The sequence below is a fragment of the Pantoea cypripedii genome (assembly GCF_002095535.1).
GTDB lineage: Bacteria > Pseudomonadota > Gammaproteobacteria > Enterobacterales > Enterobacteriaceae > Pantoea > Pantoea cypripedii.
The window spans coordinates 4029089-4141152 of the sequence record NZ_MLJI01000001.1; the positions used below are offsets into that span (position 1 = coordinate 4029089).

Annotated in this window: 123 protein-coding genes, 4 tRNA genes, 1 rRNA gene and 2 pseudogenes (2 of these 130 running past the window's edge); 37 read left to right on the plus strand and 93 right to left on the minus strand. The window is 54.1% G+C overall.

Translation table 11 applies throughout. The features are described 5' to 3' along the window. The 4 genes from fmt to mscL form a co-directional block, all read left to right on the plus strand. Positions 1 to 613 carry the 3' portion of a methionyl-tRNA formyltransferase gene (gene fmt, locus HA50_RS18765; protein ID WP_084877295.1) on the plus strand. Its footprint begins 332 nt before the window's first position, so 613 of the gene's 945 nt are visible here — the last part of the coding sequence; the start codon falls outside the window, past its left edge; it ends in the stop codon at positions 611 to 613. A gap of 48 nt (positions 614 to 661) precedes the next feature. Beyond that, a complete protein-coding gene (gene rsmB, locus HA50_RS18770) occupies positions 662 to 1948 on the plus strand; it encodes a 16S rRNA (cytosine(967)-C(5))-methyltransferase RsmB (protein ID WP_084877298.1) in 1287 nt (428 codons plus the stop codon). 30 nt (positions 1949 to 1978) lie between these two features. After that, positions 1979 to 3355 (plus strand): Trk system potassium transporter TrkA, encoded by a 1377-nt coding sequence (gene trkA, locus HA50_RS18775; protein ID WP_084877300.1) that lies wholly within the window; start codon positions 1979 to 1981, stop codon positions 3353 to 3355. A gap of 114 nt (positions 3356 to 3469) precedes the next feature. Further along, positions 3470 to 3880, plus strand: coding sequence for a large-conductance mechanosensitive channel protein MscL (gene mscL / locus HA50_RS18780; RefSeq protein ID WP_084877303.1), 411 nt, complete (start codon positions 3470 to 3472; stop codon positions 3878 to 3880). A 36-nt stretch (positions 3881 to 3916) separates the two neighbouring features. On the opposite strand, the gene HA50_RS18785 is transcribed toward mscL, so the two are convergent. The 38 genes from HA50_RS18785 to HA50_RS18970 all read right to left on the minus strand — a co-directional run bounded on the left by HA50_RS18785 (position 3917) and on the right by HA50_RS18970 (position 21834). Continuing rightward, on the minus strand, positions 3917 to 4117 hold the full coding sequence (locus HA50_RS18785) for an alternative ribosome-rescue factor A (RefSeq protein ID WP_084877306.1): 201 nt from the start codon (positions 4115 to 4117) through the stop codon (positions 3917 to 3919). 49 nt (positions 4118 to 4166) lie between these two features. Beyond that, on the minus strand, positions 4167 to 4604 hold the full coding sequence (zntR, locus tag HA50_RS18790) for a Zn(2+)-responsive transcriptional regulator (RefSeq protein WP_084877309.1): 438 nt from the start codon (positions 4602 to 4604) through the stop codon (positions 4167 to 4169). A gap of 1 nt (position 4605) precedes the next feature. Next, the gene (locus HA50_RS18795; protein ID WP_084877312.1) at positions 4606 to 4977 is read right to left on the minus strand and encodes a DnaJ family domain-containing protein; all 372 of its coding nucleotides are present in this window, start codon (positions 4975 to 4977) and stop codon (positions 4606 to 4608) included. 112 nt (positions 4978 to 5089) lie between these two features. Then, entirely contained in the window at positions 5090 to 5476 is a 387-nt protein-coding gene (rplQ, locus tag HA50_RS18800) for a 50S ribosomal protein L17 (protein WP_003850180.1), read from the minus strand. 40 nt (positions 5477 to 5516) lie between these two features. Then, positions 5517 to 6506 (minus strand): DNA-directed RNA polymerase subunit alpha, encoded by a 990-nt coding sequence (locus HA50_RS18805; protein WP_007891688.1) that lies wholly within the window; start codon positions 6504 to 6506, stop codon positions 5517 to 5519. A 25-nt stretch (positions 6507 to 6531) separates the two neighbouring features. Next, positions 6532 to 7152 (minus strand): 30S ribosomal protein S4, encoded by a 621-nt coding sequence (gene rpsD / locus HA50_RS18810; RefSeq protein ID WP_084877316.1) that lies wholly within the window; start codon positions 7150 to 7152, stop codon positions 6532 to 6534. Positions 7153 to 7184: 32 nt separating this feature from the next. Continuing rightward, positions 7185 to 7574 (minus strand): 30S ribosomal protein S11, encoded by a 390-nt coding sequence (gene rpsK, locus HA50_RS18815; protein WP_004160563.1) that lies wholly within the window; start codon positions 7572 to 7574, stop codon positions 7185 to 7187. A 16-nt stretch (positions 7575 to 7590) separates the two neighbouring features. After that, positions 7591 to 7947 (minus strand): 30S ribosomal protein S13, encoded by a 357-nt coding sequence (gene rpsM, locus HA50_RS18820; protein WP_013510755.1) that lies wholly within the window; start codon positions 7945 to 7947, stop codon positions 7591 to 7593. Between the two features lie 146 nt (positions 7948 to 8093). Next, on the minus strand, positions 8094 to 8210 hold the full coding sequence (gene rpmJ, locus HA50_RS18825; RefSeq protein WP_004160566.1) for a 50S ribosomal protein L36: 117 nt from the start codon (positions 8208 to 8210) through the stop codon (positions 8094 to 8096). Positions 8211 to 8242: 32 nt separating this feature from the next. Further along, positions 8243 to 9574, minus strand: a complete 1332-nt coding sequence (gene secY, locus HA50_RS18830; RefSeq protein ID WP_013510756.1) for a preprotein translocase subunit SecY — start codon at positions 9572 to 9574, stop codon at positions 8243 to 8245. Between the two features lie 7 nt (positions 9575 to 9581). After that, positions 9582 to 10016, minus strand: a complete 435-nt coding sequence (gene rplO / locus HA50_RS18835) for a 50S ribosomal protein L15 (protein ID WP_084877318.1) — start codon at positions 10014 to 10016, stop codon at positions 9582 to 9584. A 3-nt stretch (positions 10017 to 10019) separates the two neighbouring features. Then, a complete protein-coding gene (gene rpmD / locus HA50_RS18840) occupies positions 10020 to 10199 on the minus strand; it encodes a 50S ribosomal protein L30 (protein WP_013510758.1) in 180 nt (59 codons plus the stop codon). A gap of 5 nt (positions 10200 to 10204) precedes the next feature. After that, positions 10205 to 10705 (minus strand): 30S ribosomal protein S5, encoded by a 501-nt coding sequence (gene rpsE, locus HA50_RS18845; RefSeq protein ID WP_013510759.1) that lies wholly within the window; start codon positions 10703 to 10705, stop codon positions 10205 to 10207. A 14-nt stretch (positions 10706 to 10719) separates the two neighbouring features. Next, the gene (gene rplR, locus HA50_RS18850; protein WP_013510760.1) at positions 10720 to 11073 is read right to left on the minus strand and encodes a 50S ribosomal protein L18; all 354 of its coding nucleotides are present in this window, start codon (positions 11071 to 11073) and stop codon (positions 10720 to 10722) included. A 9-nt stretch (positions 11074 to 11082) separates the two neighbouring features. After that, positions 11083 to 11616: a 50S ribosomal protein L6 gene (gene rplF, locus HA50_RS18855; protein ID WP_084877321.1), complete on the minus strand. Its 534-nt coding sequence runs from the start codon at positions 11614 to 11616 to the stop codon at positions 11083 to 11085. A gap of 12 nt (positions 11617 to 11628) precedes the next feature. After that, complete coding sequence (gene rpsH / locus HA50_RS18860; RefSeq protein WP_013510762.1) at positions 11629 to 12021, minus strand: 30S ribosomal protein S8; 393 nt, start codon at positions 12019 to 12021, stop codon at positions 11629 to 11631. A gap of 32 nt (positions 12022 to 12053) precedes the next feature. Continuing rightward, a complete protein-coding gene (gene rpsN, locus HA50_RS18865; RefSeq protein WP_006120592.1) occupies positions 12054 to 12359 on the minus strand; it encodes a 30S ribosomal protein S14 in 306 nt (101 codons plus the stop codon). A 14-nt stretch (positions 12360 to 12373) separates the two neighbouring features. Continuing rightward, positions 12374 to 12913, minus strand: coding sequence for a 50S ribosomal protein L5 (gene rplE / locus HA50_RS18870; protein ID WP_013510763.1), 540 nt, complete (start codon positions 12911 to 12913; stop codon positions 12374 to 12376). 14 nt (positions 12914 to 12927) lie between these two features. Further along, complete coding sequence (gene rplX, locus HA50_RS18875; protein WP_084877324.1) at positions 12928 to 13242, minus strand: 50S ribosomal protein L24; 315 nt, start codon at positions 13240 to 13242, stop codon at positions 12928 to 12930. 10 nt (positions 13243 to 13252) lie between these two features. After that, positions 13253 to 13624, minus strand: coding sequence for a 50S ribosomal protein L14 (rplN, locus tag HA50_RS18880; protein ID WP_013510765.1), 372 nt, complete (start codon positions 13622 to 13624; stop codon positions 13253 to 13255). Between the two features lie 168 nt (positions 13625 to 13792). Continuing rightward, complete coding sequence (gene rpsQ / locus HA50_RS18885; protein WP_013510766.1) at positions 13793 to 14047, minus strand: 30S ribosomal protein S17; 255 nt, start codon at positions 14045 to 14047, stop codon at positions 13793 to 13795. Further along, positions 14047 to 14238: a 50S ribosomal protein L29 gene (gene rpmC / locus HA50_RS18890; RefSeq protein ID WP_013510767.1), complete on the minus strand. Its 192-nt coding sequence runs from the start codon at positions 14236 to 14238 to the stop codon at positions 14047 to 14049. Before rpmC ends, rpsQ begins: the two co-directional genes overlap by 1 nt. Continuing rightward, on the minus strand, positions 14238 to 14648 hold the full coding sequence (gene rplP, locus HA50_RS18895; protein ID WP_002438716.1) for a 50S ribosomal protein L16: 411 nt from the start codon (positions 14646 to 14648) through the stop codon (positions 14238 to 14240). The genes rpmC and rplP overlap by 1 nt, the downstream gene beginning before the upstream one ends. A gap of 12 nt (positions 14649 to 14660) precedes the next feature. Then, a complete protein-coding gene (rpsC, locus tag HA50_RS18900) occupies positions 14661 to 15359 on the minus strand; it encodes a 30S ribosomal protein S3 (RefSeq protein WP_009087585.1) in 699 nt (232 codons plus the stop codon). A 17-nt stretch (positions 15360 to 15376) separates the two neighbouring features. Next, positions 15377 to 15709, minus strand: coding sequence for a 50S ribosomal protein L22 (rplV, locus tag HA50_RS18905; RefSeq protein ID WP_007891659.1), 333 nt, complete (start codon positions 15707 to 15709; stop codon positions 15377 to 15379). Between the two features lie 13 nt (positions 15710 to 15722). Next, positions 15723 to 16001 (minus strand): 30S ribosomal protein S19, encoded by a 279-nt coding sequence (gene rpsS, locus HA50_RS18910; RefSeq protein ID WP_001138115.1) that lies wholly within the window; start codon positions 15999 to 16001, stop codon positions 15723 to 15725. Positions 16002 to 16017: 16 nt separating this feature from the next. Then, complete coding sequence (gene rplB / locus HA50_RS18915) at positions 16018 to 16839, minus strand: 50S ribosomal protein L2 (protein ID WP_084877326.1); 822 nt, start codon at positions 16837 to 16839, stop codon at positions 16018 to 16020. A 17-nt stretch (positions 16840 to 16856) separates the two neighbouring features. Further along, the gene (gene rplW / locus HA50_RS18920) at positions 16857 to 17159 is read right to left on the minus strand and encodes a 50S ribosomal protein L23 (protein WP_010618574.1); all 303 of its coding nucleotides are present in this window, start codon (positions 17157 to 17159) and stop codon (positions 16857 to 16859) included. Beyond that, entirely contained in the window at positions 17156 to 17761 is a 606-nt protein-coding gene (gene rplD / locus HA50_RS18925) for a 50S ribosomal protein L4 (protein WP_013510769.1), read from the minus strand. The genes rplW and rplD overlap by 4 nt, the downstream gene beginning before the upstream one ends. A gap of 10 nt (positions 17762 to 17771) precedes the next feature. Beyond that, positions 17772 to 18398, minus strand: a complete 627-nt coding sequence (gene rplC / locus HA50_RS18930) for a 50S ribosomal protein L3 (RefSeq protein WP_084877329.1) — start codon at positions 18396 to 18398, stop codon at positions 17772 to 17774. Positions 18399 to 18430: 32 nt separating this feature from the next. After that, on the minus strand, positions 18431 to 18742 hold the full coding sequence (rpsJ, locus tag HA50_RS18935; protein ID WP_001181005.1) for a 30S ribosomal protein S10: 312 nt from the start codon (positions 18740 to 18742) through the stop codon (positions 18431 to 18433). Between the two features lie 311 nt (positions 18743 to 19053). Next, positions 19054 to 19545 carry a bacterioferritin gene (gene bfr / locus HA50_RS18940; protein WP_084877332.1) on the minus strand — a complete coding sequence of 164 codons (492 nt, stop codon included), beginning with the start codon at positions 19543 to 19545 and terminating at the stop codon, positions 19054 to 19056. 101 nt (positions 19546 to 19646) lie between these two features. Next, a complete protein-coding gene (gene bfd / locus HA50_RS18945; RefSeq protein ID WP_013510772.1) occupies positions 19647 to 19841 on the minus strand; it encodes a bacterioferritin-associated ferredoxin in 195 nt (64 codons plus the stop codon). Positions 19842 to 20026: 185 nt separating this feature from the next. Further along, positions 20027 to 21211, minus strand: a complete 1185-nt coding sequence (gene tuf / locus HA50_RS18950; protein WP_084877335.1) for an elongation factor Tu — start codon at positions 21209 to 21211, stop codon at positions 20027 to 20029. A 107-nt stretch (positions 21212 to 21318) separates the two neighbouring features. Beyond that, positions 21319 to 21394: transfer RNA gene (locus HA50_RS18955), tRNA-Thr, on the minus strand. A 5-nt stretch (positions 21395 to 21399) separates the two neighbouring features. After that, positions 21400 to 21474, minus strand: a tRNA-Gly gene (locus tag HA50_RS18960). 192 nt (positions 21475 to 21666) lie between these two features. Beyond that, positions 21667 to 21751 (minus strand) — tRNA-Tyr (locus HA50_RS18965). A gap of 7 nt (positions 21752 to 21758) precedes the next feature. Next, a tRNA-Thr gene (locus HA50_RS18970) sits at positions 21759 to 21834 on the minus strand. Between the two features lie 465 nt (positions 21835 to 22299). On the opposite strand from HA50_RS18970, the gene coaA reads away from it, so the two are divergent. Continuing rightward, positions 22300 to 23250, plus strand: coding sequence for a type I pantothenate kinase (coaA, locus tag HA50_RS18975; RefSeq protein WP_084877338.1), 951 nt, complete (start codon positions 22300 to 22302; stop codon positions 23248 to 23250). Positions 23251 to 23331: 81 nt separating this feature from the next. On the opposite strand, the gene birA is transcribed toward coaA, so the two are convergent. From birA to fkpA, 12 genes and pseudogenes are all read right to left on the minus strand, one after another. Beyond that, positions 23332 to 24294 carry a bifunctional biotin--[acetyl-CoA-carboxylase] ligase/biotin operon repressor BirA gene (gene birA / locus HA50_RS18980; protein WP_084877340.1) on the minus strand — a complete coding sequence of 321 codons (963 nt, stop codon included), beginning with the start codon at positions 24292 to 24294 and terminating at the stop codon, positions 23332 to 23334. Further along, on the minus strand, positions 24291 to 25328 hold the full coding sequence (murB, locus tag HA50_RS18985; RefSeq protein ID WP_084877343.1) for a UDP-N-acetylmuramate dehydrogenase: 1038 nt from the start codon (positions 25326 to 25328) through the stop codon (positions 24291 to 24293). Before murB ends, birA begins: the two co-directional genes overlap by 4 nt. Positions 25329 to 25477: 149 nt before the next feature. Beyond that, a 5S ribosomal RNA gene (gene rrf / locus HA50_RS18990) occupies positions 25478 to 25593 on the minus strand. A gap of 255 nt (positions 25594 to 25848) precedes the next feature. Then, positions 25849 to 26192, minus strand: a pseudogene (locus tag HA50_RS18995) (GTP-binding protein); the annotation flags it as partial. A gap of 70 nt (positions 26193 to 26262) precedes the next feature. Next, positions 26263 to 28377, minus strand: coding sequence for an elongation factor G (gene fusA, locus HA50_RS19000; RefSeq protein ID WP_084877346.1), 2115 nt, complete (start codon positions 28375 to 28377; stop codon positions 26263 to 26265). Positions 28378 to 28470: 93 nt separating this feature from the next. Next, on the minus strand, positions 28471 to 28941 hold the full coding sequence (gene rpsG, locus HA50_RS19005) for a 30S ribosomal protein S7 (protein ID WP_084877349.1): 471 nt from the start codon (positions 28939 to 28941) through the stop codon (positions 28471 to 28473). A 96-nt stretch (positions 28942 to 29037) separates the two neighbouring features. Then, positions 29038 to 29412: a 30S ribosomal protein S12 gene (gene rpsL, locus HA50_RS19010; RefSeq protein ID WP_003852912.1), complete on the minus strand. Its 375-nt coding sequence runs from the start codon at positions 29410 to 29412 to the stop codon at positions 29038 to 29040. 130 nt (positions 29413 to 29542) lie between these two features. Continuing rightward, complete coding sequence (tusB, locus tag HA50_RS19015; RefSeq protein WP_084877352.1) at positions 29543 to 29830, minus strand: sulfurtransferase complex subunit TusB; 288 nt, start codon at positions 29828 to 29830, stop codon at positions 29543 to 29545. Between the two features lie 9 nt (positions 29831 to 29839). Continuing rightward, complete coding sequence (gene tusC / locus HA50_RS19020; RefSeq protein WP_084877355.1) at positions 29840 to 30199, minus strand: sulfurtransferase complex subunit TusC; 360 nt, start codon at positions 30197 to 30199, stop codon at positions 29840 to 29842. Next, entirely contained in the window at positions 30199 to 30585 is a 387-nt protein-coding gene (gene tusD, locus HA50_RS19025) for a sulfurtransferase complex subunit TusD (protein ID WP_084877358.1), read from the minus strand. Before tusD ends, tusC begins: the two co-directional genes overlap by 1 nt. After that, positions 30585 to 31307: a helix-turn-helix transcriptional regulator gene (locus HA50_RS19030; RefSeq protein WP_084877361.1), complete on the minus strand. Its 723-nt coding sequence runs from the start codon at positions 31305 to 31307 to the stop codon at positions 30585 to 30587. The genes tusD and HA50_RS19030 overlap by 1 nt, the downstream gene beginning before the upstream one ends. Before the next feature lie 171 nt (positions 31308 to 31478). Further along, entirely contained in the window at positions 31479 to 32315 is an 837-nt protein-coding gene (gene fkpA, locus HA50_RS19035) for an FKBP-type peptidyl-prolyl cis-trans isomerase (RefSeq protein ID WP_084877363.1), read from the minus strand. Between the two features lie 272 nt (positions 32316 to 32587). Here fkpA and HA50_RS19040 point away from each other — a divergent pair, with 272 nt between their 5' ends. Then, on the plus strand, positions 32588 to 32806 hold the full coding sequence (locus HA50_RS19040) for a protein SlyX (RefSeq protein ID WP_084877366.1): 219 nt from the start codon (positions 32588 to 32590) through the stop codon (positions 32804 to 32806). Positions 32807 to 32838: 32 nt separating this feature from the next. Here HA50_RS19040 and slyD read toward each other — a convergent pair whose 3' ends face one another. The 4 genes from slyD to kefG form a co-directional block, all read right to left on the minus strand. After that, positions 32839 to 33402 (minus strand): peptidylprolyl isomerase, encoded by a 564-nt coding sequence (slyD, locus tag HA50_RS19045; RefSeq protein ID WP_084877369.1) that lies wholly within the window; start codon positions 33400 to 33402, stop codon positions 32839 to 32841. A gap of 196 nt (positions 33403 to 33598) precedes the next feature. Continuing rightward, entirely contained in the window at positions 33599 to 33793 is a 195-nt protein-coding gene (locus HA50_RS19050; RefSeq protein ID WP_013510782.1) for a YheV family putative zinc ribbon protein, read from the minus strand. A 40-nt stretch (positions 33794 to 33833) separates the two neighbouring features. After that, positions 33834 to 35639, minus strand: coding sequence for a glutathione-regulated potassium-efflux system protein KefB (gene kefB / locus HA50_RS19055; RefSeq protein WP_084877371.1), 1806 nt, complete (start codon positions 35637 to 35639; stop codon positions 33834 to 33836). Further along, positions 35639 to 36190 carry a glutathione-regulated potassium-efflux system ancillary protein KefG gene (gene kefG, locus HA50_RS19060; RefSeq protein WP_084877374.1) on the minus strand — a complete coding sequence of 184 codons (552 nt, stop codon included), beginning with the start codon at positions 36188 to 36190 and terminating at the stop codon, positions 35639 to 35641. The genes kefB and kefG overlap by 1 nt, the downstream gene beginning before the upstream one ends. A 122-nt stretch (positions 36191 to 36312) precedes the next feature. On the opposite strand from kefG, the gene HA50_RS19065 reads away from it, so the two are divergent. Then, positions 36313 to 38220 carry an ABC transporter ATP-binding protein gene (locus HA50_RS19065; protein ID WP_084877376.1) on the plus strand — a complete coding sequence of 636 codons (1908 nt, stop codon included), beginning with the start codon at positions 36313 to 36315 and terminating at the stop codon, positions 38218 to 38220. Between the two features lie 117 nt (positions 38221 to 38337). On the opposite strand, the gene tauD is transcribed toward HA50_RS19065, so the two are convergent. The 5 genes from tauD to HA50_RS19090 all read right to left on the minus strand — a co-directional run bounded on the left by tauD (position 38338) and on the right by HA50_RS19090 (position 42524). Next, on the minus strand, positions 38338 to 39177 hold the full coding sequence (tauD, locus tag HA50_RS19070; protein WP_084877379.1) for a taurine dioxygenase: 840 nt from the start codon (positions 39175 to 39177) through the stop codon (positions 38338 to 38340). Continuing rightward, positions 39174 to 40004, minus strand: a complete 831-nt coding sequence (tauC, locus tag HA50_RS19075) for a taurine ABC transporter permease TauC (protein ID WP_084877383.1) — start codon at positions 40002 to 40004, stop codon at positions 39174 to 39176. The genes tauD and tauC overlap by 4 nt, the downstream gene beginning before the upstream one ends. Continuing rightward, positions 40001 to 40768 carry a taurine ABC transporter ATP-binding subunit gene (gene tauB / locus HA50_RS19080; protein ID WP_084877386.1) on the minus strand — a complete coding sequence of 256 codons (768 nt, stop codon included), beginning with the start codon at positions 40766 to 40768 and terminating at the stop codon, positions 40001 to 40003. The genes tauC and tauB overlap by 4 nt, the downstream gene beginning before the upstream one ends. A gap of 12 nt (positions 40769 to 40780) precedes the next feature. Further along, a complete protein-coding gene (tauA, locus tag HA50_RS19085) occupies positions 40781 to 41761 on the minus strand; it encodes a taurine ABC transporter substrate-binding protein (protein WP_084877388.1) in 981 nt (326 codons plus the stop codon). Positions 41762 to 41921: 160 nt separating this feature from the next. After that, the gene (locus HA50_RS19090; RefSeq protein WP_084877391.1) at positions 41922 to 42524 is read right to left on the minus strand and encodes a LysE family translocator; all 603 of its coding nucleotides are present in this window, start codon (positions 42522 to 42524) and stop codon (positions 41922 to 41924) included. A 60-nt stretch (positions 42525 to 42584) separates the two neighbouring features. Between HA50_RS19090 and HA50_RS19095 the strand changes: the two genes are divergently transcribed. The 3 genes from HA50_RS19095 to HA50_RS19105 all read left to right on the plus strand — a co-directional run bounded on the left by HA50_RS19095 (position 42585) and on the right by HA50_RS19105 (position 44753). Beyond that, positions 42585 to 43601, plus strand: coding sequence for a hydrolase (locus HA50_RS19095; RefSeq protein ID WP_084877394.1), 1017 nt, complete (start codon positions 42585 to 42587; stop codon positions 43599 to 43601). 2 nt (positions 43602 to 43603) lie between these two features. Continuing rightward, positions 43604 to 43822 carry a YheU family protein gene (locus HA50_RS19100; RefSeq protein WP_084878611.1) on the plus strand — a complete coding sequence of 73 codons (219 nt, stop codon included), beginning with the start codon at positions 43604 to 43606 and terminating at the stop codon, positions 43820 to 43822. A 61-nt stretch (positions 43823 to 43883) separates the two neighbouring features. Continuing rightward, on the plus strand, positions 43884 to 44753 hold the full coding sequence (locus tag HA50_RS19105; protein ID WP_084877397.1) for a phosphoribulokinase: 870 nt from the start codon (positions 43884 to 43886) through the stop codon (positions 44751 to 44753). A 182-nt stretch (positions 44754 to 44935) separates the two neighbouring features. On the opposite strand, the gene HA50_RS19110 is transcribed toward HA50_RS19105, so the two are convergent. Beyond that, positions 44936 to 45340 (minus strand): OsmC family protein, encoded by a 405-nt coding sequence (locus tag HA50_RS19110; protein WP_084877400.1) that lies wholly within the window; start codon positions 45338 to 45340, stop codon positions 44936 to 44938. Positions 45341 to 45641: 301 nt separating this feature from the next. Between HA50_RS19110 and crp the strand changes: the two genes are divergently transcribed. Continuing rightward, complete coding sequence (crp, locus tag HA50_RS19115; protein ID WP_013510795.1) at positions 45642 to 46274, plus strand: cAMP-activated global transcriptional regulator CRP; 633 nt, start codon at positions 45642 to 45644, stop codon at positions 46272 to 46274. A 58-nt stretch (positions 46275 to 46332) separates the two neighbouring features. Beyond that, a complete protein-coding gene (locus HA50_RS19120) occupies positions 46333 to 48408 on the plus strand; it encodes a YccS/YhfK family putative transporter (RefSeq protein WP_084877405.1) in 2076 nt (691 codons plus the stop codon). A gap of 1 nt (position 48409) precedes the next feature. Here the strand turns inward: HA50_RS19120 and argD are convergent, their stop codons facing one another. From argD to ppiA, 5 genes are all read right to left on the minus strand, one after another. After that, a complete protein-coding gene (argD, locus tag HA50_RS19125) occupies positions 48410 to 49630 on the minus strand; it encodes a bifunctional acetylornithine/succinyldiaminopimelate transaminase (RefSeq protein WP_084877408.1) in 1221 nt (406 codons plus the stop codon). 87 nt (positions 49631 to 49717) lie between these two features. Further along, positions 49718 to 50293 (minus strand): aminodeoxychorismate synthase component II, encoded by a 576-nt coding sequence (locus tag HA50_RS19130; RefSeq protein ID WP_084877411.1) that lies wholly within the window; start codon positions 50291 to 50293, stop codon positions 49718 to 49720. Positions 50294 to 50334: 41 nt separating this feature from the next. Next, on the minus strand, positions 50335 to 50928 hold the full coding sequence (locus tag HA50_RS19135; RefSeq protein WP_084877414.1) for a putative adenosine monophosphate-protein transferase Fic: 594 nt from the start codon (positions 50926 to 50928) through the stop codon (positions 50335 to 50337). Further along, the gene (locus tag HA50_RS19140) at positions 50918 to 51088 is read right to left on the minus strand and encodes a YhfG family protein (RefSeq protein WP_084877417.1); all 171 of its coding nucleotides are present in this window, start codon (positions 51086 to 51088) and stop codon (positions 50918 to 50920) included. The genes HA50_RS19135 and HA50_RS19140 overlap by 11 nt, the downstream gene beginning before the upstream one ends. A 99-nt stretch (positions 51089 to 51187) precedes the next feature. Next, positions 51188 to 51760 (minus strand): peptidylprolyl isomerase A, encoded by a 573-nt coding sequence (gene ppiA, locus HA50_RS19145; RefSeq protein ID WP_084877421.1) that lies wholly within the window; start codon positions 51758 to 51760, stop codon positions 51188 to 51190. Positions 51761 to 52024: 264 nt separating this feature from the next. Between ppiA and tsgA the strand changes: the two genes are divergently transcribed. Continuing rightward, entirely contained in the window at positions 52025 to 53203 is a 1179-nt protein-coding gene (gene tsgA, locus HA50_RS19150) for an MFS transporter TsgA (RefSeq protein WP_084877424.1), read from the plus strand. Between the two features lie 33 nt (positions 53204 to 53236). Here the strand turns inward: tsgA and HA50_RS19155 are convergent. Beyond that, positions 53237 to 54519: pseudogene (locus HA50_RS19155) on the minus strand (cytosine deaminase). Between the two features lie 179 nt (positions 54520 to 54698). Between HA50_RS19155 and nirB the strand changes: the two are divergent. The 4 genes from nirB to cysG are packed head-to-tail and all read left to right on the plus strand — an operon-like array spanning position 54699 to position 59803. Next, positions 54699 to 57239 carry a nitrite reductase large subunit NirB gene (gene nirB, locus HA50_RS19160; protein WP_084877426.1) on the plus strand — a complete coding sequence of 847 codons (2541 nt, stop codon included), beginning with the start codon at positions 54699 to 54701 and terminating at the stop codon, positions 57237 to 57239. Then, a complete protein-coding gene (nirD, locus tag HA50_RS19165) occupies positions 57236 to 57562 on the plus strand; it encodes a nitrite reductase small subunit NirD (protein WP_084877429.1) in 327 nt (108 codons plus the stop codon). The genes nirB and nirD overlap by 4 nt, the downstream gene beginning before the upstream one ends. A gap of 28 nt (positions 57563 to 57590) precedes the next feature. Next, positions 57591 to 58394, plus strand: coding sequence for a nitrite transporter NirC (nirC, locus tag HA50_RS19170; RefSeq protein ID WP_084877432.1), 804 nt, complete (start codon positions 57591 to 57593; stop codon positions 58392 to 58394). A gap of 44 nt (positions 58395 to 58438) precedes the next feature. Then, a complete protein-coding gene (cysG, locus tag HA50_RS19175; protein WP_084877436.1) occupies positions 58439 to 59803 on the plus strand; it encodes a siroheme synthase CysG in 1365 nt (454 codons plus the stop codon). Positions 59804 to 59858: 55 nt separating this feature from the next. On the opposite strand, the gene trpS is transcribed toward cysG, so the two are convergent. The 12 genes from trpS to pilM all read right to left on the minus strand — a co-directional run bounded on the left by trpS (position 59859) and on the right by pilM (position 69921). Beyond that, positions 59859 to 60863: a tryptophan--tRNA ligase gene (trpS, locus tag HA50_RS19180; protein ID WP_084877438.1), complete on the minus strand. Its 1005-nt coding sequence runs from the start codon at positions 60861 to 60863 to the stop codon at positions 59859 to 59861. Positions 60864 to 60879: 16 nt separating this feature from the next. Beyond that, positions 60880 to 61557, minus strand: coding sequence for a phosphoglycolate phosphatase (locus tag HA50_RS19185; RefSeq protein ID WP_084877441.1), 678 nt, complete (start codon positions 61555 to 61557; stop codon positions 60880 to 60882). After that, a complete protein-coding gene (gene rpe / locus HA50_RS19190; RefSeq protein WP_084877443.1) occupies positions 61541 to 62224 on the minus strand; it encodes a ribulose-phosphate 3-epimerase in 684 nt (227 codons plus the stop codon). The genes HA50_RS19185 and rpe overlap by 17 nt, the downstream gene beginning before the upstream one ends. A 65-nt stretch (positions 62225 to 62289) precedes the next feature. Then, on the minus strand, positions 62290 to 63102 hold the full coding sequence (dam, locus tag HA50_RS19195; protein ID WP_084877446.1) for an adenine-specific DNA-methyltransferase: 813 nt from the start codon (positions 63100 to 63102) through the stop codon (positions 62290 to 62292). Positions 63103 to 63198: 96 nt separating this feature from the next. Next, the gene (locus HA50_RS19200; RefSeq protein WP_084877449.1) at positions 63199 to 64218 is read right to left on the minus strand and encodes an SPOR domain-containing protein; all 1020 of its coding nucleotides are present in this window, start codon (positions 64216 to 64218) and stop codon (positions 63199 to 63201) included. A gap of 170 nt (positions 64219 to 64388) precedes the next feature. Further along, positions 64389 to 65480: a 3-dehydroquinate synthase gene (gene aroB / locus HA50_RS19205; protein WP_084877452.1), complete on the minus strand. Its 1092-nt coding sequence runs from the start codon at positions 65478 to 65480 to the stop codon at positions 64389 to 64391. 38 nt (positions 65481 to 65518) lie between these two features. Further along, positions 65519 to 66040 carry a shikimate kinase AroK gene (gene aroK, locus HA50_RS19210; protein ID WP_041525861.1) on the minus strand — a complete coding sequence of 174 codons (522 nt, stop codon included), beginning with the start codon at positions 66038 to 66040 and terminating at the stop codon, positions 65519 to 65521. A 477-nt stretch (positions 66041 to 66517) separates the two neighbouring features. Next, positions 66518 to 67774 carry a DNA uptake porin HofQ gene (gene hofQ, locus HA50_RS19215; protein WP_084877455.1) on the minus strand — a complete coding sequence of 419 codons (1257 nt, stop codon included), beginning with the start codon at positions 67772 to 67774 and terminating at the stop codon, positions 66518 to 66520. Continuing rightward, positions 67719 to 68108: a HofP DNA utilization family protein gene (locus tag HA50_RS19220; RefSeq protein ID WP_084877458.1), complete on the minus strand. Its 390-nt coding sequence runs from the start codon at positions 68106 to 68108 to the stop codon at positions 67719 to 67721. Before HA50_RS19220 ends, hofQ begins: the two co-directional genes overlap by 56 nt. Further along, positions 68098 to 68592: a HofO family protein gene (locus HA50_RS19225; protein ID WP_084877461.1), complete on the minus strand. Its 495-nt coding sequence runs from the start codon at positions 68590 to 68592 to the stop codon at positions 68098 to 68100. The genes HA50_RS19220 and HA50_RS19225 overlap by 11 nt, the downstream gene beginning before the upstream one ends. Continuing rightward, positions 68585 to 69127: a PilN domain-containing protein gene (locus tag HA50_RS19230; RefSeq protein WP_084877464.1), complete on the minus strand. Its 543-nt coding sequence runs from the start codon at positions 69125 to 69127 to the stop codon at positions 68585 to 68587. The genes HA50_RS19225 and HA50_RS19230 overlap by 8 nt, the downstream gene beginning before the upstream one ends. Further along, a complete protein-coding gene (gene pilM, locus HA50_RS19235) occupies positions 69127 to 69921 on the minus strand; it encodes a pilus assembly protein PilM (protein ID WP_084877468.1) in 795 nt (264 codons plus the stop codon). The genes HA50_RS19230 and pilM overlap by 1 nt, the downstream gene beginning before the upstream one ends. A 222-nt stretch (positions 69922 to 70143) precedes the next feature. Here pilM and mrcA point away from each other — a divergent pair, with 222 nt between their 5' ends. Then, positions 70144 to 72693 carry a peptidoglycan glycosyltransferase/peptidoglycan DD-transpeptidase MrcA gene (gene mrcA / locus HA50_RS19240; protein ID WP_084877471.1) on the plus strand — a complete coding sequence of 850 codons (2550 nt, stop codon included), beginning with the start codon at positions 70144 to 70146 and terminating at the stop codon, positions 72691 to 72693. A 209-nt stretch (positions 72694 to 72902) separates the two neighbouring features. Continuing rightward, entirely contained in the window at positions 72903 to 73259 is a 357-nt protein-coding gene (locus tag HA50_RS19245) for a helix-turn-helix domain-containing transcriptional regulator (protein WP_084877474.1), read from the plus strand. A 76-nt stretch (positions 73260 to 73335) separates the two neighbouring features. Here HA50_RS19245 and nudE read toward each other — a convergent pair whose 3' ends face one another. Further along, on the minus strand, positions 73336 to 73902 hold the full coding sequence (gene nudE / locus HA50_RS19250) for an ADP compounds hydrolase NudE (protein ID WP_084877477.1): 567 nt from the start codon (positions 73900 to 73902) through the stop codon (positions 73336 to 73338). A 405-nt stretch (positions 73903 to 74307) separates the two neighbouring features. Here nudE and HA50_RS19255 point away from each other — a divergent pair, with 405 nt between their 5' ends. The 5 genes from HA50_RS19255 to pckA all read left to right on the plus strand — a co-directional run bounded on the left by HA50_RS19255 (position 74308) and on the right by pckA (position 80319). Next, complete coding sequence (locus HA50_RS19255) at positions 74308 to 76449, plus strand: intracellular growth attenuator family protein (RefSeq protein WP_084877480.1); 2142 nt, start codon at positions 74308 to 74310, stop codon at positions 76447 to 76449. A gap of 52 nt (positions 76450 to 76501) precedes the next feature. Beyond that, positions 76502 to 77170 (plus strand): GMP/IMP nucleotidase, encoded by a 669-nt coding sequence (gene yrfG, locus HA50_RS19260; protein ID WP_084877483.1) that lies wholly within the window; start codon positions 76502 to 76504, stop codon positions 77168 to 77170. Between the two features lie 13 nt (positions 77171 to 77183). Beyond that, on the plus strand, positions 77184 to 77585 hold the full coding sequence (hslR, locus tag HA50_RS19265; protein WP_084877485.1) for a ribosome-associated heat shock protein Hsp15: 402 nt from the start codon (positions 77184 to 77186) through the stop codon (positions 77583 to 77585). 25 nt (positions 77586 to 77610) lie between these two features. Further along, positions 77611 to 78477 carry an Hsp33 family molecular chaperone HslO gene (gene hslO, locus HA50_RS19270; RefSeq protein WP_084877487.1) on the plus strand — a complete coding sequence of 289 codons (867 nt, stop codon included), beginning with the start codon at positions 77611 to 77613 and terminating at the stop codon, positions 78475 to 78477. A 222-nt stretch (positions 78478 to 78699) separates the two neighbouring features. Then, positions 78700 to 80319, plus strand: coding sequence for a phosphoenolpyruvate carboxykinase (ATP) (pckA, locus tag HA50_RS19275; RefSeq protein ID WP_084877492.1), 1620 nt, complete (start codon positions 78700 to 78702; stop codon positions 80317 to 80319). 44 nt (positions 80320 to 80363) lie between these two features. Here pckA and envZ read toward each other — a convergent pair whose 3' ends face one another. Both envZ and ompR read right to left on the minus strand, forming a co-directional pair. Further along, complete coding sequence (envZ, locus tag HA50_RS19280; RefSeq protein ID WP_084877497.1) at positions 80364 to 81722, minus strand: two-component system sensor histidine kinase EnvZ; 1359 nt, start codon at positions 81720 to 81722, stop codon at positions 80364 to 80366. Further along, entirely contained in the window at positions 81719 to 82438 is a 720-nt protein-coding gene (ompR, locus tag HA50_RS19285) for an osmolarity response regulator transcription factor OmpR (RefSeq protein ID WP_001157751.1), read from the minus strand. The genes envZ and ompR overlap by 4 nt, the downstream gene beginning before the upstream one ends. A gap of 512 nt (positions 82439 to 82950) precedes the next feature. Between ompR and yjbE the strand changes: the two genes are divergently transcribed. Beyond that, a complete protein-coding gene (gene yjbE, locus HA50_RS19290; RefSeq protein ID WP_084877500.1) occupies positions 82951 to 83196 on the plus strand; it encodes an exopolysaccharide production protein YjbE in 246 nt (81 codons plus the stop codon). A 99-nt stretch (positions 83197 to 83295) separates the two neighbouring features. Here yjbE and greB read toward each other — a convergent pair whose 3' ends face one another. Then, positions 83296 to 83799, minus strand: coding sequence for a transcription elongation factor GreB (gene greB / locus HA50_RS19295; RefSeq protein WP_084877502.1), 504 nt, complete (start codon positions 83797 to 83799; stop codon positions 83296 to 83298). A gap of 208 nt (positions 83800 to 84007) precedes the next feature. On the opposite strand from greB, the gene HA50_RS19300 reads away from it, so the two are divergent. Both HA50_RS19300 and HA50_RS19305 read left to right on the plus strand, forming a co-directional pair. Next, positions 84008 to 86338 carry a Tex family protein gene (locus HA50_RS19300; RefSeq protein WP_084878613.1) on the plus strand — a complete coding sequence of 777 codons (2331 nt, stop codon included), beginning with the start codon at positions 84008 to 84010 and terminating at the stop codon, positions 86336 to 86338. Between the two features lie 126 nt (positions 86339 to 86464). Continuing rightward, positions 86465 to 88153 carry an alpha-amylase family glycosyl hydrolase gene (locus HA50_RS19305; RefSeq protein WP_084877505.1) on the plus strand — a complete coding sequence of 563 codons (1689 nt, stop codon included), beginning with the start codon at positions 86465 to 86467 and terminating at the stop codon, positions 88151 to 88153. Here HA50_RS19305 and HA50_RS19310 read toward each other — a convergent pair whose 3' ends face one another. After that, positions 88154 to 88432 carry a YdgH/BhsA/McbA family protein gene (locus tag HA50_RS19310; RefSeq protein ID WP_084877508.1) on the minus strand — a complete coding sequence of 93 codons (279 nt, stop codon included), beginning with the start codon at positions 88430 to 88432 and terminating at the stop codon, positions 88154 to 88156. 132 nt (positions 88433 to 88564) lie between these two features. Next, entirely contained in the window at positions 88565 to 89341 is a 777-nt protein-coding gene (gene bioH / locus HA50_RS19315) for a pimeloyl-ACP methyl ester esterase BioH (protein ID WP_084877511.1), read from the minus strand. A 34-nt stretch (positions 89342 to 89375) separates the two neighbouring features. Here bioH and gntX point away from each other — a divergent pair, with 34 nt between their 5' ends. Next, the gene (gene gntX, locus HA50_RS19320) at positions 89376 to 90053 is read left to right on the plus strand and encodes a DNA utilization protein GntX (RefSeq protein ID WP_084877514.1); all 678 of its coding nucleotides are present in this window, start codon (positions 89376 to 89378) and stop codon (positions 90051 to 90053) included. Between the two features lie 58 nt (positions 90054 to 90111). Next, positions 90112 to 90687 carry a Fe-S biogenesis protein NfuA gene (gene nfuA, locus HA50_RS19325; RefSeq protein ID WP_084877517.1) on the plus strand — a complete coding sequence of 192 codons (576 nt, stop codon included), beginning with the start codon at positions 90112 to 90114 and terminating at the stop codon, positions 90685 to 90687. 39 nt (positions 90688 to 90726) lie between these two features. Here nfuA and malQ read toward each other — a convergent pair whose 3' ends face one another. The 5 genes from malQ to glpE form a co-directional block, all read right to left on the minus strand. Next, entirely contained in the window at positions 90727 to 92781 is a 2055-nt protein-coding gene (gene malQ / locus HA50_RS19330) for a 4-alpha-glucanotransferase (RefSeq protein ID WP_084877520.1), read from the minus strand. 13 nt (positions 92782 to 92794) lie between these two features. Continuing rightward, the gene (gene malP / locus HA50_RS19335; protein ID WP_084877523.1) at positions 92795 to 95200 is read right to left on the minus strand and encodes a maltodextrin phosphorylase; all 2406 of its coding nucleotides are present in this window, start codon (positions 95198 to 95200) and stop codon (positions 92795 to 92797) included. Between the two features lie 150 nt (positions 95201 to 95350). After that, complete coding sequence (locus HA50_RS19340; RefSeq protein WP_084877524.1) at positions 95351 to 96109, minus strand: DeoR/GlpR family transcriptional regulator; 759 nt, start codon at positions 96107 to 96109, stop codon at positions 95351 to 95353. 51 nt (positions 96110 to 96160) lie between these two features. Beyond that, positions 96161 to 96988: a rhomboid family intramembrane serine protease GlpG gene (gene glpG, locus HA50_RS19345; RefSeq protein ID WP_084878615.1), complete on the minus strand. Its 828-nt coding sequence runs from the start codon at positions 96986 to 96988 to the stop codon at positions 96161 to 96163. A gap of 31 nt (positions 96989 to 97019) precedes the next feature. Then, on the minus strand, positions 97020 to 97346 hold the full coding sequence (glpE, locus tag HA50_RS19350) for a thiosulfate sulfurtransferase GlpE (protein ID WP_084878617.1): 327 nt from the start codon (positions 97344 to 97346) through the stop codon (positions 97020 to 97022). A 228-nt stretch (positions 97347 to 97574) separates the two neighbouring features. Here glpE and glpD point away from each other — a divergent pair, with 228 nt between their 5' ends. The 3 genes from glpD to HA50_RS19365 all read left to right on the plus strand — a co-directional run bounded on the left by glpD (position 97575) and on the right by HA50_RS19365 (position 100571). After that, positions 97575 to 99083 carry a glycerol-3-phosphate dehydrogenase gene (gene glpD / locus HA50_RS19355; protein ID WP_084877526.1) on the plus strand — a complete coding sequence of 503 codons (1509 nt, stop codon included), beginning with the start codon at positions 97575 to 97577 and terminating at the stop codon, positions 99081 to 99083. A gap of 202 nt (positions 99084 to 99285) precedes the next feature. Then, complete coding sequence (locus HA50_RS19360; RefSeq protein ID WP_084877528.1) at positions 99286 to 100131, plus strand: DUF3289 family protein; 846 nt, start codon at positions 99286 to 99288, stop codon at positions 100129 to 100131. Further along, positions 100128 to 100571: a DUF943 family protein gene (locus HA50_RS19365; RefSeq protein ID WP_084877531.1), complete on the plus strand. Its 444-nt coding sequence runs from the start codon at positions 100128 to 100130 to the stop codon at positions 100569 to 100571. The genes HA50_RS19360 and HA50_RS19365 overlap by 4 nt, the downstream gene beginning before the upstream one ends. 97 nt (positions 100572 to 100668) lie before the next feature. Here the strand turns inward: HA50_RS19365 and iolE are convergent, their stop codons facing one another. Genes iolE through iolD form a run of 3 tightly spaced genes read right to left on the minus strand, consistent with a single transcriptional unit; the run spans position 100669 to position 104585 of the window. After that, the gene (gene iolE, locus HA50_RS19370; RefSeq protein WP_084877534.1) at positions 100669 to 101565 is read right to left on the minus strand and encodes a myo-inosose-2 dehydratase; all 897 of its coding nucleotides are present in this window, start codon (positions 101563 to 101565) and stop codon (positions 100669 to 100671) included. Between the two features lie 12 nt (positions 101566 to 101577). Further along, positions 101578 to 102591: a bifunctional inositol 2-dehydrogenase/D-chiro-inositol 1-dehydrogenase gene (gene iolG, locus HA50_RS19375; RefSeq protein WP_084877536.1), complete on the minus strand. Its 1014-nt coding sequence runs from the start codon at positions 102589 to 102591 to the stop codon at positions 101578 to 101580. Positions 102592 to 102650: 59 nt separating this feature from the next. Continuing rightward, a complete protein-coding gene (iolD, locus tag HA50_RS19380) occupies positions 102651 to 104585 on the minus strand; it encodes a 3D-(3,5/4)-trihydroxycyclohexane-1,2-dione acylhydrolase (decyclizing) (RefSeq protein WP_084877539.1) in 1935 nt (644 codons plus the stop codon). A gap of 545 nt (positions 104586 to 105130) precedes the next feature. Here iolD and HA50_RS19385 point away from each other — a divergent pair. The 3 genes from HA50_RS19385 to HA50_RS19395 all read left to right on the plus strand — a co-directional run bounded on the left by HA50_RS19385 (position 105131) and on the right by HA50_RS19395 (position 109180). Beyond that, positions 105131 to 107044 carry a bifunctional 5-dehydro-2-deoxygluconokinase/5-dehydro-2-deoxyphosphogluconate aldolase gene (locus HA50_RS19385; RefSeq protein ID WP_084877542.1) on the plus strand — a complete coding sequence of 638 codons (1914 nt, stop codon included), beginning with the start codon at positions 105131 to 105133 and terminating at the stop codon, positions 107042 to 107044. A 369-nt stretch (positions 107045 to 107413) separates the two neighbouring features. Then, positions 107414 to 108256 (plus strand): MurR/RpiR family transcriptional regulator, encoded by an 843-nt coding sequence (locus tag HA50_RS19390; RefSeq protein ID WP_084877544.1) that lies wholly within the window; start codon positions 107414 to 107416, stop codon positions 108254 to 108256. Positions 108257 to 108280: 24 nt separating this feature from the next. After that, a complete protein-coding gene (locus tag HA50_RS19395) occupies positions 108281 to 109180 on the plus strand; it encodes a LysR substrate-binding domain-containing protein (protein ID WP_084877547.1) in 900 nt (299 codons plus the stop codon). A gap of 147 nt (positions 109181 to 109327) precedes the next feature. On the opposite strand, the gene HA50_RS19400 is transcribed toward HA50_RS19395, so the two are convergent. Then, positions 109328 to 109609, minus strand: a complete 282-nt coding sequence (locus HA50_RS19400; protein ID WP_084877550.1) for a CBU_0592 family membrane protein — start codon at positions 109607 to 109609, stop codon at positions 109328 to 109330. A gap of 196 nt (positions 109610 to 109805) precedes the next feature. On the opposite strand from HA50_RS19400, the gene HA50_RS19405 reads away from it, so the two are divergent. Then, entirely contained in the window at positions 109806 to 111395 is a 1590-nt protein-coding gene (locus tag HA50_RS19405) for an ABC transporter substrate-binding protein (RefSeq protein ID WP_084877553.1), read from the plus strand. Beyond that, positions 111395 to 112064 carry the 5' portion of an ABC transporter permease gene (locus tag HA50_RS19410; RefSeq protein WP_084877555.1) on the plus strand. It continues 278 nt past the right edge of the window, so the window shows 670 of its 948 coding nt (coding positions 1–670); it begins with the start codon at positions 111395 to 111397; the stop codon falls past the right edge of the window. The genes HA50_RS19405 and HA50_RS19410 overlap by 1 nt, the downstream gene beginning before the upstream one ends.

The following is a 112064-nucleotide window of genomic DNA, read 5'->3' on the forward strand; positions in this document are numbered from 1 at the left end:
CGGTTCCCTGCTGCCGCGCTGGCGTGGCGCCGCCCCGATTCAGCGTTCGCTCTGGGCTGGCGATGCCGAAACTGGCGTAACCATTATGCAGATGGATGTAGGTCTGGATACCGGCGACATGCTTTATAAACTCGCCTGCCCGATTACCGAACATGACACCAGTGCCACGCTGTATGACAAATTAGCGCAGCTTGGTCCTGAAGTAATGCTGAAGACGCTGGCGCAACTGGCAAACGGCAGCATACAGCCGGAAAAACAGGACGAAGCGCTGGTCAGCTACGCCGAGAAGCTGAGCAAAGAAGAAGCCCGCCTCGACTGGACGCTTTCTGCCGCACAACTTGAACGCTGTATTCGCGCATTCAATCCCTGGCCGATGAGCTATTTCATGGTGGATGATCAACCCGTGAAAGTCTGGCAAGCCAGCGTGTTACCGCATCAGGCAAAACAGCCTGGTGAAATACTTCATGCCGATAAGCAAGGTATTCAGATTGCGACGGCTGATGGTGTTCTGAATTTGCTTTCGCTACAGCCTGCCGGTAAAAAAGCCATGTCCGCACAGGATTTGCTTAACTCACGCCGTGAATGGTTCACTCCTGGCAGCATTCTGGCCTGATCCCGTAGCCCGGTTAACACCGGGCTTTTTGTTTGATGAATGAATCGCATGAAAAAAACGACAAACCTGCGTAGCCTGGCCGCGCAATTAATTGAACGCGTAGTGGATAAAGGCGAGTCGCTGAGCGCTATTCTGCCTGGTGCGCAAAAAGCGCTGTCCGATAAAGACGCTGCGTTATTGCAGGAACTCTGCTTTGGCGTCATGCGTACTTTGCCGCAGCTTGAAGCGTTAATTGGCAAGCTGATGGAGCGCCCCTTAACCGGTAAGCAGCGCGTACTCCATTATCTGATTATGGTCGGACTGTATCAGTTGCTGTATACCCGCATACCGCCCCATGCTGCGCTGGCGGAAACCGTGGCCGGTGCTGAGGTGCTGAAGCGAGCTAACCTGAAAGGATTACTCAATGGCGTATTGCGCCAGTTCCAGCGTCAGCAGGAAACGCTGGTAGCGGAAGTGGATCAGGGTACGCAGCGCTATTTGCATCCCGGCTGGTTGCTTAAACGGTTGCAAACCGCATGGCCTGAGCAGTGGGAGCAGATTGTTGAAGCGAATAATCAGCGCCCGCCAATGTGGCTACGCGTTAACCGTCAACATCATGCTCGTGACGCCTGGCTGGCACTGCTTGAGCAGGCAGAAAAGAACGCTTTCCCGGGGGATGCCCCTGATGCACTGCGTCTGGAAGCTCCAGCTCCAGTCGGGCAGTTGCCCGGTTTCGATCAGGGCTGGGTAACGGTTCAGGATTTATCCGCACAACGTTGCGCCTTGTTGCTTGAACCCCAAAATGGCGAAACCATTCTCGACCTTTGTGCGGCACCAGGCGGAAAAACCACCCATATCCTTGAAATCGCACCGCAGGCGCAGGTGTTAGCCGTCGATATTGATGAACAACGTCTGGTACGCGTCAGGGAAAACCTGCAACGTCTCGGCATGCAGGCGGACGTGCGCCAGGGAGACGGCCGTACCCCGGCACAATGGTGTGGCAATCAACAATTTGACCGTATTCTGCTGGATGCCCCCTGTTCGGCAACCGGCGTGATCCGTCGCCATCCCGATATCAAATGGCTGCGACGCGATCGGGATATCGCTGAATTGGCCAGCCTGCAACGTGAAATTCTCGCAGCAGTATGGCCACGCCTGAAAAGCGGAGGCACACTGCTTTACGCCACCTGCTCGATCCTGCCGGAAGAAAACCATCAGCAGATCAGCGCATTTCTGGCTGCCCATCCCGATGCGGTAGCTGAGGCATTGCCGCAGGGTCAGGCGAATGGCTGGCAGGTATTTCCCAGCACAGATGGCGGGGATGGTTTCTTCTACGCTAAGTTGATGAAAAAATAATACGGCGCAATCTGACAAGAGCTCATCGCGATGAAAATTATTATCCTCGGTGCCGGACAGGTCGGCGGAACCCTCGCAGAAAACCTGGTAGGTGAAAACAACGACATTACCGTGGTGGATAGCGATCCCACCCGTTTGCGTCAGTTGCAGGACAAATTTGATCTGCGCGTGGTGCATGGTCATGGATCTCATCCACGCATTCTGCGCGAAGCAGGGGCCGAGGATGCCGATATGTTGGTTGCGGTGACCAGCTCGGACGAAACCAATATGATCGCTTGTCAGATCGCTTATTCACTTTTCAATACGCCAAACCGTATTGCCCGCATTCGTGCAGCCGATTATTTGCGCGATGCCGAAAAGCTATTTGTACCCGAAGCGGTGCCAATCGATCATTTGATCTCGCCAGAGCAGTTGGTAATCGACAATATTTATCGTTTGATCCAGTATCCTGGTGCACTGCAGGTGGTGAATTTTGCCGAAGGGAAAGTCAGTCTGGCAGTGGTGAAAGCCTATTATGGTGGGCCACTGGTAGGAAATCCGCTCTCCATTCTGCGCGAACATATGCCGCATATTGATACTCGTGTTGCCGCCATCTTCCGCCAGGATCGCCCGATTCGTCCGCAGGGTTCAACCATCGTTGAAGCAGGTGATGAAGTCTTCTTTATCGCAGCAAGCCAGCATATTCGTGCGGTGATGAGCGAGATGCAGCGTCTGGAAAAACCCTACAAACGCATCATGCTGGTTGGCGGCGGGAATATTGGCTTTGGTCTGGCACAGCGTCTGGAAAAACAATACAGCGTGAAGTTGATCGAGCGGAATCCGCAGCGTGCTGCAGAACTGGCCGAGCAATTGCAAGATACCATTGTCTTCTACGGTGATGCCTCCGATCAGGAGTTGCTGGCTGAAGAACATGTCGATCAAATCGATCTGTTTATTGCTGTTACCAATGACGATGAAGCCAACATCATGTCCGCCATGCTGGCGAAGAAGATGGGGGCGAAAAAGGTCATGGTGCTGATCCAGCGCCGGGCCTATGTTGATCTGGTTCAGGGCAGCGTGATCGATATTGCTATTTCGCCGCAGCAGGCCACCATTTCGGCGCTCCTGGGGCACGTTCGTAAAGCTGACATTGTCGGTGTTTCATCATTGCGTCGCGGTATCGCTGAGGCGATCGAGGCGATCGCCCACGGTGAAGAGACAACTTCACGCGTGGTGGGACGCCTGATTGAAGATATTAAATTGCCGCCTGGTACCATCATCGGTGCCGTAGTGCGTGGTGATGAAGTTATCATCGCCAATGACAACGTTCGCGTCGAACAGGGTGACCATGTGATTATGTTCCTGACCGACAAGAAGTTTGTGCCAGATGTCGAACGTCTATTCCAACCCAGTCCCTTCTTCCTGTAATCGCTGCGGGCAGTTCGTTGCCCGCCGTGATAATCCAACTTAATCCCTTGTTGTAATGGCAAATGTTGAAAGGTTTGTTAAACTTTAGGCATTGGCCAGGACAAGGAGATAACAATGAGTTTTTTCAAAGAGTTTCGTGATTTTGCGATGCGTGGCAACGTGGTTGACCTCGCAGTTGGTGTGATTATCGGTGCCGCTTTCGGTAAAATTGTTTCATCGCTGGTAGCTAATATCATCATGCCACCATTAGGCTTGCTGATCGGCGGGGTCGATTTTAAGCAATTCAAATGGGTACTCAAACCCGCGGAAGGCACAGTAGCACCCGTGGTGATGGAATACGGTGTCTTTATTCAGAGTATTTTTGATTTCGTTATCGTGGCCCTTGCCATTTTTATCGCCATCAAACTCATGAATAAATTGTATAAAAAGAAAGAAGTGGAAAAACCGGATCCAAAACCAACCAACGAAGAGTTGTTACTGACGGAAATTCGTGACCTGCTCAAGCAACAAAATAACAAAATCTGATTCAAGGAACCGCCTGACCAGGCGGTTTTTTTATGATTAAAACCAGAAGGCCAGTGGTAAACAGCTTTGCTTACCACTGGCCTCCCAGCCACCTCGTTTCGCATGTTTGTCTTTGCGACGATAGCTGCCTTTCCCTTTCTGATTCTGCTCTACACGCTGGCGAAAGAGCGGATCGTGTAATAATGCCTCGATAGCGTTGTCTTTGATCTGACCTTTTTGGTGCTGATAACGGCTCATATTTCCTCCGGTTTGTGATTGCGCAACTATAGGCCTTTGCGCCATAAATTCAATCTTTACTACAGCAATTTTCCGGATGGGGTTCTTCCCCCTTCTCCAGGGCTTCCAGGATGGAGCAACAAGCGCTGCTATGTAAATCGCCACAACAGGTTTCTGCCAGTCGTTGCAACGAACGCTGGATAGTTTGCAACTCAGCGATCATTGAGCTGACCTCATCAAGACGCTTCGCCACAATAGCTTTAGATTCCTGACAGGTATGATGTTCCGGATCGATGCGGATCGATAATAATCCACGAATAGAATCGAGGCTAAACCCGAGCTGACGTCCATAACGGATGAAACGCAGACGTTGCAGGTCGTCATCACTATATAAGCGAAAACCCCCTTCGGTCCTGACTTCATGATCCATCATGTTTTGCTTTTCATAAAAACGGATGGTGTCAGGTGTAACATCTGCCATTTTGGCGAGTTGGCCGATACGGTACATGTTATTTCTCCTGCATCAGTCGGTTTTTAATCGCATCGCTATAGTCGCCGCGCAGAAACCCGGTACTCATTCCCGCCTGACGTAATTTGAGCTCCAGTAAACTCAACCGTTTCGATAGTTCATGCGCCTGTTGATCATCAGGATCCAATTCCCGAAGCAGATCCTGGACCTGTAAGGCTTCACGACGCATTTCCAATTCTGGCGGTAAAAATCCGGCATTTTTTAACAGCCGATACCCGGTACGCAGTTCTTCAGGTACACCACTTTCATCATCGAGTTGCAACGGCGCTCCCTCACCAGGCAAATTGGTGAGTTCACCTTTTTCCTGAGCAGCAAGAATGTGCTGTTCGGCAAGCTGGTCAATTAACCACATGAGTCGCTCCTGATCGGGATAACAGCCATCAGCATAGCGGAAGGGAGGGAAATGGGAAGAAACGACAGGCAATAAAAAACCCGCCGAAGCGGGTCTTTTACGTTACTGCAAATTACTCTGCAGCAGCTTCTGCTTGAGCTTCTGGACGATCAACCAGCTCGATGTATGCCATCGGAGCGTTGTCACCAGCACGGAAGCCACACTTCAGAATACGAGTGTAACCACCGGCACGGCTCGCGAAACGCGGGCCCAGCTCATTAAACAGTTTTGCCACGATCTCGTTATCACGAGTGCGGGCGAATGCCAGACGACGATTAGCTACGCTGTCGGTCTTGGCAAGAGTAATCAGCGGCTCAACTACGCGACGCAGCTCTTTGGCTTTCGGCAGAGTCGTCTTAATGATCTCATGACGAACCAGAGAACCAGCCATGTTGCGGAACATAGCCTGACGATGGCTGCTGTTACGGTTCAGTTGACGACCACTCTTACGATGGCGCATGACCTTATCCTTCTCAGTGAAACCTTAACCTGTGATCCGGTTATTCATCAGCGATGCTTGCCGGTGGCCAGTTTTCCAGGCGCATGCCCAGAGACAGACCACGTGAGGCCAGCACGTCTTTAATCTCGGTAAGAGATTTTTTACCCAGGTTAGGCGTTTTGAGCAGCTCAACCTCGGTACGCTGTACCAGATCACCGATGTAGTGGATAGCTTCTGCCTTAAGGCAGTTAGCAGAGCGGACAGTCAATTCCAGATCGTCAACAGGGCGCAGCAGGATCGGATCGAATTCTGGTTTCTCTTCTTTCACTTCCGGCTGACGTACATCACGTAAGTCAACGAAAGCTTCCAGTTGTTCTGCCAGGATGGTTGCCGCACGACGAATCGCCTCTTCAGGATCGATTGTGCCGTTGGTTTCCATTTCGATGACCAGCTTGTCCAGGTCGGTACGCTGTTCAACACGCGCTGCTTCAACATTGTAGGCGATACGGTCTACAGGGCTGTAGCATGCGTCAACTAACAGACGGCCGATTGGGCGCTCATCTTCTTCCGAATGAATTCGGGCAGAAGCCGGCACATAACCACGACCACGCTGAACTTTGATACGCATGCTAATAGATGCGTTTTCATCGGTCAGATGGCAGATCACATGCTGCGGCTTGACGATTTCGACATCACCGTCGTGGGTAATGTCGGCTGCAGTCACAGGGCCAATGCCAGATTTATTCAAGGTCAGAATGACTTCATCTTTACCCTGAACTCTTACCGCCAGCCCTTTCAGGTTAAGCAGGATTTCCAGGATATCTTCCTGTACGCCCTCTTTGGTGGAGTACTCGTGGAGCACGCCATCAATCTCAACCTCGGTCACCGCGCAACCCGGCATGGAAGAAAGCAGAATACGGCGCAGTGCGTTGCCAAGAGTATGGCCAAAGCCACGCTCTAACGGCTCAAGGGTCACCTTGGCGTGCGTCGAACTCACTTGCTCGATATCTACCAGGCGCGGTTTTAGAAACTCTGTCACAGAACCCTGCATTGTGTCCTCTCTTTAGTACTAAGCTTTACTTAGAGTAAAGCTCGACGATCAGGTGTTCGTTAATGTCCGCAGACAGATCAGTACGCTCAGGAATACGCTTGAACACACCTTCCATCTTAGTCGCATCAACTTCCAGCCAGGTTGGCTTTTCACGCTGCTCAGCCAGCTCCAGAGCGGCCTTCACGCGAGATTGCTTTTTGGCTTTCTCACGGATGCTAACGACATCATTCGGAGATACCTGATAAGAAGCGATGTTAACAACGCGGCCGTTCACCAGGATAGATTTGTGGCTAACCAGCTGACGTGACTCTGCACGAGTGGCACCAAAACCCATACGGTAAACTACGTTATCCAGACGACCTTCCAGCAGAGCTAACAGGTTTTCACCGGTGTTGCCTTTCAGACGCGCTGCTTCTTTATAGTAGTTACGGAACTGACGCTCCAGCACGCCGTAGATACGACGAACTTTCTGCTTTTCACGTAACTGACCGCCGTAATCAGACAGACGCGGTTTACGCGCACCATGCTGACCAGGGGCTTGTTCAATTTTGCACTTGGAATCGATCGCGCGAACACCAGACTTAAGGAATAAGTCAGTGCCCTCACGACGGCTCAGCTTGAGCTTAGGACCCAAATATCTTGCCATTTTCTTTCTCCAACTATCCTAAAAACGAGGCGTTATACGCGACGTTTTTTCGGCGGACGACAACCGTTGTGAGGGATCGGAGTCACATCAGTAATATTAGTGATGCGGAAACCAGCGGCGTTCAGAGCACGAATAGTAGATTCGCGACCCGGACCCGGACCCTTAACCATAACTTCCAGGTTCTTAATACCGTAATCTTTCACGGCTTCTGCACAGCGCTCTGCAGCGACCTGAGCAGCAAACGGAGTAGATTTACGTGAACCGCGGAAACCGGAACCACCGGCGGTTGCCCAACCCAGTGCGTTACCCTGACGATCAGTAATGGTAACGATGGTGTTGTTAAAAGAAGCATGGACGTGAGCCACGCCATCTGAGACTTGCTTTCTTACACGCTTACGTGCACGAACTGGTGCCTTTGCCATTATTTACTCACCCCGATTATTTCTTGATCGGTTTACGCGGACCCTTACGGGTACGTGCGTTGGTCTTGGTACGCTGACCGCGCACTGGCAGACCACGACGATGGCGCAAACCACGATAGCAACCAAGGTCCATCAGACGCTTGATGCTCAGGGTGATTTCACGGCGCAGATCACCTTCTACAACGAATTTAGCAACTGCATCACGCAGCTGATCAATTTGTTCTTCAGACAGCTCACTGATCTTAACATTTTCAGCGATGCCCGTTTCAGCACAGATGGCTTTAGAACGGGTTTTGCCGATACCGAAAATCGAAGTTAATGCGATAACGGTGTGTTTTTGATCAGGAATGTTAATGCCTGCTATACGGGCCACTATGCACTCCTATAATTAAATAAATGCGAACCATGCTGAAAAGCCCGTTTTCAGGATACTCAAATGGAAACGCATCGACATACAAAAGATTGGCTGGCTAATCTAGCCAGCTCAACCCGACTTTGCAAGAAAAATATGTGAGAAAATCAGCCCTGGCGCTGTTTATGCTTAGGCTCGGCGCTGCAGATCACACGTACGACACCGTCGCGACGGATGATTTTGCAGTTACGACATAATTTCTTGACGGAAGCACGAACTTTCATTTTTACTCTCCGTAACTTCTCAAGCGCCTGAATTAACGGCCGTAGCCTTTCAGGTTAGCTTTCTTCAATGCAGACTCGTACTGACTCGACATCATCAGAGTTTGCACTTGAGCCATAAAGTCCATGATGACAACCACTACGATGAGCAGTGAAGTACCGCCAAAGTAGAAGGGAACCTTCATGGCATCACGCATGAACTCCGGGATCAGGCAGATAAAAGTAATATACAGTGCGCCGATTAAGGTCAGACGTGTCATTACTTTATCGATATACTTCGCCGTTTGCTCTCCCGGACGAATTCCCGGTACGAATGCACCAGACTTCTTCAGGTTATCTGCTGTTTCACGCGGGTTGAAAACCAACGCCGTGTAGAAGAAACAGAAGAAGATGATTGCAGTCGCATAGAGTAGCACATAAAGCGGCTGTCCTGGCTGCAAATACAGCGAAATTGTTGTCAGCCAGTTCCAACCGGTACCGCCCCCGAACCAGGATGCTATCGTTGCCGGGAACAGGATAATGCTGGAAGCGAAGATTGCCGGGATAACCCCTGCCATGTTCACTTTCAACGGTAAATGTGTGCTCTGTGCAGCATAAACACGACGACCTTGCTGACGCTTAGCGTAGTTCACCACAATACGGCGCTGACCACGTTCCACGAAAACAACGAAGAAGGTCACTGCGAATACGAGAACTGCAACCAACAGCAACAGGAGGAAGTGCAGGTCACCTTGCCGCGCTTGCTCGATGGTATGGCCAATGGCCGGCGGGAGACCCGCAACGATACCAGCAAAGATAATGATCGAAATACCGTTACCGATACCACGCTCAGTAATCTGTTCGCCCAGCCACATCAGGAACATTGTTCCCGTGACCAGACTCACAACAGCGGTAAAGTAGAAGGCAAAGCCTGGATTAATCACCAGACCCTGCATTCCAGGCATATTCGGCAGACCGGTAGCAATACCGATCGACTGGAATACGGCCAAAACCAGCGTGCCATAACGGGTATACTGGCTAATCTTACGACGGCCAGCCTCCCCTTCTTTCTTAATCTCCGCTAACGCCGGATGAACCACCGTCAGCAACTGGATAATAATAGAGGCCGAAATATACGGCATAATACCCAGTGCAAAGATTGAGGCACGACTGAGAGCACCACCAGAGAACATGTTGAACATTTCAATGATGGTGCCACGCTGTTGCTCAAGCAGTTTGGCAAGTACAGTGGCATCGATACCGGGGATCGGAATAAAAGAGCCAATACGGAAGACAATCAGTGCACCGATAACAAACAACAGTCTGCGCTTCAGTTCACCAAAGCCACCTTTGGCACTTTGAAAATCTAATCCCGGTTGCTTTGCCATCTGCTACTTATTCCTCGATTTTACCGCCAGCAGCTTCGATTGCAGCACGAGCACCTTTGGTGACACGCAGACCGCGAACCGTTACCGGTGCAGAAACTTCACCAGACAGAATCACTTTCGCAAATTCAATCTGAACACCGACAATGTTTGCTGCTTTCAGCGTGTTCAGGTCAACGATACCGCCTTCAACTTTCGCCAGGTCAGAGAGACGAATCTCTGCAGTAACCATTGCTTTGCGAGAGGTGAAACCGAATTTCGGCAGACGACGGTACAGAGGCATCTGACCACCCTCGAAACCACGACGTACGCCACCGCCAGAACGAGACTTCTGACCTTTGTGACCACGACCGCCGGTTTTACCGAGGCCAGAACCGATACCACGACCCAAACGCTTAGAAGCGTGTTTAGACCCTTCGGCCGGAGACAGAGTGTTTAAACGCATCTCTTACTCCTCCACTTTCAGCATGTAGGAAATCGCGTTGATCATACCGCGTACAGCTGGCGTGTCTTCACGCTCAACGGTGTGACCAATACGACGCAGACCCAGACCAACCAGAGTGGCTTTATGCTTAGGCAGGCGGCCGATTGAGCTACGGGTTTGTGTAATTTTAATAGTCTTCGCCATGGTGATTACCCCAGAATTTCTTCAACGGATTTACCACGCTTGGCAGCGACCATTTCCGGAGACTTCATATTGCCCAGGCCGTCGATAGTTGCACGAACCACGTTAATCGGGTTGGTGGAACCATAGGCTTTAGCCAGAACGTTATGAACTCCAGCGACTTCCAGAACGGCGCGCATTGCACCACCGGCGATGATACCGGTACCTTCAGAAGCCGGCTGCATGAACACACGAGAACCCGTGTGCGCACCTTTAACCGGGTGCTGCAGGGTGCCGTGAGTCAGCGCGACGTTAATCATATTGCGACGAGCTTTTTCCATCGCTTTCTGGATCGCTGCTGGAACTTCGCGCGCTTTACCGTAACCAAAACCGACGCGACCGTTACCATCGCCTACCACAGTCAGAGCTGTGAAGGAGAAAATACGACCACCTTTAACAGTTTTAGAAACACGGTTTACCGCGATCAGTTTTTCCTGCAGTTCGCCAGCTTGTTTCTCGATGTGTGCCATCTTAGACCTCTACCTTAGAACTGAAGGCCAGCTTCACGAGCAGCATCTGCTAGTGCCTGGACGCGACCATGATATTGGAAACCGGAACGGTCGAAAGAAACATCTTTGATGCCTTTTTCGATTGCGCGCTCAGCCAGAGCTTTACCTACAGCTGCAGCGGCGTCTTTGTTACCGGTATACTTCAGTTGTTCAGCGATAGCTTTTTCTACAGTAGAAGCAGCAACCAGAACTTCGGAACCGTTCGGGGCGATCACCTGTGCGTAAATGTGACGCGGGGTACGATGTACCACCAGGCGAGTAGCACCCAGCTCTTTGAGCTTGCGACGTGCACGGGTCGCACGACGGATACGAGCAGATTTCTTATCCATAGTGTTACCTTACTTCTTCTTAGCCTCTTTGGTACGCACGACTTCGTCGGCGTAACGAACACCCTTGCCTTTGTAAGGCTCAGGACGACGGTAGGCGCGCAGATCAGCTGCAACCTGACCAATCAGCTGCTTATCAGCGCCTTTCAGCACGATCTCAGTCTGAGTTGGGCATTCGGCAGTGATGCCAGCCGGCAGTGCATGGTCAACAGGGTGAGAGAAGCCCAGGGCCAGACTCACAGAGTTGCCTTTTACAGCTGCACGATAACCAACACCGACCAATTGCAGCTTCTTGGTGAAGCCTTCGGTAACACCAATAACCATGCCGTTCAGCAGCGCACGGGCAGTACCTGCCTGTGCCCAACCATCCGCATAACCTTCGCGCGGAGCGAAAGTCAGGGTGTTGTCTGCTTGTTTAACTTCAACAGCTTGGTTGATAGTACGAGTCAGCTCGCCGTTTTTACCTTTGATCGAAACTTCCTGACCGTTGAGTTTTACCTCTACGCCGGCAGGAACAACGACAGGTGCTTTTGCAACACGAGACATGTTTTCCTCCGATTACGCTACGTAGCAGATAATTTCGCCACCAAGACCAGCCTGGCGCGCTGCACGATCAGTCATAACACCTTTAGATGTAGAAATTACAGCGATGCCCAGACCAGCCATTACTTTTGGCAGCTCATCTTTTTTCTTATAGATGCGCAGACCAGGACGGCTAACACGCTGAATGTTTTCTACAACAGCTTTACCCTGGAAATACTTAAGAGTCAGTTCCAGTTCCGGCTTGATGTCGCCTTCGATTTTAAAATCTTGAATATAGCCTTCTTCCTTCAGCACGTTGGCAATTGCCACTTTCAGCTTGGAGGAAGGCATAGAGACCGCAACTTTGTTCGCGGCCTGACCGTTACGGATACGGGTCAGCATATCCGCGATCGGATCTTGCATGCTCATCTGTGTTACTCCCGTGATTCAAATGGTGACAATTACCAGCTTGCCTTTTTCAGACCCGGGATTTCACCGCGCATTGCGGCTTCACGGACCTTGATACGGCTCAACCCAAACTTCCGCAGGAAACCGTGCGGACGACCTGTTTGACGGCAGCGGTTACGCTGACGTGAAGGGCTGGAATCACGCGGCAGACTCTGCAGCTTGAGAACGGCATCCCAACGATCTTCGTCAGAAGCGTTCACATCAGAAATGATCGCTTTCAGTTCAGCGCGTTTTGCGAAGAACTTGTCTGCTAATTTCACACGCTTAACTTCGCGTGCTTTCATAGATTGCTTAGCCATGAAGTAACCCTACCTTACTTGCGGAACGGGAAGTCAAAGGCAGCCAGCAGAGCACGGCCTTCATCATCAGATTTCGCAGTAGTGGTAATGGTAATATCCAAACCACGAACGCGATCGACTTTGTCGTAGTCGATTTCTGGGAAGATGATCTGCTCACGAACGCCCATGCTGTAGTTACCACGACCGTCGAAAGACTTCGCAGACAAGCCACGGAAGTCACGGATACGCGGTACAGCAATAGTGATCAGGCGCTCAAAGAACTCCCACATGCGCTCGCCGCGCAGAGTTACTTTACAGCCGATCGGATAGCCCTGACGGATTTTGAAGCCTGCAACTGATTTGCGTGCTTTGGTGATCAGCGGTTTTTGACCGGAGATTGCTGCCAGGTCTGCTGCTGCGTTATCCAGCAGTTTCTTGTCAGCGATCGCTTCACCAACACCCATGTTCAGGGTGATCTTCTCGACCCGAGGGACTTGCATGACAGAATTGTAGCCGAACTCAGTCATGAGTTTCTGGACTACTTCGTCTTTGTAGTAATCATGCAGTTTCGCCATCGTACTACTCCAAATTACTTGATAGTTTCGCTATTAGACTTGAAGAAACGGACTTTTTTGCCTTCTTCGAATCTAAAGCCTACACGGTCAGCCTTGCCGGTTGCCGCATTGAAGATTGCAACGTTAGAAACCTGAATAGCGGCTTCTTTTTCAACGATGCCACCTGGTTGGTTCAGAGCCGGAACCGGCTTTGAGTGTTTCTTAACCAGGTTGATACCTTCAACGATGACCTTACCAGAAGTCAGGACATTCTTTACTTTACCGCGTTTACCTTTATCTTTACCGGTCAACACGATAACTTCGTCGTTACGACGGATTTTCGCTGCCATTGTTCGCTCCTTAGAGTACTTCTGGTGCCAGAGAGATAATTTTCATGAACTTTTCAGTACGAAGTTCACGAGTTACCGGCCCAAAAATACGCGTTCCGATAGGCTGCTCTGAGTTATTGTTCAAAATAACGCAAGAGTTGCCATCGAAGCGAATGACAGAACCGTCCGGGCGACGAACACCCTTCTTGGTGCGCACCACTACCGCCTTCAGGACATCACCTTTTTTCACCTTACCACGCGGAATTGCTTCCTTGATGGTAACTTTGATGATATCGCCGACGCCTGCGTAGCGACGGTGCGAGCCACCCAGAACCTTGATACACATTACGCGACGTGCACCGGAGTTGTCGGCGACGTTCAGCATAGTCTGTTCTTGGATCATTTTAGTGCTCCGCTAATGTCAACTACTACTTCGGGACCCAAACCTCAGGTCGTTAAAAAGCCCCATAATTGAGGGCGCGGCATTATAACACCGGTTCTCGCAAATGGGTAGAAAAAATGAACGGCTCGCGAGAGCCGTTCATTTTGTTTTTAGAGGAAGCAGATTCTATTACAGAACCGCTTTCTCTACAACGCGAACAAGTGTCCAGGACTTAGTCTTGGACAGCGGACGGCATTCGCGGATTTCAACCACGTCACCGATACCGCATTCATTGTTTTCGTCGTGGATGTGCAGCTTAGTCGTACGTTTAATGAATTTACCGTAGATCGGGTGCTTCACGAAACGCTCGATAGCAACAACTGCAGATTTCTGCATTTTGTCACTAACAACACGACCTTGCAGAGTACGGATTTTATCGGTCATTACGAACCCGCCTTCTCAGTCAGTAAAGTCTTAACGCGTGCAACATCACGGCGCACATTCTTCAGCAGATGGGTCTGCTGCAGTTGGCCGGATGCTGCTTGCATGCGCAGGTTAAACTGCTCACGCAGCAGGTTAAGCAGCTCAGCGTTCAGCTCTTCAACGCTTTTTTCACGCAGCTCAGTTGCTTTCATTACATCACCGTCTTAGTTACAAAGGTGGTTTTGATAGGCAGTTTTGCTGCTGCCAGCTTGAATGCTTCACGGGCCAGCTCTTCCGGTACGCCGTCCATTTCATACAGGACTTTACCAGGCTGGATCAGGGCAACCCAATACTCAACGTTACCCTTACCTTTACCCATACGCACTTCCAGCGGCTTCTCGGTGATCGGTTTGTCCGGGAATACACGGATCCAGATCTTACCTTGACGCTTAACTGCACGGGTCATAGCACGACGTGCTGCTTCGATCTGACGTGCAGTCAGACGACCACGGCCAACAGCTTTCAGACCGAAAGTACCGAAGCTAACATCCGTACCCTGCGCCAGACCGCGGTTACGGCCTTTGTGCACTTTACGGAATTTCGTACGCTTTGGTTGTAACATCAGCGACTCTCCTTACTTACGGCCTTTACGCTGCTGCTTTTTAGGTTGAGCAGCCGGTTCCGGTTGTTCAACAGCAGCCATACCACCCAGGATCTCACCTTTGAAGATCCATACCTTAACGCCGATTACACCATAAGTGGTGTGCGCTTCAGAGGTGTTGTAGTCAATGTCAGCACGCAGAGTGTGCAACGGTACGCGACCTTCGCGGTACCATTCGGTACGTGCGATTTCCGCGCCGCCCAGACGGCCGCTAACTTCAACTTTGATACCCTTCGCGCCCAGACGCATGGCGTTCTGAACTGCACGCTTCATAGCACGGCGGAACATCACACGACGCTCCAGCTGTGAAGTGATGCTGTCAGCTACCAGTTTCGCGTCCAGTTCCGGTTTACGGACTTCAGCGATGTTGATCTGTGCAGGAACGCCAGCGATATTCGCGACGACCGTACGCAGTTTTTCTACGTCTTCACCTTTTTTACCGATAACGATACCCGGGCGAGCAGTGTGAATGGTCACACGGATGCTCTTAGCCGGACGCTCGATAACGATGCGAGATACAGACGCTTTTGCCAGTTCTTTAGTCAGGAACTGACGTACTTTAAAATCGCTGTCCAGGTTGTCAGCGAATTCTTTGGTGTTCGCAAACCAGGTAGAGTTCCATGGTTTTACAATACCCAGGCGAATACCATTAGGATGTACTTTCTGACCCATTGCTAGTCTCCAGAGTCTCAGCGATCGGACACAACCACAGTAATGTGGCTGGTGCGCTTCAGGATGCGATCTGCACGACCTTTTGCACGCGGCATAATGCGCTTCATGCTTGGGCCTTCGTCTACGAAAATTTTCGCAACTTTCAGATCGTCGATATCAGCGCCATCGTTGTGTTCGGCGTTAGCAATGGCAGATTCCAGGACTTTCTTAACCAGTACAGCCGCTTTCTTGTTGGTGTAAGTCAGAATATCCAGAGCCTGCGACACTTTCTTACCGCGAATCAGGTCAGCAACGAGGCGAACCTTCTGAGCAGAAGAACGAGCATGGCGATGTTGAGCAATAGTTTCCATCTCTTCCTCCTACTTATTTCTTCTTGGCTTTCTTATCTGCAGCGTGGCCGCGATAAGTACGTGTCGGTGCAAATTCACCCAGCTTGTGGCCGACCATTTCGTCGGAAACAAAGACAGGAACGTGCTGACGACCATTATGGACAGCGATGGTCAAACCGATCATGTTAGGGAAGATCGTTGAACGACGGGACCAGGTGCGCAGGGGCTTCTTGTCTCCGCTTTCCACCGCTTTCTCTACCTTCTTCAGCAAGTGCAGGTCAATAAAAGGACCTTTCTTGAGAGAACGTGGCATGGCTTATCCTCTAAAATTATTTGCTACGGCGACGTACGATAAATTTATCAGTACGCTTGTTGCTACGGGTCTTCTTACCTTTGGTCTGAATGCCCCACGGCGTTACCGGGTGCTTACCAAAGTTACGACCTTCACCACCACCGTGCGGGTGATCGACTGGGTTCATCGCAGTACCGCGAACGGTAGGACGAACACCACGCCAACGGGTTGCACCGGCTTTACCCAGAACGCGCAGCATGTGCTCAGCGTTACCGACTTCGCCCAGAGTTGCGCGGCAGTCAGCTTCGACTTTACGCATTTCACCTGAACGCAGACGCAGGGTAACGTAGGAACCTTCACGCGCAACGATCTGCACGTAAGTACCAGCAGAGCGAGCAATCTGACCGCCTTTGCCTGGTTTCATTTCTACGTTGTGCACGGTAGAACCAACTGGGATGTTACGCATCGGCAGGGTGTTACCTGCTTTAATCGCAGCATCAACGCCAGACTGAACCTGGTCGCCAGCTTTCAGGCCTTTAGGGGCCAGGATGTAACGGCGTTCGCCATCTTTGTACAGAACCAGTGCGATATTCGCAGAACGGTTCGGATCGTACTCAAGACGCTCAACAACTGCCGGGATACCATCTTTGTTGCGTTTGAAGTCAACAATACGGTAAGCCTGCTTATGACCACCACCGATATGACGGGTAGTGATACGACCATTGTTGTTACGACCACCGGATTTGCTGTTTTTTTCTACCAACGGAGCAAAAGGTTTGCCCTTGTGCAGCTCAGGGTTCACCACTTTAACTACGTGACGACGACCCGGAGATGTCGGTTTACATTTAACAACTGCCATTGTCTTTCTCCTCCGACTTACTCAGCGCCGCCGACGAAGTCCAGGTTCTGGCCTTCTTTCAGGGTGACGTAAGCTTTTTTCCAGTCGCTACGACGACCGATACGCTGTCCGTGACGCTTAACTTTACCCTTAACAACCAGGGTGTTTACGTCTTTAACTTCTACTTCGAACAGTTTCTCGACAGCAGCAACGATCTCTGCTTTGGTCGCGTCTTTAGCAACTTTGAGAACGATGGTATTGGTTTTTTCCATCGCGGTAGATGCTTTTTCAGATACGTGCGGCGCGCGCAGTACTTTCAGCAGACGTTCTTCACGGATCATGCCAGCATCTCCTCAACTTGCTTAACTGCTTCAGCAGTCATAACGACTTTGTCGAAGGCGATCAGGCTAACTGGGTCGATACCCGCTGCATCACGCACGTCAACCTTGTACAGGTTACGCGCAGCCAGGAACAGATTCTCATCCAGTTCACCGGTGATGATCAGCACGTCTTCCAGCGCCATGTCTTTCAGTTTCTGTGCCAGCAGCTTGGTTTTCGGTGCTTCAACAGAGAATGACTCGACAACGATCAGACGGTCCTGACGTACCAGTTCGGACAGGATGCTTTTCAGCGCGCCGCGGTACATCTTTTTGTTAACTTTTTGACTGTGGTCCTGCGGACGTGCAGCGAAGGTCACGCCACCTGAACGCCAGATCGGGCTCTTGATAGAACCTGAACGCGCACGGCCGGTACCTTTCTGGCGCCATGGCTTTTTGCCTGAACCAGTTACTTCAGCACGAGTTTTCTGCGCACGAGTACCCTGACGAGCACCAGCAGCGTAGGCAACAACAACCTGGTGAACCAGCGCTTCGTTGAAATCACGACCGAAGGTAGTTTCGGAAACAGTCAGCGCGCTCTGCGCGTCTTTCAATACTAATTCCATTGCTATCCCCTTACGCCTTCACAGCTGGTTTAACGATCAGGTCGCTACCGGTCGCACCCGGAACAGCACCTTTCACCAGCAGCAGGTTGCGCTCAGCGTCAACACGTACTACTTCCAGGCTCTGAACGGTTACGCGCTCATTACCCAGCTGGCCAGCCATTTTCTTGCCTTTGAACACTTTGCCCGGAGTCTGGTTCTGACCGATAGAACCCGGTACGCGGTGAGACAAGGAGTTACCGTGAGTCGCGTCCTGGGTACGGAAGTTCCAGCGCTTAACGGTACCTGCGAAACCTTTACCTTTAGAGGTACCGGTTACGTCTACTTTTTTAACTTCAGCGAAGATTTCAACACTGATGCTCTGGCCTACTGAGTATTCTTCACCTTCGGTGCGGAATTCCCACAGACCACGGCCAGCTTCAACGCCAGCTTTAGCAAAATGACCTGCTTCCGGTTTGGTCACACGGTTAGCTTTTTTAGCACCGGTGGTAACCTGGATCGCCTGGTAACCATCGTTCTCCAGACCTTTGACCTGGGTAACGCGGTTTGCTTCAACTTCGATTACGGTGACGGGGATAGAAACGCCATCTTCAGTGAAGATGCGGGTCATGCCCACTTTTTTACCGACTAAACCAATCATTGTTTCAACCTCTCAATCGCTCGATGACCTGATTAACCCAGGCTGATCTGCACGTCTACACCGGCAGCCAGATCCAGACGCATCAGAGCATCAACGGTTTTTTCAGTTGGCTCAACGATGTCTACCAGACGCTTGTGAGTGCGGATTTCGTACTGATCACGCGCATCTTTGTTAACGTGCGGAGAGATCAGAACGGTGAAGCGCTCTTTGCGAGTCGGCAGCGGGATCGGACCACGTACCTGCGCACCAGTGCGCTTGGCAGTCTCAACGATTTCCGCGGTTGATTGATCGATCAGGCGATGATCAAACGCTTTAAGACGGATACGGATTCTTTGGTTCTGCATGAGACCAGAGCTCCAAACATTTTATAAACGAAAAAAATTACTACCCACACCCATTACGATTGATGGGGGAGTGTAATCGTTCAGCATATAACTCCCCAATTGGGAGTATTGTCAGGCGACCTAGCTTACAGTCACCTGCGATTCTGCTCGAATCGCGCCAGCCAATATCGGCAGGCCCGCGCATTATACGCAAATCTGTTCAGGAAGCAACCCGTGGTGTGTTTTTAATCAGAATAACGCGAGGAAGGGAAAGAAAAGCCCGCATTGATCGCAAATCGCAGCGGGCGGAGATACACAGCAAGATCATGCTATCAGCTGCCCTCCTCCTCCTCTCTGACCCGAATTTGCGACTGCAGATAATTCTGGAGACCTAACTTGTTAACCAGATCCAGCTCGGTTTCCAGCCAGTCGATGTGATGTTCTTCTTCCCCCAGGATTTCGATCATCATATCGCGGCTAACGTAATCGTGAACTTTATCCGCATAAGCGATGGCTTCGCGCAGGTCCTTCGCACCTTCCAGTTCCAGTGCCAGGTCAGATTGCAGCATTTCCGGTACATCTTCACCAATCCGCAACCGACCTAGGTCCTGCAGATTGGGAATCCCTTCAAGAAACAAAATGCGTTCAATGTATTTGTCCGCATGCTTCATTTCATCAATGGATTCGTGGTATTCGACATCGTTGAGGCGTATCAGACCCCAGTTTTTGAACATGCGCGCATGAAGAAAGTACTGATTGATTGCAACCAGCTCATTCCCCAGCAATTTGTTGAGATGATTTATGATTTTAGTGTCGCCCTTCATTTCGCTTCCTCCGCTTCCAGTTAATAAGAGCGTAGATGCGGATAAAAAGAAGTCAAAAAAACGCGACAGTTTTTGTGGTTATTACTCAGGCATGCCTGGCATCAGGCAATCTCTTTGTACAGCGGAACCTGCTGCAATTCGTCATCCATAATCTCACGCGCAGCGCGGATACATTTACCACACTGTTTTCCAATAGGAACCAGCTGGCGCAAATGCTGAATAGATTTAGGCTGATAGCGGCGAACCACTTCACGGAGGGTTTTATCACTCACGGCATTACACAGACAGACGTACATTTACTGCGGACTCCAGTACAGTTTCTGATCAAAGTGTAAATGAGAATGGTTTTTATTTCAAACCTGGATTTTGTGTGGGATTAGCATCAATCTGAGAGGAATTTTCAGCATAAAAAAAGAGCACCGAAGTGCTCTTTTTTCAATTGCTCAGATGGCTACCGAAGCGGCCATCTGGGTTAACGCAATTAAGCGATAACTTTAGCAACAACGCCCGCACCAACGGTACGGCCGCCTTCGCGGATTGCGAAGCGCAGACCTTCGTCCATGGCGATCGGGTGAATCAGGGTAACAACCATTTTGATGTTGTCGCCCGGCATTACCATCTCTACGCCTTCCGGCAGTTCTACTGAACCGGTTACGTCAGTTGTACGGAAGTAGAACTGAGGACGGTAGCCTTTGAAGAACGGAGTATGACGGCCGCCTTCGTCTTTAGACAGTACGTACACTTCTGATTCGAACTGAGTGTGCGGCTTGATGGTGCCCGGCTTAGCCAGTACCTGACCACGCTGGATGTCTTCACGCTTGATACCGCGCAGCAGAACACCACAGTTTTCACCAGCCTGACCCTGATCCAGCAGTTTGCGGAACATTTCAACGCCAGTACAGGTTGATTTTGCAGTCGCTTTGATACCAACGATTTCAACTTCGTCGCCAACTTTCACGATGCCGCGCTCAACACGACCGGTAACAACGGTACCACGGCCAGAGATTGAGAATACGTCTTCGATCGGCAGCAGGAACGGCAGGTCGATGGCACGAACCGGATCCGGGATGTAAGTATCCAGATGACCAGCCAGCTCAACGATTTTCGCTTCCCACTCTGCTTCGCCTTCCAGCGCTTTCAGAGCTGAACCACGAACGATCGGAGTGTCGTCGCCCGGGAAGTCGTACTGTGACAGCAGGTCACGAACTTCCATCTCAACCAGTTCCAGCAGTTCTTCGTCATCAACCATGTCACACTTGTTCAGGAACACGATGATGTAAGGAACGCCAACCTGACGACCCAGCAGGATGTGCTCACGAGTCTGCGGCATCGGGCCGTCAGTCGCAGCAACAACCAGGATTGCGCCATCCATCTGAGCAGCACCGGTGATCATGTTTTTCACATAGTCGGCGTGGCCCGGGCAGTCAACGTGCGCGTAGTGGCGAGTCGGGGTTTCGTACTCAACGTGTGAAGTGTTGATGGTGATACCACGAGCCTTCTCTTCCGGCGCGTTGTCGATCTGGTCAAATGCACGAGCCTGGCCGCCGTAGGTTTTAGCCAGAACGGTGGTGATCGCAGCAGTCAGAGTGGTTTTACCGTGGTCAACGTGACCGATGGTGCCCACGTTTACGTGCAGTTTGTTACGTTGAAATTGCTCTTTAGCCATCGCTTGTCCCTCTAAGACACGGATATATCAAAGATATCGTCACATCAACCAGGCTATGCCTGACTGTTAGTTTTACAGAGAGAGAATCAGGAGAGAGATAAAGGAAGTGGTGCTGATACCCAGAGTCGAACTGGGGACCTCACCCTTACCAAGGGTGCGCTCTACCAACTGAGCCATATCAGCACATCTGGAGCGGGCAGCGGGAATCGAACCCGCATCATCAGCTTGGAAGGCTGAGGTAATAGCCATTATACGATGCCCGCATCCTGGAACTCGGCTACCTGTTCTTTCTGTAGCTTATGAATAATAAAAGAAGACCTTCTATTATTCGAGTCAGTCAGTGTTTCCGACTAACACTTTGACTGTGCCAATGCTCAGTCTGAATTCGAAGGTGAGAGAGTTTAACTCACCCATCAGACGATCACTTCATCTGACGCTCAACCAGGAGGTTGATATGGTGGTGGGAGAAGGATTCGAACCTTCGAAGTCTGTGACGGCAGATTTACAGTCTGCTCCCTTTGGCCGCTCGGGAATCCCACCTACTTGATGGTGCCGGCTACCGGAATCGAACTGGTGACCTACTGATTACAAGTCAGTTGCTCTACCAACTGAGCTAAGCCGGCATCAAGTGACGCGCATTCTAGGAAGAGCCGATGCAGGATGCAACAAAAAAATTGCCAAAATTGCACTATCGCTTACTATTTGTGCAAATCCTCGCAAATCAATCATGAAATGAAGAAAATTTGCCCAGCAACGCTGCTTTTTTACCCGCACTTCATCTCGACTTCTGAGTAGACTTTTCTCGTCGGATACACAATTTCGAGTAAGGTTACCTTTCATGTATGAAAATTTGGGGCATCAGAAACTTCTATGACAACCTACTGAGCGACAAGAAAAATGCGGGCGCGATTACGAAAGCGTGCTTGCGTTTATCATTTTACTTCTTTTTAAAGTCACACTGGTGTTACCCTCCTGCCCATTGTTCTCGTTAAATTACCCCTGTGACGTGCAACTGAGTTCGACACATCGCTGTATGCCTGATGCTGCAAGGTGTAGATGAGCCAGAATTTGCGGTCAGATGCATGCTTATGAGTAAAAAAACGACGCCACTCACAACACCCTATTTGCAGTTCAATCGTCAGCAATGGGCTGCCTTGCGCGACTCCGTGCCAATGACGCTGGCTGAGGGTGAAATTGAACGATTGCGCGGTATCAATGAAGACCTTTCTCTGGAAGAGGTCGCCGAAATTTATTTGCCGCTATCACGCCTATTAAATTTCTACATCAGTTCTAATCTGCGACGCCAGGCCGTACTCGAGCAATTTCTTGGGACTAATGCCCAAAAAATCCCTTACATCATCAGTATCGCGGGTAGTGTCGCGGTAGGAAAAAGTACCACCGCACGTGTATTGCAGGCATTACTCAGCCGCTGGCCTGAACATCGCAAAGTAGAGTTGATCACCACCGATGGCTTTCTGCATCCCAATGCGGTGTTAAAAGAACGTGGGTTGATGAAGAAAAAAGGCTTCCCGCAGTCCTATGACATGCACCGTCTGGTCAATTTTGTTTCCGACCTAAAATCCGGAGCCAGCCAGGTTACAGCACCGGTTTACTCACATCTGATTTATGACGTTATTCCGGATGGTGATAAAGTTGTGCAGCAGCCTGATATTCTGATTCTCGAAGGTTTAAACGTGCTGCAAAGTGGCATGGATTATCCGCACGATCCTCATCACGTCTTTGTTTCAGATTTTGTCGACTTTTCCATATATGTTGATGCCCCCGAAGATCTCCTCGAAAGCTGGTATATCAACCGCTTTCTGAAATTCAGAGAAGGGGCATTCAGCGATCCTGATTCTTATTTCCATCATTATTCGCAACTTCCGGAAGAAGAAGCTGTGAATATTGCGCGCGGTCTGTGGAAAGAAATCAACTGGATGAATTTAAAGGAAAATATACTACCAACGCGTGAACGTGCCAGCCTGATCATGACCAAGTCAGCCGATCATGCCGTGCAGCATGTACGTTTAAGAAAATAAATAATAAACATTATTGCCCTGAATTTTTCAGGGCAATAATGGAGTAAGCGAGCAAATCACATCCATATATTGGTCTGGCAGTTAGTTGTCTGGTCGTAATGAAATTTCACCACCAACCCATGCCTTAGTTTCACCATCCTGCTCCAGCAGCAAGCCACCTTGCTTATCCACGCCACGCGCAATGCCATAAACTTCACGGTCACCAATCAACAATTTGACCGGACGATTAATGAAGTTATCGAGCATATCCCAACGTTCAATAAAGGGAGCCAGGCCGTCACGCTCAAACAACGGTAAAGCTTCACGTAAGCGATTAATCAATGTTGCAGCCAGCTGATTACGATCGATGTCGATCCCCGCTTCCTGCAAATTAATCCAACCCTGGTTAATTTGTGACGCGCCTTCGGAACGCATCGCGAGGTTAATTCCTGCGCCAATAACAATCTGGGCAGCATCGCCAGTTTTACCGGTAAGTTCAACCAGGATACCAGCCAGCTTTCGATCATGCAGATAGAGATCATTGGGCCATTTAACCCGTACATCATTCGCGCCAAGGGACTGAATAACTTCCGCCATCACGATACCGATGACCAGGCTCAACCCCATTGCAGCGGCGGGTCCCTGCTCCAGACGCCAATACATCGACATATACAAGTTAGCACCAAAGGGAGAAAACCATTGTCTGCCCCGGCGTCCACGTCCTGACTGCTGATACTCCGCAATACAAGCATCACCCGATACCAATTGATCCATCCGTTCCAGCAGATATTGGTTCGTCGAATCAATTACCGGGATTACGGACAAATTCGGTTGATGCAGGCGCGATAAAATTTCTTCCTCATTCAGCAGCTGAATGGGAGCTGGCAGGCTGTATCCTTTACCCGTGACGGTGTAAACATCCAGTCCCCAGCCTTTCAGTGTTTGAACATGCTTGTTGATTGCGGCCCGGCTCATACCCAAAACTTCGCCCAGTTGCTCCCCGGAATGAAATTCGCCATCTGCAAGTAAAGCAACTAATTTCAACGGTACACTGTGGTCTTTCATGAAATCACCTCTACGGCGTTGCGTTCGCCCTGCGCGCCAATAAAACGAACTTCTGGTTCCAGCCAGACATTAAATTTTTCACCGACGTGGTTTCTCACTTCGCGTGCCAGCTGAACAATATCCTGAGGTGTGGCCTGGTTTTCATTAATCAGTACCAGTGCCTGCTGGCGATGTACCGCAGCCCCGCCTACCTGATGCCCCTTCAGCTGACATTGATCGATCAGCCAACCGGCGGCAAGTTTCACGTCACCTTCAGGCTGAGGATAGAGCGGGATCGTTGGCCATTGGGCACACAATGTTGCAGCCTGAGTGGCGGTGATCAGTGGATTTTTAAAGAAACTACCCACATTTCCTGTTATCCGGGGATCAGGAAGCTTACTCTGACGCATCTGGCAGACAGCATTAAATACATCCCACGCGCTGGCCGTTGCCGGATTAAGCCGTGCCAAATCACCATAACTCAGCACTGGCTGCCATTGCTTAGGCAGACGTAATCCTACTGCGACAATGACATAGTCATCCTTCATCGCATGTTTGAAAATACTGTCACGATAGCCAAACTCGCACTCTTCGCGATACAGCCGAACCGGCTGGCAGGTGGGTAGATGTATGGCTTCAACATAGTGGCAGATATCTTTAAATTCGATACCGTACGCACCAATATTTTGAATTGGAGCCGAGCCAGCCATACCCGGTATCAAGGCGAGATTCTCCAAACCAGGAATGCCTTTCTTTAAAGTTTGCTCAACCAGTTCATGCCAGTTTTCTCCCGCCCCAACATGTAGTTGCCATGCTTCGGCATGTTCTTCTATAGCAATGCCTTTGATTGCATTGATCACCACAGTACCGTTGAAGTCTTCGAGAAACAGTACATTGCTACCGCCGCCAAGTATCATAAAAGGTTGTTCCTGAGCGGTACTGGCTTGCCATGCTTCAATGATGGCTTCTGCGGTATTGGCAATAACGATATTTTTCGCACTGACCTCAAGGCCAAGTGTATTGAAAGCTTTAAGAGAAGTGTTGGGGCTGGACATTTCACGGCCTTAACTGATTAATCTGGCCGTAGTTTACCTGATCAGATTGTTACGAGTGGGATGTTTTCGTGTTTTTCACTGCTCAGATGCTGATCTGTGGACGTAAAAAAGCCCTGAACTTTCGTTCAGGGCTTCTTCACTTGATTGATGCATGGCAGTTCCCTACTCTCGCATGGGGAGACCCCACACTACCATCGGCGCTACGGCGTTTCACTTCTGAGTTCGGCATGGGGTCAGGTGGGACCACCGCGCTACAGCCGCCAGGCAAATTCTTTGTGCCAGAAACGAATATTTTTCACTGATGCTGCGTTGGCCGCTCTTGTAAACTCAGTCACATACTTATGTATGCTCCTTCATTTACTGCGCTTGCCGCCTTGCCTCAGCGTAAAATCTTTCGTTTCCGCTAATTCTTTATCCGGTAAACAATGCTGAAAATTCTTCTCTGGTCTCTCAACCAAAACGCCTCTGGCGTTGTAAGGTTAAGCCTCACGGGTCATTAGTACCGGTTCTAGCTAGCTAGCGGCATCGGGCCGTCAGTCGCAGCAACAACCAGGATTGCGCCATCCATCTGAGCAGCACCGGTGATCATGTTTTTCACATAGTCGGCGTGGCCCGGGCAGTCAACGTGCGCGTAGTGGCGAGTCGGGGTTTCGTACTCAACGTGTGAAGTGTTGATGGTGATACCACGAGCCTTCTCTTCCGGCGCGTTGTCGATCTGGTCAAATGCACGAGCCTGGCCGCCGTAGGTTTTTAGCCAGTAACGGTGGTGATCGCAGCAGTCAGAGTGGTTTTACCGTGGTCAACGTGACCGATGGTGCCCACGTTTACGTGCAGTTTGTTACGTTGAAATTGCTCTTTCGCCATGGCGATAATCCTTACTGTTATGCCTCTATCAACGATAGAGGCATCTGTTCACAATTTTTAAACCGTAGCCTTATTTGCCACGAGCTTCAATAACGGCCTGAGCGACGTTGTTCGGCGCATCATCGTACTTCAGGAACTCCATGGAGTAAGAAGCACGGCCTTTGGTCAGAGAACGCAGTTGGGTTGCGTATCCGAACATTTCAGACAGCGGAACCTCAGCGTGAATCTCAACGCCAGTAGCGTTAGATTCCTGCCCTTTAAGCATACCACGACGTCTGCTCAGGTCACCGATAACGTCACCGGTGTGCTCTTCCGGAGTCTCTACTTCAACCTTCATGATCGGCTCAAGCAGAACAGGTTTCGCTTGCTTAAAGCCTTGTTTGAAGGCGATAGAAGCAGCCAGTTTAAATGCCAGCTCTGAGGAGTCGACATCATGGTAAGAACCGAAGTGCAGACGCACACCCAGGTCTACTACCGGATAACCAGCCAGCGGACCAGATTTCAGCTGCTCCTGGATGCCTTTATCAACGGCAGGGATGTATTCACCAGGAATCACACCACCTTTAATGTCGTTGATGAATTCGTAACCTTTCGGGTTCGAACCAGGCTCCAGCGGGTACATGTCGATCACAACGTGACCGTACTGACCACGACCACCAGACTGTTTCGCGTGTTTACCTTCAACATCGGTAACTTTCGCGCGGATCGCTTCACGGTAAGCAACCTGAGGTTTACCTACGTTCGCTTCAACGTTGAATTCACGCTTCATGCGGTCAACGATGATGTCGAGGTGCAGCTCACCCATACCAGCGATGATAGTCTGGTTAGACTCTTCGTCAGTCCATACGCGGAATGACGGGTCTTCTTTCGCCAGACGACCCAGAGCCAGACCCATTTTTTCCTGGTCAGCTTTGGTTTTCGGCTCAACAGCGATAGAAATTACCGGCTCAGGGAACTCCATACGCTCCAGAATGATCACGTTGTTCGGATCACACAGAGTGTCACCGGTGATAACGTCTTTCAGACCGATAGCAGCGGCGATGTCACCTGCACGAACTTCGCTGATCTCTTCACGTTTGTTGGCGTGCATCTGAACGATACGGCCAAAACGCTCACGTGCAGATTTCACTGAGTTCAGTACGGTGTCACCGGAGTTAACCACACCAGAGTACACGCGGAAGAACGTCAGGTTACCAACGAACGGGTCAGTTGCGATTTTGAACGCCAGAGCAGAGAACGGCTCGTCATCACTTGCGTGACGCTCAGCCGGGGTGTCTTTGCCATCGTCCAGCATGCCGTTGATTGCAGGTACGTCGGTCGGAGCCGGCAGGTACTCAACAACTGCATCCAGCATCGCCTGAACACCTTTGTTCTTAAATGCAGAACCACAGGTAACCAGGATGATTTCGTTGTTCAGAACGCGCTTACGCAGAGCAGATTTGATCTCTTCTTCAGACAGCTCTTCGCCACCAAAGAATTTCTCCATCAGCTCGTCAGAAGCTTCAGCAGCAGACTCGATCAGTTTCTGGCGCCATTCTTCAGCCAGTTCCTGCATGTTAGCCGGGATATCTTCGTAAACGAAGGTAACGCCCTGATCTTCATCGTTCCAGTTGATGGCTTTCATTTTGATCAGGTCAACAACACCGGTGAAGTGCTCTTCTGCGCCGATAGCCAGCTGCAGAGGTACCGGAGTCGCGCCCAGACGGCTTTCAATCTGGCCTACAACTTTCAGGAAGTTTGCACCCATGCGGTCCATTTTGTTAACGAACGCAATGCGTGGAACTTTATATTTGTTAGCCTGACGCCATACGGTTTCAGACTGCGGCTGCACGCCACCTACTGCACAGTAAACCATTACTGCGCCGTCGAGCACACGCATGGAACGTTCTACTTCGATGGTGAAGTCAACGTGTCCCGGGGTGTCGATGATGTTGATGCGGTGCGGCTCAAACTGCTTAGCCATACCAGACCAGAATGCGGTAGTCGCTGCAGAGGTGATAGTAATACCACGCTCCTGCTCCTGGGCCATCCAGTCCATGGTCGCTGCGCCATCATGCACTTCACCGATTTTGTGGTTAACACCGGTGTAGAACAGGATACGTTCGGTAGTAGTAGTTTTACCGGCGTCAATGTGTGCGCTGATACCGATGTTACGGTAGCGCGCAATGGGTGTTGTACGAGCCATTTGATTCCTCTGATTCTCGGACGTTCAAAGTTAGTCGACCCCAGCGGGTTGGCTGTTCGAGCGCCCGCTGGTTTAACAACAACTACGTGGTAATTACCAGCGGTAGTGTGCGAACGCCTTGTTGGCTTCTGCCATACGGTGAACGTCTTCACGTTTCTTAACTGCAGTACCTTTGTTTTCTGCAGCGTCAGAAAGTTCGTTCGCCAGGCGCAGAGCCATAGATTTATCACCGCGTTTACGAGCAGCATCTACGATCCAACGCATTGCCAGAGCATTACGACGGACCGGACGGACTTCAACTGGAACCTGATAAGTTGAACCACCAACACGGCGAGACTTAACTTCTACAGTCGGGCGCACGTTTTCGAGGGCAACATCAAAAGCTTCCAGGGCGTTTTTACCAGAACGTTGAGCCAGGGTCTCAAGAGCGGTATAAACGATTGATTCTGCAGTTGATTTTTTACCATCAACCATCAGGATATTTACAAATTTAGCCAGCAGCTCTGATCCGAACTTAGGATCCGGCAGAATTTTACGCTGACCAATGACGCGACGACGTGGCATGGAAATACTCCGTTGTTAATTCAGGATTGTCCAAAACTCTACGAGTTTAGTTTGACATTTAAGTTAAAACGTTTGGCCTTACTTAACGGAGAACCATTAAGCCTTTGGCTTCTTCACACCATACTTGGAGCGAGCCTGCTTACGGTCTTTAACACCTGAGCAGTCCAGCGCGCCACGAACGGTGTGGTAACGCACACCTGGCAGGTCTTTAACACGACCGCCACGGATCAGGATCACGGAGTGCTCCTGCAGGTTGTGACCTTCACCACCGATGTAGGAAGTCACTTCGAAACCGTTGGTCAGACGCACACGGCATACTTTACGCAGCGCTGAGTTAGGTTTTTTCGGGGTGGTGGTGTACACACGAGTACAAACACCACGTTTTTGCGGGCAAGCTTCCAGCGCCGGCACGTTGCTCTTTGCAACTTTGCGGACGCGTGGTTTGCGAACCAGCTGGTTAACTGTTGCCATTAAATAGCTCCTGGATTTGCTTTAGCTTTTGCTTCGTAAACACGTAATAAATCGCCTCGTATTACTACGAGGAGGCAGAATTTTAGGGCTGTGTCAAAAGGGTGTCAAGAAATAACCAGGTTTAAGCGCATTACCAGGCTATTTGTTGTTGGTGCTTCGCCGTTAAAGCAACGAATTCAGTATAGTCCACACAGGGTAGACTGGTCGAAATTTGCGCAGTCAGGCCGCGTGCCACCACATCTTCCCGCAGTACCGACACCGTGGCCGGGGAATTGAGAAGCTTTTTAAGCATGGTACTGCCTGACAAAGCTGCCGTGACACCATCCTGTAGCAACAGCAGATCGTCTTCCTTCTGCAACAGCATCAGTAAGGTGTCGATATCGCATTGCCAGGGTGAATGCATGAGCGTGTACAGCATGATTGGGTCTCAGAAACGAATGATACGGTGATAAGTCGCCAGTTTCTGGCGCAGGGTTAGCGCATCCAATACCGAAGCCGCCATCACACGCGGTGACGTCGCATCCAGCCCTCGCGCTAGCAGCGACTCTTCGCAGACAAAGCATTGATCGATATCGTACAGCGCCAGCACGCCAAAAGTGGCGATATAGTTGCGTGCAAGAATCGGCTCAGGTTGTTGATGACAATTCAGTTGCAGCACGCCATCGCCAATAAAAAACAATGCAACATCCTCACTGAGGGCTGCCGTGGCCAGCACGGCATCCAGCCCTTCCCTGCCAGCACTGCTGCCATGGGGCGATTGGGTAAAGAGAAAAGCGACAGAATTCATCAGAATTGCACCAGACGGTCACAGGTGAGCGCCGCTTCCGCCAATGCGCCCAGCCCGCTTAAAACAAAGCCAGCTTGCAGGTTGCTGCCCGCCAGCTGCAATCGTGCCGCTTCCTGAGCGTCCGTGACGCCACGCCGCAAGGCTGCCGCCACACAGATATTCAACGCCACACCATGCACCTGATGCAGCTGCTGCCACTCACGCACCAGATCCACTTCATCACTGGCCGGAGCGGTAAGCTGATTCGCGTTGAGGACCCCTTCACGATAGAAAAATACGCTTTCCAGCTGATGCCCGGCCTGTAGCAACGCCCGGGCAAACAGCAACGCGCTGCTGGCATGTTGTGTCCCATAAGCCGGACCGGTTACCAGCAAGGTATAGCGCATTAACGATCCTGACCCTGAAAGTCGCCGCTCTTGAACTGACGAATATAGAGATACACCGTGTGCTTAGAAATGTTGAGGCGATCGGCAACCTGGTTAATCGCATCTTTAATATCGAAAATCCCCTTCTCATACAGATTGAGGACCACCTGGCGATTCTTGGCGTTGTTCGACACGTTGCGATCGGCACTCACTTCCTCAATGGTGAACTCCAGCGTCTGCGTCACCAGGTCTTCAACCGAACTGGCAAAGTTCACATTGGAATCGACCTGCTGCATCTCTGGCGGCATAAAAGTCGACATAATCTGCGAGAACGGCACATCAAGGTTCATATTGATACACAGCAGGCCAATCACCCGCTGCTGGCGATTGCGAATCGCAATCGTGACCGACTTCATCAGCACGCCACTTTTGGCGCGGGTAAAGTAGGCTTTTGAGACATTGCTATCTGCACCGTGCATATCGTGCAGCATGCGCAGTGCCAGGTCGGTTATCGGCGATCCCACTTTACGTCCGGTGTGCTCGCCATTCGCGATGCGCACCGCAGAGCATTTTAAATCTTCCAGCGAATGCAACACGATTTCACAGTGTGAACCAATCAGCATCGCCAGGCCATCGACCACGGCCTCGTAAGATTTCAGAATATCGTAGTCTGCTTGCTCAAACGGACGTTGCTCCAGTAAATCGAAGTCAGTCAGTTCACCGGGATTGAATGGATTAGACATCGAAGACATCACCCTAAATGGCTGGAGCCTGTCACGGCAGCTCTGGGGCAGACTCATTTTTGATAGTAGTTGTTGTGCAGGCGTTAGTCTGGCAAATGTCGAGTGCTTATGCCAGAGCTTTGTCATACGGCGGAAATGAAACCGCCGCCCCGGAGGGCGGCGGCTGGCAGATTACTGCGCTTTCTTATCAGCAGCGGCCGGAGCCTGAGTTTTCTCATCGGCTTTCGGCGCCGGTTTGATATCGAGCAGCTCAACATCAAACACCAGCGTAGAGTTAGCCGGAATACCCGGCACGCCGTTTTTACCGTAAGCCAGTTGCGGTGGAATGACCAGCTTGATCTTACCGCCTTTCTTCACGTGCTTCAGGCCTTCAGTCCAGCCTGGGATAACGCCATCCAGACGGAACGACAGCGGCTCGCCACGGGTGTAGGAGTTGTCGAACTCGGTACCATCAATCAGCGTACCTTTGTAGTTCACAACCACAGTGTCGCTGTCTTTCGGCGCGTCACCGGTGCCTTCTTTCTCAACCTGATAGAGCAGGCCAGATTCAGTTTTCTTCACGCCTTTTTCTTTGGCGAATTTGTCAGCAAAAGCAGTGCCTTTATCGGCGTTCTCTTTCGCGTCTTTTTCCATCTTCGCCTGAGCAGCGCCTTTCACGCGGCCTTCAAATGCCTGCAGGGTTTGCTCAATCTCTTCATCAGAGAGTTTGCTCTTACCGCCAAATGCGTCCTGAACACCAGCGATCAGCTGTTGTTTGTCCAGTTTGATACCCAGTTTCTCTTGTTCCTTCAGAGAGTTGTCCATGTAGCGACCCAGGGAGGCGCCCAGCGCATAGGCTGATTGCTGGTCTTCATTTTTGAAGGCAGCATTTTTCGGTGCCTGCGGCGCTGCCTGAGCAGCATCTGCCGGTGCCGGTGCAGTGGTAGCTTCTGCTGCCATTGCCAGCGGCGCGTTCAGCACGACAGCCATAGTGGTAGCTAACAATGTGACTTTAAACAGTGATTTCATCCTTTCTCCAAAACCGAAGCCTCTCGCTCCGGGAATCATTGCGGACTGTGGCCCACACTATAACTTTACGTGGCAGCGGCGAACACTCCCACAACGTAATAATCCGGTCAACCTCTGACCTTTTTTGCATCAGGAAGTTTCATCAGAGATGGTGGCATAATGTCCCTATTCAAGCATCCTGGCTAATTCTGGTGAAAAATCGGGTTATTCTGCAGCAAAAGCCTTAGAATCCCGGCCGACACGCGAGAAGCACCGTAATTCGAGGAGTGGTGATGCAACAATCAGAATGGGAACAACGCCTTGAGGCACTGGAGAGCAAACTGGCTTTTCAGGAACATACCATTGATCAACTCAATCAGACGGTGGTTCAGCATGAACTGGAGATGAGCAAACTGCGTGAGCATGTCCGGCTACTGGTTGATAAGGTTAAGGCCGCCGCGCCGTCCATGATTGCGTCGCAATCGGAAGAGACGCCACCCCCGCACTACTAAAGAAAAGGCCACCGCGAGGGTGGCCTTGATTCTTAGTGGTTACAACCGCAACCGCCGTGGCCGCCGCAGCCGCCTTTACCGTGTTCATGACCGTGGTCATGGTCGTGGTCGTGATCATGGTCATGACCGTGCTCACCGTGAACGTGGCCGTGCGCCAGTTCTTCCGGAGTTGCTTCACGAATCGCCACCACTTCCACGTTGAAGTTCAGGTTCTGACCCGCCAGCATGTGGTTACCATCAACCACCACGTGCTCGTCTTCCACTTCGGTGATTTCAACCGGTACCGGACCCTGATCGGTTTCTGCCAGGAAGCGCATGCCAACCTGCAGCTCGTCAACGCCCATAAATACGTCTTTCGGTACACGCTGCACCAGGTTGTCATCATACTGACCGTAAGCGTCGTTTGCCGGGATATGCACGTCAAACTTGTCACCTACTGCATGATTTTCCAGTGCTTTTTCCAGACCAGAAATCAGGGAACCATGGCCGTGCAGATAGTCCAACGGTGCGCTCACCGGTGACTCGTCAACCAACACACCGTCTTCGGTACGAACCTGATACGCCAGGCTCACCACCAGGTCTTTTGCTACTTTCATGATATCTCCTAACCGTTGAGAACTGCGAATCCCGTCTCATTGGTCCATTTTTGCGAGCAAAAACACCAACCAGAAAGGTTCAAGACTGAGGATGCTGACAACGCAATGCCGCATTCTGCTCAGCGTTAATGGCGCCGATTGTAGCGGAATTCAATCCCGCTGTAAGTTTAAGCTTAAAAAAAGCTGCACCCTTGCGCTACTCGGGATGAAAAATGCCGATCACCTGTTCCTGACTGCGAACCTGATCGCGCACCTGTTTATCCGCTTCACGCATCTGATGGCCGCACTTCACGCACTCCACCACATCCACATTGTTTTCACGCCACATGGCCAGCGTGTCTTTCTGCTGACAGTGCGGGCATACCGCACCGGCAATAAAACGTTTACGCATACTATTTCCTGCCCGTCATCAACGGATAAGGTAAGTGTAGTTACTCATCATCCCAGCCATCAAACTGACGCTTTTCATGCTGCATTTCGCGCTGGAAGATATCCTCCAGTTCGCGACGCGCCTCACGCACGCGTGAAACCGTTGCGCTATCCGTCTGGTTGGGCACCAGTTCACGCAGCATACGCATATCCAGACGGCGGAAATGATGCTGGGCTCGTTGCGCCTGGTGTGGGTGCATCCCCAGCGAGATCAGCGCCTTGCGTCCCAGCTCCAGCGCACTGGAGAAAGTTTCACGCGAGAACAGCGTCACACCGGCCTGAATCAGTTCATGGGCTTCCACACGACCACGCGCCCGCGCGAGAATCTGCAACTGCGGGAAATGCTGCTGGCAGAGATGCACAATCGTCATGGCATCTTCCGGTTCGTTACAGGTAATGACGATGGATTGTGCCGTCGCCGCTCCCGCCGCGCGCAACAGCTCCAGCTCAGTCGCATCACCATAGTAAACCTTGTAGCCATATTTACGCATCAGGCTAACGGCTGAGATATCGCGCTCCAGCACCGTGATACGCTTGTTATTCGCCATCAGTAAACGGCCAACCACCTGGCCGAAACGACCAAAGCCCACCACAATCACCTGCGGCTGATCATCTTCGACAAACGGCTTCTCGCTGTTGTCATCCGGTTCATTAAAGCGACGTGCCAGCAGACGATCAATGCCCTGCATCAACAGCGGTGTGGTCATCATCGACAACGTCACGGTCACCAGCAGCAGCGGCAATTGATCGCCGCTGAACAGCTTTGCCGAGGCCGCGGCCGAAAACAGCACGAAGGCAAATTCCCCGCCCTGGCTGAGTACCCCGGCGAACTGCTGGCGCTCCGAACTGCGCAGACCATAAACCCGCGCCAGCACATACAGCACCAGGATTTTCACCACCACCAGAATCACCACACCAAGCACGATTTCGAGGATGTGGGTGTAGAGCACGCCGAGATTCAGCGCCATACCGACGGAGATAAAGAACAGCCCCAGCAGCAGCCCTTTGAAGGGTTCGATCGCCACTTCCAGTTCATGGCGATACTCACTTTCCGCCAGCAGGATACCGGCGATAAAGGTCCCCAGTGCCATCGACAGACCGAGCGCATCCATAAACAATGCAGAGCCAAGTACCAGCAGCAGCGAGGCCGCGGTAAAGACTTCGCGCACGCCGGAGGCGGCAATAAAGCGGAAAATGGGTCGCAGCAGAAAACGGCCACCAATCAGCATTCCGGCAAATGCCAGCACCTTCATACCGACTTTCAGCCAGTCCACATGACCGCTGTCACCTCCTCCCGCCAGCAGTGGCACCAGCGCCAGCGCCGGGATCACCGCTAAATCCTGGAACAACAGCACCGAGAAACCCAGCTGCCCGGCTTCGCTGCGATTCATGCCTTTATCACGCATCAATTGCAGCGCCATCGCCGTCGAGGACATTGCCAGGCCGATACCGCCAATCACTGCCGCCTGCCAGGAGAAATCCGTCAGCCACAACAGCACCCCGAGAATCGCGGCAGAGATCAGCACCTGAGCCGCACCCACGCCAAAAATCGACCGCCGCAGCGCCCAGAGTTTTGCCGGGTTCAGTTCCAGGCCAATGATAAACATCAGGAATACTACGCCGAGTTCAGAGAAGTGCAGAATCTCGTCCACGTCGCTGATAAAACCCAATCCCCACGGCCCGATGGCAATACCCGCCAGCAGATATCCCAGTACCGCGCCGATGCCCAGTCGTGCCGCAATCGGAACGATCAGCACCGCCGCCACCAGATAGATGACACCGGCAGTAAGCAGCGTTTGTCCTTCCATTACACACCTCCCTGCGGCAGCGGTGACGAGAGCCAGTCGCTGTAGGCCTGAGCAAAATGACGCAACACCTCCGGCGTCTGGCGTCGCGCCCAGTAAATCACCATCGGCGTCATCCAATGCATTCGGCACATCTGCGCCGTCAGCTCAAATGGCCGCATGATGTCGCTCAACGGGTAGCGATTGAGGCCATGCTGGTGATAGGCGGTTTCCGGTTCGCCGGTGGTGACGACGCTGCGCCAGTACTTCCCCTCCAGCGCATTGCCATCCACGCCACTGGCGAATCCGCGTGACAGCACCCGGTCCAGCCACTCTTTCAACAGCGCCGGGCAGCTGTAGGTATACAGCGGATGCTGGAAAACCACGATTTGGTGTTCGCGCAGCAGTTGTTGCTCGTAGTGAATATCAATAAAGAAATCCGGATAGTGGGCGTATAAATCGTGTACCGTGACGTGGTCCAGTTCCATAGCCGACTGCAGCAAAACCCGATTGGCAATCGAATCCTGTGATTCCGGATGGGCGTAAAGCAGCAGGATTTTGGGTGGCTGCGACATCGTTCCCCTCCAAAGCAAAGCATCGTCACAGCGCAGGAATTCCGCTACCATGCTCGACGCAACTAAACAGTTCATCTAATTATGTTGCCAGTAAATTAACATATTCTGACGATACGGCGCTTATGATTGTCTTTTCCTCGTTACAAATTCGCCGCGGCACCAACGTGCTGCTGGATAATGCTACCGCAACCATCAACCCCGGCCAGAAAGTGGGCCTGGTGGGCAAAAACGGCTGCGGCAAATCCACGCTGCTGTCGCTGCTCAAAGGTGAAATGAGCAGTGATGCCGGTAGCGCCACCTTCCCTGGTAACTGGGCGCTGGCCTGGGTCAATCAGGAAACCCCGGCGCTGAGTAAAGCCGCGCTGGAATATGTTATCGACGGCGACCGCGAATATCGTCAGCTGGAATCTGAATTAGCCGATGCCAACGCGCGTAACGATGGCAACGCCATCGCGTTGCTGCACGGCAAGCTGGATGCGATCCAGGCCTGGAGTATCCCGGCACGCGCCTCCAGCCTGCTGCACGGTCTCGGTTTCTCCCAGGAGCAGCTCCAGCGCCCGGTCAGCGACTTCTCCGGCGGCTGGCGCATGCGCCTCAACCTCGCGCAGGCGCTGGTGTGCCGTTCTGATTTGCTGCTGCTCGATGAACCGACTAACCACCTCGATCTCGATGCAGTGATCTGGCTGGAGCGCTGGTTAAAAAGCTACGAAGGCACGCTGATCCTGATTTCGCATGACCGCGACTTTCTCGATCCGGTGGTGGATAAGATCATCCACATCGAACAACAGACGATGTTTGAATACACCGGCAACTACAGTTCGTTCGAGCGTCAGCGCGTCGCCAAACTGGCGCAGCAGCAGGCGCTGTATCAAAGCCAGCAGGAGAAAGTGGCGCACCTGCAAAGCTATATCGATCGTTTCCGCGCTCAGGCTACCAAGGCGAAACAAGCACAGAGCCGTATCAAGATGCTGGAGCGCATGGAACTGATTGCGCCCGCGCACGTTGATAACCCGTTCAGCTTCAGCTTCCGTGCACCAGAAAGCCTGCCCAATCCATTACTGAAAATGGAGAAAGTGACCGCAGGCTACGGTGACCGCATTATTCTCGACGCCATCAAACTTAACCTGGTACCCGGCTCACGTATTGGCCTGCTGGGGCGCAACGGCGCGGGTAAATCCACCTTAATCAAACTGCTGGCAGGCGAGTTAACCCCGCTGGCGGGTGAAATTGGGCTGGCGAAAGGGATCAAGCTGGGTTACTTCGCCCAGCACCAGCTGGAATTCCTGCGTGCTGACGAGTCGCCGTTGCAGCATCTGGCACGTCTTGCGCCGAAAACGCTGGAGCAGCAGTTACGCGATTACCTTGGCGGCTTTGGCTTCCAGGGCGATAAAGTCAGCGAAGTAACCGAACGTTTCTCCGGTGGCGAGAAGGCACGTCTGGTGCTGGCGTTGATTGTCTGGCAGCGTCCGAACCTGCTGCTGCTCGATGAACCCACTAACCATCTCGATCTCGATATGCGCCAGGCACTGACCGAGGCGCTGATTGATTTTGAAGGTGCGCTGGTGGTGGTCTCGCATGACCGCCATTTGCTGCGCGCCACGACCGATGATTTGTACCTGGTACACGATCGCAAAGTGGATATCTTCGAAGGGGATCTTGAGGATTATCAGCAGTGGCTGAGCGACCTGCAAAAACAGCAGGCGCAGCAGGATGCCGCACCAAAGCAGGAGAGCGGTAACAGCGCCCAGGCACGTAAAGATCAGAAGCGTCGTGATGCGGAACTGCGCGCGCAAACCCAGCCGTTGCGTAAAGAGATTGAGAAGCTTGAGAAACAGATGGCGAAGTGGCAGAGCCAGCTAAGCGAAGCCGAGCAGCTACTGTCCGACAGCGCCATTTACGACCAAAGCCGCAAAGCGGATCTGACTGCCGCGCTGCAACGTCAGGCCGAAAGTAAATCGGCGCTGGAAGAAGCGGAAATGGCCTGGCTGGATGCCCAGGAGCAGCTGGAGCAGCTGCTGGCGGCACCATAACAGCCTATTTCGTAGCGGCACGATTTATCGTGCGTTTTTTGCCCCGGTAAAGGTCAAAAGAGCGCGATAAATCGCGCCGCTACGACTCAGAGTAGCTAAAACGTTCGTAGTGGGCGTTTAAACCGGGATATCTCCCAGAATAGTCGCACGATGCATCACCCGGCGCGCCGGATAATAATCCGCATTGGCATAATGCTGTGTCACGCGGTTATCCCAAATCGCCACATCATTCTCCTGCCAGCGCCAGCGCACCTGAAACTCGGGTTTGGTGATATGTGCAAACAGGAAACCGAGCAGCGCCGCACTCTCCTTCTCACTTAGCCCAACCAGCCGCGTGGTAAATGATTCGTTGACGAACAACGCCTTGCGACCGCTGACCGGATGGGTACGGATCACCGGATGCAGCACCGGCGGGTGCTTCGCCACCGCCTGTTGCCAGCGCTGATGTTCTTCAGCGGTTTTGCGATATTTAAATTCCTGGAATGCTTTTTTGAAGTCATGCTCCGCCTGCAATCCTGCCAGCAAGGTTTTAAACGGTTCGGATAACGCTTCATACGCCGCAATGCCGCTGGCCCACAGCGTATCGCCGCCGCTTTCCGGCAGCAATTTGGCCGCCAGAATGGCTATCGCCGGAGGGGTCTCGATAAAGGTCACATCGGTGTGCCAGCTATCGCTATCGGGCGGGTTGTCCTGATGGGTATCCAGCACGATGATCTCCTCCACCCCGGCGGCATGGGGATAGACCGGGTGGATATGTAAATCACCAAAGCGCACTGCCAGCGCACGCTGCTGCTCGGGCGTGATCACCTGATGACGCAGGAACAACACCTGATGGCGCAGCAGGCCATGATAAAGCTGTTCAAATTGCGCATCGCTCAGCGGGCGGCTGAGATCGACATCACTCACCTGCGCACCGATATACGGCCCCAGCGCGCTGAAAGTCACACGTTCGTTCATTGCTGTTCTCCATTCCAGGGCGTCAGGCGGCGCTGCAAGGCGCGCAGACCCAGTTCTAAACTAAAAGCGATCAACGCAATCACCGCGATACCTGCCAGCACCACATCCGTTGCCAGAAACTCGCCCGCCGACTGCACCATAAAACCCAGCCCACGCGTAGCGGCGATCAGTTCGGCTGCCACCAGCGTTGACCAGCCGACGCCGAGACCAATACGCAAGCCCGTGAGAATTTCCGGTAACGCGCCCGGCAGAATCACCCAGCGCAGCAGTTGCCAGCGTGTAGCCCCAAGCGCCTGTGCCGCGCGGATACGTACCTGCTGGGCGTTTTTCACGCCCGCCAGTGTCGATAAGGTGACTGGCGCGAAGATCGCCAGATAAATCAGTAAGATTTTTGAGGTTTCGCCGATGCCGAACCAGAGCACCATCAGCGGCAGATAAGCCAGCGGCGGCACCGGTCGATAGAGTTCAATCAGGGGATCGAGCAGGCCACGAATCGCCGGACTCAGTCCCATGGCGATCCCCACCGGGATGCCAATCAGTGCAGCGAAGAACAGCGCCACCAGCATACGCGTCAGGCTGGCACCGAGATGCTGCCACAGCGTGGCATCCATAAAGCCCTGTGGACCGGCAATCAGCAGCAGCTTTTTCAGCACCAGCTGCGGCGGCGGCAGAAACAGCGGCGCAATCAAGCCCAGCGTTGTCACTCCCCACCACACCAGCAGCAGCACCGCCACGCTTAACAGGCTGAGAGACAGCTGGCGCGAAAAGGGCCAGCGCAGATTCCGGCGGCGCGCCGCACGCGCTTTATCATCAATTAACGCACTCATGCGAACGCCTCCCGCTGAGCAAACACCTGGTTCAACACGTATTCGCGCCGTTCAATAAATGCGGGATCGGATTTGATACTGCGGCAGGGCTCACCGTCGGCAAAACGCTGCCCAAAATCGAGCTTCAGTCGTTCCACGACCCGCCCAGGTCCGGGCGACAGCAGCACCAGTTCACTGGCGAGAAACACCGCTTCTTCGATATCGTGGGTAATCAGCAGGATCTGTTTGCCGGTATCGCGCCACAGCGTCAGCAGCAGGGCTTGCATCTGCTCACGGGTAAAAGCATCGAGCGCACCGAAGGGTTCATCTAACAGCAGCAGCTGAGGGTCAGCCGCCAGCGCACGGGCAATGCCCACGCGCTGACGTTGCCCCCCAGAGAGCTGCCAGATAAAACGCTTTTCCGCACCTTCCAGCCCCACCTTGCCCAGCAGACGTCGGGCAATGGCATGACGTTCGGCTTTTGCCATCCCGGTCAGTTGCAAACCAAAGGCGACGTTGTCGATCACATTGCGCCACGGCAGCAGTCCTTCGTTCTGAAACACCACGCCGCGTTCGGCACCCGGCCCGTTCACCGGCTTGCCATCCAGCGTGATGCTGCCGGATTCCAGCGGCAGAAAACCGGCAATCAGATTGAGCAACGTGGTTTTGCCACACCCGGATGGTCCCAGCACCACCAGCAGTTCACGCTGATCCAGTTGCAGGTTGATGTCCTGCAACGCAGGTTGTCCGGCGTAACGCGCATTAAGATGAGTGATGCTGAGCATAAGGGCCTCCGGTTATTTCACTAAGGGAGCAACGAAACGGGTGGTGACAAAGCCGCTGTAATCACTGGCCGCATCCGGTACCTTGCCCTGCTCTTTCAGGAAATGCGCGGTATCGACAATCGCCTGATTGACAGGCTTACCAAGCTGCTCAACCTGCTGCTGGGCAGTGAGATAGGTGTTGCCCTGCACCAGCCCCGGCACCTGGCCTTCCGGCACCCCGCTCAGACGCGACAGCTTGCTCAGGTTGTCCGGCTGTTGCAGCCACTGTTGCGGGTTGTCGATATAGGCTTTCTGCGCCTCCAGCGCGCTGCGGGCAAACGCCGTGACGATATCGGGGTGCTGCTGCGCAAAATCTTTACGCACCACCCACACATCCAGCGTCGGTGCGCCCCATTTGCCGACTTGTGAGGAGTCGGTCAGCACTTTGCCATCCTTTTCCAGTTCATTGACGGCCGGTGCCCAGACGTAAGCGCCGTCGATATCGCCACGCTGCCAGGCGGCAATTATTGCGGGCGGTTGCAGGTTAACCAGCTGCACGTCAGTAGGTTTGATGCCCCAGTGCTTCAGCGCGGCCAGCAGGCTGTAGTGGGTGGTGGAGATAAAGGGGACGGCGATACGTTTGCCGATCAGGTCTTTGGGGTTGCTGATGGATTTCTTCACCACCAGCGCCTCGGAATTACCGAGTTGCGATGCTAACAGGAAGGCTTCAATCGGCAGTTGCTGTGTGGCGGCCACCGCCAGCGGGCTGGAGCCGATATTGCCAATCTGCACGTCGCCGGAAGCCAGGGCGCGCAGCACGCTGGCCCCGCTATCGAACTTTCGCCAGTCAACGCTGGCTCCGCTCTCTTTGGCAAAGGTGTTATCGGCCTGTGCCACCTTGGCCGGTTCCGCCGAGGTCTGATAGGCCACCGTGACGCTAACCGCCTCGGCCTGGAAGGTCAGCAACGCCAGCGCTGCGGCTAACGTGGTTATGGTTTTCTTCACTGCCATCATCTTGAACCCCAATATTTTTATGTTGGGTGCAGTGTCGCCAGCAGCAATGGTTTCATAAAGGAATTAAAAATTATCCCTAATGAAAATCGGTTCTTAGATCAACATCGGGCAAGGCTATGCGCAAACAGCAAAAAGGCGCGTTGCCGCGCCTCGGGTTTACTCAGTGCCAAATCAACAGCACACAGGCTGCGGTCAGAATCCCCATCGCCAGGTTAAAGATTTTCCACGCCCGCGGGCTGCGCAGCAGACGGCCGATGATCGAACCAAACCCCATCCAGATCACCCCGGAGACCACGTTGACCAGCGCCATACCGATGCTGATGGCCACCACGGAATGCAGATAAGCGGCACCGGCCAGGCTAAAGCTGGCAACCGCACCCAGCGCCATCAGCCAGGCTTTCGGGTTAATCAGTTGCAGCAACCCTCCCTGCCAGAACGGCGTCGGTACCGGGGGTGCCGCATCCGTGTCCAGTTTCTCATACTCGGCGGTAGCAATTTTCCACGCCAGCCACAGCAGATACAGGCTACCGGCAATTTTAAGAACCAGATGAAGGGAAGGATAGAGTAGGATGAGACCACCCACGCCAAAGGCCACCATCAGCAGCATCACTTGCATACCGATCATGATGCCGATTAACAATGAAAAGGTACGCAGAAAGCCAAAGTTGGCAGCGGAGGCGGTAAGTAACATATTATTAGGCCCTGGCGTGATCGCAGCGACCCAGAGAAAGCCCAGCATTGATAAAAACAGACTTAGTTCCATGTTGATTCGGGTGCTCCTCACCCAGGAAAGCCAAAAACCCATCGAAACTATCAGCGAGATATGCATCAGACAAGCGTTTACCACAGTAATTTTGATTCCCCGCCCGGCGAGACTTTCATCCCGCTGAGTGGCTTTCGCAATCCGCATCTGCAAACCCTGCTCCCGCGCCTGCTGCGGCGGCGTGTCACCCTGCGTCCGCACTGGCAGCGTCTTGATTTGCCGGATGGTGATTTCGTCGATCTCGCGTGGAGTGAAGATCCGGTGCAGGCCGCCCATAAACCGCGCATGGTCCTGTTTCACGGCTTAGAGGGAAGTTTCCACAGCCCCTATGCCCACGGGTTGATGCAGGCATGCCAGGCGCGTGGCTGGCTGGCGGTGGTGATGCACTTTCGCGGTTGCAGTGGCGAACCCAATCGTCTGCATCGTATTTACCATTCCGGCGAAACGGAAGACGCGAGCTATTTCCTGCGCTGGCTGAGGCGTGAATGGGGCACCGTACCGACCACCGCCGTGGGCGTCTCGCTCGGCGCGAATATGCTGGCGTGCCTCGCCGGGATAGAGGGCAGTGATGCGCCTTTTGATGCCGCCGTGGCTATCTCGGCCCCGCTGCTGCTGGAGCCGTGCAGCCAGAAACTGGAGAACGGTTTCTCACGCTTTTATCAGCATTATTTGCTGACGCAGCTGAAAAAAAATGCGAAGCGCAAGCTGCGCGCCTGGCCCGGTACCTTGCCGGTGGATTTACGCCAGCTACGCACCCTGCGGCGTCTACGTGACTTTGACGATGCCGTCACCTCACGGGCGCACGGATTTATCGATGCGGGAGATTATTATCACCGCGCCAGCGCCATGCCGCACTTAATCAATGTCCGTAAGCCGCTGCTGATCATTCACGCCAAAGACGATCCCTTTATGACTGACGCGGTGATCCCGCAGCCGGAGCAGCTGTCCTCGTCAATTGAATACCAATTGACGCAGCAAGGCGGCCACGTTGGTTTTGTCGGCGGGACATTGCTGCGCCCGCAAATGTGGCTGGAGCAACGCGTGCCACAGTGGTTATCAACTTATCTGGATATGTGATCGTGATTATACCGTGGCAACAACTCGACCCCGAAACGCTGGAAAACCTGATTGAAGCCTTTGTATTACGCGAAGGCACCGACTACGGTGAACAGGAGCGCAGTCTGGCGCAGAAAGTCGCCGATGTGCGCCGCCAGCTGGAGCGTGGCGAGGCGGTCCTGGTGTGGTCGGAACTGCACGAAACCGTCAATATCATGGCGCGCGGTGAATTTCGCGGCTAATGCACATCCCGGCATTTCGTGCTAACAATGCTCATCGCCGGACTTCACAGGGAGCTTTGTCATGTCAGCCAGGCATCCAGTTATTGCCGTTACCGGTTCCAGCGGAGCCGGAACCACCACCACCAGCCTTGCCTTCCGGAAAATTTTCCAGCAGCTGGATCTGCATGCCGCAGAAGTGGAAGGCGACAGTTTCCATCGCTATACGCGTCCGGAGATGGACATGGCGATCCGCAAAGCGCGCGATCTGGGCCGTCACATCAGCTACTTCGGACCGGAGGCCAACGATTTTGGCCTGCTGGAGCAAACCTTCAAACAATACGGCCAATCCGGCCTCGGGCAGTCGCGCAAATATCTGCACACCTACGATGAAGCCGTGCCGTGGAACCAGGTGCCTGGCACCTTTACGCCGTGGCAGCCGTTGCCGGAAAACACCGATGTGCTGTTTTATGAGGGACTGCACGGCGGCGTAGTCACGCAGCAGCACAATGTGGCCGAACACGTAGATTTGCTGGTCGGCGTGGTGCCGATCGTCAACCTTGAGTGGATTCAGAAGTTGATTCGCGACACCAGCGAACGCGGCCATTCACGCGAAGCGGTGATGGATTCGGTGGTGCGTTCGATGGAGGATTACATCAACTTCATCACGCCACAGTTCTCGCGCACCCATATCAACTTCCAGCGCGTGCCCACCGTCGATACCTCGAATCCGTTTGCCGCGCGTGAAATTCCGTCACTGGATGAAAGCTTCGTGGTGATCCATTTTCGCGGGCTGGAAGGCATTGCCTTTCCCTACCTGCTGGCAATGATTCAGAATTCCTTTATCTCGCATATGAACACCCTGGTGGTGCCGGGCGGCAAAATGGGGCTGGCGATGGAGTTGATTATGACACCGCTGGTGCAGCGACTGATTGAAGGTAAACGGATTGAATAACCTGTCATTTCCGTAGCGGCGCGATTTATCGCGCGATCCCGTGCATGCTGCGCGAAAAAAACCGCGCGATAAATCGCATGATCCCGTACATGCTGCACGAAAAAACCCGCGCGATTAATCGCATGATCCCGTACATGCTGCACGAAAAAACCCGCGCGATTAATCGCGCCGCTACGTTCGTGCTATGCCTCAACTACCTCATAGCTGTGGGTGATGTCGACGGCTTCGCCGAGCATGATCGCCACCGAACAATATTTTTCTGCCGAAAGATCCACTGCACGCGCCACCGCTTTATCGCCCAAATCCTTGCCGCTGACAATAAAATGCAGATTGATGTGTGTAAAAATCCGTGGCGCTTCTTCACGACGCTCAGAGGTGAGTTTCACCTCGCAATCGGTCACTTCATTGCGCCCTTTTTGCAGGATAGACACCACGTCAATTGCGCTGCAACCACCCGCCGCCATCAGCACCATCTCCATCGGACTCGGCGCTTTATCACCCGAGTTCCCATCCATTAATACCTGATGACCCGATGAGGATTCTCCGAGAAAGGTAAGCCCTTCCACCCATTTGACTCGTGCCTGCATTATTCTTTCTCCTGAATCGGCTGATTTGCCGCCAGAGTACGCTTTCACCTGAGAAACAGCAATCCAGACTAATCGCCCTTTTGCTGAAGCGAGACAACAGAAGACAGCTAGCAAAAGCTGTGCTACAAACAGAGCTGAAAATATTTTCGTCGTAATAGACGAAGGCGGGAAGAATCAGAAGCCTGGCTTAAGAGTCCACCCGAATAATTTCCTTTACTGGAAGCGCTCTACGATTTCACCGCCTGACAGGGAAAATTGCCCCCTGTGTTTTGGGCACGATTACAACAGAGGATAATAGCGAATGGTTCTCGGCAAACCGCAAACAGACCCTACACTCGAATGGTTCCTGTCCCATTGCCATATTCACAAATATCCATCCAAAAGCACCCTGATTCACCAGGGTGAAAAAGCGGAAACGCTCTACTACATCGTGAAAGGTGCCGTTGCGGTACTGATTAAAGATGAAGAAGGCAAAGAGATGATCCTCTCCTACCTCAATCAGGGGGATTTCATCGGCGAGCTTGGCCTGTTCGAAGAAGGTCAGGAACGCAGTGCCTGGGTACGAGCAAAAACTGCCTGCGAAGTGGCTGAAATTTCCTACAAAAAATTCCGTCAGCTGATTCAGGTAAACCCGGATATTTTAATGCGTCTTTCGGCGCAGATGGCACGTCGCCTGCAGGTGACATCAGAAAAAGTCGGCAACCTTGCCTTCCTTGATGTGACCGGTCGCATTGCGCAGACGCTGCTCAATCTGGCCAAACAGCCTGATGCCATGACCCACCCGGACGGGATGCAGATCAAAATCACCCGTCAGGAAATTGGTCAGATCGTCGGCTGCTCACGCGAGACAGTTGGCCGTATTCTGAAAATGCTGGAAGATCAAAACCTGATCTCCGCACATGGTAAAACCATCGTCGTTTACGGCACCCGCTAATTCCTTCTCACCCACGGCGTGATGGTCACATCGCGCCGTTTTTGTCTGCGATGAGCTGATGTGGCGCCGAATCATCTATCATCCCGAAGTTAATTACGCCCTGCGGCAAACGCTGGTGCTTTGCCTGCCCGTGGCTCTCGGCTGGCTGTTTGGCGACCTGCAAAAAGGTTTGCTGTTCTCGCTGGTTCCCGCCTGCTGCAATATTGCGGGGCTGGATACACCACATAAACGTTTCTTTAAACGCCTGATTGTCGGCGGATCCCTGTTTGCCACCGGCAGCTTTCTGATTCAGTGGCTGACGGATTACCATGTTCCTTTACCGCTGATTATGCTGGCTCTGCCGCTGCTGGTGGGCGTCACTGGCGAAATCAGTCCGTTGCATGGCCGCTTGCTGCCCGGCACCCTTATCGCCGCCATCTTCACGCTAAGCCTCGCAGGACGCATGCCGATATGGGTACCGCCGCTGCTGTATATCGGCGGCACGCTGTGGTACGGGCTGTTTAACTGGTTCTGGTTCTGGCTGTGGAAAGAACAGCCGATGCGTGAAACCCTCAGCCTGCTGTATCGCGAGCTGGCGGATTATTGCGATGCCAAATATACCCTGCTGACGCAGTTGACCGATCCGGAAAAGGCGCTGCCTCCGCTGCTGGCTCGCCAGCAAAAAGCGGTCGACCTGATCACCACCTGTTATCAGCAAATGCATATGCTGTCTGCCAGCCGCAACAACAGCCATAAACGCCTGACGCGCGCCTTCCAGGTGGCACTTGATCTCCAGGAACATATCTCGGTCAGCCTGCACCAGCCCGAAGAAGTGCAAAAGCTGGTGGAGCAGAGCCACGCTGAAGCGGTGATCCGCTGGAACGCGAAAACCATCTCGGCGCGGCTGCGGCTGCTGGCTGATGCCATCCTGTATCACCAGTTACCTGAGCGCTTTCATATGGAGAAGCAGCTCGGGGCGCTGGAAAAGATTGCGCGCCAGCACCCGGATAATCCGGTCGGTAATTTTTGCCTGTACCACTTCAGCCGGATTGCCCGCGTCTTGCGTACGCAGAAACCCCTTTATACCCGTGACCTGATGGCCGACCGCCAGCGGCGTTTACCGTTTTTTCCGGCGCTGCGCAGTTATCTGTCGCTAAAGTCCCCGGCGTTGCGCACCGCAGCACGGTTTGCCGTGATGCTGATGTTTGGCAGCGCGCTGGCCTTATTCTTCAACATCCCCAAGCCCTACTGGATTCTGATGACCACCATGTTCGTCAGCCAGAACGGCTACAGCGCCACCCGCGTGCGTATCCAGCACCGTGCGCTTGGCACTTTCACCGGGCTATTGATCGCCGCTGCTTCGCTGCGTTTGGCCGTACCGGAATCCATCACACTGCTGTTTATGCTGGCGATCACCCTCGCCAGCTATCTGGTGACGCGTAAATATTACGGCTGGTCGATGATTGGTTTTACGGTAACGGCGGTGTATTCGCTCCAGCTACTGTCACTGAATGGCGCGCAGTTTCTGCTGCCGCGTATGATGGATACGCTGATGGGCTGTCTGATCGCCTTTGGCGGCATGATTTGGCTGTGGCCACAGTGGCAGAGCGGCTTGCTACGTAAAAACGCGCACGATGCGCTGGAGGCTGACCAGGAAGCGTTGCAGCTGCTGCTCGGGCCGGAACAGTCGCCAGAGAAGCTGGCGTACCAGCGCGTTAAGGTCAATCAGGCGCACAACGCCATGTTTAACTCACTGAATCAGGCAATGACCGAACCCGGTTTTAACTCGCAGTATCTGAAAGATATGCGGTTATGGGTGACGCACAGCCAGTTTATTGTCGAACACATCAACGCCATGACGATTCTGGCGCGCGAGCACACCATGCTGACGCCAAAGCTCGCCGAGAAGTATCTGCAATCCTGCGAAATCGCCTTGCAGCGTTGTCAGCAGCGGCTGGAATATGACGGGCCGGGCAACGACAGCAACGTGCTGGAAGCGCCGGAAAATATTAATGAGGGAGCGGTCACCATTCTTGAACAGCATGTGAAGCGGATTCTGCAACACCTTAACGTGATGCATACCATCTCTTCACTGGCGTGGAGCCAGCGACCGCATCATGGTCGCTGGCTGATGGGCTTGCGGGTGAAAAACTGAGTTACGCCGCCAGCACCTTCTCTACCGCCACGGCAAACCGCGCCATCCCTTCTTCGATATCGGTCGGCTCAATCACCAGCGACGGGACAAAACGGATCACATCGGTACCGGCTGTCAGGATCATCAAACCTTCCGCCGCTGCCGCATGCAGGATATCGCGTGCTTTGCTGGCGTGTTGCGGCTTCAACGCTGCGCCAATCAGCAGCCCTTTGCCACGGATGTCACTGAACAGATCAAACTTGCTATCCAGCGCTTTCAGCGCCGTCACGAACTGCTGACGACGAGCTTCGACACCATCCAGCACTTCAGGCGTGTTGATGATATCCAGCGCCGTTTCGGCAATCGCACAGGCCAGCGGGTTGCCGCCATAAGTGGTGCCATGCACGCCCGGTGCCATCACCGAGGCGATTTCATTGGTGGTCAGCATAGCGCTCACCGGGAAACCACCGCCCAGCGCTTTCGCCGTGGTGATGATGTCCGGGGTGATGCCGTAGTGTTCGTAAGCAAACAGTTTGCCACTGCGCCCCATGCCGCTCTGCACTTCGTCCAGCACCAGCAGCGCCTTGTATTCATCGCATAAGGCACGCAGACCCTGCATAAATTCCGGCGTAGCAGGCATCACGCCGCCTTCGCCCTGAATCGGCTCGACTACGATGGCGCAGGTGTGATCATCAATGACCGCTTTCACCGCCGCCAGATCGTTGTAAGGCACGTGCACGATATCCGCCGGTTTCGGGCCAAAACCATCGGAGTATTTTGGCTGGCCGCCGACCGAGACGGTAAACAACGTGCGCCCGTGAAACGCATTGTGGAAGGCGATGATTTTGCTTTTGAACGGGCTGTGTTTTTTGCAGGCGTAATAGCGCGCCAGTTTGAACGCGGCTTCGTTAGCTTCCGCACCGGAGTTGCCAAAGAACACGCGATCGGCAAAGGTGGCCGCAATCAGTTTGCTTGCCAGGCGCAGCGCCGGTTCATTGGTGAACACGTTGCTGGTGTGCCACAGGGTTTCGCCCTGGGTTTTCAGCGTTTCCACCAGCGCCGGATGGCAATGGCCGAGCGCAGTCACCGCGATACCGCCAGAAAAATCGATATACTCTTTGCCCTGCTGATCCCAGACTCGGCTACCCTTGCCTTTAACCGGCACAAATTGCGCAGGTGCATAAACAGGCAAAATTACGTTATCGAACGTTTCCCGGGTTACCGCTAGTTTTTCTGCTGCCATTGCCGACCTCATCGGGTTATTTGTTGAGTTGACGTGAAAATATAATCACAAAATATGCATAAAAAATCACACAAAGGCAAACACAACTTAAGGCCGCAGGAAATTTTCCAGCAGCTGATGTCCCTGTTCACTGAGAATGCTTTCCGGGTGGAACTGTACCCCTTCCAGCGGCAACGTTTTATGACGGAACCCCATTATTTCATCAGGCTCCCCCTCGCGCAGGCTCCAGGCCGTGACCTCAAACGCGTCGGGCAGAGAATCCCGCGCCACAATCAGCGAATGGTAACGGGTCACGGTGAGGGGATTGTTCAGCCCGCGAAACACGCCACTATCGTTATGGCGAATTGCCGACGTTTTGCCATGCATCACCTGACGCGCACGCACCACCTGAGCACCATAAGCCTGAGCAATCGCCTGATGACCGAGGCACACGCCGAGGATCGGCAGACGACCGGCAAAATGGCGGATGGCCGCCAGCGAGATACCGGACTGGTCCGGCGTACAGGGGCCGGGTGAAATCACCAGATGGCTCAGGGGAAGCGCATCCATCTCGTCCAGGGTGATGGCATCATTGCGCACCACCCTGACGTCAGCGCCCAGTTGGCAGAAGTACTGGTAGAGATTCCAGGTGAAGGAGTCGTAATTATCAATTAGCAGCAGCATAGCGCCCTCAGGCCGGTAAAACCGCCGCCATTCTACGCATTTTAACGGGCGGGACTTACCACTTTCGCAAATTGCGCGCTGAGCGCGGTTAAATCGCCCTCGATGGCGTCACGAATCGCCGTACGCCAGTTATCACGGTCCAGCTTATCCCACGTCAGCAGATAACCAGCATGTAACGCCAGCTGCTCGAAGAAGATACGCTGGGTACGGCCATTACCGGCCCGGAACGGGTGCAGCACGTAGATCTCACAGTAGTAATGCGTCAGGCGCGCGACAAATTCATCCTGCGCCAGATGGGCCAGCCCCTCTTCCTCCGCCAACGCGCTCATCAGGCTGTTGCCTTCTTTCTCAATGTAGGCGCAGTGGCAATAGGGGGTGTCATCGCGCCAGATATCGACCGTGCGCAACTCACCGGCCCAGCTGTAGAGATCCTGAAACAGCGTGCGATGAATATGGCATAGCCACGGCATACCGCTGTTACGCGGAGCCAGCTCCAGCGTGGCGAGCCGCGCGGCACTGAACGCCAGCTCAGCTTTGCGTAGCTGTGCGCTATCGTGAATATCCAGACGGTTTTTCAGCACATTATCGTTGTGCCACAGATAAGGGTCGCGTACCGCCAGAGAATTATCCGCCATATTGCCTCCTTAACGAGGTCAGCCGGGCTGAAGCCTGTTCAGGTGTGATTACCGGTTCGTTCAGCGTATAACCCGCCAGACGGCAGCTGGCCTGGTAGCTGGCAGCGCGACGTTGTTGCCACAGGGTGGCTTTCTGTTTATCGGTCAGTTTGCTGGTCATAGAGCCTCCGGCAAGCAATTTGCCCTAAGTATAAGCAGCAAATATTCGCTTTGCCGGAGAGCGGCAGAGCGCGCCATCACGAAATGGCGCGCCGATAAATCAGGGCAGGACTTTCGCAGAGAGGATAACGATCGGTTTTGACGGCACATTCTGGTACGGACCCACATCTTTGGTCGGCACCTGAGCCATCTTATCGGCCACATCCATTCCTTTCACAACTTTACCAAATACCGCGTAACCGAAATCACGCTGACCGTGATCGAGGAAGGCATTGTCGGCGACGTTAATAAAGAACTGGCTGGTCGCGCTGTCTTTTTCTGCGGTGCGCGCCATCGCGATGGTGCCACGCAGGTTACGCAGGCCGTTGTCGGCTTCGTTTTTAATCGGTGCGTTGGTTTGCTTCTGCTGCATATCGGTGGTGAAGCCACCGCCCTGCACCATAAAGCCAGGGATCACACGATGGAAAATCGTGTTGTTGTAGAAGCCGTTATTGACGTAATCAACAAAGTTTTTCACCGAAACCGGGGCTTTCTGTGCATTCAATTCGAGTTCGATATTGCCCGCAGAGGTGGTGAGCAGAACATGGGGATCGCCTTTCGCCGCCAGGGCGGAAGCGGAAATAGATGAGAGCGCTAACAGGGCTACGGCCGCTGTCAAAGTACGTTTAAACATGAAAGATTCCTTACCATGGAGAGCCAGCTCAAAAACGAGATTGATTGTAAAGAGCATGTAATACAAGAGCCAGCGTTTTACTTATATTTACGCGGCGACGGTAAATGGCCCCAATCCCGCGCCACGCAATCATTTGCGTGACCTGAATCACACTATTAATGAAATCTGATAACCATATTTCACTCTTTGTTTATTAAGGTCACAGTTGCATTTACAATTCATGACACTTTTTGCCAACTTCGGTGCTCAAAACAGGTTCCCAACATGACAAACCGTAATCGCATTGGCCTTACCTGGATTAGCTTTTTCTCATATGCGCTGACTGGCGCATTGGTGATTGTGACCGGGATGGTGCTGGACAATATCGCGCAATATTTCCAGTTACCCATCTCAGAAATGAGCAACACCTTCACCTTCCTCAATACCGGCATTCTGGTGGCCGTCTTTCTGAACGCCTGGCTGATGGTGATTGTGCCGTTAAAACGTCAGCTGATATTTGGTTTTGTGCTGATGGTGCTGGCGGTATTTGGTCTGATGACCAGCCACAACCTGTCCGTGTTCTCGCTGTGCATGTTTGTGCTCGGCGTGGTGAGCGGCATTACCATGTCGATCGGCACCTTCCTGATTACCCATCTGTATGATGGCCGTCAGCGCGGTTCACGTCTGCTGTTTACTGACTCTTTCTTCAGTATGGCCGGTACGCTGTTCCCCATCATCGCAGGCATCCTGCTGGCGCGTTCGCTGCCGTGGTACTGGGTCTATGCCTGCATCGGTGTGCTTTACATCGCCATCTTTGTGCTGGCGCTGTGCGTGGAGTTCCCGGTACTGAAAAACAACAGCGAAACTCAGGCGGCGGAGAAAGAGAAATGGGGTCTCGGTGTGCTGTTCCTGTCGATTGCCGCACTGTGCTACATCCTCGGTCAGCTCGGTTTCATTTCCTGGGTGCCGGAATACGCCACTAAAACCATGGGTATGGATATCGCCGCGGCGGGCCAGCTGGTCGGGAACTTCTGGACAGCCTATATGGTGGGCATGTGGGTATTCAGCTTCCTGCTGCGCTTCTTTGATCTGCAACGCATCCTGATGGTGCTGGCGGCCATTGCCACCGTGCTGATGTACTGGTTTGTCAGCACCAGCGACGCCAGCATGCTGCACTGGATCATCATGACGCTCGGCTTCAGTTCCAGCGCCATCTACACCACCATCATCACCCTCGGTTCGCTGCAAACCAAAGCGTCCTCACCGAAGCTGGTCAACTTTATCCTGACCTGCGGTACGGTCGGCACCATGCTGACTTTTGTCGTCACCGGCCCGATTGTGGCAAAAGGAGGCGCGCATGCCGCACTGGCAACGTCGAACGGCTTGTATGCCGTGGTGTTCGTGATGTGTGTGTTGCTCGGCTTTGTCACCAAACATCGCCAGCACGGTCATATCACCCACTAAGATTGATGGGCGGACGTCAGTCCGCCCTGCTCCTTAACGCCGGAAGGTAACTGCTTCCGCTTCAGGCAAATAAATTTCACTTCGCGCTGGCTCCGTCGCCGCCACCAGTTCCCCTTTACGCAACGAATAACGCACCGGCACCTGACGCCGCACCGCATCAAAGCCGCTATCTGCCGGCAGAATAATCAGGCTGGCATCATTACCCGGTGCGATACCGTAATGCGCCAGCTGCATCGTTTTGGCGCTATTAGTAGTAATCAGCTGCAATCCCGCGTCAATCTGTTCATACCCCATCAACTGACAAACGTGCAGCCCCATATGCAGCACCTGCAACATGTTGGCGGTGCCCAGTGGATACCAGGGATCAAACACGTCATCGTGACCGAAGCAGACATTGATATTGGCCTCCAGCATCTCCTTCACCCTGGTGATGCCGCGTCGTTTGGGATAGCTGTCAAAACGACCCTGCAAATGAATATTCACCAGCGGGTTGGCGACAAAGTTAATCTTCGACAGGCGCAGCAGGCGGAATAAACGCGAGGTGTAGGCGTTGTTATACGAATGCATCGCTGTGGTATGGCTGGCGGTCACGCGTTCACCCATGCCCTCACGATGGGCCAGTGCCGCCACGGTTTCCACAAAGCGCGACTGCTCATCATCAATTTCGTCGCAGTGCACATCCACCAGCCGGTCATAACGATTCGCCAGCGCAAAGGCTTTATGTAACGACTCGACGCCATACTCACGGGTAAATTCGTAATGGGGGATCGCGCCCACCGCATCGGCACCGAGGCGCAGCGCCTCTTCCAGCAAAGCTTCTCCGTTGGGATATGACAGGATGCCTTCCTGCGGAAAGGCGACAATCTGGATATCAATCCACGGCGCCATCTCTGACTTCACTTCCAGCATGGCTTTCAGCGCAGTGAGCGTGGGGTCAGAGACATCCACATGGGTACGGACATGCTGGATACCGTTGGCGATTTGCCACTTCAGCGTCTGTTTCGCACGCTGTTTCACATCTTCATGGCTGAGCAACGCTTTACGCTCCGCCCAGCGTTCAATGCCTTCAAACAGCGTGCCGGACTGATTCCACGCCGGTTCCCCGGCGGTTTGCGTAGTATCAAGATGGATATGCGGTTCAATAAAGGGAGCGCTTGCCAGCCCACCTTCGGCATCCAGCACCCCTTCCTGCACGCTACAGGCTGCCGACTGGGGCACCACGCGGGTAATTTTCCCTGATCGATTTCGATTTGCCATAGCCCATCCTGCCCCGCTAAGCGCAGATTGTTGATCCACTTCAGTGATGTCGTCGCCATGCCATTCTCCCGTTGAAACACAACGTCTTAAGCTAGCACGAACCTGACGTTGCTACGAATGTGTTCATAATCAGTGACATACCTCAAAATAGGTATATGAAGGCGCATTTGACATGCATCAATAAGCTACTACACGCGCGCGTTAAGGTAGCCTCAGATATTTTAATTTTGAGGCAAGCATGAGCAAACATAACGTCGTCATCATTGGCAACGGCATGGTTGGCCACCGCTTTATTGAAGAACTGATCGACAAGGCCGAACCCGGCCAGTTTGCGATCACCGTTTTTTGTGAAGAGCCGCGGGTCGCTTACGACCGTGTCCACCTGTCCGCCTATTTTTCCCATCACACCGCAGAAGAACTTTCGCTGGTGCGCGAAGGTTACTATGAAAAACATCAGGTCAATCTGCTGTTGGGTGAACGCGCCATCACCATCAATCGTGATGAAAAGCTGATTCACTCCAATACCGGCCGGGCGGTGCATTACGACACGCTGATTTTCGCGACCGGCTCTTATCCGTGGATCCCACCGATTCAGGGTTCGGAAGGCAGCGACTGTTTTGTCTATCGCACCATTGAAGACCTTAACGCAATTGAAGCCTGTGCGCGTCGCAGCAAACGCGGTGCGGTGATTGGCGGCGGTCTGCTCGGGCTGGAAGCCGCAGGGGCGCTGAAAAATCTCGGTATTGAAACCCATGTGATCGAGTTCGCGCCGGTCCTGATGGCAGAGCAGCTCGATGCCCAGGGTGGCGTACAACTGCGCCGCAAGATTGAGCAGATGGGCGTGTACGTACATACGGCGAAAAACACCCGGCAAATCGTCCATCACAGCAAGGGGGGTAAAACCCTGCAATTCGCCGATGACAGCGCGCTGGATGTCGATTTTATTGTGTTCTCCACCGGTATTCGCCCACAGGACCAGTTGGCGAAGCAATGCGGCCTGCCGCTCGGCCCGCGCGGGGGCATCGCCATTGATGACCGCTGCCAAACCAGCGATCCGGCCATTTTCGCCATTGGCGAGTGTGCCGCCTGGCAGAACCGGACCTTTGGCCTGGTGGCTCCCGGTTACAAAATGGCGCAGGTCGCCAGCGATACCTTAGTCGGTCGCGATAACATCTTTGCCGGTGCGGATATGAGCGCCAAGCTAAAACTGCTGGGTGTGGATGTGGGCGGCATTGGTGATGCCCACGGGCGGACGCCTGGCGCACGTAGTTATGTCTGGCTCGATGAACAACGCTCCATTTACAAACGTCTGATCGTCAGTGAAGACAACAAAACGCTGCTCGGTGCGGTACTGGTGGGCGACACCAGCGACTACGGTAACCTGTTGCAGCTGGCGCTGAATAAAATCACCCTGCCGGAACACCCGGAGCTGCTGATCCTGCCCGCAGGCAGCGGCGAAAAACCGTCGATCGGCGTTGATGCGTTGCCGGAAAGCGCGCAAATCTGCTCCTGCTTCGATGTCAGCAAGGGCGATATCGTCAACGCTGTGAAGAATGGCTGCCATACCGTGGCGGCACTGAAAGCCGAAACCCGCGCAGGTACCGGCTGTGGCGGTTGTATTCCGCTGATCACGCAGGTGCTGAATGCGGAACTCAGCCGTCAGGGTATCGAGGTGAACAACCATCTGTGCGCCCACTTCCCATATTCGCGTCAGGAGTTGTATCACCTGATTCGGGTCGAAGAGATTAAATCGTTCGATGCCCTGCTGGCGAAATACGGCCAGGGTTATGGTTGCGAAGTGTGTAAACCGACTGTCGGTTCGCTGCTGGCCTCCTGCTGGAACGAACACATCCTGAAGCCTCAGCATACGCCGTTACAGGACAGCAACGATCTGTTCCTTGGCAATATCCAGAAAGATGGCACCTATTCGGTGATCCCGCGTTCTGCTGGCGGCGAAATTAGCCCGGAAGGGCTGATGACCATCGGCGCCGTCGCACGCCAGTATAATCTCTACACCAAAATCACCGGTTCGCAGCGTATCGGCCTGTTTGGCGCACAACGCGATGACCTGCCCGCCATCTGGTCACAGCTGATTGCCGCTGGCTTTGAAACCGGCCAGGCCTATGCCAAGGCACTGCGTATGGCGAAAACCTGCGTCGGCAGTACCTGGTGCCGCTACGGTGTCGGCGACAGCCTTGGTTTCGGCATCGAACTGGAAAACCGCTACAAAGGCATCCGTACCCCGCACAAGATGAAGTTTGGTGTCTCGGGTTGTACGCGTGAATGCGCCGAAGCCCAGGGCAAAGACGTGGGTGTGATCGCCACCGAAAAAGGCTGGAATCTGTATGTCTGCGGCAACGGCGGGATGAAACCACGCCATGCCGATCTGCTCGCTGCTGACCTCGATCACGAAACGCTGCTGCACTATCTCGACCGTTTTATGATGTTCTACATCCGCACCGGTGACCGCCTGCAACGGACCTCCGTCTGGCTGGAAAGTATGGAGGGCGGCATTGATTACCTGCGTAAGGTGATTGTGGATGACAAACTCGGTCTGAATAGCCAGCTGGAGCACGAACTGGCGCGCCTGCGCGATCTGGCAGAGTGCGAATGGGCGGCAACGGTTAACGATCCGCAACAGCAGAGCCACTTCGCCACCTTTATCAACAGCCCGCAGCGTGATCCGCTGGTACAGAATATTAACGTCCGCGATCAGCATCGCCCGGCGCGTCCCGCTGAGCGCATTGACGTCACCCTGATTGAGGAGACCAACGTATGAGCCAGTGGAATTCCGTCTGCGAACTGAACCAGATTTTGCCCGCCACCGGCGTATGCGCCCTGGTCAGGGGACAGCAAATTGCCATCTTCCGCCCCAGAGAGGATGAGCAGCTCTATGCCCTGAGCAATATCGACCCTTTCGCCGAGGCCAGCGTGCTGTCACGCGGCATCATTGCCGAACATCAGCAGGCATTATGGGTTGCCAGCCCACTGAAAAAGCAACGCTTCCGCCTGAGCGACGGTGTCTGCCTTGAAGATGCCTCACGTTCGGTGGCGAGTTATCCGGTGCGTGTCAGCAATGGCCATGTAGAAGTGTGCGCCTGACTGATGTTTAACTTTATGAGAAATTTTTATGTTTACTGATACCCTGGAAAAATGCGCGGCTAACGCGGCGCGAATAACGCGCACGGCACAACACAGCCCGCTGTCATTCTGGATCGGTGCGGCCATGGCAGGTGCCTATGTCGGGCTGGCGATTATCCTGATCTTCACTCTTGGTAATCTCGCCGATCCGGCTTATCGTCCGTTGATTATGGGTTCAACCTTCGGCATCGCGTTAACGCTGGTTATTATCGCCGGATCGGAGCTGTTCACCGGTCATACCATGATCCTTACCATCGGGGTCAAAGCCGGAACGATTCGCCCAGGTCAGATGTGGTGCGTGCTGCCGCAAACCTGGTTAGGCAACCTGATGGGTTCGGTGCTGGTCGCATTGATTTACTACTATGCGGCAGGAGCACTGCTGCCCAACGCAGGCTCCCTGATTCACAGCGTCGCCCTGGCCAAAACCAGCCAGACCGCGATGGCGCTGTTCTTTAAAGGGGCGCTGTGTAACTGGCTGGTTTGCCTGGCGATCTGGATGGCGCTGCGTACCGAAGGCACCGCGAAGTTCCTCGCCATCTGGTGGTGCCTGCTGGCGTTTATCGCTTCGGGCTTCGAACACTCGGTCGCCAATATGACGCTCTTTGCGCTGTCATGGTTTGGTCAGCATAATGCCGATCTGACTTTGCAAGGTATCGGCCATAATTTGCTGTGGGTGACGCTGGGCAACATGTTCTCTGGCATGGTGCTGATGGGCCTCGGTTACTGGTACGCCACACCGCAGGCACAACGGCCACAGCCGGAAACCCAGACCAGCGCACTTAAATCGGCATAACGCATATGACAGCCCGCCCCGCGCGGGCTTTTTTAGGATCAGCTATGGATTACTTTCCCCTGTTTTGTCGCCTTCACAGTAAGCGTTGTTTGCTGGTGGGCGGTGGTGATGTTGCGGAGCGTAAAGCACGCCTGCTACTGGACGCTGGTGCTGACCTGCATGTCGGCGCACTGGATTTCTCCCCTGCTTTTCAGCAATGGGCACAACAAGGGAAAGTGGTGCTACTGAATGGAGCCTTCACTGAAGCCTGGCTGGATGACTGCTGGCTGGTGATTGCCGCCACCGATGATGATGCGGTGAATCAGCAGGTGGGCGCAGCCGCAGAAGCTCGCCGGATTTTTTGTAACCTGGTGGATGCACCGGAGCAGGCCAGCGCCATCATGCCTTCGATTGTCGACCGCTCACCGCTGATGATTGCCGTCTCTTCTGGTGGCCGCGCACCGGTGCTGGCACGTCTGCTGCGCGAAAAACTTGAAGCCATGCTGCCCCAGCATCTCGGGCAACTGGCTACCCTGGCGGGTTCACTGCGTAAGCGGGTGAAAAAGCGTTTTAACAGCATGGCGCAGCGCCGTCATTTCTGGGAGCGCTTCTTCGCCAGCGACCGGCTGGCACAAACGCTTGCCAATGGTGATCAACCCCGCGCGGATGCCCTGGTCGATACCTTGTTCGATGCCCCGCTGTCGCAGCAAGGGGAAGTGGTGCTGGTGGGTGCCGGACCAGGGGATGCAGGTTTGCTGACGCTGAAGGGTTTACAGCATATCCAGCAGGCTGATGTGGTGGTGTATGACCGCCTGGTGTCAGAGCCGATTCTCAATCTGGTCCGCCGGGATGCGGAGCGTATCTTCGTGGGTAAACACGCCGGACACCACTGCGTTCCGCAATCAGAGATTAATCAATTGCTGCTGGAGCAGGCACAGCGAGGCAAACGTGTGGTGCGACTCAAAGGTGGCGATCCCTTCATTTTTGGTCGCGGAGGTGAGGAGCTGGAAGTGCTGGCGCAGCATAATATTCCTTTCAGCGTGGTGCCTGGCATCACAGCCGCATCCGGTTGTGCCGCCTATAGCGGTATTCCGCTAACCCACCGCGATCACGCCCAGAGCGTGCGTTTTGTCACTGGCCATTTGCAACAGCATGGCGAAATTGAGTGGCAAAAGCTGGCGGCGGAACAGCAGACGCTGGTGTTTTATATGGGCCTGACGCAGGCACCGGAGATTCAGCGGCAGCTGATGTTGCATGGCATGGAGGCTGATATGCCAGTCGCGCTGGTGCAAAACGGCACCACGCCACAACAATGCGTGGCAACGGGTCGGCTTGGCGAGCTGGCGACGCTGGCTCAACAGTTTGCCAGCCCGGCGCTGATTATTGTGGGACGCGTGGTCGGTCTGCGTTCGCAGTTGCGCTGGTTCTGATAACAAAACGGCGGGCCATGATGGCCCGCCGCTCTTGGTTTACCTGTGCTGCCGCTTACGGCTGGGCAACAAAGCCCACTGCTTCGTAGACTTTCTTCAGCGTTTCCTGCGCATGAGCACGGGCTTTAGCCGCACCATCACGCATCACCTGGTTGAGGAACGCTTCGTCGTTGCGATAGCGATTGTAACGCTCCTGCAACTCGCTCAGCATGCCGGAAACCGCATCCGCGACCGCACCTTTCAGGTGGCCGTACATTTTGCCTTCGAACTCCTGCTCCAGCTCGGCGATGGTTTTACCCGTCACACCCGCGAGAATATCCAGCAGGTTCGATACCCCGGCTTTCTCTTTGATGTCATAGCGCACCACTGGCGGCTCTTCGGAATCCGTCACCGCACGTTTGATCTTCTTCACCACCGCTTTAGGATCTTCCAGCAGACCAATCACGTTGTTGCGATTGTCGTCTGATTTCGACATCTTTTTGGTCGGTTCCAGCAGCGACATCACGCGCGCACCCGATTTCGGAATGAACGGCTCCGGTACCTTAAAGATATCGCCATATAACGCGTTGAAACGCTGCGCGATATCGCGGCTCAGCTCCAGATGCTGCTTCTGATCTTCCCCCACCGGAACCTGGTTGGTTTGATACAGCAGGATGTCAGCCGCCATCAGCACCGGGTAATCAAACAGACCGGCGTTGATGTTCTCTTCGTAGCGAGCGGATTTGTCTTTGAACTGCGTCATGCGGCTCAGCTCGCCGAAGTAGGCGTAGCAGTTGAGGATCCAGCTCAGCTGGGCGTGCTCCGGCACATGCGACTGAACAAAAATGGTGCTCTTGTTCGGATCGATACCACAGGCAAGATACAACGCCAGCGTATCCAGCGTAGCTTTACGCAGTGCTACCGGGTCCTGGCGAACGGTAATGGCGTGCAGATCGACGATGCAGTAAATGCAGTGGAAATCATCCTGCATCTGCACCCACTGACGCAGCGCACCCATATAGTTGCCAATGGTCAGTTCACCTGAAGGCTGGGCGCCGCTGAAAACGATGGGTTTGCTCATGCTTATGTCCTGATATTCACAGCCCGAGAGCGGGCAAAAGTTCGTCAAAAGAGTCGAGAGTTAAATCGGGTTGGCTGCTGGCAATAGGTTCGCCGTAGTTGTAGCCAAAGGTCATGCCGATGTTCGGTACGCCTGCCGCCTGGGCAGCGAGGATATCATTGCGTGAATCGCCAACAAACAGTAATTGCTGCGGCAGCACGCCAAATCGTCCCAGTACGAGGAAGATCGCCGCAGGATGTGGCTTTTTCACCACCACATCGTCGCCGCCGATGATCAGTGAAAAGTATTCGGCAATCCCCAGCGAAGCCAGTAAAGGGGCAACGAACGGCGTGGGTTTGTTGGTGACAATCGCCAGCGGCAACCCTTTTTCAGCCAGTTTTGCCAGCGTGGCTTTCACCTGGGGAAACAGCGTACTGCCCGCTTCCACCGTCTCCGCGTAATACTTATCAAACAACGTACGCGCATCACGCTGTTCATTATCTTGTGGTTCACGTCCCAGTGCCCAGGTCAGCGCCCGGGTCATCATCACATCCGCACCGTTGCCAATCCAGGTCGAGGCGCGCGCCACGCCAGCGGGTGGCAATTGCAGATCGGCCAGAGCATGATCGATGGCTTGTGCCAGACCTGGCGCGCTGTCCACCAGCGTGCCATCAAGATCAAACGCCAGCGCGCGAATATCAGTGAAATGAGCCATTAACTTTCTCCAGTTCGCTGCGCATATCATCGATCACTTTTTTGTAATCGGGGTGGCCAAAAATGGCAGAACCGGCGACAAACATGTCGGCACCGGCGGCAGCGATCTGAGCGATGTTGTCAATTTTCACGCCGCCATCCACTTCCAGACGGATATCGTAGCCGCTCTGGTCGATAAGACGACGCGCCTGACGCAGTTTATCCAGCGTGCCGGGAATAAAGGATTGACCGCCAAAGCCAGGATTCACCGACATCAGCAGGATGATATCCAGTTTATCCATGACGTAATCAAGATAGCTGAGCGGTGTCGCCGGGTTGAATACCAGGCCCGCTTTACAACCGTGTTCTTTGATCAGTTGCAGCGTACGATCGACATGCTGGCTGGCTTCAGGATGGAAGGTGATGTAGCTGGCACCGGCTTTGGCAAATGCCGGGATGAGTTCATCAACCGGTTTCACCATCAGATGAACGTCAATCGGAGCGGTGATGCCGTAATCGCGCAATGCTTTCAGCACCATCGGCCCCATGGTCAGATTGGGAACATAGTGGTTATCCATCACATCGAAATGCACTACGTCACCACCTGCAGCCAGCGCCCTGGCGGTATCCTCACCCAGACGGGCAAAGTCAGCAGAGAGGATTGAAGGGGCCAGTAAAAATTGTTTCATCCGATTCTCCCAATTTTGTGCGCCAGCGTGCGCTGGCGTAATGCGTTGGTCGCGGACGAAACAGGCTAGCGGAAAAGCGCCAGCAGTTCGTCTACGTGCGTGCGACCACTTATGCTTCGGCTGATGGAACGCCGGGCTTTGACAACGTGTAATACCGCATTCCGGTACCACTCACGCGTCAGCTTGGTATCGTGGTTGGAAATTAATACCGGGATCCTGCTCTCTTCCGCCAGCATTGCCGCCAGTTCCGCCAGATGCTGCTGCTCGCGCAGGCTGAAACTGTTGGTGTGGTAGGCGGTAAAATTAGCCGTCGCTGTCAGGGGGGCGTATGGCGGATCGCAATACACCACCGAGCCTTTATGCGCGCGGTTCAGAGTAACATCGTACGATTCGCAGACAAAGGTAGCTTTTTGCGACCGCTCAGCAAACCACAACAGTTCCGCTTCCGGAAAGTAAGGTTTGCGATAGCGACCAAACGGCACATTGAACTCGCCCCGCAGATTGTAGCGGCACAGGCCGTTGTAACCATGACGGTTGAGATACAAAAAGAGTACCGCCCGCTGATAGATATCCCGGCTGGCATTGAAAGCGATGCGCTGCGCGTAGTAAAACTCCGCACAGTTAGTTTCCGGCGTGAATAGCTTACGGGCATCGTCAATAAATTCCGCAGTGCGCGTTTTGACAATGTTGTACAGATTAATCAGGTCACTGTTGATATCGGCCAGATGATAACGGTCATAGTCCGTGTTAAGAAACACAGAACCCGCACCCACAAAAGGCTCGATCAGGCAGTCGCCGGGTGGCAAATGACGACGAATATCGTCAAGGAGCGGGTATTTCCCTCCGGCCCATTTAAGGAAAGCGCGATTTTTTTTCATGCTGTCGTGGTTATTACATCTTAATTATTGGCTGTGGCGGAACCGACAGCAGATCTGCGCTTAAAACGGGGCCGCGTGAATGCGGCCCCACAATGATTATTCGCTCTCTTTTTTAACCTGGCTCAGGGGTTTCACCCAGGGATTCTGCGCCCGGACTTCAGCTGGCAGCGAAGAGACCGCGCGTTTGGCATCAGCCGGTGTGGCATAAGAACCACTCACCAGCACATACCATGGCTGACCATTACGGCTGGTTTTATACACGTGGTAGCCACTGAGATTCTGTTTCTTCGCCCAGGCATTCAGGCTCTCGGCCTTCGATGCCCCGCTCAGTTGCAGCGTATAGTTGCCTGAAGGCAGAGATTTGCTGGCACCACTGCTGACGGGAGCGGCACTGTGGGCCACTGTCGACTGTGGTTTGCTCTCTCTAACCGCTGGCTTACTGGCCGCTGGCGCTTTGTGCGTACCCGGGTGCGTTTCACGCTGGCTGCTGGCAGCACGTGGTTTCTCTTCACGCGCAATCGGCGGAGTGATGGCTTTACCGCTGCCGCTTACAGTCGCAGGCGCTGTCGGTAGCGAGCTGCTACCCTGTGCGCCCTGCGCGGCGTTATCAACCTGCCCCTGCTGATTATTCAGCGCGCTGTTGAGGTCGCCCGGCAAGGTGACACGCTGCTGGTTCGGTGGTGTTTCAACCGGTGCAGCCTGAGTAGGAGTCGATGACACGGAAGGCATCGAAATGGATTGAGAGCCGCTCGCGTCCGTCTGCGGATTGCTGGTATTTGGCGTCGCAGCACCTTCAGTTGCAGGCACTGCATTCTGCTGGCCGCTCATGGAAGTTGAGCCGGAGAGATCAATATTCTTTTCCGAACCACCAGTCGCAGGGGCAGCGCTGTTATTACCTGCCGTATTCGCTGGCTTCTTACTTTCATCGCCGCCATTCAAGGCAGAACCGATACCCAGCACCAACAGCAGCAGAACCAAAATCCCGATACCCATCATCATGTGCTGACGGGAAACCGGCACTTTTACTTTCGGTGCAGACGACGATTTGCGGGGCCGCGTGGGACGACGGTCACTGGCATCAGGTTTTAACTCGTCTTCCGGTTTAAACTCATCCATTTAGCCTCCTCCGTAAAACGGCACGCATCCGACGCACCGCATCACCACTCTCTTTTTTACCCGTCATATTTTGCGTCGCAGCTGCGTTGGCAGCGATCAGGGGCGATCGATAACCACTCCCTGGGATGCGCCCGCCAGCCGCGTTCCTGCGACTCGAATTAATCAGGGTATTATAATGACTTCTGACAATCGTTAATTGCAGCCAGCACCATATCATGTGCCACGCCAGCACGCACTTCAGAGCGACCAATAGCGAGAGGCAGCACCAGACGCAATTCACCCGCCAGAACTTTTTTATCGCGCATCATATGCGGCAGATACTCTTCGGCCGCCATGCTGGCCGGGCCATGCACCGGCAAACCGGCACGCAGCAACAGCGCAATAATGCGATCGGTATCCGCCGGGCTGAACTGACCAAGGCGCTCAGCCGTACGCGCAGCCATCACCATGCCAGCCGCCACCGCTTCACCATGCAGCCAATTGCCGTAGCCCATATGGGCTTCAATAGCATGACCAAAAGTATGGCCCAGATTAAGCAGCGCACGCTGACCGGTTTCACGTTCATCGGCAGCAACCACTTCGGCTTTCAGCTCGCAGCAACGACGGATACAGTAAGCCATGGCTTTTTCATCCAGGGCCAGCAGAGCATCAAGATTTTGCTCCAGCCACTGGAAAAAATCACCATCCAGAATGATGCCGTATTTGATGACTTCAGCCAGACCCGACGCCAGCTCACGCGGCGGCAGGGTTGCCAGACAAGCGGTATCCACCACCACAGACGCTGGCTGATAAAACGCGCCAATCATGTTTTTGCCGAGGGGGTGGTTAACGGCGGTTTTGCCACCAACGGAGGAGTCAACCTGGGAAAGCAGCGTTGTCGGCACCTGTATAAAGCGCACACCACGCTGATAGCTGGCCGCAGCAAACCCGGTCAGATCACCAATCACGCCGCCGCCAAGGGCAATCAGCGTGGTATCGCGACCATGCGGTTTTTGCAGCAATGCTGTAAACACATCATCCATCACGGCCAGCGTTTTGTACTGTTCACCATCGGGCAGGATCACCTGATCCACTTTCACCCCGGCCGCACTCAACAGTGCCGACAGTTTTTGCAGGTAGAGCGGTGCCAATGTCTGGTTAGTCACCAGCATGGCATTGTCACCTGCTTTCAGCGGCCAAAAAGAAGCCGGATCGTTAAACAGCCCGGCAGCTATGGTGATGGGGTAACTGCGATCCCCCAGTGAGACAGTGATCTTCTCCATGATGACCGATACCTATTACTTAGCCCTCAGGCGCTGGATCAACTTTTTTCCAGCATGTTGATGATCTGATTAGCCACGACTTTCGCACTCTGATCATCAGTGCGGATAGTGACATCAGCGATCTCTTCATAAAGCGGATTACGTTCGCCAGCCAGCGCTTCCAGCACTTCGCGCGGCGGAGAGTCAACCTGCAGCAGCGGGCGCTTTTTATCACGCTGGGTGCGAGCAAGTTGCTTTTCGATGGTGGTTTCGAGGTAGACGACCACACCGCGGGCGGAGAGACGATTACGGGTTTCCCGGGATTTGACGGAACCGCCACCGGTCGCCAGCACGATGCCCTGCTTTTCGGTTAGCTCGTTGATAATTTTTTCTTCACGATCGCGGAAACCCGCTTCGCCTTCAACGTCAAACACCCAGCCTACATCCGCTCCGGTACGTCGCTCAATTTCCTGATCGGAATCGAAAAATTCCATATTGAGTTGCTGAGCTAACTGACGACCAATAGTGCTTTTGCCGGCACCCATCGGCCCAACCAGAAAGATATTGCGTTTCTCTGCCATTTTGTCGGTATTACTAAGAATTCGTTGATGATACCCCGCGTTCAGCTTTTGCTGGCGGGACAGGAACTGAGACCTCATGAGCGTTAGCAAGAGTCAGACGAAAAATTATCTCAACACTCATGGCCGTTTGGCAACCGAATAAATTGCCCCCGGCGACCTCTTAACAGGACCGGTCTGTGGTTCGCGAGACGGTAACGCACCTCCGCTACCCCTTTAATACTTCAGGTTACAGGTATACTGGTTGCGATCAATTATCCCCAATCACCTACTGCTACGGGGGATTCGCTCCCTTGTTGCCTTCCTGCAACACACATTATTTGGGGTGTACATTCTTCTGACGCCAGTATCGCTTGTGACTGTCGCCCACCGGGAGGTTTTTTGTCGCGTTCCGTTACACCGTTTAAAAATCGCTAAACCTTGTAAGCTAATTCCTGTCCTGCGTCAACGCAGTTGGCATCATTGAGCGAATTTTCCTCATTATCCTGACGTAAGCGCTGCTTCCCTGACCAGTCTGGGTGTGATGAAAATCACCAGTTCCTTTTTTTTATGCTCATCCGTTTGATGGCGAAACAGATTTCCCAACAGCGGTAATTCCCCCAGCCAGGGCACCCGATGCTCTCCCTGCGAACGCTGCTGCTGGAAAATGCCGCCCAGCGCTAACGTTTCGCCATCGCGCAGCGTTACCTGCGTGTCGATTTCCTGCTTATCGATACTTAACGCCTGATGCTCACCGGTGTTAATGGTGCGACCCGGCATGTTCTGGCTCAGTCGCAGTTTTAACTGAATGCGTCCGTTTCCCAGTACCACTGGCGTCACTTCCATCCCCAGCACCGCTTCTTTAAATTCAATCGCCGTCGCGCCGCTATTACCGGATTTCACCTCATAGGGGATTTCCGTTCCCTGTTTAATGGTGGCGGTTTGCTGATGCGAGGTAAAAAGCCGTGGACTGGCGATGATTTCAATCTGGCTTTCCTGTTCCAGTGCGCTTAGCTCAAGGTTGAGCAATTCTCCCCCCACCTGTCCGAGTGTCACGCCCATGCGAAAGGCAGGATTGCTCACCGCCAGCGGAATCTCCAGTTGTGGATTGCGCAGGGCCTGCATCACGTCTTCTGCGGGTGACATCCCCCAATTGACCCCCAATTCGCGCAAATGCTCCTCGCTGATGGTCACGATATGAGCCGACAGCTCGACCTGCTCCAGCGGCAAATCCAGCGCACTGAGCCAGCGAGTCGCTTCTTTTAATGCCTGGGGCGTATCCCGCAGCAACAGGCTGTTGGTGCGGTTATCCACCGTGGCGCTGCCGCGCGGTGTCAGCAGCGAGCGTTCTGCCTGCAAACTGCGCCAGATATCGCCAGCATTGGCGTAATGAAAGGTCACGGTTTGTTGTGCCAGCGCGATTTGCTGCTGCTGTTCTTCGCGTTCCGCCTGGGCTTTTTGCGTCTGCCATTGTTGCCAGCTTTCCGGATAAACCAGCAATACCCCCTCTTCGTGCACCACACTCAGTCGTGCCAGCCGGGATACCAGCGTCAGCGCCCGCTGCCAGTCAACATCTTCCAGCCGTAGCGAGAGCCGCCCTTCAACGCCAGGCGCAATCAACAGGTTAGTTTGCTGATAATCCGCCAGCGCCTGCAAAATACGCTCAACCGGCGCATCGTCAAACACCAGACTTAACCGCTGCTCAGTGGCGTGCAGTGGCGCGGTCAGCCACAGCAGCAACAGTATCCATGCCTTCATCCGTGGCATAAAAACCTCCTTTTATTTGTAGGGTGATCTGCTGCGATGAACAGCTCTGGTCCGCAGTCAGGCGCAGTGTTCGTGACGTTACCTGCTGCACGCGCCAGCTCGAAAAAGGTAAAAACATCTGCTCAGTCAGCCTGATACTTTTGCCCTGTGGCGAGCGCAGCCAGGCAACATAACGCTGGGGAGTGCCGACGATGCCCTGCAACCGCCATCCTTCAACAGAGGTAACAACGGTATGACAAATGGCAGGCGCAACCGGCTGGAAAGGATCACGCGCCAGCGCGAAGGCGCTGTACAGTATCAACAGCAGGACAATGCTACTGCGCATCACTTTTCTCCAGCCAAAACTGTGCCATCAAGCCCCCTTGTTCCGACTGCAATTGAAAGCGTTCGGGAACAGGCAATGTCGTGTGCGCCAGCTCAGCAAACAGCGGAGTGAACTGCTGCCAGTTCAGCCTTAACACCACCTGCTGCGGCTGGCTTTCCGGCTGCCATGTGTCCAGTTGAGTGCCCCGCGCGGCCAGGATGGACTCCAGCAGCTTTGGCGAGTCACCCATCACGAGGGGTTGCTGTAACCTGTTGATTTCAGACATCAGTTCATCAGCTGTGGGCCACAAAGCCAGCTGCTGCTGACGCTGTTGTTCCAGTTGGGTCTGCTGTATCAGCTGACGTTCCCGCTCAGCCCGCGCCTGTTGCTGGGGCAACAACATGACCAACCAACCTGCCGCCAATATCGGTAATGACAGCGCCAGCAGCCAGACCGCTCGCCATGTGAGCGTCAGTTGTCGCCAGCGTTGCAGCCATTCATTCACCGCTCACCTCCTGGACCTGGGCGCGCAGGGTGAAACGATAGTGTCCATCTGGCTGGCGTTGCACATTTCCCTGACGAATCACCGGAAATAGCGGCAAGGTTGCCAGTTGAGAGCGAAAATCACTTACCGCGGCCATCCCGGATGCCAGCCCTTCCAGTAATAATTGCCCTTGCCTGCGTTCAATACGGCTGAGCCAGAGTGTTTCCGGCATCAGTTGCGGTAATCGCTGCCAGAACTGTTGCCAGGCCTGGTGCTGCAACCGTCGGGTCTGTTGCCTGTGTTGCGCCTGCACCAGGAAATCGCGCTGATGCATTAATGCCTGACGGGCATGAATATGTTGTTCCAGCGCGCTAAGCCGCAGAGAAATCGCCTGTTGCTCAGCACGCTGTTGCTGCGCTGTGTGATACCCCTGCCAGACGCCTGACAGCACCACCAGCAGAGCGATACCCGGTGCGCTCACCAGTATCATCAGACTCCGCTGACGCTGACGTTGCCACTGCTGGACGCGCCAGGGGAGCAGGTTTACCGTCAACATCAGGTATCCTCCGGGCGCAACGCCAGCCCGAGAGCCAGCGCAAAAACGCCCTCGTTTTCCGGTTGCGGTAGCTGCAAATAGCGCAGCAGCGAAAAGGGTTTGATGGCGGTAAATCCGTCGACAGGTGCCGTACACAGCATCGTCTCTGCCTGGGGAAACGTCTCCTGTAAATGCGTCAGCGACAGTGGCCCGCTACCCGATCCAGAGACAACCTCTGAACCGGCCAGATACCACAGCCAGTGATCGCTTAACGGATGAATCAGCAATTGTTGAGGGTTGAGCCGCAGGCGCTGCGCAACCTGCGCCAGTGCCAGGCTGCTCAACTCAAACACATCGGGCTGTAAACCAGCTTGTTGTAAGGGGGTGAGCCATTGTGCAATCACTTCGCGCCGTGCCGCCGTGATACACAATTGTGATAAAGAGGATGCACGATAATCCAGCGCCAGCGAGGCAGGTTCCACCGGAAATAACCTTTGCGCAGACGCCTGCACATAGCGGTTCAACGCAGGTTCGCGCAGCGTGGTGTCCGGCAGAGGTAACGCACGTTGCAACACCAGTTGCGGCGGCAGGCCAACACGCAATGAATAGCGCCCGGGTAGCTGGCGTCGCCACTGCTGTAACACCGCCAGCAGCGCGGGTGAGGACTGCAGGACACCGTTTCTTAACGTATCCTGCGGCAGTGCCTGCTGCTGCCAGTGCCTGAGTTGCCAGCCGTGACGACGCCGCTGGATCGCCACCGCACAAAACTGTCCATTTTGAATATCCAACCCAATTTGCCAGCGCTGAAAAACCATGCGCGCATTCTCCTTATCCTTAGAGGTAAAAATCCTGAATATCCTGCGTTGCAGGATGGCAGCCGGTGCATAAATCCTCAGGTTACTGGCCTGGGAGAATGCAGATAGCGGACGCTCCGGTAACTTGAAGTATGCCGGGTATATCAAAGCGTCAGGCTTGCCTTTATACTACCGCGCGATTGTTTATAAACTGCCCAAACGACAACAGATGGGAAATCTCAGGTGAAGTTCGTAAAGTATTTATTGATCCTTGCAGTGTGTTGCATCTTGCTGGGAGCCGGCTCGATTTATGGTTTGTACAAGTACATAGAGCCGCAGTTACCCGACGTAAACACATTAAAAGATGTGCGCCTGCAAACCCCGATGCAGGTTTATAGCGCGGATGGCGAGCTTATCGCCCAGTACGGCGAAAAACGCCGTGTGCCGCTGACCCTGCAACAAATGCCGCCTGAGCTGATCAAAGCGTTTATTGCCACCGAAGATAGCCGTTTCTACGAGCATCATGGTGTTGATCCGGTTGGTATTTTCCGTGCTGCCAGCATTGCGCTGGTTTCCGGCCACGCTTCGCAAGGTGCCAGTACCATTACCCAGCAGCTCGCGCGTAACTTCTTCCTCAGCCCGGAACGCACCCTGATGCGTAAAATTAAGGAAGCGTTCCTGGCGATCCGTATCGAACAGCTGCTGACCAAGGATGAAATTCTTGAGCTGTACCTCAATAAGATTTACCTCGGTTACCGCGCCTATGGTGTGGGTGCTGCTGCGCAGGTCTATTTTGGTAAATCAGTCGATCAGCTGTCGCTGAGTGAAATGGCGATGATTGCGGGCCTGCCGAAAGCGCCGTCCACCTTCAACCCGCTTTACTCGCATCAACGTGCGCTGACTCGCCGCAATGTGGTGCTGTCACGCATGCTGGATCAGAATTACATCACCCAGCAGCAGTACGATGATGCACGCAACACGCCGCTGGTAGCCAGTTATCATGGCCCGGAAATCGCCTTCTCCGCCCCTTATCTGAGCGAGATGGTGCGCCAGGAGATGGTGAAACGCTACGGTGACAGTGCCTACGAGGATGGTTACAAGGTTTACACCACTGTGACGCGTCGTTTGCAGGAAGCCGCACAGCAGGCCGTGCGCAACAATGTACTCGCCTATGATATGCGTCACGGCTATCGTGGTCCGACTAACGTGTTGTGGAAAGCGGGTGAAACCAGCTGGGATCAAACCCGCATTCAGAACGCGTTGAAAGACCTGCCGCTCTATGGTCCGCTTAATCCGGCGGTGGTCACCAGCGTCAGTAACGACGGTGCGACTGCCATGCTGAAAGATGGTAGCAGCGTGTCACTGACGATGGCCGGTGTTCGCTGGGCCAGAGCCTACAAATCCGACATCCTGCAAGGCCCCACGCCACGTAGCGTGTCGCAAGTATTGCAGGCGGGCCAGCAGATTTGGGTCCGTAAGGTTGATAATGACTGGTGGCTGGGTCAGGTTCCGCTGGTGAACTCGGCTCTGGTATCGCTTAATCCTGAAGATGGTGCGGTACGCGCGCTGGTCGGTGGTTTTGACTTCAACCAGAGCATGTTCAACCGCGCCACCCAGGCGTTGCGTCAGGTTGGCTCCAATATCAAACCATTCCTGTACACCGCCGCAATGGACCGTGGCCTGACGCTGGCTTCCATTCTGAACGACGTGCCGATTTCACGTTGGGATGCGGGTGCCGGTGCTGACTGGCGACCGAAAAACTCCCCGCCAACCTATGACGGCCCTATTCGTTTGCGTCAGGGCTTAGGTCAGTCGAAAAACGTCGTCATGGTACGTGCGATGCGTGCCATGGGTGTCGATTATGCAGCGCAGTATCTGCAACGTTTCGGCTTCCCGGCACAGAACATCATTCATACCGAATCGCTGGCGTTGGGTGCCGCTTCATTCACTCCGATGCAGGTGGTACGTGGTTACTCGGTGATGGCGAACGGTGGCTTCCTGATCGATCCGTATTTCATTACGAAGATTGAGAACGAACAGGGTGCCACGGTATTTGAAGCCAAGCCGAAAATCGCCTGCCCGCAGTGCAACTTGCCGGTGATTTATGGTGATACGCAAAAATCCGTTGCCTTGAATGAGGAGAGCGTCGAAAACGTCGCTGTCTCCAGCCAGGCACAGAACCAGACGGTTCCACAGCCGGAACTGGAACAGGTGCCAGCACAGCCGCAACCGGCGGGCGACCAGCAGTACGCTCCGCATGTGATCAACACGCCGCTGTCGTTCCTGATTAAAAGCGCGCTGAACAGTAACGTCTTCGGCGAGCCGGGTTGGATGGGTACCGGCTGGCGCGCGGGTCGTGACCTGAAACGTAACGACATCGGCGGTAAAACCGGTACCACCAACAGCTCGAAAGATGCCTGGTTCTCCGGTTACGGTCCTGGCGTGGTGACGTCGGTATGGATCGGCTTCGATGATTCTCGTGCGCTGGGTCGCACCACGGTTTCGGGTGCCATTCCGGATCAAATCTCCGGCTATGAAGGCGGCGCGAAGAGTGCACAACCGGCGTGGGATGATTATATGAAATCCGCACTGGATGGCGTCCCGGTTCAACCGTTAACACCGCCAGATGGCGTGGTCACGGTAACCATCGATCGCGGCACCGGCAAGCTGGCGAATGGCGGCGGTAATACGCGTCAGGAGTTCTTTATCAACGGTACGCAGCCGACCGAATATTCGGTCCATGATGTCGGCACCACCATTATGGACAACGGGCAAAGCCACGAATTGTTCTGATTAAGTCTCAGAGTACTAACGAACCCAGAAAGCTCATCTTTCTGGGTTTTTTTATTTTCGTTAGCGCTGATTTGAAATCAGAAAGTCGGACATTGCATACCGCGTCACTTATAAGTTACATTCATATGGCCACAGGGATTGAGGGAACAGGATAGTGATTTAAATAAAGCAGTCAGTTACTTACAAGACTTCAAAGCGAGATTTAAGAGATGACAGTGACTAAAAAAACTCAGGCTACCTCAATGGATGTCGCTCAGAATTTTCCCTCTGCCGTAGATCGCGATACTCAACTAATAGAAGAACTTCGTGCCGATCCTGCATACGCAGAGATCTACTTACAAACTGCGTTAGAAGACATCTACGAAGACGGCGGTGTGCCTGCATTTCTCACCGCTCTGCGGCGTGTTATTGAGGCCCGGGGCGGCGTTGGTGAAATATCTAAACGCTCGGGTCTGGCCCATCAAAATATCTATCGGGCGCTATCTGCTGACGGCAATCCGACTATCAAAACGCTGACTGAGATTACTCGCGCAGCCGGTGTGCGCTTAGCTCCGTACCACGCTTAAACAGTAGGCTGTCTGGGGTCGGTAATTCGCCGACTCTTTTATTCAATCGCGCCGCGACAACCTGATGCGTGATGCCTCAGTAACTCAGCCGCCCCTGTTTCACCAGCCATTCGCGCACCAAAAACAATGCGCTCACGTTGCGGGCCTCACGGAAATCAGGTTCCTCCAGCAAAGCCAGCAGGTTATTGAGTGGCCAGCGGCGGACAATCAGTGGTTCTGGTTCATCCCCCTCCAGCTTTTCCTCGTACAGCCCTTCCGCCACCACAATGTTCATCTTGCTGGAGAAATAAGAGGGAGCCATGGTCAGTTTGCCCAACGTTTCCAGTTTGGTTGCACCGAAACCAACCTCTTCTTTTAGCTCACGATCGGCCGCTTCAAACGCGCTTTCACCCGGATCGATGAGTCCTTTTGGGAAACCCAGCTCGTAACTTTCCAGCCCGACGGCATATTCCTGAATCAGAATCACATCGTCACCGAGGATGGGGACAATCATCACCGCTTCCCGATCGGAAGGTTTCATGCGCTCGTAAACCCGCCGGGCGCCATTACTGAAAGCGAGATCGACAGCTTCAATGGTAAACAATCGGGAGCGGGCCACCGCTGCCACGTTGAGGATGTCAGGTTTTTTCTGTGGAGTTTTCATATCAACCTCAAACTTTGCACGACCTTGTGATGCGATAATGCCAGCATCGGCACAGCATACCGAAGCCCGAATAAATGTGCGACAAACAGCACAGGTAAACTAAGATGTCATATATTTACTAACCGGTACTAACAACATATTGTTATTTCTGGTTTAAAATTCTCACAATAAGTCAACCGGGAGAAGGTAAATTCAGAAAATACCGATTTTTAATTGAGTGGGGTCCCGATAATATTCCGATAAGGAATAATCTAATAATTTCTAATTTAATGATTTTGCGCGTTATTTTATCTGACATTTCACTTGTCAGAATGACATCAGCTCGCCAAAATTGACCTGTATTGATCATTCACCGGGAGCAGATCGTTAACGTGAAGGCAGTTTTTTGGCTGAACTGAGCATAGCATGAGCACAATTATCATTATTCTGGCCATCGTGATGGCTTGCTCAATGCTGGCAGGCATAGGTTATTGGTACGCTATGCGGCATCGTCCGCCGTTGGCGAAACCTCTGCCGTTCATTAATCCACCCTGCCGTAAACTTACCGACGAAGAACGCGCCGCCGTAGAAAAGTACATTGCCTCGCTGGCGAAACAACCTCAGCAGCCGGATATGCGCGCCAGCAAGAAACAGCGGGAACCCGAAGGATTAACGCTGACGGCGCAAAGCAACAATGTCTATCCTGTCACCCGTGCTATAACCCGTTATGGTTTATCGACCGATGCCCCGCAGAAATGGCGTTACTATCTGGATGCGGTCGAAGTGCATCTGCCGCCACTGTGGGAACAGTACATCGCCGATGAAAATTACGTTGAACTGATTCGCACCCAAACCCTGCCGCTGGTGATCTCGCTGAATGGTCATTCACTGGTGGACTACGCCGTTGAACAGCCCGCGCTGCCGCCACTGGTACGCTCGATGTCGACCAATGCCTCAATCCGCAAGGAAGAGAGTGAAAATGTCGAGCTGTTGCAGGTGCGTAAAGAGACGCCAGAAGAATATGCGCTGTCGCGCACCGATGGCACCCGCGAAGCGGCCACTATCTGTTTTGCTTTCCTGCTGTTCTTCCTGAGTCTGGTGCTGCCTGGCAGCATGATGGTGTGGATCGCCCTGCTGGGTGGCGCGATGATCGCCGTCAGTCTGTGGTTTCTCTACCGCTGCCCCGGTGAAAAAGATTTACGTGACGTGCATTGCCTGCGCGGCGCACCAAAACGCTGGGGCCTGTTTGGTGAGTCAAATCAGGAGCAAAGCAACATCTCCCTCGGGATTATCGATTTAGTGTATCCGCCCCACTGGCAGCCCTACGTAGCGCACGATCTGGGCCAGGTGACCGATGTCGAGATTTACCTGAATCGCCAGGTGGTACGTCAGGGGCGTTTCCTGTCATTGCAGGATGAAGTACGTAACTTCCCGGTACAGCGCTGGCGCAAAAATCTGGTGCTGGCCTGTGGTTCGCTGCTGGTGCTGATCATGCTGGTCAGCTGGATTCCGCTCAGCATGCCGATCAAGCTCAGTCTCGCCTGGGTGAAAGGCACCGAAAGCCTGGAAGTGAATAACGTTGATAAGCTGAATGCGATGCCGTTGCATATTGGCGATAGCCTGAAGGTCAGCGGCACCGGCATGTGTTCCGTGCCGGGTAACTACCAGAGCAATCGCAGCTACAATTTTATGCCGTTCGATTGCTCAGCCATCTACTGGAATAACGCCACGCCGCTGCCGCAGCCACAATCCGATATTATCGATAAAGCCGCCGCGCTGCTCGACACCACGACGCGCCAGCTGCACCCCGAAACCAACACCGACCCTAAACTCAACCCGCAACTCGCTTCTGCGATTCAGAAGTCGGGCATGATTTTGCTGGATGACTTCTCCGATTTGGTGCTGAAAACCCAGGATTTGTGCAGCCAGCAGCAGGATTGTGTGCGACTGAAAAACGCGCTGGTTAACCTCGGAAATGCCAAAGACTGGGACACGTTAATCCATCGCGCGGATTCCGGGCGTCTTAACGGAATGAACGTGCTGCTGCGCCCGGTAAGCGCCGAGGCACTGGAAAATCTGGTCAATACCGCGACTTCTACCTTCTTCTCACGCGAAACCCGCCGGGCAGCGGAAAATCTCAACAGCCCGCCGCCGGGTGGTTTTCTGATTATCAGCGATGAAGGTCGTCAGCTGGTGAACCAACCGCAACCAGCCGTGCCGCTGTTTGACCTGGATGCGCCATCGCAGTGGCGCGAACTGCAACGCATGTCCGCGATGCTGCTGCACACGCCCTTCTCTGCCAGCGGCATCATTACCAGCATCACCACTGATGCCAACGGTACCCGCCATATCGCGCTACATAATGAACCCGATGCCATGGCGCAGTGGCGCTATCTCGGCACCGCGTTACTGATGGTGGTGTTGATTGCCTGCGCATTGATTAACGGCCTGTTGGCGTTACGCCGCGTGCATCGCAACCGCCGCCGTATGGCCGAGATTCAGCAGTATTACGACAAATGTTTTAATCACAATCTCAGCACTATGCAGAGCGTGCGCTCACTGTTCTGAGCCTTTTCCTTCTGTGCTACCCTGTCGCCCTGTTTTCAGGGCGGGAAATAACATGCAGGCTACGCTTAACTGGACCGGGATCGACACCGTGCTGCTGGACATGGACGGCACCCTGCTCGATCTCGCCTTTGATCGCCATTTCTGGCTGGAACATGTACCAGAAACCCTGAGTCGTGAACGAGCCATCACGCTGAACGAAGCCCATCAATTGATTCGGGAAAAGTATCATGCCGTGGCGCATACGCTAAACTGGTACTGTCTGGATTACTGGTCGCAAGAGCTGGCGTTAGATATTCGTGCCATGACCTTCGCTCAGCGTGAACGCGCTGCCATGCGCGAGGATACGCTACCGTTTTTGCAGGCGCTGCGAGCGGCAGGTAAACGCACCATTCTGCTGACCAATGCTCATCCTTACAATCTGGACGTCAAACTGGCGCAGACCGGATTGTCTGCCCACCTTGATTTATTACTTTCCACCCATACCTTTGGGTATCCGAAAGAAGACCAGCGTCTCTGGCAGGCGGTACAGCAGCAAACCGGTTTCAACAACGCGCGCACACTGTTCATTGACGACAGTGAACCGATTCTTGATGCTGCGACGCGCTGGGGTATTCGCTGGTGCTTAGGCGTCAGCAATCCGGATTCCGGTCGCCCGGACCAATCCTTCAGTCGCCATCCGGCAGTACGGGATTACCGTGAGTTGCTGGTGACACTGAGTTGAATCAGGAGCCGCAATGAAAGAGAAAGACAGCGCAGGCGTGCGCCTCGACAAATGGCTGTGGGCGGCGCGCTTCTATAAAACTCGCGCCATCGCACGCGAAATGGTTGAAGGCGGCAAAGTGCATTACAACCACCAGCGCAGCAAGCCGAGCAAACTGGTGGAGCTGGAAGCGGAGTTGACGCTGCGTCAGGGCAATGATGAACGCACGGTGATCATCACTGCCATCAGCGATCAGCGTCGCCCGGCCACCGAGGCCCAGGCGCTGTACGCTGAAACCGCCGCCAGCATTGAGAAACGGGAAAAGCTGGCACTGGCGCGCAAAATGAACGCCCTGAGTATGCCGCACCCCGATCGCCGCCCTGATAAGAAGGAGCGCCGCGATCTGATGAAATTTAAATTGTCGGGCGAGGAATAACTCGCACCCCAACGAGAGAAAATCTATGTCTGTTCAAGATCAACTGCACCGTTACCTGTTTGAAAATGCGGCCGTGCGCGGCGAGCTGGTGAATGTTTCAAAAACCTGGAGCGAGATCGTGGAAAACCACGACTACGCTGAGCCGGTAAAAAACCTGCTGGGTGAGTTACTGGTTGCCACCAGCCTGCTGACCGCCACGCTGAAGTTTGATGGTGACATCACCGTGCAGTTGCAGGGCGATGGCCCGCTGTCGCTGGCGGTGATCAACGGGAATAACCGTCAGGAGCTGCGTGGTGTCGCGCGAGTAAAAGAAGAGATCGCGCCAGGCAGCAGCCTGAAGCAGATGGTCGGGAACGGTTATCTGGTGATCACTATTTCCCCGGAAAAGGGCGAGCGCTATCAGGGTGTGGTCGGTCTGGAAGCAGACACGCTGGCGGGATGCCTGGAAGATTACTTTATGCGTTCTGAGCAGTTGCCAACCCGCCTGTTCATTCGCACCAATGAAAAGGGTGCTGCCGGGATTCTGTTGCAGGTGCTGCCTGCTCAGGAGCCAAACCTCGACGATTTCAATCATCTGGCGACACTGACTGAAACCGTCAAAGCTGAAGAGTTGATCGAGCTGCCTGCCACCGATGTCTTGTGGCGTTTGTATCATCAGGAAGAAGCCACGGTATACGATCCCACGCCGGTAAGCTTCAAATGTACCTGTTCGCGCGAACGCTGTGGTGAAGTGCTGAAAACACTGCCGGTGGAAGAAGTTGATGAGATCCTCGAAGAGGATGGTGAAATCGACATGCACTGCGATTATTGCGGCGCGCATTATGTTTACGATGCCGTCGATATCGCGGCGATTCGTAATACCCCAACCGGTAGCAGCGATCAGCTGCACTGATGCTGTCGGGCGGCCACTGTGCCGCCCCCTCTTCACTCTCGCCGAAATTACCTTCTTTTCTCTGACATTAGTTTTATAACTATTTGATTTACCTGCCAATGCGCTCTGAGTCGCATTTCTGACTAACAATCCTTTTACCGCCTGCCAGGTGGAGTACACTGCGCGCGATCATCCCCCTCATAATTCATAATAAAAACAGACACCGATTAAAGGAGCATTCACATGCGCGTTAACGGCCTGACATCGCAAGATCTCGCCACTTTAGGCATCAACGACACCACGGAAGTGGTGTATAACCCGGATTTCGACACCCTGTTTCAGGAAGAAACTCGCCCTGAGCTGGAAGGCTTTGCGCGAGGCATCCTGACACAAAGCGGGGCTATCGCTGTCGATACCGGCATTTTCACCGGCCGCTCACCGAAAGATAAATACATCGTGCGCGATGACACCACACGCGACACCCTGTGGTGGAATGACGTGGGGGAAGGCAAGAATGATAACCAGCCTCTGACAGCCGAAACCTGGCAGGCGCTGAAGCAGTGCGTCACCCAGCAGTTATCCGGTAAACGCCTGTTTGTGGTGGATGCGTTCTGCGGTGCCAACCCGGATACACGCCTCAGCGTGCGCTTCGTGATGGAAGTGGCCTGGCAGGCACACTTCGTCACAAACATGTTCATCCGTCCGAGCGAGGAAGAACTGGCGCAGTTCACCCCGGATTTCGTGGTGATGAACGCAGCGCGTTGTACCAATCCCAACTGGCAGGCGCAGGGATTGCATTCAGAGAACTTCGTTGCTTTTAACCTGACAGAACGCATGCAACTGATTGGCGGCACCTGGTACGGCGGCGAGATGAAGAAGGGCCTGTTTGCCATCATGAATTATCTGCTGCCGCTGAAGGGTATCGCGTCGATGCACTGCTCGGCCAACGTCGGTAAAGCAGGCGATGTCGCGGTGTTCTTTGGTCTCTCCGGCACCGGCAAAACCACACTATCGACCGATCCCGATCGCCAGTTGATTGGTGATGATGAGCACGGCTGGGACGATGATGGGGTCTTCAATTTTGAAGGTGGCTGCTATGCCAAAACCATTAATCTCTCAGCGCAGGCTGAACCGGAGATCTATAACGCGATTCGCCGCGATGCACTGCTGGAGAACGTGGTGGTGAATGCTGATGGTAGCGTCGATTATGCCGATGGCAGCAAAACCGAAAACACCCGTGTCTCCTACCCGATTGAGCACATCGAAAACATCGTGCGGCCGGTGTCCAAAGCGGGCCATGCGCAGCGCGTTATTTTCCTCACTGCCGATGCCTTCGGCGTGTTGCCACCGGTGGCCCGCTTAACGCCAGAGCAGACGCAATATCATTTCCTGTCTGGCTTTACCGCCAAACTGGCCGGTACGGAGCGCGGCGTGACTCAGCCCACGCCTACTTTCTCAGCCTGTTTTGGTGCCGCGTTTCTGACCCTGCATCCCACGCAGTACGCGGATGTACTGGTTAAACGCATGGAAGCGGCAGGCGCGCAGGCTTACCTGGTGAATACCGGCTGGAACGGTAGCGGCAAACGCATTTCGCTGAAAGACACCCGCGCGATTATCAACGCCATTCTGGCGGGGGAGCTGGATGATGTGGAGACGCAAACGCTGCCGGTATTTAACCTGCAAATTCCTACCCGGCTGGCACAGGTGAGTGACGCAATGCTCGATCCACGCGCCAGCTGGTCCAGCCCTGCGGCATGGCAGGAGGCCGCACAGGACCTGGCGCAGCGTTTTATTAATAACTTTGAGAAATACACCGACAACGCCGCTGGGGCCGCGTTGGTAAAAGCCGGGCCGCAAATCTGACAACAGCGGCGCGATTTTTATCGCGCCGCTACGGGATATGCCTGTCAGGCGTTATGGTTGCTGCTGACCAGCGCCGTACCGGTTTCCGGCACCGGCAGCCAGGCGCGAATACGCAGGCCACCGTGTTCACTGACGCCAATTTCCAGCGACCCTGCGTGCGCATCGATAATACGCTGCACAATCGCCAGACCCAGCCCGGTACCACTGGTACTCCGCGCACTATCACCACGCACAAAAGGCTGGAACAGATGCTGTAACTGTTCCGGTTTAATCCCCGGACCGTCATCCTCCACCTGGAACCAGGCGCGATTCAGCTCCTGCCCACTGCTGACCTTAATCCAGCCGTTGCCATAACGCGCGGCATTGACTACCAGATTCGCCACGGCACGCTTAATCGACAGCGGGTTGATGTCCAGCATCAACTCCTCCGGCATCACCGCATTCTCAATCTCGCGCTCGTAGCCACTCTCAGCTGCGACGACTTCACCCAGCACGCTATTCAGATCGGCACGTTCAGTCTGCATCTCCTGACCGGTACGCAGATAGTCGATGAACTGTTCGATAATCGCGTTGCACTCTTCGATATCTTTGTTAATCGACTCAGCCAGATAGCCGTCCTCCTCGCTCATCATCTCGGTGGCGAGGCGAATACGCGTCAGCGGGGTGCGCAGATCATGGCTGACACCCGCCATCAGCAGGGTACGGTCATCCGCCAGTTGCTTCACGCCAGCCGCCATCTGGTTAAAGGCGCGCGTCACCGAACGTACTTCCGATGCGCCATATTCACGCAGCGGCGGCGGAATAATGCCTTTCCCCACCTGCAAGGCAGCATGTTCAAGATCAACCAAAGGTCGGTTCTGAATACGGATAAACAGCCAGGCACCGCCTATCGCCAGCAGCATAATCGCCAGCGTGTAGCGGAACAGCGGCGAGAAATCTCCCTGATGGATTTCGGTCAGCGGCACGCGCACCCAGATATCGGGTGACAGCCAGGTTTTCAGCCACACTACGGGAGAGTTTTTATTCACTTCTACCCGCACATCGGTTGGCCCGCCAAGCTGCTGCGCCATCTGCTCGCTCAGGAACTCGTAGTGTTGCGCCCAGCGCAACCCACTCTCTTCCGCTGCGGCATTGGTATACAGCGAGATCCCCAGTTCACGATAGATTTCACGCCGGAAGGCCGGTGGGACTTCCAGCTGCGTGCCATCCTCCAGTTGCAGGCGGTCGGTCATCAGCATACGGACTTCATAAGCGAGGACTTTGTTGAACTGCTGCAGGCTGGGAAGAATGGCGAAATTCAGCACCACCAGATAGGTCGTTACCAGGCTGACGAACAGCAAGGTAACGATCAATAACAGGGTGCGGGCAAACGAACTGCGAGGTGAGAAGCGCAATCGCCTCATGCTTTACTGCCGTCCGGAACGAATACGTAGCCAAGACCCCACACGGTCTGAATGTAGCGCGGATGTGCCGGATCTTCTTCCACCATGCGACGCAGGCGGGAAATCTGCACATCGATGGAACGTTCCATCGCACTGTATTCACGACCACGCGCCAGGTTCATCAGCTTATCGCGCGACAGCGGTTCACGCGGGTGGCTGACCAGCGCTTTCAGCACGGCAAATTCACCGCTGGTGAGCGGCATAGGCTCATCTTCACGGAACATTTCACGCGTACCCAGGTTCAGCTTGAATTTACCAAAGGCAATAACCGCCTCTTCCTGCGAAGGTGCACCCGGCAGCTCATTCGCCTGACGGCGCAGCACAGCACGGATACGCGCCAGCAATTCACGCGGGTTGAAAGGCTTCGGAATGTAGTCGTCGGCACCAATTTCCAGCCCGACAATACGGTCCACTTCTTCACCTTTGGCGGTAACCATAATGATCGGCATTGGATTGCTTTGGCTGCGCAGACGGCGGCAAATCGACAGACCATCTTCGCCCGGCAACATCAGGTCGAGCACCATCAGGTGGAAAGATTCGCGGGTTAACAGACGATCCATTTGCTCGGCGTTGGCAACGCTGCGCACCTGAAAGCCCTGTTCGGTGAGATAGCGTTCGAGCAACGCGCGCAAACGCATATCATCATCGACGACCAGAATTTTGTAGTTCTCTTGCATGTTCAACTCCCAAAGGCGCCATTGCCTGAGCCAATATTGTTAAAAAAAGATGCCTTACAGTGACAGTCATTAATGGTTTATATTCTAGCCGAAATTGTTACAAAGCATATTAAACAGCAGCTTATCTTTAATTTCACCGCTTAATTGTGGCGCATTTCTCGCTTTTTGCTCGTTCGATCAATATGTTTGAGGGATCTCCGAAAAATCACACCCTTTTCTTTTTGTCACTGGTTCTGCTGACCCTGGCCTGTCGCGGAAGGCATGGTTTGCCATTTTTCTGACCATTGCTTCTCAGAATATCCCATCGAACCTCTACCGGAAGCATAAAATGTGGTGTTTTTTTATTACGCTGTGCTTCTTCTCTCGGATGAATCTCTGGTCCTGACGAAATTAAGACCACAATTAAATAAAGCAATAAAAATCAATCATTAACAGCCACTTCCTTCTCCCGACATGATCTCAGACACTGCTTCCGTACCTGTTGAAATTGAGTTCATGTGGAGAGAAAGAAAATGAAAAAAAGTCTGTTTCTGCTGAGCGTACTGGTGCTGACCAGCAGCACCCAGGTTCATGCGGCTGCCACCATGGGAGACGCCGCTGGCGCTCAGGCATCCTCAAACGCGAAAGGCACATCGGAAGCCGCCGGTATCGGCGCTGTGGCAGCATTGCTGGGTGTGGCGTTAGCGACCGCAGGGGGCAACGGTAACGGCACCTCGACATCCACCTCAACCACGACCATGACGCATCCTGCTAAATAACGGATTACAGGCGCGGCAGGAACGCGGCGCCTTAGGTGTTTTACCAGCCCTTTCGCCAGCGGAGAATAATTTTTACCCCCGGCTTTCTTACAAAAGCTCTTATTCTCCGCCCCTTTTTTCTTCTGCGTCTTTTACGTATTCAATGCGGTTCACCAGCCAAAGCTTCTGCCCTTCCGGCGTCGTCACCGCCACTTCGTCATCCACTTCCTTTTTGATCAGCGCACGCGCCATCGGCGAATCAATCGAGATGTAATCTTTTACGTCGCCGTAGATCTCATCCGGGCCGACAATGCGAAACCGTTTCACATCGCCCTGTTCGTTCTCCACCTCAACCCAGGCGCCAAAGAAAACTTTCCCTTCCTGCTGCGGTGCATAATCAACGATCTTCAGCTCCGCCAGGCATTTACGCAAATAACGCACGCGGCGGTCGATTTGTCGCAGCAGGCGTTTGTTGTAGGTGTAATCGGCATTTTCCGAACGATCGCCCAGGCTGGCGGCCCAGGAGACAATTTTGGTGATTTCCGGACGCTTTTCATTCCACAAATGATCGTGCTCAGCACGCAATTTGTTATAGCCCTCGCGGGTAATCAGTTGGGTTTTCATCGCGTCAACTCGTCGTAGCAGGTCTTATTTAGCATAGTGGAGGCTAACAATAGGCGACCAGGCGGACATCAGCAAGATCGGGGCGGCAATGTGCGAAACGCATTCAGAAAATGACGGATTCACCTGCCACCGTCTGGCAATTTTCACCCTCAGCCCGTATAACTGTCCCCTGTTTCTTAACCCCGTGTAAGCAAGACAGTAACTGATGATGAAAGATTCGCTGAGCCAGATTATCGCAAGTGAGCTGAAGGCGCGTGACGAACAGGTTGACGCCGCCATCCGCCTGCTTGACGAAGGGAATACCGTGCCGTTTATCGCACGCTACCGTAAGGAAGTCACCGGCGGGCTGGACGATACCCAGCTGCGCCAGCTGGAGAGCCGCCTCGGCTATCTGCGTGAGCTGGAGGAGCGCCGCCAGTCGATTCTGAAATCCATCGACGAACAGGGCAAACTCACCGCCGACCTCGCCAGCGCCATTAATGGCACCCTCAGTAAAACTGAGCTGGAAGACCTCTACCTGCCGTATAAACCGAAGCGCCGCACCCGTGGTCAGATTGCCATTGAAGCCGGTCTGGAACCACTGGCCGACACGCTCTGGCAGGATCCGTCGCACGACCCTGAGCAGCTGGCTGCGGGCTATGTTGATGCCGATAAAGGCGTCGCCGATGTCCGTGCCGCGCTGGATGGCGCACGTTATATCCTGATGGAACGCTTTGCTGAAGACGCCACCCTGCTGGCCAAAGTGCGTGACTACCTGTGGAAAAATGCCCACCTGGTTTCCCGCGTCGTCGAAGGTAAAGAGGACGAAGGCGCGAAATTCCGCGACTACTTCGATCATCACGAAGCACTCAGCACCGTGCCTTCACACCGTGCGCTGGCGATGTTCCGTGGCCGCAACGAAGGCGTGCTGCAACTGTCGCTGAATGCCGATCCGCAATTCGAAGAAGCCCCGCGCGAAAGTCACGGCGAAACGCTGATCGCCAGCCACCTGAATCTGCGTCTGAACAACGCCCCGGCAGACAGCTGGCGTAAAGCAGTGGTGAGCTGGACATGGCGCATCAAGGTGCTGCTGCATCTGGAAACCGAGCTGATGGGTACGGTGCGTGAGCGCGCGGAAGATGAAGCTATCAACGTGTTTGCCCGTAACCTGCATGACCTGCTGATGGCCGCACCTGCGGGCATGCGTTCCACCATGGGTCTCGATCCCGGCCTGCGTACCGGCGTGAAAGTGGCGGTGGTCGATGCCACCGGCAAACTGGTGGCAACCGACACCATTTACCCGCACACCGGCCAGACGGCCAAAGCGGCCACCGCAGTCGCTGCGCTTTGCGCCAAACATCAGGTTGAACTGGTGGCGATTGGTAATGGCACCGCATCGCGCGAAACCGAACGTTTTTTCCTTGATGTGCAGAAGCAGTATCCGCAAATCAAAGCGCAGAAAGTGATTGTCAGTGAAGCCGGGGCATCGGTTTATTCCGCTTCGGAGCTGGCTGCGCTGGAGTTCCCGGATCTGGATGTGTCGCTGCGTGGCGCGGTGTCGATTGCCCGCCGTTTACAGGACCCGCTCGCCGAACTGGTGAAGATTGATCCGAAATCCATCGGGGTCGGCCAGTACCAGCACGACGTCAGCCAGAGCCAATTGGCGAAGAAACTGGATGCGGTGGTGGAGGATTGCGTGAACGCCGTGGGCGTTGATCTCAACACCGCCTCGGTGGCACTGCTGACGCGCGTTGCGGGCCTGACCCGCATGATGGCGCAGAACATTGTCAGCTGGCGCGACGAAAATGGCCGTTTCCAGAACCGTCAGCAGCTGCTGAAAGTCAGCCGTCTTGGCCCCAAAGCCTTTGAACAGTGTGCGGGCTTCCTGCGCATCAACCACGGCGACAACCCGCTGGATGCCTCCACCGTACACCCGGAAGCCTACCCGGTGGTTGAGCGCATTCTGGCCGCCACCGAGCAGGCGCTGAATGAGTTGATGGGTAATCCTGGCAGCCTGCGTAACCTCAGCGCGCGTGATTTCACCGATGAGCGTTTTGGTCTGCCCACCGTCACCGACATCATCAAAGAACTGGAAAAACCGGGTCGTGACCCGCGTCCTGAGTTCAAAACCGCCCAGTTTGCCGAGGGCGTGGAAACGCTCAACGATCTGCTGCCAGGGATGATTCTGGAAGGGGCGGTCACCAACGTGACCAACTTCGGTGCTTTTGTCGATATCGGCGTGCATCAGGATGGCCTGGTTCACATTTCATCGCTGTCGGATAAGTTTGTCGAAGACCCGCATCAGGTGGTGAAAGCCGGGGATATCGTCAAAGTCAAAGTGATGGAAGTCGATTTGCAACGTAAGCGCATCGCACTCACCATGCGTCTGGACGAGCAACCGGGTGAGAGCAACGTGCGCGGCGGTGGCAACCGCAGTGCGGGTAAAGAGTCGGCGCGCCCGGCACAGGCGAACAAAGGCCGGGCAAAACCTGCCAGCCAGCCTGCCGGTAACAGCGCGATGGGTGATGCGCTGGCCGCTGCCTTCGGTAAGAAACGCTAACAACCTGCCCTGAAATGCGCGGTGGCTGCCTGGTCACCGCGCACATCAGGTTGATAAATCTCCTCATCCAGCTACGCTGAAAAAATCCGTGTGAAAAAATGACCTTCCGCGTGGCACAGCGATCTGATGGATATTATCAACGCCTTACTTGATGAGATTTATGCAGGCACCTTCCCCGTGGCGGCCCGTGAGCGTCTGCTTTCCCATATTCGCGCCGCACGTGATACCGTCAAAATCCCGCGTAAACCGCACTGGGATGAAAAAGATGTAGTGCTGATCACCTATGCCGATCAGTTTCGTGAGCCGGAAGTGCCCACGCTTGCCACCTTCTCCCGCTTTTACCAGCAACATCTGCAAGGCACCTTTTCGCTGGTCCACCTGCTGCCGTTTTTCCCTTACTCCTCGGACGATGGTTTTTCGGTCATCGACTATCACCAGGTCAACCCGATTTGTGGCGACTGGCAGGATGTGGCCGCACTGCATACCCATACCCGGCTGATGTTCGATTTCGTCTGTAACCATATGTCCGCACACAGCGCCTGGTTTCGTCACTTTCTGGCGCAGGACCCCGGCTGGGATGACTTTTTTATCAGTATGCCGCCCGCGACCGATCTCAGCGCCGTGACGCGTCCACGCACATCGCCACTGCTGACGCCGTTCGCAATGGCCGATGGTGCCACGCGTTTTATCTGGACCACCTTCAGCGCCGATCAAATCGATCTCAACTTCGCCAACCCGGAAGTGCTGATCCGCATGGTTAACGTGTTGCTCGATTACCTGAAGAAAGGTGCCGACTATGTCCGGCTGGATGCGGTGGGCTACATGTGGAAAACGCCGGGGACCAACTGCATTCATTTGCCTAAAACTCACCAGCTGGTGAAGTTATTCCGCGCCATTGCCAATGTGGTCGCACCGGGGACGGTCATCGTCACCGAAACCAATGTGCCGCATAAAGACAACATCGGCTATTTTGGCAATGGCCACGACGAGGCGCAGATGGTGTACCAGTTTTCGCTGCCGCCGCTGGTGTTGCACGCCATTCATTCCGGCTCCGGGCGCGCGCTGCGCCAGTGGGCCAGCTCGCTGGATCTCAGCAGCAATGACACCACCTTTTTTAACTTTCTCGCCTCGCATGACGGCATTGGCCTTAATCCGGCACGCGGTATTTTATCTGAGGTGGAGATTGTGGCGCTGGTGCGCGATCTGGCGCTGGAAGGCGCGCTGGTGTCCTACAAAAACAATCCGGACGGCACCACCAGCCCGTATGAAATCAACGTCACCTATCTTGATGCGTTAAATCTCCAGGATGACGATGACCACACGCGATTGCGCCGTTTTCTGCTGGCCCATGCCATCCTGCTGGTCTTTCCCGGGGTGCCCGCGATCTACATTCAAAGCATCCTCGGCTCGCGTAACGACAACGAAGGGGTGCGTGCAGCCGGACACAACCGCGCCATTAATCGTGAGAAGTACAGCTTACGTGAGATGGAGCAGTTCCTGAGTGGCGGCAATGCGCTGCGTCAGCAGGTGTTTGAACGCCTCAGCGCGCTGATTCAATTGCGCATACGCCAGCCAGCCTTCCATCCGGATAACCCGATGACGCTGTTCGACAGCGATAACGCCTTGCTGGTGCTACGCCGTCATAGGCCTGACAGCCAGGAAGGTTTACTTTGCGTGTTTAATCTCAGCAGTCGAGAGGTGGAAACGACATTGCCGCAGGCGCGACATTTTCACGATTTGATCAGCGGTGAGAAGATTGATGGCGGCCAGCCGATCACACTGGCCGCCTGGCAATTTATGTGGTTACGTGGCTGATTACTCGTAGACGTCTGCGATGCCGCTAAACTTGCCGTGCTCACGTCCTGCAATCACCAGAAAATATTTCCCGCCTTTTTCACCCGCCTTCTTCGCCAGAACGGCTTTAGCATCCATCGGCGAGGTGGTTTCATCTGTGGTGTGCACCGTACCAATTTTTTTCAGATGCATTTCCTTCACTTGTTCTTTAGTCACCTCTTTGGCCACCATGGCCGCCAGAGTTGAAAACGATACTGCCCCCATCACCACTGCCGCCAAAACTGTCTTGATGATTTTCATTAAATTACCCTCACTTATTATTGGCTTTTCCAGGATATGAGCGCATCAGGAACCGGGTTCCCAGAGTTTAATTCCAGAGGCAAACGATACGGCTCACCCGGAAAGTATTGACCTTTCCGGGAGAATTGCCAGTTAGCGCGGCAGGCGGTCGCTAAAGCTAAGAATATGCTGACAAAATGCGTCGGGATGGGAAATGAACGGCGCATGGGCCGCTTTATCCATCACTACTGAGGGTGAGTGCGGCCAGCGGGCATCCAGCTCCGCCGCGATACGGCGCGGCACCAGACCGTCCAGATAACCATACAGGCGCATAAACGGTAGCGCGAGGCCATCCAGCGCAGTACGCAAATCAACGTGGCGCAGAATTTCCAGCCCCCCTTCCAGCACCGCCACGGAGGGCATCGGCTGCGACAGGACGATTTCTTTCAACTGACGTGCATCCTGGCGGGCGCTTTCGGTACCCAGCGTCTGCAAGGCCAGAAAACGTTCTACGGTGCGCTGGAAATCGTTGCTTAACTGCTGCTGAAAACCATGCAGGGTTTCCGGTTTAATACCCGGCCATTCATCACTGGCGGTAAAACGGGGCGAGGAGGCGACGCTAATCAACCCGCTCACGCGTTCCGGCTGCGTGAGTGCCAGCTGGCTGGCGACCAATCCTCCCAGCGACCAGCCCAGCAGCAGGCTGCGTTCGGGCAGATGTGGCACCAGTTGTTGTGCCATGTCGGGCAGCGTCAATGCGCCAAAGCCCTGACTGCGGCCAAAACCCGGCAGATCGACCAGATGCAAACGAAAATGCGGGCTGAGTCTCGGAATGATGTTTTGCCACACTTCGGCATTCAATCCCCAGCCGTGCAGCAGCACAAGATCACGATCTCCCGCGCCTGTGGTGTGCCAGTAGAGCGAACTCATCGGTTACTATCCTGAAAGTGAAAAGGAGGTCGCTATGCTATCAATCCCTGCCCTGTGTTGGCTATGCCGTCTGCCACTGCGGCTGGCACAACATGGCCTGTGCAGCAGCTGTTTACGCCTGTTGCCTGCGTTACCGGAACTTTGTCCGTGTTGTGGCTTAGCCGCGCGCGCCCATCAGCCCTGTGGCCGTTGCCTGCAACGTCCGCCACCGTGGCAGTACCTGATTTGCGTCAGCGACTATCAACCCCCGCTCAGCCACTGGGTGCAGCAGCTGAAGTTTTCCCGCGCTACCGCACTCAGGGTGATGCTGGCGCGGCTGCTTTTGCTAAAGTGGTTAACCATGCGGCGACGTTATGCGTTGCCTTACCCGGATATCATTCTCAGCGTTCCCCTGCACCCGCGCCGTCACTGGCAGCGTGGCTACAATCAGGCGGCGCTGCTGGCGCAACCTTTGGCACACTGGCTGGGCTGCGATTATGTGGATGGCGTACGCCGGGTACGTAAAGCGGCGGTACAGCATGTATTGAGCGCTTCGGCACGCAGGAAGAACCTGCGTGGGGCATTTCGCCTTGAAATCCCGCTGCGCGGACGCCATATCCTGCTTATCGACGATGTGGTGACCACCGGCAGCACAGTGGCGGAAATCAGCCGCATGTTGCAGGCAGCGGGCGCTGCCAGCGTACAGATTGGATGCCTGTGCCGTACCTTGTAGAGCGTCGGCGTTGGGCGTATTATAACCAACTAAATTAGTCAACTATTGAGCAATCGCCATGATCCGTATTACTGATACTGCGCAAGAGCACTTCTCAAAACTTCTCTCAAAACAGGAAGATGGCACCCAAATTCGCGTATTCGTTATCAATCCGGGTACGCCAACCGCCGAGTGCGGCGTGTCTTATTGTCCACCCGATGCCGTGGAAGCGACCGATACCGAGCTGAAGTTTGAAAAGCTGTCAGCCTATGTTGACGAGCTGAGCGCTCCCTACCTGGAAGACGCGGAAATCGATTTTGTCACCGATAACCTCGGTTCCCAGCTGACGCTGAAAGCGCCGAACGCCAAGATGCGCAAAGTCTCTGACGATGCGCCGATGGTCGAGCGTGTTGAGTATCTGCTGCAGGCGCAGATTAACCCACAGCTGGCGGGCCACGGTGGTCGCGTTTCGCTGATGGAAATCACCGATGACGGTTATGCCATTCTGCAATTTGGCGGCGGCTGTAACGGTTGTTCGATGATTGACGTCACCCTGAAAGACGGTATCGAGAAAGAGCTGCTGGCAGCCTTCCCGGAACTGAAAGGCGTGCGCGATCTCACCGAGCATCAGCGCGGCGAGCACTCCTACTACTGATTCTTTGCGCGCGACAGCGACCCGACGCTGTCGCGTGTGTTATTTCCCCCGACGCCCGCCGTTCACTGCCTTCAGCAACCGCTGCACTTCCCCATCTGCAAACATCGTTTCCAGCGTGACGCTGAGTTTTCGTCGCCAGTTGGGATATTGTTCCACCGTACCCGGCACATTCACCGGTGAGTCCATACCCAGCCAGTCTTCCGGTTGCAAACCCAGCAGCGCGCTCTCCGTCACCGCAAGAAAACGGTGAATCGCCAGATTGATCGTGGGTGACATCGCAAGTTTCGTCGCCTGTTTAGCGCTGCGCGCAGGTAATGCGCCTGCCTGATGTAACGCATCCAGCAGCGCCTGCTTCTGCTTCGCCCGCTGTTGTTGCAGGGATTGCAGCACGCTTGCACCGGGATACAGCCCGAGTTTATTTCCCAGCAACAAATCACCTGCCTCCCAGAACCCGGTCAGCGTGGGCAGGTCATGGGTGCTGGCGCTGGCAATGGATTGACGCGGATACTCGCCAGGCAGACGGTAGCTTTCATCGTGATGTTGCTCAAACCACAGCACCTTCCAGGAAAAAATCCCGCTGTTGCGCAGCAGGCTGACAATCTCTTTGGGCACCGTCCCGAGATCTTCACCGATCACCATGCAGCGATGGCGCTGACTCTCCAGCGCGAGGATCGCCAGCAGATCCTGCACCGGATAGGCGACGTACGCGCCTTTATCTGCCGTTTCCCCATAAGGAATCCACCACAAACGCAGCAGCCCCATCACATGATCGATACGTAACGCGCCACAATCGCGCATATTCGCGCGCAACAGATCAATAAACGGCTGGTAGCCGCGCGCGCGCATCACATGAGGATCGAGCGGCGGCAGCGACCAGTTTTGCCCGAGCGGACCAAGACGGTCCGGTGGTGCACCGACCGACGCGCGCAGTTTGTAGAGTTGCGGATCCTGCCAGGTTTCCGCACTGCCCTGCGCCACACCGACTGCCAGATCGCGATACAAGCCCACCGTCATACCCAGTTGCTGGCTCCGTTGCCAGCAGCGGGCAAACTGCTGCTGTGCCAGAAACTGCAACCAGCTCCAGAACTGAATCTCGTCCTCATGCTGCGCGCACCATTGCTGTACTTCCGGTAGCTGTGCGTTGCGCCAGCCTTCCGGCCAGCCAGTCCAGCCCCACGTCTGTTGATCCTCTGCGCAGCGTTCAGCCTGGATGCCGTCAAACGCCGCCTGATAACGCAGGTGCTCGCCACCCTGCACCATAAACTGCTGAAATTCGGAACCGGGATGCTGTTGGAATGTCTGCCAGGCGAGACGCAGCGCATGGATTTTAAGCTCCGCTACCGCGCGGTAATCCACCCAGTCACTGGCGCGGGCTTGCTCCAGTGCCCGGCGGGTTTTGGCACTTTTCCACCAGCGTTGTGCCGTGCTGCTACGCTGGAAATCCTCCAGTTGGCCGACATCGATATACAGCACATTCAGCCAGTAACGCGAGGTGGGACTGTAGGGGCTGGCCATCTCCGGCTGTGCCGGATAAAGCGCATGCAAAGGATTGAGGCCGACGAAATCACCGCCCTGCGCAGCCACCTGTTCCAGCATCCGTTCCAGATCGCCAAAGTCGCCAATTCCCCAGTTATGGTCGGAGCGCAGCGTATACAGCTGCACCAGCGCCCCCCAGCGTTTCTCTCCCTGCTCCAGCGGTGCAGGCAAATAACAACGACGGGGTGCGAGGATGATACGAGTCAGCCATTGCTGGCGGCCTTTGCGCAGCGTCAGCTGGTGGTAACCCTGCGGCAGACGCGGCGGCAGCGCTAGCACCTCACCGCCCCGTACGCTGCCCTGCCACTGCTTTCCCTGTTCGGATATCAGCTGCCAGCTGAATTCGCCACTCCCCTGCGGCAGCAGCTGGCGTTTGGCCCGCCCGGCAAACACCTGCACCGGTGGCAGCGGCGGCGTTTTGCCCGCCGGGGTCGCCATCACTTCCAGCAACGCGCGTTTGGTGTCATCGCTGATGGTGGCGGGTTCGCCTTTGGCGTTGATAAAACGTAGCGCGATACCCGCGTCTTGTGCCGCCTGATCCAGTTTGCTTAGCGTCATGGTTTCTCCGGGTTTACCGTTTCGCCTGCCAGATGCGTTTCTGGTAATCACGAATCGAACGGTCAGAACTGAACATCCCGGTGCGCGCCGTATTCAGGATGGCCGCTTTGGTCCAGGCTTCCTGATCTTTCCACAGCGCTTCCACCTGCTGCTGTGCCGCGATATAAGCATCAAAATCAGCCAGCACCAGCCAGGGGTCGCCATTTTTCGTCAGGCTATCGAGCAGCAGATCAAACGCATGTTTATCGCCGTCGCTGAACTTGCCTTTCTCCAGCTCTTTCAGCAGACCATCGAGATGTTTATTGGCCTTGCGCAGCTTTTTCGGGTGATACCCTTCCGCTTTCAGCGCTTTCACTTCATCCACGGTGTGACCAAAGATAAAGATATTTTCCGCGCCGACTTCCGCCGCAATCTCCACGTTAGCCCCGTCCAGCGTACCGATGGTGAGCGCCCCATTCAGCGCCAGCTTCATGTTGCCGGTGCCGGAGGCTTCATATCCGGCGGTAGAGATTTGCTCGGAGAGATCCGCCGCCGGGATCATCAGCTCAGCGGCGGTAATACGGTAGTCCGGGATAAACACCACCTTCAGCTTATCCCCCACTTTCGGGTCGTTGTTGACCACTTGAGCCACTTTATTGATGGCATAGATGATGTTCTTCGCCAGGTAATAACCCGGTGCCGCTTTGGCCCCAAACAGGAACACGCGCGGCACAAAGTCCGGGTTGTGCGGATCGTCACGCAGCTGGCGATAACAATGGAGAATATGCAGCAGGCTGAGGTGCTGGCGCTTGTATTCATGCAGACGCTTGATCTGCACATCAAACAGCGCCTCGGGATTGACCTGAATGCCGGTCACCTGATGGATATATTCCGTCAGCTGTTGTTTGTTAGCCTGCTTGATTTTGCGGTACTTCTGGCGAAAGGCTTTTTTCGTGGCAAAGGGTTCCAGCGCTTTTAGCGCATCGAGATTGTTGGCCCATTCAACCTGCAAGGTTTCGTCGAGCAGCGCCGAAAGACGCGGATTACATTGCTGCAACCAGCGACGCGGCGTGATGCCGTTGGTGACGTTATGGAACTTCTTCGGCCACAGCTGATGATATTCCGGGAACAGATCATTCACCACCAGCTCGGAATGCAGCGCCGCCACACCATTGACGGCAAAACCGCTGACCACACACAGGTTCGCCATGCGTACCTGGCCATCCGCCACCACGGCCAGCTTGTGCCACACCGCCTCATCATCCGGCCACTGTCGCTGCACCAGCTTCTTAAGACGGCGATTAATCTCGCGGATAATTAACATATGCCGCGGCAGCAAGCTGCGCACCAGGCGTTCGTCCCAGCGCTCCAGCGCTTCCGGCATCAGCGTATGGTTGGTATAGGCAAAAACGCGACTGGTGATGTGCCAGGCATCATCCCAGCTCAGCTGATGCTCATCCAGCAACAGGCGTAGCATCTCAGGAATGGCGATGGTCGGATGGGTGTCATTCAGCTGAATGACTTCATAATCTGGCAGCTCATGCACGGAACGCCCGGCCAGATGATGACGCCGCAAAATATCCCCCACCGCGCAGGCGCACTGGAAATATTGCTGCATCAGACGCAGGCGCTTCCCTTCCTGATGATTGTCGTTGGGATACAGCACCTTGGTGAGTTTGGCCGCCTCGATACCCGGCTGCTCGGACTGAAGAAATTTGCCATCGTTAAACAGGCCGAGATCAAACGGATGGTCGCTGGTGGCTTTCCACAGGCGCAGCGGCAGGGTGACGCCATTACGATAACCCACCACCGGTAAATCCCAGGCCTCGCCTTTCAGCCAGAAATCGGGTTGCCAGTAAAAACCCCCGCCCTCGGTTTTGACGACTTTACCGCCCATCCCCACCTGCACATCGTGTGCCGCGTTATGCCGGAACCACGGGTAGCGATCACGCTGCCAGTCATCCGGCGCTTCTTTTTGCTGGCCGTCATCAAACGACTGGCGAAACAAACCGTATTGATAATTCAGGCCATGTCCCATCGCCGCCTGGCCGACAGTGGCCATCGAATCCATATAACAAGCGGCTAAGCGCCCCAGCCCGCCATTACCGAGCGCCGGATCGATCTCTTCTTCCAGCAACTCGCTCAGGGAAACCTGATGCGATGCCAGCGCAGCCTGAACGTCGTCGTACCAACCGAGGTTCATCAGGTTGTTGCCCGTCAGACGCCCAATCAAAAACTCCATCGATAAATAATTAACGTGGCGCTGGCCTTTGCGTGGCGTCAGTGGGGGCTGCGTTGCCAGCAACTCCGCCAGCGCAGCGCTCAGCGCCTGCCACCACTGATGCGGCGTCATTTGTTGTGCTGAAGAAAGACCAAGGTATTGCCACTGGCGAGTGAGAGCGGCGTCAAAGCGCGCTTTATTGAATTTTTGTTGCGACATATCAATCCCTTCCGAATCCGGTAACGGTTAAGCGAAATTGGGGAGTGCAGGGCCATGGAAGGCCTGAATGGATAAGTAAAGACGGGGCAGGAGAAAAAAGCGACAGAAAAACAAGGCGGGAGAGAAAAAAAGCCCGCCTGGCTGGAGGATTTAGCAGAGTTCGAGCTGGACTTCGTGCTGCTCAATCACTTTCATCACGCTGGCAGGCGGTACGAGGTCAGTGTACAGATAGTCGATCAGGCTCATGCTGCCCAGATTGACCATGGCGTTGCGGCCAAATTTCGAGTGGTCCACCACCAGCATCACGCAGCGTGAGTTTTCAATGATGGCGCGTTTGGTACGCACTTCGTGGTAATCGAACTCCAGCAGCGAGCCATCCATATCAATACCGCTGATACCAAGAATGCCGTAATCGAGACGGAACTGGGAGATAAAGTCGAGGGTGGCTTCCCCCATGATACCGCCATCGCGAGTGCGGACTTCACCACCGGCGATGATGACGCGGAAATCAGGCTTCGCCATCAGCAACATCGCCACGTTGAGGTTATTGGTGACGACGCGCAGATTGCTATGGTTCAGCAACGCGTGGGCTACCGCTTCTGGCGTGGTCCCGATATCGATAAACAAGGTTGCGCCATCGGGGATCTGGCTGGCGACACGCGCCGCAATGCGCGCTTTTTCCGCCGACCACATCATTTTGCGGTCCTGCCAGGCGGTGTTTTCTGAACTGGATGGCAGCGCTGCGCCGCCGTGATGACGCTGAATTTTGTTCTGATCGGCCAGATCGTTCAGATCGCGCCGGATGGTTTGCGGGCTGACCTCAAAATGATCCACCAGCTCTTCCGTGCTGACATATCCCTGACGCCGGACCAGATCGATAATGGCGTCATGACGTTGCGTCTGCTTCACATCTCTCTCCTGTTCACGGCTGCATGCCGCGATCTTCTTCTTTTTTTGGTGCTAACGGCGCAGCGCGCTCGAACGCGTATCGACAAACGCCATCGCCAGCCCAACCAGCAGACCAGTGACGTGTGCCGCATTGGCAATCGACAAACCAAATGCGCCGTACCAGCCAATAATCAACCATACAATAGCGAAACCCATCAAACCGCGCTCAAGATAAATCCCACTTTCAGGATCGCGCTCGCCGCGCAGCCAGCAATATCCCATCAGCGCGTACACCACACCCGACAGGCCACCAAACAGTGCGCCACTGAATTTAGCCTGCATCCAACCGGTGAGAAGTGCGGAAATGAGCATAATCACAAATAACTTGCCGCTGCCCAGACGCTTTTCTACCGCCCCGCCGAGGTACCACCACCACATCAGGTTGAACAAAATATGCAGCAGGGAAAAATGCAGCAGCGCATGGCTAAACCAGCGCCATACCTGGAAATATTGCTCCGGGCCGTCGGGCCAGCCCAGCCAGCCGAGCACGGTTTCATCACCGACAATCTGCATCAGGATAAACACCGCCACGCAGGCAATCATCATGGTCATGGTGAGCGGACCCGCGCGTTCGCGAATGTTCGCCCAGATATTGCTGCGCTCATAGCGCAAGCCGCTCTCGGTACTGCCGGTGTGCCAGCTGGCGGCCTGATAACGGGGGTGGTTGGGATCACGAACGAACTGTGCGAGCTCGTTTTCGACCATATCCAGTTTGCTTTCATCCTCCAGCAGAATGACGAAATGGCTTTCGCGCTCAATCGTCAGCCTGACGCCGCGCGACGCCATATAATCAACAAACGCCTGGGCCATGCGCGGATTATTGAACTGGGTAATGCGCATCATGCGGTGCTCTCCTTCCTTTTATGTTCGCTCACATTGAGCCAGTGGCTACCTGAGCCGGAAACGCCGCACGCCAGGCGTCAAATCCCCCGTCAATACTGTAAGCCGCACTAAATCCCTGTCCTAACAGGAACTGTGCGGCACCTTTACTGCTATTACCGTGGTAGCACATCACCAGAACGGGCTGGTCGAGTTTCGCCTGACTGATGAAGTCAGCAAGGTTGTCATTCGACAGATGCTGCGCACCGGCAGCATGGCCCAGAGAGAAGCTTTGCAGGTCGCGGATGTCCACCAGTTGGGCACCTTGTGCCAGATGCTCCTGAGCTTGCAGGACGTTAATACATTCGAAATTTTCCATGGTGTCTCTCATCACATCGTCACAATTGACGCCTAGTTTACCCTGAGTTGTCAGCGCCATAACCTGATAAAGAGTGTGGCTTTGTATTTTTTTTCCTGCCGGAATGTTAGCTGTATCACGCAAAGATGTTTTTATTAGGTTAACCGCTGGCATCGATGTTGGTTTCCGATTATTATTATGCTCGAAAACGAACATTTAAGAACTATTCCGAACATCGGAGGAGATGACGTGGAAACCAAAGACCTGATCGTTATCGGCGGCGGCATCAACGGTGCCGGCATTGCAGTGGATGCTGCAGGACGCGGACTGTCGGTGCTGATGCTGGAGGCGCGGGATTTGGCCTGTGCAACCTCCTCTGCCAGTTCCAAACTGATCCACGGTGGCCTGCGCTACCTTGAACACTACGAATTTCGCCTGGTTGGCGAAGCCCTGGCGGAACGTGAAGTGCTGCTGAAAATGGCACCGCACATTGCCTTCCCGATGCGCTTCCGTCTGCCGCACCGCCCGCATTTGCGCCCGGCGTGGATGATCCGCATGGGCCTGTTTATGTATGACCATCTCGGTAAACGCACCAGTCTGCCGAGCAGTAAAGGCCTGCGTTTTGGTGCGGATTCGGCACTTAAGTCTGAAATCAAGCGCGGATTCGAATATTCCGACTGCTGGGTGGACGATGCGCGCATGGTGGTCCTCAATGCCCAGGAAGTGGTGAAACAGGGTGGCGAAGTCCGCACCCGCACCCGCGTGACCCGCGCCTGGCGTGAAGGCGGCCTGTGGATGGTCGAAGCCGAGGATATTGATACCGGTAAAACCTACACCTGGCGTGCCAAAGGTCTGGTGAATGCGGCCGGTCCGTGGGTCAAACAGTTCTTCGACGATGGCCTGAAGCTGAAATCCCCGTATGGCATCCGTCTGATCAAAGGCAGCCATATCGTGGTGCCGCGCGTACATCGTGAAAAGCAGGCCTATATTCTGCAGAACGAAGATCACCGCATCGTATTTGTTATTCCGTGGATGGATGAGTTCTCCATCATCGGCACCACTGACGTCGAATATAAAGGCGATCCGAAAGAGGTGAAAATCGATGATAACGAAATCAGCTATCTGCTGAAGGTGTACAACGCACACTTCAAAAAACAGCTGACCAGCGAAGATATCGTCTGGACCTATTCCGGCGTGCGCCCGCTGTGTGATGACGAGTCCGATTCACCGCAGGCAATTACCCGTGATTACACGCTGGATGTGCATGACGATAATGGCCAGGCACCGCTGCTGTCAGTATTTGGCGGCAAGCTGACGACTTACCGTAAGCTGGCGGAACACGCGCTGGAAAAACTGGCGAAATATTACCCGAATGCCGGTCCCGCCTGGACCAAAAACGCCGTACTGCCGGGTGGCAATATTGCCGGTTCACGCGAGGATTACGCGGCCAACCTGCGTCGCCGTTATCCGTTTATCAGTGAAGGTATGGCCCGTCATTTCGCCCGCACCTATGGCAGCAACACTGAAGTGCTGCTGGAAGGCGCGCAGAGCCCCGCCGATCTCGGTGAGAACTTCGGCCATGAATTCTATGAAGCTGAATTGCGTTACCTGGTGAAACACGAATGGGTGTATGAACTGGACGATGCTATCTGGCGTCGCACCAAACAAGGCATGTGGCTGAACGATGCCGAACAGGCGCGTATTCGTGAGTGGCTGGCGACCCACCGCCAAAAACCGACGTTGTCGCTGGCGTCCTGACAGTAACTCTTTGTTGTTAGCCTCAGCCCTGCTCTGTGAGCGGGGCTTTATTTCTTGAATAATTACCTTTTCCAGAAATAGTTTCTCAGTAAAATCATTTCACCAGATCAATTTTATCCAGCCATTGCTGTTTAAATTGATCACGCAGAACACATCCTCTTTCGTTGCAAGAATGGATCGCCAGTTACAAGGAGTAACGCGAATGGCTATGGCAACTTTTCCACTGAATATTTACGCTACCCGTAATATCTTTAATGATTATGGCGCAGATGATATGCGCTATGGTGATATGACGGAGCAACGTTTAAAGAACGAATTCAATCTCATACAAATCTCGAACAGGGTTGATCCTTATAGTATGACGCGACTTAGCACCTTTAATAATCCTCAGTCGCGTTTTTCCGGAGTTTATGGCCACCGGCCCGGTCCGAAACTTAGCCCACAGGAATGTGCCAGACTATTATTTGAAGAGATGCAGGTAACCTCGTTGCCGTTTGCCTTCGTTGGCCCACAACGAACGTTGATTAATAAGATGCTGGACCATTTTATGCAATCCAGTGGCGCACCCTTCAGGCATATGCTGCTTGATATCGCCTATCAGGATCGCATCCTCAATGACAATTCAGCAAACAGTACCAGAAAAACGATTATCCAGGTGATTAATGAAAATATTGATTATGAAAAAAGAGGATTTCCTCAACATCGTTTAGGTGAATTCAAATCATTAATCAACACTAAGATATTACCAAAGTTCGATTCATTAATAATGGACAACATCAACGGACTGGGAATAACGGTCCATGATGTCCACGCGACAAAAATTGACATTCTGGAACTCGTGATCGAAGGGAGAAGCTGGCATGCTCGTGTGAAGTACACCGGGCAAGATCATTTTGGAATTGATGTGAACGATATAAGAAAACAAAAATTTCGACAATTTCATCTATTTAGAATATGGTTTATCCTGCAACGCTACCAAAAATTTGGTTTTCGACCGTTCCTGACTAACATGGAAGCCATAATCGATATTAAGGGAAGCTTAGTATGAAACTTATCATTCCTGTTTTGGCCATCATTTTTATCTTCATACTCTCGAATATTTTCCTCAAACAGGACGATACTCAGGTAATTGATGTCCATCAGGATGATTTTACCGCTGCCGTCATTGTCAACCACTTACCCTATTTTCAAAAGTCAAAAATTGAATGGTGGATTAAAAACAAAGATAGCATTGTGGAGAAAAATCACATTACCCCAGGGAACGAACAAAAAACCATGAATTACGTGATTTATGACTTCGGAGGCGGTTATGTTGAAGAAGATAAGAAAGATAGACTTTGCTTTGAAGATATGAAGCCACCCAAAAACTGTTTAGATAAGGATATTCTGATGACGGTTATGCGCAAACGCGAAGGAGGCACACAATTTATCTTCAATGATGACACCTACATTCAGGATGCGAACGGTAAGATATATAAAGAAAAATAGACAAGCGTACATATCCTTAAACCCGCGCGATAAATCGCGCCGCTACGGTCTGGTGCGGGTCTGTAGCGGCGCGATTCATCGCGCGTATTTGATGATCTTACAATCCGGTATTGTCGCGAATATATTTCCGCGCTTTCACCGCATATTCAAAGGGGTTCGCCAGCGCCGGGTCCTGCTCTGCTTCAACCACCATCCAGCCTTTATAGCCAAAATCATCGAGGATTTTGAACACCGGTTTGAAATCAATCACGCCATCACCCGGAACGGTGAAGGTGCCTTTTTTCACGCCGTCGAGGAAGGACAGTGAATTTTTACGGACTTCCGCCACCACGCTGTCGCGGACATCTTTCAGATGCACGTGGAAAATACGCGGCAGGTACTGGGTCAGCACATCCAGCATCGCCTGCTGCGAACCCTCGGAATAGTAAATATGGCCGGTGTCATACAGCAGACCCACGTTCTCATTGGTCGATGCCATAAAGCGGTCGATCTCGGCCGGTGTCTGGATCGCCGTGCCCATATGATGATGCAGACAGACGCGCATCCCTTTCTGCGCAGCGATCTCCGCCAGCTCGTTGTAGCCTTCCGCCGTCAGACGCCACTCTTCATCGCTGAAAATGGGTTTCTGTTCCAGCACTGGCAGGGTGGTGCCCTGAATACTTTTGCTCTGCTCAGAACAACCAATCACGCGCGCACCCATGGCATGCAGGAAATTCATGTGGTTGGTAAATTCGTCGATGGTTTTCGCTTTGTCGCCGTTGGCGAAGAAGGTACTAAACCAGGCGTTGCAGATTTGCATGCCGCGAATCTCCAGCATCGGCTTCAGCACCGCCGGGTCGCGTGGATATTTGCTGCCCACTTCGCTGCCGGTAAAACCTGCCAGCGCCATTTCACTGACAGTCTGCTGAAAGGTGTTCTCGCTGCCGAGCTCTGGCATGTCATCGTTGGTCCAGCCGATCGGCGCAATCGCCAGTTTTACATTGTCTTTGTTCATGGGAAGCCCTGATTATTTGTTATAGAAAGTCGGGCGCGGCGGCATCTCAACCGGCTCAATGGCACCACTGTTCTGCGCCTTCAGGCAGGCATCCGCCGCCACCGAGGCAGCAAAGCCATCCCATGCTGAAGGACCGGTCAGCTGGCCTGCTTTGACGTCGTTGATAAACGCCTGCAGTTCCACGTCATACGCATCGATAAAGCGATCTTTCCAGTCAGTCAGAATGGCGTTGCCAAGGCGGGCATTTTTGCGCATCTGAATCGCAGAAGGTTCCGGCAGCTTCGCGATGCCCTCTTCTCCCACCACTTCGCATTGGATGTCGTAGCCATAAGCGCAGTTAACAAAGATCTCCACGTCAATGCGGATCCCTTTCTGCGTTTCGAACAGGACGATTTGCGGGTCTTTCAGTTTCGCGTGCGATTTCGAGGTCACGCGCGGGAACACCACCTGCACGCTTTTGTAATCGTCTTCGGTCAGCCAGCGCAGCACATCCAGCTCGTGAATCAGGGTATTGGTGATGGCCATGTCGGTGGTGTAATTCTCGCCCACGCTCTGGTTGCGATGGGCGCAGTGCAGCATCAACGGCTCACCGATTTCTCCGTCAGTGATCACCTTTTTCAGCGCGCGATAGCCTGAATCGTACGGGCGCATAAAGCCAACCTGTACCAGACGCTTGCCGTGTTTCACTTCCGCATCAACAATGCGACGACAGCCGTCAGCGCTCAGCGCCAGTGGTTTTTCGCAGAATACCGGCTTACCCGCGGCGATCGCCGCTAGGGTGAACTCTTCATGCGTCGGGTCCCACGAGGTGACGAGCACCGCATCAACATTCGGTGAGTTGATGACCTGATGGCCATCCTGATACACCTCAGCCTCAATATTCAGACGTTGCAGCGCGGCACGCGCACCTTCAACGTTGATATCTGAAACCGCCACCACCTTCGCGCCCTGCAGCACGTTGTTGCAACGACGGATATGTTCCTGACCAATTGCACCGGTACCGATAACACCGAGTTTGAGCGTCATAATTACACCTGTAGAGTCGGATAAGGGTAAAACAAGGCCGGAGAATACCGGCCAGAAGATTAGTACTTACGCGCCTGTTCGATATGCGCGTTAAGGTTGTCAGCCACTTTTTGCGTGCGTTCGGAAGTGGAGGCTTGCGCCACACCCACATGCCACCAGCTGAAATATTTGTGCACCATGGTTTTTGGCAGCACTTTAATGTCGATAAGGGTCGAAACCGTCTGCTTCTGCGCGTCGATCAACGCATCCTTGAGTTGCTCCAGCGTGGTGACGCGATAGGTTTTACAGCCGTAGCCACCCGCAATCGCGGCAAAATCCACCGGTACAAAACCCCCATCCAGCTTGCCACCTTCCGGGTTGCGGAAGCGGAACTCGGTGGTGAAACTGTCCATACCGTGTTCCATTTGCAGGTTGTTGATGCAGCCGTTGGTCATGTTATCCAGCAGGATAACGTTGATTTTCGCCCCTTCCTGAATCGAGGTGACCAGCTCGGAATGCAGCATCATAAAAGAGCCATCCCCCACCATCGCGTAGACTTCGCGCTGCGGCTGCGCCAGCTTCACGCCCAGCGCCGCATTCACCTCGTACCCCATGCAGGAGTAACCGTATTCAACGTGGTACGAGTTGTAATCTTTGGTGCGCCACACGCGTTGCAGGTCGCCCGGCAGACTGCCCGCGGCAGCCACAATCACCGCATCCTTTGGGAGTTGCTCGTTTAAGGTGCCCAGCACGCTGCTCTGCGTCAGTACCGACTGCGTCAGGCGCTGGAATTCAGCAAACAGCGCTTCACGGTCAATATGGTCGGCGATTTCCGGGATGAAATCGTCAGTGTTGTAGACCGCGGCATAAACGCGCTGGGTTTCTTTCAGCAGCTTGCTCTGCGCCTGGTCGATTTGGCCACCCCAGTGGTTTTCAAAACCCTGTAAGCCATGTTCCAGCGCAGTCAGGCCTTCACGGGCATCAGCCAGCAACTGCACCGCATCCAGCTTGTAGCTGTCGAAATTGCTGACGTTAATATTGAGGTAGCTAACGTCCGGGTTCTGGAAAATCCATTTCGAAGCGGTGGTAAAGTCGGTGTAACGGGTACCGATCCCAATCACCAGATCGGCCTCTTTCGCCAGCAGGTTAGCCGCCAGACAACCGGTTTCCCCCACGCCACCGACGTTCAGCGGGTGATCAGAGATGATGGTGCCTTTACCGGCCTGGGTTTCCGCAAACGGAATATTGAAACGCTCAGCAAACTGGCGCAGTGCCTCACCGGCACCGGAATACTTCACGCCCCCCCCACAGACGATCAGCGGCTTGTGCTTACGCGCAATCAGCGCCAGGGCTTCTTCAAGCTGAGCGGCGGTTGGCAGGCGACGATCAAGACGATGCACGCGTTTCTGGAAGAAATATTCCGGGAAATCCCAGGCTTCGCCCTGCACATCCTGCGGCAGCGCGATAGTAACGGCACCGGTTTCTGCCGGATCGGTCAGGACACGCATGGCGTTGATACAGGCGGTCATCAGCTGTTCCGGACGGCTGACGCGATCCCAGTATTTGCTGACGGCACGGAAGGCATCGTTGGTGCTGATGCTGAGATCGTGGCTCTGCTCGATCTGTTGCAGCACCGGGTCCGGCTGGCGCGTCGCGAACACATCGCCGGGCAGCAGCAGTAAAGGGATACGGTTCGCCGTTGCGGTGGCAGCGGCGGTGATCATATTGGCTGCGCCCGGTCCGACTGACGAGGTACAGGCAATGATTTGACGGCGCAGTGACTGCTTAGCAAAACCGATAGCGGCATGCGCCATGCCCTGCTCATTACGGCCCTGATGTACCACCAGATCGCCGCTGTCCTGTTCCAGAGCCTGTCCCAGCCCCAGCACATTGCCGTGACCAAAAATAGCGAAAATGCCTTTCACGAACCTGGTTTCAACGCCATCCACGTTCAGATACTGGTTATTGAGAAATTTCACCAGCGCCTGTGCCGTGGTTAATCTGATTGTGCCCATATGATCTTCCTTTACATGCTGGTACCTGTGGACCAGGTAACGCGGTTAACGTCAACGCACCGGAAATGGCGACCGCGGATAAGTGAAACGTGAGGCGATTATAAACAAATATTTTTCCATAAAATATGATTACAGAAGAAACATTTCATTTTGCGATGGAGATCAAATTCAGCGATGAAACGGACGCAGGGACAGGCCACAAACCGGGCAAAGTGGAACAGCTTTGAACTATCCTGGGGGGATAACGAAATTTCATTTCACTTCAGTAGCTTCCTTTATTTCACAGTGATTTCCTGCGAGCTGGCTCACAAGCCAGAGCATCCGTGAAACTCATCGCTCTGCTATCCGCTGTTTAGCACACTGACAAGAGTTTTACCTGGTTCACAAAATCGTGACAGATATTTCATTTCATATTGTATTTGGAATTTTTATTCCCCATACTGCGACCATAGTCAATCAGGCACCCTGAGAACCCGGAAGCACAGTGCCCGATACCGGGCCACGCAGCCCGCAGTGTCTGCTTATCACAGAAGGAAACCATAGGTATGAGTACACAACAGAAGCGGCTTGATGTGATTTGTATCGGACGCATCGCCGTCGACCTCTACGGTCAGCAAATTGGATCACGACTGGAAGATATGAGCACCTTCGCCAAATATCTTGGTGGATCTTCCGGTAACGTGGCGTATGGCACGGCCATCCAGGGCCTGAAATCTGCCATGCTGGCACGCGTCGGGGACGAGCATAATGGCCGCTTTCTGCGTGAAACCTTGCAGCACGTGGGCTGCAACACCGATGGGCTGATTACGGACAAAGATCGTCTTACCGCGCTGGTGATCCTCGGTATTAAAGATGAAGAAACCTTCCCGCTGATTTTTTACCGCGACAACTGCGCCGATATGGGCCTGGTGCCGGAAGATATCCATGAAGATTTCATTACGTCTTCGCGCGCTGTGGCGGTAACCGGGACGCATCTGTCACACCCGCATACCCGTGCGGCGGTGCTGAAAGCGCTGGATATCGCCAAACGTAACGGCCTGCGCACCGCGCTGGATATCGATTACCGCCCGGTGCTGTGGGGTCTGACCTCACTCGGCGACGGTGAAACGCGTTTCATTGAGTCGAGTCAGGTGACGAAACAGCTGCAGGAAGTGGTGCATTATTTCGATCTGATTGTTGGAACAGAAGAAGAGTTTCATATCGCCGGTGGCAGCACCGATACCCTGACCGCGCTGAAAAATGTGCGTCAGGCCAGCCAGGCGACCCTGGTGTGTAAACGTGGCCCGCTGGGTTGCGTGGTGTTTGAAGGGGATATCCCGGATAGCTGGGAGCAAACCAAACTGCATAGCGGCGTGCGCGTTGAAGTGCTGAACGTGCTCGGCGCTGGCGATGCCTTTATGTCTGGCCTGTTGCGTGGCTGGCTGAATGATGAAAGCTGGGAGCAGGCCTGTCGCTACGCCAACGCCTGCGGTGCGCTGGTGGTGTCACGCCACGGCTGCGCCCCGGCGATGCCAACCAAAGAGGAGCTGGATGACTTCCTCAGCCGTGATAACGCGGTGAAACGGCCCGACCTGGATTCCCGTCTCAACCATCTGCATCGCGTTACCACGCGTACCCAACAGTGGCCGGAGCTGAACGTGTTCGCTTTTGACCATCGCAAACAACTTGCCGATATGGCGCGCGAAGCGGGTGTCGATGAAAGCCGCATCCCACAGCTGAAATTGCTGCTGTTGCAGGCAGCTGAAGAAGCGGCACAACAGGCGGGTCTGGATAGCAAAAGCGGCATCCTGGCAGACACCACCTACGGCCAGAAAGCCCTGAACGCCATCACCGGCAGAGGCTGGTGGATTGGTCGCCCGATTGAGTTGCCCAGCTCACGTCCGTTACGCCTCGAACACGGCAATATCGGCTCCCAGCTGGTCAGCTGGCCGCAGGAACATGTGGTGAAATGCCTGGTGTTCTACCATCCGCACGACAGCGCCGAAATGCGTAAAGAGCAGGATGACCTGATTCTGGATGTGTGGAATGGTTGTAATAAGAGCGGGCATGAGCTGTTGCTGGAAGTGATTCTGCCGGAGAGCAATCCAGATAAGAAAGAATCTTACTACGTCGATATGCTGAGCCATTTCTACAGTCTCGGCATCCAGCCGGACTGGTGGAAACTGCCGCCATTATCCGCCGAGACCTGGCAGGCGGTAAGCCGCCTGATCGAACAACAGGATCCCCACTGCCGCGGCATTCTGCTGCTCGGCCTCGACGCGCCGGAAGAGAAACTGAAAGCCGGTTTCGCCGCCGCCGCCCAGGCTCCGTGGGTCAAAGGGTTTGCAGTGGGCCGCACCATTTTCGGCCAGCCATCACGCCAGTGGTTACAGGGCGAGCTGGATGATCAGGCGCTGATCGAGACGGTGAAAGGCAATTACCTGCGCCTGATTGAGTACTGGCGCGCAGCAAGAAGCTGAGTATCAATACCCACATAATGCACGAACGTAGCGGCGCGATTTATCGCGCAATGCTGTGCGCGGTACTGGCAAACCCTGCGCAATAAATTGCGCCGCTACAACCCGGTGCAATCCTGGGGCACGGTGCAAATATCCCGCACCAGCCGTAGCGGCGCGATTTATCGCGCAATGCTGTGCACGGTGCTGGCAAATCCCACGCAATAAATTGCGCCGCTACAAATCATGCCATTAACCACCCTGCATTTTGTGAGGCGTTTCATAAACCGATGAAATAACCTTCACGATGCTGTCAAACAAATGAAATTTTCCATCCATCTGGTACTATAGCGCTCATTATCCAGCCATAATTCTTATTAGCGGGCCGAAGTAATGACCAATAACCCCACCCAATTGACCTTGTTACAGGACGACATCCGTCGTCGTTATGAAACGCTGAGCAAACGCCTGAAACAGGTGGCGCGCTATATTCTTGATAACAGCAACAGCATTGCCTTTGATACCGTCGCCTCGATTGCCCAGCAGGCCGACGTTCCCCCTTCCACGCTGATCCGTTTTGCCAACGCCTTCGGGTTTAGCGGCTTCAACGAAATGAAACAGGTTTTCCGTCAGCACCTGATGGAAGAAACGGTGAACTACACCGAACGCGCACGTCTGTTCCGTCAGACCGCGACCGACGACAGCGCCAGTTCACCGGAAAGCCCGGTCGAAATACTGAATGTCTTCACCATGGTCAACAGCCAGGCGTTGCAACAGCTGGCAATGCAGGTTAACCCCGAGCAGCTCAACAAAGCGGTGAAGCTGCTGAATGAAGCAGAAAATATCTACATCATTGGCCTGCGCCGCTCCTTCAGCGTGGCGTCGTATCTGGTGTACGCACTGCGCCATCTGGAACGTCGCGCCTTCCTGATTGACGGCCTCGGCGGGATGTTCACCGAGCAGCTGAGCATGGTAAATCCCAAAGATGTGGTGATTGCCATCAGCTACTCACCTTATGCACGTGAAGCGGTAGAACTGGTGGAACTCGGTGCCAAACGGGGTGCACATCAGATCGCCATCACCGACAGCCAGGTCAGCCCGCTGGCCGCCTTCAGCGATGTCTGCTTTGTGGTGCGTGAAGCGCAAGTGGATGGCTTCCGTTCGCAGGTGGCGTCTCTGTGCCTGGCGCAAACCCTGGCGGTTTCACTGGCGCTGAATAACGTCGAGAAAGCCTGACCCTCAAGCACCGAGGCTTGATTGATGCAGATCGAACCTTTACCGCCGCTCAACACGCTGATCGCCTTCGAGTGTGTCGCGCGTTATGGCAACATTTCGCGCGCGGCGGAAGAACTCAACCTGACGCAAAGCGCCACCAGCCGCCAGATTTTGCAGCTGGAGGAGATGCTGGGCTGCAAACTTTTTACCCGCACCCAGCGCCGGGTATTGCTCACCCCACGTGGTGAGGCGTACGCGGTGCAGGTACGCCAGCAGCTCTCCGCGTTATCACACGCCACAGCAGAAGTGATGGGCTGGAACGGTCTGCCGCAGGTGACTATCGCCTGCACCAGCGCCATGGGTTCATTGTGGCTGGCTCCGCGCCTCTCGGAATTGCATCGCGAACTCCCCAATCTGCAAATTCGCATGAAGATCTCCGACAGCTTCGCCGATATGCGCTCGTCGGAGTTCGATCTGGCGATTTTCTATCTGCGCGAACCGCCACCGGGCTTTCACGCCAGTCCGCTGTTTGACGAAATCTGTTATCCGATGTGCTCCCCGGCGTTTCTGACACGCCTTGAGCCTGAGGCCTCCGCCGAATCGCTGCTGCACCAGATGTTGCTGATTCAGGATGACCCGCAGCGGGAATGGACCGGCTGGAGCGACTGGTTTGCCTCGCAGAACGTGCTGAATTTTGTGCCACGTCAGACCTGGCGGGCGAATAACTACCCGTTTCTGGTGCAGTCCGCATTACGTGGTGACGGGATACTGCTCGGCTGGGAAGGTCTGGTGCAGGATCACCTCAATCGCGGCGAACTGGTGGCCGCTCACGGCGGGAAACTGGCCGCCAACGGCAAATGTTTTCTGCTCACCCCGCAGGATCGCTATATCAAGCCGATTGTGCGCCATGTAATCAGCTGGCTACAGCAGCAACATCAGACATAAATTTCATCACGATAAAAAAGCGCCACAGAATATGATTTCTGTGACGCCCTTCGCACGGCAAATTATCTCTTCGACTCTTCACCATAACTTTTTCTTATATTTAAAGGTGCAACTAAAAACGCAAAGCCGCGATATTAATTCCCTTGTTTATTGTTGGGGATCTAAAGGCGGAAGTTTATTTTTAATTGCACCGCGTCGGCGATGTGAAGAATGCATACCAACCAGCGTAAAAATTAACCACATCGATTGGGAAATCACCATCGCCAAATTAAAATCATGGCTCAATGAATAGAGTCCGCAAACGCCTCCCGCGATGTTAAGACAGGCATAAATATCTGAATCAATGACCAATTTACGCAACTGAACCAGTGCGTATGCCAGTAAATAACAAAAAACGCCAATTAGCCCAACTATCGTATGCAGTTCCACATGCCTTTTCCCTGGTGTTGCTCAGTGATCGGGAAATTATCTTTTTTGTGGGTGTTCTGCTGCGCGTTTTTCGCATAGTCTGATACCAAAATCTCATACATCAGGTTTTATTGGTTTTGATATAAATCAGAAATAACTGCGCTAAGGCCCAGGATGAGATAAGTAAAACAGGGTGAATAACAACGGAGAAAAATAAATGAAAGACGAGCAGGAAAACTTTAACAAATATCTTCAGGGCGCAAATTTGAGCCGCCGTTCATTTATCAATACTGCCGCGCTGATTGGTGCAGGCACGGCATTATCGCTCTCCCCGTTCTCCGGTTTCGCCGCCGAAGCGACGCCCAAAAAAGGCGGCGTGCTGAAGCTTGGCATGTCCGGTGGTAACACCAGTGATTCGCTCGACCCGACGCTGTATAGCGACTGGGTGCCGCTCAACCAGGCTTACATGCTGATGAACGGCCTGATCGAAATCGATGAGAACAACAAAGCCACCCCGGAGCTGCTGGAAAGCTGGAGCGCACTGCCGGGCGCGCAGGAGTGGACCTTCAAAGTCCGTCAGGGCGTCACCTTCCATAACGGTAAGGCCATGACGGCGGAAGATATTATCTACTCCATCAACCTGCACCGTGGCGACCAGTCACGCAGCGCCATCAAAACTCAGCTGGCAAGCATCACCGAGCTGAAGAAAAGCGGCGATAACGAAATCACGCTAAAACTCGACAGCGGCAACGCTGACCTGCCTTACCTGCTGGCGGATTATCATCTGGTGGTGGTGCCGGACGGCTTTACCGACTGGAAACACCCGATTGGCACCGGCGGCTTCGTGTTCGACCAGTATCAGCCTGGCGTGCGTTCTTACTTCAAACGCAACCCGAACTACTGGAAACCGGATCGCGCCTTCGTTGACGCCGTCGAAGTGTTGGTGATTAACGACGCCACCGCGCGTACCAACGCGCTGATTTCCGGCCAGGTGCATGCCATCAACCGCGTGGACTTCAAAACCGTTGATTTCCTGAAACGCAGCCCGGCGCTGAATATCGTGCGTTCGTCTGGCGGCCAGCACTTCACCTTCCTGATGGATTGTCGTGTTGCTCCGTTCAATAACAACGATGTGCGCATGGCGATCAAATACGGTATCGATCGTGAAAAACTGCTGGCAACTGTGCTGCGTGGCTACGGCACCCTCGGCAATGACCATCCGATCCCGAAAACCGATCGCTTCTTCAACAAGGCACTGCCACAGCGTGCTTACGATGCCGATAAAGCCAAATTTTATCTGAAGAAGGCCGGACTCAGCAGCCTGCCAGTGGAACTCTCCTCCTCCGATGCGGCCTTTGCCGGGGCGCTCGATGCCGCTGCGCTGTTCCAGGGCCAGGCCGCTCAGGCCGGAATTCAGGTCAGCATCAAACGTCAGCCTGCCGACAGCTACTGGGATGACGTATGGATGAAAGCGCCGTTCAGCATGGGTTACTGGGGTGGACGCCCGACCGCAGACCAGATGTTCTCCACCGCGTGGCAATCCACCGCCAAATGGAACGATACCCACTGGAAGAATGAGAAATTCGACAGCCTGCTGATTCAGGCCCGTTCGCTGCTGGATGAGCAAAAACGCGCCGAAATCTATGGCGAATTGCAGCAAATCGCCAGCGATGACGGTGGCGCGATGATCCCGCTGTTTGGTGACTACCTCGATGCGGCCAGCAAAAAAGTGGGCGGCGTGAAACCGCATCCGATGTTCAACTTTATGGGTGGGCGCCTGGCAGAACGCGTTTGGCTGGAGTCGTAATGAAAAAGCAGATTTTACATCGCCTGCTGCTGGGCCTGCTCACGCTATGGCTGGTTTCGCTGCTGATATTTGTCGGCACCGAACTGCTGCCCGGTGATGTCGCCAGCGCGATTCTCGGGCAGAACGGTACGCCGGAAACCATCGCCGCGCTGCGCACGCAGCTCGGCCTGGACCAGCCTGCCATCTGGCGTTACCTGCACTGGCTGGGCGGCGTGCTGCACGGCGACCTCGGCAACTCGCTGGCTAACAACCAGCCGATCAGCGCGGAGCTGCTGCCGCGCCTGGCGAATACGCTGTTCCTCGCCGGTTATGCCGCCATCATTGCTATCCCGCTGGCGGTGCTGCTCGGCATCGCCTCGGCGGTATGGCGTGGTTCGTGGTTCGATCGCCTGGCCAACTCGCTGACTCTGCTGAGCATTTCAGTGCCGGAATTTTTCGTGGGTTACGTGCTGGTGATTTTCTTCGCCATTCGTCTGGCGTGGTTCCCCAGCCTGGCGCTGGTCGATCCGGATGCCGGTGTCCTCGCACGGCTGTACGCCTGCACCCTGCCGATGCTGACGCTGGTGCTGGTGGTGCTGGCGCATATGCTGCGTATGACGCGCGCCTCCGTCGGTGCGGTGATGTCTAGCAGCTATATCGAAACCGCGCTGCTGAAAGGCATGTCGCGCT

Coding starts and splice junctions, on each gene's coding strand:
- yrfG (WP_084877483.1), top strand. CDS start 76,502: ATGCAGGCTACGCTTAACTGGACCGGGATCGACACCGTGCTGCTGGAC.
- HA50_RS19105 (WP_084877397.1), top strand. CDS start 43,884: ATGTCAGCCAGGCATCCAGTTATTGCCGTTACCGGTTCCAGCGGAGCC.
- malP (WP_084877523.1), bottom strand. CDS start 95,200: ATGTCGCAACAAAAATTCAATAAAGCGCGCTTTGACGCCGCTCTCACT.
- iolG (WP_084877536.1), bottom strand. CDS start 102,591: ATGACGCTCAAACTCGGTGTTATCGGTACCGGTGCAATTGGTCAGGAA.
- HA50_RS19095 (WP_084877394.1), top strand. CDS start 42,585: ATGCATCAGACAAGCGTTTACCACAGTAATTTTGATTCCCCGCCCGGC.
- yjbE (WP_084877500.1), top strand. CDS start 82,951: ATGAAAAAAAGTCTGTTTCTGCTGAGCGTACTGGTGCTGACCAGCAGC.
- tusB (WP_084877352.1), bottom strand. CDS start 29,830: ATGCTGTACACGCTCATGCATTCACCCTGGCAATGCGATATCGACACC.
- aroB (WP_084877452.1), bottom strand. CDS start 65,480: ATGGAGAAGATCACTGTCTCACTGGGGGATCGCAGTTACCCCATCACC.
- coaA (WP_084877338.1), top strand. CDS start 22,300: ATGAGTAAAAAAACGACGCCACTCACAACACCCTATTTGCAGTTCAAT.
- HA50_RS19065 (WP_084877376.1), top strand. CDS start 36,313: ATGATTGTCTTTTCCTCGTTACAAATTCGCCGCGGCACCAACGTGCTG.
- glpG (WP_084878615.1), bottom strand. CDS start 96,988: ATGCGCATTACCCAGTTCAATAATCCGCGCATGGCCCAGGCGTTTGTT.
- ompR (WP_001157751.1), bottom strand. CDS start 82,438: ATGCAAGAGAACTACAAAATTCTGGTCGTCGATGATGATATGCGTTTG.
- tusC (WP_084877355.1), bottom strand. CDS start 30,199: ATGAATTCTGTCGCTTTTCTCTTTACCCAATCGCCCCATGGCAGCAGT.
- rplD (WP_013510769.1), bottom strand. CDS start 17,761: ATGGAATTAGTATTGAAAGACGCGCAGAGCGCGCTGACTGTTTCCGAA.
- HA50_RS18785 (WP_084877306.1), bottom strand. CDS start 4,117: ATGAGCCGTTATCAGCACCAAAAAGGTCAGATCAAAGACAACGCTATC.
- trkA (WP_084877300.1), top strand. CDS start 1,979: ATGAAAATTATTATCCTCGGTGCCGGACAGGTCGGCGGAACCCTCGCA.
- rpmJ (WP_004160566.1), bottom strand. CDS start 8,210: ATGAAAGTTCGTGCTTCCGTCAAGAAATTATGTCGTAACTGCAAAATC.
- tauD (WP_084877379.1), bottom strand. CDS start 39,177: ATGAACGAACGTGTGACTTTCAGCGCGCTGGGGCCGTATATCGGTGCG.
- kefG (WP_084877374.1), bottom strand. CDS start 36,190: ATGTCGCAGCCACCCAAAATCCTGCTGCTTTACGCCCATCCGGAATCA.
- rplQ (WP_003850180.1), bottom strand. CDS start 5,476: ATGCGCCATCGTAAGAGTGGTCGTCAACTGAACCGTAACAGCAGCCAT.
- HA50_RS19135 (WP_084877414.1), bottom strand. CDS start 50,928: ATGGCGGATAATTCTCTGGCGGTACGCGACCCTTATCTGTGGCACAAC.
- rplO (WP_084877318.1), bottom strand. CDS start 10,016: ATGCGTTTAAACACTCTGTCTCCGGCCGAAGGGTCTAAACACGCTTCT.
- rpsC (WP_009087585.1), bottom strand. CDS start 15,359: ATGGGTCAGAAAGTACATCCTAATGGTATTCGCCTGGGTATTGTAAAA.
- tauB (WP_084877386.1), bottom strand. CDS start 40,768: ATGCTCAGCATCACTCATCTTAATGCGCGTTACGCCGGACAACCTGCG.
- iolD (WP_084877539.1), bottom strand. CDS start 104,585: ATGGGCACAATCAGATTAACCACGGCACAGGCGCTGGTGAAATTTCTC.
- rpsE (WP_013510759.1), bottom strand. CDS start 10,705: ATGGCACACATCGAGAAACAAGCTGGCGAACTGCAGGAAAAACTGATC.
- trpS (WP_084877438.1), bottom strand. CDS start 60,863: ATGAGCAAACCCATCGTTTTCAGCGGCGCCCAGCCTTCAGGTGAACTG.
- rpsL (WP_003852912.1), bottom strand. CDS start 29,412: ATGGCAACAGTTAACCAGCTGGTTCGCAAACCACGCGTCCGCAAAGTT.
- HA50_RS19220 (WP_084877458.1), bottom strand. CDS start 68,108: ATGCGCAGTAGCATTGTCCTGCTGTTGATACTGTACAGCGCCTTCGCG.
- tuf (WP_084877335.1), bottom strand. CDS start 21,211: ATGGCTAAAGAGCAATTTCAACGTAACAAACTGCACGTAAACGTGGGC.
- HA50_RS19200 (WP_084877449.1), bottom strand. CDS start 64,218: ATGGATGAGTTTAAACCGGAAGACGAGTTAAAACCTGATGCCAGTGAC.
- HA50_RS19405 (WP_084877553.1), top strand. CDS start 109,806: ATGAAAGACGAGCAGGAAAACTTTAACAAATATCTTCAGGGCGCAAAT.
- HA50_RS19050 (WP_013510782.1), bottom strand. CDS start 33,793: ATGCGTAAACGTTTTATTGCCGGTGCGGTATGCCCGCACTGTCAGCAG.
- cysG (WP_084877436.1), top strand. CDS start 58,439: ATGGATTACTTTCCCCTGTTTTGTCGCCTTCACAGTAAGCGTTGTTTG.
- rpsD (WP_084877316.1), bottom strand. CDS start 7,152: ATGGCAAGATATTTGGGTCCTAAGCTCAAGCTGAGCCGTCGTGAGGGC.
- rpmD (WP_013510758.1), bottom strand. CDS start 10,199: ATGGCGAAGACTATTAAAATTACACAAACCCGTAGCTCAATCGGCCGC.
- nirC (WP_084877432.1), top strand. CDS start 57,591: ATGTTTACTGATACCCTGGAAAAATGCGCGGCTAACGCGGCGCGAATA.
- rplC (WP_084877329.1), bottom strand. CDS start 18,398: ATGATTGGTTTAGTCGGTAAAAAAGTGGGCATGACCCGCATCTTCACT.
- HA50_RS19385 (WP_084877542.1), top strand. CDS start 105,131: ATGAGTACACAACAGAAGCGGCTTGATGTGATTTGTATCGGACGCATC.
- bfr (WP_084877332.1), bottom strand. CDS start 19,545: ATGAAGGGCGACACTAAAATCATAAATCATCTCAACAAATTGCTGGGG.
- rpsJ (WP_001181005.1), bottom strand. CDS start 18,742: ATGCAGAACCAAAGAATCCGTATCCGTCTTAAAGCGTTTGATCATCGC.
- aroK (WP_041525861.1), bottom strand. CDS start 66,040: ATGGCAGAGAAACGCAATATCTTTCTGGTTGGGCCGATGGGTGCCGGC.
- ppiA (WP_084877421.1), bottom strand. CDS start 51,760: ATGTTTAAACGTACTTTGACAGCGGCCGTAGCCCTGTTAGCGCTCTCA.
- envZ (WP_084877497.1), bottom strand. CDS start 81,722: ATGAGGCGATTGCGCTTCTCACCTCGCAGTTCGTTTGCCCGCACCCTG.
- HA50_RS19130 (WP_084877411.1), bottom strand. CDS start 50,293: ATGCTGCTGCTAATTGATAATTACGACTCCTTCACCTGGAATCTCTAC.
- fusA (WP_084877346.1), bottom strand. CDS start 28,377: ATGGCTCGTACAACACCCATTGCGCGCTACCGTAACATCGGTATCAGC.
- rplW (WP_010618574.1), bottom strand. CDS start 17,159: ATGATCCGTGAAGAACGTCTGCTGAAAGTACTGCGCGCGCCGCACGTA.
- HA50_RS19245 (WP_084877474.1), top strand. CDS start 72,903: ATGACAGTGACTAAAAAAACTCAGGCTACCTCAATGGATGTCGCTCAG.
- HA50_RS19300 (WP_084878613.1), top strand. CDS start 84,008: ATGAAAGATTCGCTGAGCCAGATTATCGCAAGTGAGCTGAAGGCGCGT.
- HA50_RS18795 (WP_084877312.1), bottom strand. CDS start 4,977: ATGTGGTTAATTGACCAGCTTGCCGAACAGCACATTCTTGCTGCTCAG.
- rsmB (WP_084877298.1), top strand. CDS start 662: ATGAAAAAAACGACAAACCTGCGTAGCCTGGCCGCGCAATTAATTGAA.
- HA50_RS19110 (WP_084877400.1), bottom strand. CDS start 45,340: ATGCAGGCACGAGTCAAATGGGTGGAAGGGCTTACCTTTCTCGGAGAA.
- bfd (WP_013510772.1), bottom strand. CDS start 19,841: ATGTACGTCTGTCTGTGTAATGCCGTGAGTGATAAAACCCTCCGTGAA.
- fkpA (WP_084877363.1), bottom strand. CDS start 32,315: ATGAAATCACTGTTTAAAGTCACATTGTTAGCTACCACTATGGCTGTC.
- hofQ (WP_084877455.1), bottom strand. CDS start 67,774: ATGAAGGCATGGATACTGTTGCTGCTGTGGCTGACCGCGCCACTGCAC.
- HA50_RS19305 (WP_084877505.1), top strand. CDS start 86,465: ATGGATATTATCAACGCCTTACTTGATGAGATTTATGCAGGCACCTTC.
- birA (WP_084877340.1), bottom strand. CDS start 24,294: ATGAAAGACCACAGTGTACCGTTGAAATTAGTTGCTTTACTTGCAGAT.
- rplF (WP_084877321.1), bottom strand. CDS start 11,616: ATGTCTCGTGTTGCAAAAGCACCTGTCGTTGTTCCTGCCGGCGTAGAG.
- pckA (WP_084877492.1), top strand. CDS start 78,700: ATGCGCGTTAACGGCCTGACATCGCAAGATCTCGCCACTTTAGGCATC.
- glpE (WP_084878617.1), bottom strand. CDS start 97,346: ATGGAAAATTTCGAATGTATTAACGTCCTGCAAGCTCAGGAGCATCTG.
- mscL (WP_084877303.1), top strand. CDS start 3,470: ATGAGTTTTTTCAAAGAGTTTCGTGATTTTGCGATGCGTGGCAACGTG.
- argD (WP_084877408.1), bottom strand. CDS start 49,630: ATGGCAGCAGAAAAACTAGCGGTAACCCGGGAAACGTTCGATAACGTA.
- rpsQ (WP_013510766.1), bottom strand. CDS start 14,047: ATGACCGATAAAATCCGTACTCTGCAAGGTCGTGTTGTTAGTGACAAA.
- HA50_RS18805 (WP_007891688.1), bottom strand. CDS start 6,506: ATGCAGGGTTCTGTGACAGAGTTTCTAAAACCGCGCCTGGTAGATATC.
- murB (WP_084877343.1), bottom strand. CDS start 25,328: ATGTCCAGCCCCAACACTTCTCTTAAAGCTTTCAATACACTTGGCCTT.
- crp (WP_013510795.1), top strand. CDS start 45,642: ATGGTTCTCGGCAAACCGCAAACAGACCCTACACTCGAATGGTTCCTG.
- rpmC (WP_013510767.1), bottom strand. CDS start 14,238: ATGAAAGCAACTGAGCTGCGTGAAAAAAGCGTTGAAGAGCTGAACGCT.
- HA50_RS19395 (WP_084877547.1), top strand. CDS start 108,281: ATGCAGATCGAACCTTTACCGCCGCTCAACACGCTGATCGCCTTCGAG.
- dam (WP_084877446.1), bottom strand. CDS start 63,102: ATGAAAAAAAATCGCGCTTTCCTTAAATGGGCCGGAGGGAAATACCCG.
- HA50_RS19255 (WP_084877480.1), top strand. CDS start 74,308: ATGAGCACAATTATCATTATTCTGGCCATCGTGATGGCTTGCTCAATG.
- HA50_RS19090 (WP_084877391.1), bottom strand. CDS start 42,524: ATGGAACTAAGTCTGTTTTTATCAATGCTGGGCTTTCTCTGGGTCGCT.
- zntR (WP_084877309.1), bottom strand. CDS start 4,604: ATGTACCGTATCGGCCAACTCGCCAAAATGGCAGATGTTACACCTGAC.
- secY (WP_013510756.1), bottom strand. CDS start 9,574: ATGGCAAAGCAACCGGGATTAGATTTTCAAAGTGCCAAAGGTGGCTTT.
- kefB (WP_084877371.1), bottom strand. CDS start 35,639: ATGGAAGGACAAACGCTGCTTACTGCCGGTGTCATCTATCTGGTGGCG.
- tusD (WP_084877358.1), bottom strand. CDS start 30,585: ATGCGCTATACCTTGCTGGTAACCGGTCCGGCTTATGGGACACAACAT.
- HA50_RS19140 (WP_084877417.1), bottom strand. CDS start 51,088: ATGACCAGCAAACTGACCGATAAACAGAAAGCCACCCTGTGGCAACAA.
- rplV (WP_007891659.1), bottom strand. CDS start 15,709: ATGGAAACTATTGCTCAACATCGCCATGCTCGTTCTTCTGCTCAGAAG.
- nirB (WP_084877426.1), top strand. CDS start 54,699: ATGAGCAAACATAACGTCGTCATCATTGGCAACGGCATGGTTGGCCAC.
- HA50_RS19390 (WP_084877544.1), top strand. CDS start 107,414: ATGACCAATAACCCCACCCAATTGACCTTGTTACAGGACGACATCCGT.
- HA50_RS19365 (WP_084877531.1), top strand. CDS start 100,128: ATGAAACTTATCATTCCTGTTTTGGCCATCATTTTTATCTTCATACTC.
- HA50_RS19185 (WP_084877441.1), bottom strand. CDS start 61,557: ATGGCTCATTTCACTGATATTCGCGCGCTGGCGTTTGATCTTGATGGC.
- HA50_RS19030 (WP_084877361.1), bottom strand. CDS start 31,307: ATGTCTAATCCATTCAATCCCGGTGAACTGACTGACTTCGATTTACTG.
- nirD (WP_084877429.1), top strand. CDS start 57,236: ATGAGCCAGTGGAATTCCGTCTGCGAACTGAACCAGATTTTGCCCGCC.
- HA50_RS19040 (WP_084877366.1), top strand. CDS start 32,588: ATGCAACAATCAGAATGGGAACAACGCCTTGAGGCACTGGAGAGCAAA.
- hslR (WP_084877485.1), top strand. CDS start 77,184: ATGAAAGAGAAAGACAGCGCAGGCGTGCGCCTCGACAAATGGCTGTGG.
- bioH (WP_084877511.1), bottom strand. CDS start 89,341: ATGAGTTCGCTCTACTGGCACACCACAGGCGCGGGAGATCGTGATCTT.
- rplN (WP_013510765.1), bottom strand. CDS start 13,624: ATGATCCAAGAACAGACTATGCTGAACGTCGCCGACAACTCCGGTGCA.
- rplP (WP_002438716.1), bottom strand. CDS start 14,648: ATGTTACAACCAAAGCGTACGAAATTCCGTAAAGTGCACAAAGGCCGT.
- HA50_RS19230 (WP_084877464.1), bottom strand. CDS start 69,127: ATGTTGACGGTAAACCTGCTCCCCTGGCGCGTCCAGCAGTGGCAACGT.
- rpsK (WP_004160563.1), bottom strand. CDS start 7,574: ATGGCAAAGGCACCAGTTCGTGCACGTAAGCGTGTAAGAAAGCAAGTC.
- tsgA (WP_084877424.1), top strand. CDS start 52,025: ATGACAAACCGTAATCGCATTGGCCTTACCTGGATTAGCTTTTTCTCA.
- rpsG (WP_084877349.1), bottom strand. CDS start 28,941: ATGCCACGTCGTCGCGTCATTGGTCAGCGTAAAATTCTGCCGGATCCT.
- malQ (WP_084877520.1), bottom strand. CDS start 92,781: ATGACGCTAAGCAAACTGGATCAGGCGGCACAAGACGCGGGTATCGCG.
- gntX (WP_084877514.1), top strand. CDS start 89,376: ATGCTATCAATCCCTGCCCTGTGTTGGCTATGCCGTCTGCCACTGCGG.
- tauA (WP_084877388.1), bottom strand. CDS start 41,761: ATGATGGCAGTGAAGAAAACCATAACCACGTTAGCCGCAGCGCTGGCG.
- rpsS (WP_001138115.1), bottom strand. CDS start 16,001: ATGCCACGTTCTCTCAAGAAAGGTCCTTTTATTGACCTGCACTTGCTG.
- rplX (WP_084877324.1), bottom strand. CDS start 13,242: ATGGCAGCGAAAATCCGTCGTAACGACGAAGTTATCGTGTTGACCGGT.
- slyD (WP_084877369.1), bottom strand. CDS start 33,402: ATGAAAGTAGCAAAAGACCTGGTGGTGAGCCTGGCGTATCAGGTTCGT.
- HA50_RS19360 (WP_084877528.1), top strand. CDS start 99,286: ATGGCTATGGCAACTTTTCCACTGAATATTTACGCTACCCGTAATATC.
- rpsH (WP_013510762.1), bottom strand. CDS start 12,021: ATGAGCATGCAAGATCCGATCGCGGATATGCTGACCCGTATCCGTAAC.
- rplB (WP_084877326.1), bottom strand. CDS start 16,839: ATGGCAGTTGTTAAATGTAAACCGACATCTCCGGGTCGTCGTCACGTA.
- nfuA (WP_084877517.1), top strand. CDS start 90,112: ATGATCCGTATTACTGATACTGCGCAAGAGCACTTCTCAAAACTTCTC.
- rpsN (WP_006120592.1), bottom strand. CDS start 12,359: ATGGCTAAGCAATCTATGAAAGCACGCGAAGTTAAGCGTGTGAAATTA.
- rpe (WP_084877443.1), bottom strand. CDS start 62,224: ATGAAACAATTTTTACTGGCCCCTTCAATCCTCTCTGCTGACTTTGCC.
- hslO (WP_084877487.1), top strand. CDS start 77,611: ATGTCTGTTCAAGATCAACTGCACCGTTACCTGTTTGAAAATGCGGCC.
- rplR (WP_013510760.1), bottom strand. CDS start 11,073: ATGGATAAGAAATCTGCTCGTATCCGTCGTGCGACCCGTGCACGTCGC.
- rplE (WP_013510763.1), bottom strand. CDS start 12,913: ATGGCGAAACTGCATGATTACTACAAAGACGAAGTAGTCCAGAAACTC.
- pilM (WP_084877468.1), bottom strand. CDS start 69,921: ATGGTTTTTCAGCGCTGGCAAATTGGGTTGGATATTCAAAATGGACAG.
- iolE (WP_084877534.1), bottom strand. CDS start 101,565: ATGAACAAAGACAATGTAAAACTGGCGATTGCGCCGATCGGCTGGACC.
- HA50_RS19120 (WP_084877405.1), top strand. CDS start 46,333: ATGTGGCGCCGAATCATCTATCATCCCGAAGTTAATTACGCCCTGCGG.
- tauC (WP_084877383.1), bottom strand. CDS start 40,004: ATGAGTGCGTTAATTGATGATAAAGCGCGTGCGGCGCGCCGCCGGAAT.
- nudE (WP_084877477.1), bottom strand. CDS start 73,902: ATGAAAACTCCACAGAAAAAACCTGACATCCTCAACGTGGCAGCGGTG.
- greB (WP_084877502.1), bottom strand. CDS start 83,799: ATGAAAACCCAACTGATTACCCGCGAGGGCTATAACAAATTGCGTGCT.
- HA50_RS19310 (WP_084877508.1), bottom strand. CDS start 88,432: ATGAAAATCATCAAGACAGTTTTGGCGGCAGTGGTGATGGGGGCAGTA.